We start from the raw sequence: 111,333 nt of genomic DNA on the forward strand, positions 1-111,333 counted from the left end.
CGCGCTCCAGCTCACCGCCGGAGACAATGTCGAAACCTGCGCCCAGGCGCGCCAGTACGTTCAACACGCCAAGGTTGGAGTTGGCCTTGACCGCGAAGCACACCAGGTGCTCGGTGCCTTGCAGGGCATCGGCGTAGTTACGGTACTGGGCCTCGATGTGGGCGCGCGAGTACACGTAGGTGGGGGTGCCGAAACGTTCGGCGACGGCCGACAGGGCCACCCCTTCCACGAACAGCTGGCCGTCGCGGTAGTTGAAAGCGTTCATCTGGTTTCCTTACTGCGCAGGCGACTGCTCGGGCTCGGACTGCAGCTCGGGCTGCGCTTGCGCCGGCGCCGGCTGGGCTTTTGGCTGGTGCTGGTGCGACTTGTGCGCTTTGCCGTTATCGCCGTCTTCAGGCAGGTACAGCGGGCCTTTCTGGCCGCAGGCCGAAACGAGGCAGGCAACAGCGACCAGCGCCGCGAAGGAGGAAATCAGGCGCTTCATGGGTGAAATCCTTAGAAAAATGCAGTATTGCGCCCGAGTATACCGAGCGACCGGCGGCTTGCCTATGCAAGGGCCGGTCCGCCGGGCGGGCTATTCTTACCGCCTTCAATGGCTAATCTTTGCATTCGGCGCCAAGCGCCCGTATCTTGCCCGGCTTGCCTGTAACGCAGCCAATTTCGAGGTTCCTGCAATGAGTTTGAGTGAAGCGCGTTTCCATGATCTGGTCGACGCGACCCAACAGGTGTTGGAAGACCTGTTCGACGAGAGCGGCCTGGACCTGGACATGGAGAACTCCGCCGGTGTGCTCACCGTCAAGTTCGAAGGTGGCGCCCAGCTGATTTTCAGCCGCCAGGAACCGCTGCGCCAGCTGTGGCTCGCCGACCGCTCAGGTGGCTTCCACTTCGATTACGACGAAGAAAGCGGCAAGTGGGTGTGCGAGAAGAGCGAAGAGCTGTTGGGCGAAATGCTCGAGCGCATCGTCTGGGAGCGGGCCGGCGAGAAGCTGGACTTCGACGAGATCTGACATGAGCACCGCCCCGGCCCGTCCCCCCAAGCCGCTCTACAGCAACGTCAGCCCCGCTGTGCCATCACCGTGCATCAGCGTTTGCCGGCTGGACGAACAGCGGGTGTGCACTGGCTGCCAGCGGCATGTGGAGCACATTCGCGAATGGCGCTCGGCCGATGACGAACGGCGTCGGCAGATTTGCCGCGAGGCCCAGGCCCTGCGCGACCAGGCTAAGGCACACTGATAGCAAGGGCTTGAGTATTTGCCCGGCTGTGGTAGTGTCGGGTTTCTGCGTCGGTGACGCCAAAGCCTTCACAAACCCCGCCCTTGGGCGGGGTTTTGCTTTATCTGCACGACGAAAATCGCCTGTTCAAAGGAGTCTGACTGGATCATGAGCACCAAGCCTTCCCTCATCCTCACCCGATTGGACGTACAGCGTCTGCAGCGTCTGATCGACAGTCTCGACGAAAGTACGCCGGGTGTGCTCGCCCTGCAGGACGAGCTGGACCGCGCCGAGCAGGTGGTCGGTCACGATGAAGTGCCGGCGGGCGTGGTCACCATGAACTCGCGCGTGCACTGCCGTGAGGAAGCCAGCGGCAAGGACTACCACCTGACGTTGGTCTATCCGAAGGATGCCGGGCCGGAAGGTAATGTCTCGGTCCTGGCACCGATTGGCTGCGCCTTGCTGGGGCTGTCGGTGGGCGAGCAGATCGACTGGCCGGCACCGGGGGGCAAGACCCTCAAGCTGAAGCTGCTGGAAGTGGAGTACCAGCCAGAAGCGGCGGGCGATTACGACCTGTAAGGCTCAAGGGGGCTGCAAGGCAGCCCTCGGTCATTCACCCAGCACCTGCTCCAGCCCCTCATTCAACGCCTGCTCCAGCACCCGCTTGTAGTTCAGGTACACCTGCGTCGCGCCCAGCCGGTCATCCAGCAGCTCGGACAAATCCAGATCGGTGATGTAGCACCGGTACTGTCCGGCAGCGCGCCGTTGCCCGATGATCTGCCTGGCCACCACCGCATACAGCTGCGCACCATGCTCCAGCTCGGAAAACTCTTGCTGGTCGCAGTACAGCGTCACATGCGCCGCACCCGCCACACCGGCCTGGATGATGGCTTGCACCTCATAGTAAGGCTGGTCGCTGCCCTCGACCGGGGCTTGGCGCGGCTCGAGGCTACGCGCCTTGCCAACGCCGGAAGGCAACAGTTGCGCATAGTGGATATCCAGTGAGGCAGCGCGCTGGGTATCCAGCGGCAGCCGGGCATCACGGCGCATCACCACCGAACGCAGGAACCGCTGCAGCGGCAGCAGCAGGTGGGCTTCGTCATGCAGGGGCAGGCGTTGCTGCCACAGGGCATTGTACTCATCCAGCACATACAACTCGGCCCAGCCACCTTGCAGGCGGTAGAACACCTGGATGCAAGCCGGGCGGCCCTGTTCCAGCACCAGGCGCAGGTCGTGGTCCAGCAGGGCGTTGGTATCCAGGTACAGCGGGCTGTAGGCGCTGCGTTCTTCGCCCAGGTGGGCCAGCAGCCCCTCGTGCTCGGCCAGGGTGGCCAGGCCTACATGCCCGGCCAACAGCTCCAGCACATGGGTGTGCTGGGCTACCTCTAGCAGGTAGCGGTGGTTGGCGTCCTGGTCCAGCAGCAGCTGCACCGTGTCAAAAATTTCCTCCACGCGCTGGCTGATGGCCTGTGCGCGGCTCGGGCAAAAGCAGCGTATCCGCACCCGTGGCCGGTGGCCCCGCAGCACCGGGCTATTGAGGAAGTCGCGCAGGCAGCGCACCAGCGCATGTTCGCCTTCGTAGCGCTGGACCAGCACTTCGTTCCAGCTGTTCAGGGTGACTTGGTCCAGGGTCAGTACCAGGTTCTCGCGCACGCCTGCGTAGCTCAACGAGTCGGTACGCTCGGTGGTCATCAGGATGTTCAGATCGCGGTGATGGCGCAGCGGGTCGATGGCGACGTTGACCAGCAACAAAACCTCGTCGGCAACGCTGGGCTGCAGCAGGCGCACTTCGCTGACGATCGGCAAGGGCAGGGGAATACTTTGCTGCAGGCAACCCATCAGGTTGAACAGCTCTAATTCACTGAGGTCGCTGGCGCCGGGGTGCAGCGCCATGCGCGTGCTGCTGTCGATCACGCCGTTACGATGGGCCCAGGCCAGCAGCTCGATCAGCTCGCGGCAGCGCTTTATCGGGCTGAAGTGCTCCACCTCGTGGGTGCTCAGGTTGCCGCAGTACAGCTCCCAGTGGTGGCTGCCGGGCTCCTTGCGGTTAGGTGCCTGAACCAGGGTCAGGGTCCCTTCGGCAAGGTCCGGGGCGATGCCGGGGTTGATCACCTCGACCTTGCCGGCGCGGCGCTCGAAGGCCGCGTACAGGCGCCGGCCCAGCACATTGAGGTCGCGCTGCTCGGCACGGCTGCTGGCGCTCTGGGTGCTGGCGAACTGGCTGAGGAAGCGGTAGCTGTGGTTCAGCTCGGCCACCAGTTCGCGGCGCTCGACAGCGACTTGCTGCACTTTCCATTGGCTACGGCTATCCAGCAGGGCCAACTGACGCTGGTCCCAGCCCCACTCGTCTGCCAGGCGCTGCAACAGCCGGCGCTGCCAGCCATTGGCGCGGCCTTGGTCGCTGAGCTTCTTGTTCACCTTCAGGTACAGGCTGCGCCGCACCCGTTCCAGGCGTGCGACCGCGCCGCGCTGCAGCAGGTAGCGCTCGATACGCCGATAGACCATGACGTAGGGGTCCAGTGCGTCGAGGTCGAGCTGATTGGCGAACACTGCCTGCTTGTAGTCCAGGCTCAGACAACGCACGGCGGGGTGTTCACTGGCGTAGGCCTCGGTCAGCAGCAGCTTGAGTAGCGACTTGTAGGGCGAATCGATGCCCTTGAACAGTTGCCACAGGCCGGCACCGACGAACTCGCCGGGTGGAACGTGTGCCAGGTTGCCGAGATCGAGAGTGTCCTGGCTGCGGATGAAGCGTTTGGTCAGCAGGGTCTGGGTGTAGGCGTGATAATTGTGTTCCTGGTAGACGGGCACCAGCCACCACAGTGGTGTCCGGCCTGCCAGCCAGAGGGTGGTGCGGTAGAACTCATCCAGCAGCAGGTAGTGCTGGGTGGTGCCGCAGTCATCGGAGCCCAGCTGGCCGTCGCGCTGGCCTTGGGCAAAGCCTTGCGTGTCGATCAGGAAGAAGTGCGCCTCGGCACCCAGGCTTGCTGCCCAGTCCTCCAGCAATTGGCACTTGCGGCGCAGTTCTTCCAGCAAATGCTCGGGCAAGCCGGGCGCATGGCACACCCACAGGTCCATGTCGCTGTGCTCGGCCTGGGCCAGCGAGCCCAGGCTGCCCATCAGAAACAGGCCGTGGATAGGGCGCGGCGGGTTGCCATGGCGGGCTTTGTAGGTAAACGAGCGGGCCAGGCGCTGGGCCTCGACCACCAGCTCGGCACCTGGCTCGTAACCCGATACGCCCGCAGGCGTGCTACCCGAGACGTAGCCCGGCAATAATGGGTGGTTCACGTGAAACAGCAGCGGCAGTAGCGTCAGTACCTGTTGCTGGCGTGTCGACAGGCCTTCCATAGCCCGCTGCAGGCGCCCTTGATTCAGTTGCAGGAAACGCGCACGCAATGTTGCCAGGACCTTGCGGTCGATGCCTTCGTCCAGGTCAGGGCGGATTTCGTGAGGGTGATTCATTGCGCGCTCGGGCAGGCCAGTGAAGCTGTGGCGAGTTTAGCCTGAGTAGCGGGGCCGGATAAGCGGCAATTGGGTTTTTGGCGCCATTTTCCCAGCGCGCGCCTGCTCCAGCTTTCGCTGCGCTTCAGGCATGATGGACGCATTGAGATCATGTAGAGAGTTTCCGATGCGTGTATGGATCGATGCCGACGCCTGCCCCAAGGCGGCCAAGGATCTGATCGTCAAGTTCGCCCTCAAGCGCAAGTTCGAGGTGGTGATGGTGGCGGGCCAGGCCGTGGCCAAGCCGGCGTTTGCGATCGTGCGCCTGATCGTGGTGCCCAGCGGCATGGACGCAGCCGACGACTACCTGGTCGAACACGCCGTGCCCGGCGAGCTGGTGATCTGCAGTGATGTGCCCCTGGCTGACCGCCTGGTGAAAAAGGGCGTGGCGGTGCTGGACCCGCGCGGTCGCGAATTCGACGAGCGCAACATGGGCGACCGCCTGGCGGCGCGCAACCTGTTCACCGAGCTGCGCGAGCAGGGCCAGGCGGGAGGAGGGCAGGGGACTTATGGCGAGCGTGAAAAGCAGGCGTTTGCCAATGCGTTGGACCGGATCATTGCCCGGCTGAGTAAAGCCTGATGCGGGGCTGCTTTGCAGCCCCAAGGACTTACTGGTCACCCTCGTGCGTCAGCTCCAGCACCCGGTCCACCAACTTGTAGATCCCGCCAGCTGCCTCGCTGATCGACTTGGCCTCCATGTAAGCCGGAGTCGTCACCAGCTTGCGCTGGGTGTCTTCGACAATGTCGTGTACATCGCACGCCTCATGGGTGCCGCCCATCTTCTCGACAGCCGCCGCAGTGTCTGCGTCGCTGCCGATGGTGCAGACCACGCCCGGCCCGTAGATCTTCGCCGCAAGTGCTGGCGAAATGCAGATCAGGCCAACTGGCTTGCAGGCGTCGGCAAAGGCTTCGGCCAGGGCCAGCACGTCCGGGTTGACGCTGCAGTTGGCGCCTTCCACTGCGAAGTTGGACAGGTTTTTTGCCGCCCCGAAACCGCCCGGCACGATCAGCGCATCGAAGTCTTCGGCCTTGGCTTCGCGGATGTCCTTGACCTCACCCCGGGCAATGCGCGCCGACTCCACCAGCACATTGCGCGACTCGGGCATTTCCTCGCCGGTCAGGTGGTTGATGACATGCATCTGCGCGATGTTCGGCGCGAAGCACTGCACCTGCGCACCGCGCTGGTCGAGGCGCAGCAGGGTGATCACGCTTTCGTGGATTTCGGCGCCGTCATACACGCCACAGCCGGAAAGAATCACCGCTACTTTTTTTGTCATGTTCATTACTCCAGTGTCGAGGCGCTAAATGTCCTCTAATTTGGCAGATGTCGCCATAGGGGTTGCCGCAGGCGCGGCCTAATCTTGATGGATACCGCCTGAGGCCGTACCCATGGACCTGATACTGCTGGCCGTGCCGTTCTTCTTCGTGCTGATCGCCGTGGAGCTGGTGGCCGACCGCGTGCGTGGACAACGCAACTTTACCCTGGCCGACTCGATCAACAGCCTGAGCACCGGCGCGCTGTCGACCAGCACCGGGTTGCTGACCAAAGGCGCAGGGCTGGTGACCTATGCCCTGGCGTTCGAGCATTTGGCGCTGTTGCGCCTGCCGGCCGAAGCCTGGTGGGTATGGCTGCTGGCCTTCGTCCTGTACGACTTCTGCTACTACTGGTTGCACCGTCTGGGCCATGAACGCAACGTGCTGTGGGCTGCGCATTCGGTCCATCACCAGAGCGAGGAATACAACCTCACCACCGCGCTGCGCCAGACCAGTAGCGGGTTCATCTTCTCGTGGGTCTTCTACCTGCCGATGGCGCTGCTGGGCGTACCGCCACTGGTGTTCATTACCGTGGCATCGCTCAACCTGCTGTACCAGTTCTGGGTGCATACCCGGCACATTCCCAAGCTTGGCTGGCTTGAGTGGGTGTTGATCACGCCATCCAACCATCGCGTCCACCATGCGCAAAATCCTGTTTACTTGGATCGCAATTATGGCGGCGTGTTCATTCTCTGGGACCGTCTGTTTGGCACCTTCAAAGAGGAAGACCCGGCCGAGCCGGTGGTGTTCGGGGTAACCACGCCACTGGCCAGCTGGAACCCGCTGTGGGCTAATCTGCAGTTCTATGCCCAGCTCTGGCATGACGCCCGGCACACCGCCAGCCTGTGGGACAAGCTGCGCATCTGGTTCATGCCCACTGGCTGGCGCCCGGCCGATGTGGCCGCACGCTTCCCGCAGGCCAAACAGGACCTGACGGTGTTTCGTAAGTTTGAGATTACCTTGGCTCGACCGCAACAAGCCTACGTGGCCATGCAGTTCGCGGTTTATGTGGCCTTGGGCAGCTACCTGATGGATGTGGCCGAGCGCGTGCCGGTCGCGGCGCTGGTGCTTGGCTGGTCGCTGATGGCATTTGGTCTGTTCGTGCTGGGCGCGTTGCTGGAGAACCGGCCCTGGGCTGCGCGCCTGGAGCTGGCGCGGCTGGTGGCGAATGCGCCGGCGCTGTACCTGGCCGGCGCACTGGGGCTAGCGGTGGTCGCGCCGCTGCTCTGGTGGTTGCTCGTGGTCTACAGCCTGTTCAGCCTCTGGGGCCTGGGCCTGGTCTGCCGCCTTGCGCTCCGCGCGCAAAGCGCGGAAGCGCCGGCGCAACCACAACAAGGCACCCAGACCCAGCAGGCCACCGAGCACCCATAGCTCGTAACGCTTCACGTTGCCCAGCAGGCCTTCGAGGATGGCACCGAAGTGGTACGCGGCCGCGCCCAAGGCAATTGCCCAGACGGCCGCGCCAATACCATTGAGCAGCAGGTAGCGGCGCGGCGGGTAGCCCGACAGGCCAATGGCCACCGGCATGACCGTGCGCAGGCCATAAACGAAGCGGAAGCTCAGCACCCAGATGTCGGGGTGACGGCGGATGTGGTCCAGCGCCCGGGCACCCATGGCTTCCCAGCGCGGTTTGCGTGCCAGGATCCTGCGCCCATGGCGACGGCCCATGAAGTACCACAGCTGATCGCCGGCATAGCTGCCCAGGAACGCCACCAGGCACACCAGCTTGATGTCCATGTACCCACGGAATGCAAGGAAACCCGCAAGCACCAAGATGGTCTCGCCTTCGAAGAAGGTGCCTAGAAAAAGGGCAAAATAGCCGAAATCCTGCAGGAATTGTTGAAGCATTTTCTGAGGTGCTGGCGAAATGAACGCGCAGCCTACCCCTTCGCGCGCATTCGTGAAAGTGTCCAAATGTGTCTCGACGTGAACAATTCCTACACAGACAATGCCAGAGCCCACGCGCCATGGCTTGCCCTGGTGTGTCACACAGGCGTCATAATGGGCGCTTATCTTGCCGCTCAATTGATGATAGGGCGTTAACGTCCTCAGGAACGCCAGATGAATAATGAAGTGCTCACCCCTGTCGCGATGAAGGATGCCCAGGAGCTCCCAGAAGAGATGGTGCAGACCCCGCCAGACCTGCCGCCGGCGGCCGAGCCCGAGCCCGAGCCCGTAGAGGAGCAGGTGGCCGAGCCTGTGGCTGCGGTAGCCGCGCCCGTGCCGGCCCCGGCGATTGCCGTCCCTGGTCTGGACGACAGCAGCCTGTACATTCATCGTGAACTCTCGCAGCTGCAGTTCAACATCCGGGTGCTGGAACAAGCCCTGGACGAGAGCTACCCACTGCTCGAACGCCTCAAGTTCCTGTTGATTTTCTCCAGCAACCTCGACGAGTTCTTCGAGATCCGCGTCGCCGGCCTGAAGAAGCAGATCAATTTCGCCCGTGAACAGGCCGGTGCCGACGGCCTGCAGCCGCACCAGGCGTTGGCGCGCATCAGCGAGCTGGTGCACTTCGAGGTAGAGCGCCAGTACGCGATCCTCAACGACGTGCTGCTGCCGGAGCTGGAAAAGCACCACATCCGCTTTATTCGCCGCCGTTACTGGACGCCCAAACTCAAGACCTGGGTGCGCCGCTATTTCCGCGACGAAATCGCCCCGATCATCACCCCGATCGGCCTGGATCCGACCCACCCGTTCCCGCTGCTGGTGAACAAGAGCCTCAACTTCATCGTCGAGCTGGAGGGGGTCGATGCCTTCGGCCGCGACTCGGGCTTGGCGATCATCCCGGCTCCACGCCTGCTGCCGCGGGTCATTCGGGTGCCTGAAGAAGTGGGCGGCCCGGGTGCCAACTACGTGTTCCTGTCGTCAATGATTCACGCGCACGCCGACGACCTGTTCCAGGGCATGAAGGTCAAGGGCTGCTACCAGTTCCGCCTGACCCGTAACGCTGACCTGGCGCTGGACTCCGAAGAAGTCGACGACCTGGCCCGCGCCCTGCGCGGCGAGCTGTTCTCGCGCCGTTACGGCGATGCCGTACGCCTGGAGGTAGCCGACACCTGCCCGAAACACCTGTCGGACTACCTGCTCAAACAGTTCAGCCTCAGCGAAAGCGAGCTGTACCAGGTCAATGGCCCGGTCAACCTTACCCGCCTGTTCAGCATTACCGGCCTGGACAGCCACCCGGAGCTTCAGTACACGCCGTTCACCCCGGCGATCCCCAAGCTGCTGGTGAACGCCGACAACATTTTCAGCGTGATCAGCAAGCAGGACATCCTGCTGATGCACCCGTTCGAGTCCTTCACCCCGGTGGTCGACCTGCTGCGCCAGGCCGCCAAGGACCCGCATGTGCTTGCCGTGCGCCAGACGTTGTACCGTTCCGGGGCCAACTCGGAAATTGTCGATGCCCTGGTGGACGCGGCGCGTAACGGCAAGGAGGTCACTGCGGTGATCGAATTGCGCGCGCGCTTCGACGAAGAGTCCAACCTGCAGATGGCCAGCCGCCTGCAAGCGGCCGGTGCGGTGGTGATCTACGGCGTGGTCGGCTTCAAGACCCACGCCAAGATGATGTTGATCCTGCGCCGCGAGCAGGGCGAAATCGTGCGTTATGCCCACCTGGGCACTGGCAACTACCACGCCGGCAACGCCCGCCTGTACACCGACTACAGCCTGCTGACCTCTGACGACGCTCTTACCGAGGACGTGGGCAAGCTGTTCAGCCAGCTGATCGGGATGGGCAAGACGCTGCGCATGAAAAAGCTGCTGCACGCGCCGTTCACCCTGAAGAAGGGCATGCTCGACATGATCGCGCGGGAAACCCAGTTCGCCCTCGAAGGCAAGCCGGCGCACATCATTGCCAAGTTCAACTCGCTGACCGACGCCAAGGTCATCAAGGCGCTGTACAAGGCCAGCCAATCGGGTGTGAAAATCGACCTGGTGGTGCGTGGCATGTGCTGCCTGCGCCCAGGTATTCCCGGGGTTTCACACAATATCCAGGTGCGCTCGATCATTGGCCGCTTCCTTGAGCACACGCGGGTGTTCTACTTCCTCAACGGCGGCGAGGAGCAGATTTATCTGTCCAGTGCCGACTGGATGGAGCGCAACCTCGACAAGCGCGTCGAGACCTGCTTCCCGGTGGAAGGCAAGAAGTTGTTGCTGCGGGTGAAGAAGGAGCTGGAAAGCTACCTGACCGACAACACCCATGCCTGGACCTTGCAGCCAGACGGGCGCTACGTGCGCAGCACCCCGACCGGCAACCAGAACCCGCGCAGTGCCCAGGCGACCCTGCTGGAGCGCCTGAGCAACCCGGTCCTCAACGTACGCTGAGGACGAAGCCGACCCGGGCCAGCCACTCCGCCTCGTTGGCGAAGTCGGCCTGGGTCAGCTGGTTCTGCTCCAGCCAGCCCTCAGGGAAGGCGACATCCAGGCTGTTGTCCCCACCGTTCAGTACCACCTTCGGCATCTGCTGGTTGCCCCGGATATGGTGGAACAGAATGGCGAAGCGCAGCAGCACGCACAGGCGCAGCAGCTTGATACCCTCTTCACCCAGCTCGGCGAACTTGTCCTTGGGGATGTTGCGGCGATGGCCGCGCACCAGCAGGGCCATCATCTGCTGGTCTTCGCGAGAGAAACCCGACAGGTCGGAGTGCTCGATCAGGTAGGCGCCGTGCTTGTGGTAGTGGTAATGGGCGATATCGAGGCCGACTTCGTGCACTTTCGCCGCCCAACCCAGCAGATCGCGCCAGTTTCCATCTTTCAGCTCCCAGGCGTCGGCCACTTGGTCGAAGGCATGCAGTGCCTTGCGTTCAACGCGTGCAGCCTGGCCCTGGTCCACGTGGTACCGCTCCATCAGCGAATTGAGGGTGCGCTCACGCACGTCTTCGTGGTGGTGGCGGCCAAGCAGGTCGAACAGCACGCCTTCCCGCAGGGCGCCGTCACAGTGGTCCATGCGCTGCAGTTCCAGCGCGTCGAAGATCGCTTCGAGAATGGCCATGCCCGCCGGGAAGATGGTGCGCCGGTCCGGCTTGATGCCGTCGAAGTCGATCTTGTCGACTTCGCCCAGCTTGAACAGCTTGCGCTTGACCCAGGCCAGGCCCTCGGCGTTGACCTCGCCATTGCCCAAGCCGCCGGCCTTGATGGCGGCGCCGATGGCGCGGATGGTGCCGGACGAGCCAATGGCCTCGTCCCAGGTCAGGCGATGCAGGGCATGCTCGATGCTCATCAGTTCCAGGCGCGCGGCGGTGTAGGCCTGGGCGTAGCGGGCCGGGGTGATCTTGCCGTCACGGAAGTAGCGCTGGGTGAAGCTGACGCAGCCCATTTGCAGGCTTTCGCGCAGCAGCGGCTCGAAGCGCTGGCCGATGATGAACTCGGTACTGCCGCCGCCGATGTCCGCCACCAGGCGCTTGCCGGGTGTGTCGGCCAGGGTGTGCGACACGCCCAGGTAAATGAGGCGCGCCTCTTCACGGCCGGAGATGACCTCCACCGGGTGGCCGAGGATGGCTTCGGCGCGCTGGATGAACTCGTTACGGTTGCGCGCTTCGCGCAAGGCGTTGGTACCGACGATACGCACGGAGCCTGCCGGCATGCCGTTGATCAGCTGGGAAAAGCGCTTGAGGCAATCCAGGCCTCGTTCCATTGCCTCTTCACTGAGCTTGCGCTCTTCGTCGATGCCGGCGGCAAGCTGAACCTTCTCGCCGAGCCGCTCGAGAATGCGGATTTCTGTATGGTGGGCCTTGGCCACGACCATGTGAAAACTGTTGGAGCCAAGGTCGATGGCGGCGATCAGGGACAGGTTCTTCGCGATGGTATGCGGCATGATCTGGTTGTTCTCGGTCGTTAACCCGGCAATCGTGCCACGATAGCAGGCTGTCGCCAACGCGTGACACGCAGCCGATGTGCTGGCCTTGATGCAAGGCAATGTGCCATTCGATTCTATGACGGCTGTATGACAGTTTCGATTCGCGGCGTCTTGCACAACTATAGTTACACTCAATCGTCCGCGGCTTCCTGTAGGCGGCGGGTGCGGCTATGATGGGCAACGTTTTTTTGCTTACGACCCTGGAGATATCCATGAGCAGCGATCTGATCAAACATGTCACCGACGCCACCTTCGAGGCCGAAGTCCTGAAAGCCCAAGGCCCGGTGCTGGTCGACTACTGGGCTGAATGGTGCGGCCCATGCAAGATGATCGCGCCAGTCCTGGACGACATCGCTACCACCTACGATGGCAAGCTGACCGTCGCCAAGCTGAACATCGACGAAAACCAGGAAACCCCGGCCAAGCACGGCGTGCGTGGTATCCCGACGCTGATGCTGTTCAAGAACGGCAACGTCGAAGCCACCAAGGTGGGCGCTCTGTCCAAGTCGCAGCTGGCCGCGTTCCTCGACGCCCACCTGTGATGTGAAAAAGCCCCGCAATTGCGGGGTTTTTCTTTTTCAGAGCACTAGACGCAGAAAAAAGCAAGTGTTACATTCGGCCTCGCACTGCTTTTTCAGTGCCCTCTACATGCCGTCGCCGAAGCATCCCTAATTCGAATCAGTACGCGATCCTGTCGCCATCTAGCGGCGCGGCCTCATTAAGCCAGAAGCTTAATTCTCCCTTCTTACATGATTACGTCACTCCCCTTATGAACCTGACTGAACTCAAGCAAAAGCCGATTACCGATCTTTTGGAAATGGCCGAACAGATGGGCATCGAGAACATGGCCCGTTCGCGCAAACAGGACGTGATTTTCGCCCTGCTGAAGAAGCATGCGAAGAGCGGCGAAGAGATTTCGGGTGACGGCGTGCTGGAGATTCTCCAGGATGGTTTCGGTTTCCTGCGCTCGGCTGATGCGTCCTACCTGGCCGGCCCGGACGATATCTACGTCTCGCCCAGCCAGATCCGCCGTTTCAACCTGCGTACCGGCGACACCATCGTCGGCAAGATCCGCCCGCCAAAGGAAGGGGAGCGTTACTTCGCTCTGCTGAAGGTTGATACCATCAACTTCGACCGTCCGGAAAACGCGAAGAACAAGATCCTGTTCGAAAACCTGACGCCGCTGTTCCCGAACAAGCGCCTGAAGATGGAAGCTGGTAACGGCTCCACCGAGGACTTGACCGGTCGCGTCATCGACCTGTGCGCCCCGATCGGCAAAGGCCAGCGTGGCCTGATCGTCGCCCCGCCAAAAGCGGGCAAGACCATCATGCTGCAGAACATCGCGGCCAACATCACCCGTAACAACCCCGAGTGCCACCTGATCGTCCTGCTGATCGACGAGCGCCCGGAAGAAGTAACCGAAATGCAGCGCACCGTGCGCGGCGAAGTGGTTGCCTCCACCTTCGACGAGCCGCCAACCCGCCACGTGCAGGTTGCCGAAATGGTGATCGAGAAGGCCAAGCGCCTGGTCGAGCACAAGAAGGACGTGGTCATCCTGCTGGACTCCATCACCCGCCTGGCGCGTGCCTACAACACCGTGATCCCGAGCTCCGGCAAGGTGCTGACCGGTGGTGTTGACGCCCATGCCCTGGAGAAGCCAAAGCGCTTCTTCGGCGCCGCGCGTAACATCGAAGAGGGCGGTTCGCTGACCATCATCGCCACCGCGCTGGTCGAAACCGGCTCGAAGATGGACGAAGTGATCTACGAAGAGTTCAAGGGCACCGGCAACATGGAGCTGCCACTGGACCGCCGCATCGCTGAGAAGCGCGTGTTCCCGGCCATCAACATCAACCGTTCCGGTACCCGCCGCGAAGAGCTGCTGACCGCCGACGACGAACTGCAGCGCATGTGGATCTTGCGCAAGCTGCTGCACCCGATGGACGAAATCGCCGCCATCGAGTTCCTGGTCGACAAGCTCAAGCAGACCAAGACCAACGACGAGTTCTTCTTGTCGATGAAGCGCAAGTAAGCTTCGCAGGCATCACGCAAAAGCCGGGGAAACCCGGCTTTTTGCTGTTTGTCACAAAAGACCGTTCGCCAGCACGCCGAACGAAGGCCAGCATGCTGCTTGTGGCGTGGGGACCTGCCTGATCCAGGCATTTGCCTCCTGCCTCCCGAAGACCAGCGAAGCCGGGCGGGTTGATGAATCGTCACATGGATGTCTCTTATAAGGTACACTTGGATGTACGCAGTTCATCACGTTATATCCGCTAATGATGTGGATGTTTACCAGGCATGGCTGAACACCATTCGTGACACAAGGGTGAAGGCGCGAATCACTACAAGGGTCGACCGGGCGGCGCAGGGCCATTTTGGCGTGACCGAGCCAGTGGGTGATGGCGTGTTCGAGATGAAACTGGACTTCGGGCCAGGCTATCGCGTCTATTACGCCATCTCCGGCGGAAGATCATTTTCCTGCTCGGAGGTGGCACGAAAGACCGGCAGCAGGCGGATATTGATCAAGCCAGATCTCTGTGGCAGAGGCACAAGGTAGCGCTATGACCGGCACACGCTCGCATGAAGAAAGTGTTCTCGAAATGCTCCGCAAGGATGAGTCTTTCGCCATCGATTATCTTGCCGTTGCGCTTGAAGAAATAGATGAGCCTGGTGGCGCCGCAGGTTTTCTGACGGCGGTTCGACGCGTAGCGGAAGCGCGTGGTGGGATGGGTAATCTGTCCCAGGCCACGGGGCTTGCGCGTCCAAACCTCTATCGAGCCTTGGCTGCTGATGGGGACCCAAGATTATCGACTGTATTGAAGGTGCTGCAGGCCCTTGGAATCGGGTTGTCAAAGGTTGTATCGCATAATCGGTGAGGCGCAAGGTAAGCGTCCCGACCAAGGCGTGAAGCGGCCACCAATGCATTTTTGCCCCCAAACAATGCCCGAACGGCGCTACACTCTGCACCCCGACCGATACGGCCAACACGAGGCTTTTGCATGCAGTATCGCGACTTGCGCGACTTCATCCGTGGCCTGGAACAGCGCGGCGAGCTCAAGCGCATCCAGGTTCCGATCTCCCCCGTCCTGGAAATGACCGAGGTCTGCGACCGCACCCTGCGTGCGAAGGGCCCGGCATTGCTGTTCGAAAAGCCCACCGGCTTCGACATCCCGGTGCTGGGCAACCTGTTCGGCACCCCTGAGCGCGTGGCCATGGGCATGGGCGCCGAGTCGGTCGATGAACTGCGCGAAATCGGCAAGCTGCTGGCCTTCCTCAAGGAGCCCGAGCCCCCCAAGGGCCTGAAGGACGCCTGGTCGAAGCTGCCGATCTTCAAGAAAGTCGTGTCGATGGCGCCGAAAGTGGTCAAGGACGCGGTGTGCCAGGAGGTGGTGGTCGAGGGTGACGATGTCGACCTCGGCGCACTGCCGATCCAGCACTGCTGGCCAGGCGACGTGGCGCCGCTGATCACCTGGGGCCTTACCGTTACCCGTGGCCCGAACAAGGACCGCCAGAACCTGGGCATCTACCGCCAGCAGGTCATCGGCCGCAACAAGGTCATCATGCGCTGGCTCAGCCACCGTGGTGGTGCCCTCGATTACCGTGAGTGGTGCGAGAAAAACCCCGGCCAGCCGTTCCCGGTTGCCGTGGCCCTGGGTGCTGACCCGGCGACCATCCTGGGTGCCGTGACCCCGGTGCCGGACACCCTCTCCGAGTATGCCTTCGCCGGCCTGCTGCGCGGCAACCGCACCGAGCTGGTCAAGTGCCGTGGCAGCAACCTGCAAGTACCGGCCACCGCCGAGATCATCCTGGAAGGGGTGATCCACCCGGGCGAAATGGCACCGGAAGGCCCGTACGGCGACCACACGGGCTACTACAACGAGGTGGACAGCTTCCCGGTGTTCACCGTCGAGCGCATCACCCACCGGCAGAAGCCGATCTACCACAGCACCTACACCGGGCGCCCGCCTGATGAGCCTGCCATTCTCGGTGTGGCGCTGAACGAAGTGTTCGTGCCGATCTTGCAGAAGCAGTTCCCGGAAATCACCGACTTCTACCTGCCGCCTGAAGGCTGCTCGTACCGCATGGCGGTGGTGACCATGAAGAAGCAGTACCCAGGTCACGCAAAGCGCGTGATGCTGGGTGTATGGTCGTTCCTGCGACAGTTCATGTACACCAAGTTCGTTATTGTCACCGATGACGATATCAACGCCCGTGACTGGAACGATGTGATCTGGGCCATCACCACGCGCATGGACCCCAAGCGTGATACGGTGATGATCGACAACACGCCGATCGACTACCTGGACTTCGCGTCGCCGGTATCGGGGTTGGGGTCGAAGATGGGCCTGGATGCCACGCACAAGTGGCCGGGCGAGACTACACGCGAATGGGGACGGGTCATCGTCAAGGATGAAGCCGTGACCCGCCGTATCGATGAGCTGTGGGATCAGTTGGGAATAGATTGATGCAGGTAACGTTGCAGCCGTCCGGGGCGGTGCTGGCGCTGGAACCCGGGGAACGGATCCTGGATGGAGCGCGGCGGTTGGGCTATGACTGCCCGAATAGCTGCCGCAATGGCAATTGCCATGTCTGCGCCGCGTTGTTGGTCGAAGGGCGGGTACGCCAGGGCGGCGAAGTCCGTGACCATGGCGAGCTGTTTACCTGTATTGCCGAGCCGCTGGAGGACTGTGTGTTGCTCTGGGATGGTGTGCTCGCCTTGGGCGAGCTGCCGGTGCGCAAACTGGCGTGCAGCGTCACTGAATGCGTCGAGGTGGGTGGCGATGTCTGGCGGGTGCGCCTGCGTGCGCCTGCTGGCAAGCCCTTGCGTTACCACGCCGGGCAGTACCTGATGATCGAGCGCGAGGGCGGCAAGCCTGCCGCGTTCTCGCTGGCCTCAGCACCTCACGCCGGCCGTGAGCTGGAGCTGCACGTGCTGGCGCGGGAACCCAGCGCATTGCAACTGATCGAGCAGCTCAGGCGTGACGGGCTGGCGCGCATCGAACTGCCGTTTGGCGACACCCACCTGGCTGAGCTGCCCGACGGCCCGTTGGTCTTGATTGCCGCCGGCACCGGCATGGGCCAGATGCACAGCCTGCTCGAGCACTGTCGAGCCAACGGTTTCAAGCACCCGGTACACCTGTACTGGGGGGTGCGCCGGCCCGAAGACTTCTACCAGATCGAGCACTGGGACGAATGGCAGCGTTTGCCCAACCTGTTCCTGCACCAGGTCGTCAGTGACCTGTGCGGTTGGGAGGGGCGCTGCGGCATGTTGCATGAGGCGGTCTGCGAGGACATCGCCGACCTCAACACCGTGCATGTGTATGCGAGCGGCTCACCGAACATGATCTACGCCACCCTCGACGCCCTGGTCGACGCCGGCATGGATGCACACCGCATGCGTGCGGATGTGTTTGCCTACGCGCCACGCGGTTAATAACCGAAGTTTGAACAAGTGGGTATAAGGCGGTAATTGTTACCGCCTTGGCCAATAACTTTCACCGTTGCTGAAACAGTACTTACCCAGTCGTCGGAACCGCGCATTAAAGTCTTGCTCAAGGGCTTGAGTATTCCTCTATTTCTGTCCTATGGTTAGTGCAAGGCCCTTGGCACAAGGCTTGGGGCCGCACCTTGATTGCACCTCGCTACATCCGTAGTTCACAGGGATAAATGGCGGCAGCTTATGTCGGCACTTGAAAGTATGTCTTGGCAAGTTTCGTATCCTCCGGCACTCGACTTCGGTCAGCAACATACTCGCGACCAGTTGTTCAACTCCATGAAGACGACCATGTCTCGGCATCAGGGCGGGCCGGTGTGGCTGTTTGCCTATGGTTCGCTGATCTGGCGCCCGGAGTGCAATTCAGTGGAGCGCCAGCGTGCACGGGTGCATGGCTATCACCGTGGCTTGTACCTGTGGTCGCACGAACATCGCGGTACACCGGAAACCCCCGGCCTGGTGTTTGGCCTGGACCGCGGTGGTTCCTGCAGCGGTTTTGCCTACCGGCTGGATGAGAGCAACCTGGACGATTCGCTGATGGCCCTATGGCAACGCGAGATGCCGTACCCGGCCTATCGGCCGCACTGGCTCAATTGCCGGCTGGGCGACGGCAGCAAGGTGCAGGCCTTGGGCTTTGTGCTGGAACGGCATTTGCCGTGCTATGCCGGCAACCTGCCGGACACCTTGCTCAGCCAGATCCTGGCCAGTGCCAAAGGGCGTTATGGCACCACCCGCGACTATGTCGAGCAGACCTTGAACGCATTGCGCAGCCACCAGATGCCTGATCGCAACCTGGAGGCGCGGTTCAGGCGTTGCCATAACCTGCGTGAAGTTTGAATTTTTGGGGCCGCTGTGCGGCCCCAGAAAAAATCAATGCATCAGCACCACCAACTTACCCACAGCCTGCCGCTGCCCCAGTTTCTCGATGGCAGCCCCAGCCTCGGCCAGTGGATAAGTCTGCGACACCAGCGGCTTCAACTTACCTTCGGCATGCCAGGCAAACAGCTGCTTGAAATTGGCCGCATTATCCTCGGGCTGGCGCTGTGCGAACGCGCCCCAGAACACCCCCAGCACCGCCGCGCCTTTGAGCAGCACCAGGTTGGTCGCCAGTTGTGGAATGCTGCCGCTGGCAAACCCCACCACCAGCAGCCGGCCATTCCATGCCAGCCCGCGCACTGCCTGTTCGAACAGCTCGCCGCCGACCGGGTCGTAGATCACGTCCACACCCTGGCCGCCGGTCAGGCGCTTGATTTCCTCGCGCAGGCTGGCCTGGCTGTAATCGATCAGTTCATCTGCCCCGGCAGCCTTGGCCACGGCCAATTTTTCGGCACTGCTGGCCGCCGCGATCACCCGCGCACCCATGGCCTTGCCGATTTCCACCGCCGCCAGACCGACCCCGCCGGATGCGCCCAGTACCAGCAGCGTCTCGCCTGCTTGCAGTTGGCCGCGCTGGCGCAGGGCGTGCATCGAGGTGCCATAAGTCATGCCAAACGCCGCAGCGGTGGTGAAGTCCATGCTCGCCGGGATCGGCAGCACGTTGTAGAACGGCACTGCCACCTGCTCGGCGAACGAACCCCAGCCGGTGAGTGCCATGACCCGGTCGCCGACCTTGAACGCGCCGGCTTTTTCGCCCACTGCTGCCACCACGCCCGCAGCTTCGCCGCCGGGGGAAAACGGTAGCGGTGGCTGAAATTGGTATTTGCCCTCGATGATCAGGGTGTCGGGAAAGTTGACACCGGCGGCCTGCACATCCAGCAGGATCTCGGTTTTCTTCGGCAGCGGGCTGGCCACGTCTTCCAGTACCAGATCGCGCGCCGGACCCAGGGTTTTGCACAACACAGCTTTCATCGGGGCTATTCCTTTGCGGGTAGTGGCCGATAAGTGTAGGAGGGCCGCTTGCCGGGTCAACGAGCATGGCCCGCCCTGATGAGCCGGCATAAGCCCGGGCTTGGGTTTGAGCGGCGTGCTGGGTAAGCTGGCGCCAACTGTATTGAGGAGCGAATTCGTGAAAGCGTGGATCTTGATGGTGCTGGCGCTGCTGTTGCCGGCTGCGGCCATGGCCGAAGAAGCCAAGGAAGGGGCGCCCAAGGTTGCCTACATCAGCCTGAGCCCACCCTTTGTGGGCAACTATGCCCTCGACGGCGGCCCACGGCTGCGCGTGTACAAGGCCGATGTGGCCCTGCGCGTGACCGGCGACGAAGCGGCCAAGGCGGTAAAGCACCACGAACCGCTGATCCGCAACCAGCTGGTGGCACTGTTCACCCAGCAGACCGTGGACAACATGAGCAATGTCGAGGCCAAGGAACACCTTCGCCAGGAGGCGCTGAAGCAGGTGCAGCAGGTGCTGGAAGCGGAAGAAGGCAAGCCGATCGTCGAAGACCTGCTGTTCAACAACCTGATCGTGCAGTGATCAATGTGGGAGCGGGCGAGCCCGCGAAGCAGGCGGCGCGGTGAATGGCACCGGCTTCGCCGGTGTTCGCGGGCTTGCCCGCTCCCACAGTTGCCGACCATAGATCCTGAGGTGTCATGAGGCCAGGCTGCGGCGAAACCGCGCCAGGGCGACGCTGAAAAACACCAGGCCGATCAGCGCCAGCGCCAGGATATCCGGCCACACGACTGTCCACCCGGCATCCCGGAACAGGATCGCGGTACCCAGGCTGACGAAGTGCGTCGACGGCGACCCCTGCATCACCCATTGCAACCACTGCGGCATGCTGTCCAGGGGTGTGCTGCCGCCAGACAACAACAGCATCGGGATGATCACCGGGATCGCCAGCAGGCCGAACTGCGGCGTCGAGCGTGCCAGGGTGGCCAGGAAGATGCCCAGCGCGGTACTGGCAAACAGGTAAAGCGTAGTCACGGCCAGGAACAGCCCCATCGAGCCGGACAGTGGCACGCCCAGTGCGCCTTTCACCACCACCACCAGCGAAACCCACGTGCAGATCACCACCACCAGCGCGTTGCTGCCGATCTTCGCCAGCATGATTTCCAGTGCGGTGAGCGGCAGCACCAGCAGGTGGTCGAGGGTGCCATGTTCACGCTCGCGCAGCAGTGCGGTGCCAGTGAGGATGATCGCCAGGATGGTGATGTTGTTGACGATCTGGATCACCGCCAGGAACCAGCCCCCCTCAAGGTTGGGGTTGAACAGCGCCTTGGGGTTGATCAGCACCGGGCTTTGCACGTTGCCACGCTGGGTGTAGTCGAGCAGCTCACGCTCGAAGATGCGCCCGATGTAGCCGGCGCCCATGAATGCCTGGCTCATGGCCGTGGCGTCGACGTTGATCTGCAGCTCCGGCGAGCGCCCGGCCAGCAGGTCGCTCTGGAAGTTCACCGGCACATTGATCACGAAGGTGTACTCGCCGCTGTCCATGGCCTGGTCCAGGCGTTCTGCGGGCAGCGGTACGGCGGGCTGGAACTCGGGCGGTTGCAGGGCTTCGGCCAGTTTGCGCGACAGCTGGCTGTGGTCTTCGTCGACGACCGCTACGCTGGCGTTGTGTACGCCAATCACCGAGCCGGCCGCCGGCATGTAGATCGCCACGCTAAAGGCATACAGCAGGAACAGCAGCAGTACGCTGTCATGGCGCAGGCTGGTCAGTTCTTTCAGGCCCAGGCGCAGGGTGTGGTTCAGGCGCGACATGTCAGGCCTCCTGCTTCTTCAGCATGGCCAGGCTCAGGCCGGTAAACACCGCGAAGAAGCCCAGCAGGATCAGGCACTGCGGCCATAGCTCGCGCAGCCCCAGCGCCTTGGTGAAGGTGCCGACCGCGATATCGAGAAAGTAGCCCGCCGGGAACAGCTGACCCATCACCGCCGCTGCGCCGTCCAGTGACGAGCGCGGCACGATCAGCCCGGAAAACTGGATGGTCGGCAGGCTGGTGATGATCATGGTGCCCAGGATGGCTGCGATCTGGGTGCGGGTGAAGGCCGAGAACAGCAGGCCCAGGCTGGTGGTGGCCAGCAGGTAGGCCACGCCACCACAGGCCAGGGCCAGCACACTGCCTTTGAGCGGCACGGCAAACAGCCAGCGGTTCATTGCCACCAACAGCGCCAGATTGACCAGGCTCACGGCCAGGTAAGGCACCTGCTTGCCAAGCAGGAACTCCAGGCGGGTGAGGGGTGTGGCGTAGAAGTTGGTGATGGAGCCGAGTTCTTTTTCGCGGACAATGCCCAGCGCGGTGAGCATGGCCGGAATAAAGGCCAAAATCAGCGCCATCACGCCCGGGCCGATGGCATTTACGCTGACCACGTCCTGGTTGTAGCGAAAGCGCGTTTCCAGGCGCACCAGGTCCTGGCGCGGCTGCGGCTGGGGGCTGGCCTTTGCCAGTTGCTCAAGGTTGGCCTGGTGCACGGCTTCCACGTAGTTGCGGCTGGTTTCTGCACGGAACGGCATGCCGCCGTCGAGCCAGGCCGCCACCACCGGTTGGCGCCCGGCGTACAGGTCGCGGCCAAAGCCGGGCGGGATCTCCAGCGCCAGTTTGATTTCCGAACGTTGCAGGCGTTGATGCATCTCGCGGCTGTCACGAATCGGCGCCTGTTCGGCAAAATAGCGTGAGCCACGGAAGGCTTCGAGGTAGGCCCGGCTTTGTGGGCTCTGGTCCTGATCGTGCACGGCGAAGGCAAGGTTTTCCACATCCAGCGAAATGCCGTAGCCGAAGATCACCATCATGAACAGCGCGCCCAGCAGGGCGAAGGCCAGGCGCACCTTGTCACGCAGCAGCTCCTTGCCCTCACGGCTGGCCACCGCCAGCAGGCGGCGCAGGCTGAAGCCCTGACGCAGTGGCGGGGCGGCCGTGGCTGCCTGCTCCAGCACGGCGTTATCTGCGGCTTGCGGCGCGAGCTCCTGGGCCTGCTCCAGGCAGCGCACGAACGCATCCTCCAGGGTGTCGCCCTGGTACTGGCGCTGCAGGGCATCGGGCGTGTCGCAGGCCAGTACCCGGCCGGCATGCATCAACGAGATGCGGTCGCAGCGCTGGGCTTCGTTCATGAAATGGGTTGAGAGGAAAATGGTTACGCCCTGTTCGCGTGATAGTTCAACCAGCAGGCGCCAGAAGTCGTCCCGAGCGGCGGGATCGACGCCGGAGGTTGGTTCGTCGAGAATCAACACTTCCGGGCGGTGCAGCACCGCCACCGCCAACGACAGGCGCTGGCGCAGGCCAAGGGGCAGGGCGCCGGAAGGTTGATCAGCGATAGCAGCGAGGTCGAAGCGCGCGATCAGCTCATCGATGCGCGGGGTGCTCTCGGCTTTGGGCAAGTCGAACAGGCGGGCATGCAAGGCCAGGTTCTGTCGGGTGCTGAGCTCGCCATAAAGCGAGAAACTCTGCGACATGAAACCGACCCGCTTACGCGTGGCCAGGTCACTGGCGTCCACCGGGCGCCCCAGCAGGCTGGCGCTGCCCTCGCTGGCCGGCATCAAGCCGGTGAGCACCTTCATGGTGGTGGTCTTGCCGCAGCCGTTGGAACCGAGAAAGCCGAAGATCTCGCCACGGCCAATGGCGAAACTGACCTTGTCTACCGCCGTGAAATCGCCAAAGCGCAGGGTCAGGTCGTGGGCCTCGATGGCGACCGGGCTGTCTGTGGCCGGGCGGGGTGGGATGCGCAAGGGTTGATGCTGCGCCTTGCCCGCGCCCTGGTAGTGGGTGAAGGCGTCGTCCAGCTTGCCGCTTGGGGTGACGGCAGCCAGTTCGTGGCTCGGGCCTGCGGCCAGCAGGTGGCCGCCATCGAGCATCAGGCAATGCTCGAACTGTTCGGCCTCTTCCATGTAGGCGGTAGCCACCAGCAGGGTCAGCTGCGGGCGCTGTGCGCGAACCTGTTCGACCAGCTCCCAGAAGCGCCGACGCGACAGCGGGTCCACGCCGGTGGTGGGTTCGTCGAGGATCAGCAGGTCCGGCTCGTGGATCAGCGCGCAGCACAGCCCCAGCTTCTGCTTCATGCCACCCGACAGCTTGCCGGCCGGCCGCTTGGCAAAGCGTTGCAGGTCGGTGGCCTGCAGCAGGTTGGCCATGCGCTGTTCGCACTCGCGGCGGCCCAGCCCGAACAGGGTGGCGAAAAAGCGAATGTTCTCGCTGATCGACAGCTCCGGGTACAAATTGTTACCCAGCCCCTGTGGCATGAACGCCACTTTCGGGTACAGCGCCGCGCGATGACGCCGCTGGCGGATCGAGCCACCCAGCACCTGCAGTTCGCCCTGTTGCAGGCGTTTGACGCCTGCAATCAACCCCAGCAAGGTTGATTTACCGGCGCCATCAGGGCCGATAAGCGCGCAGCGGGTGCCTGCAGGCAGGCTGAAATCGAGGGTGTGCAGGGCCACCAGGTCGCCGTAGCGGTGGCTGATGCCCTCGGCCAGCAGTGCCGGGGCGTTCATTGCAGGTTGGCCGGCCAGTCCACCTCAGCCGTGCGCACATACCCAGCGCCGGGCATGCCCGGTTTGGCCTGCGGCACGGCGCCTGGGTCGGTCAGGCGAAGCTTGACCCGGAACACCAGCTTTTGCCGCTCGTCGCGGGTTTCTACCTGTTTGGGGGTGAACTGGGCCTTGGCGGCGACAAAGGCCACCTTGGCCGGCAAGGCACGTTCGGGCAGGGCGTCCAGCACGATGCGCGCCTGGTCACCTACGGTCAGCTGGCCGCTGGTGGACGCTGGGAGGTACAGGTTCATGTACTGGTCGCTGGGGTCGATCAGCATCAGCACGCGGCCGCCGGCACCCAGCACTTCACCGGGCTCGGCCAGGCGCAGCTGGATAATGCCGTTGATGGGCGCACGCAAGCTGCTGTCGTCGATTTCGCTGGTGAGCTGCGCCACCTGTGCCTCGGCGGCACCGATGGCAGCCTTGATCGCTGCCAGTTGGGCGCGGGCGGCGACCACGGCGGCGTTGGCAGTGTCAAAGCGTGCCTGTTGCTGGTCGAGTAACTGCTGGCTCGCGTATTTGCGCTGGAAAATTTCGCGCACGCGCTTGAGCTCCTGGCTGGCCAGCAACAGCTCGCTTTGACGCAGTTGCACGCTGGCCTGGGCGGCGGCGTAGTTTTCCCGGGCGCGCAGCACTTCGGCTTCGGCCTGGCTGCGCTGGGCTTGCATGGTGCGGGTGTCGATGCGCGCCAGCAACTGGCCGCGGGTAACCTTGTCACCTTCGTCGACCAGCACTTCTGCCAGGCGACCGGGGACTTTACTGGCAATCTGGACTTCGGTGGCTTCGAGGCGGCCGTTGCCCATACTCAGTCCTTCGGGCAACTGGTCGTGGAGCGACTTCCAGTACCCCAGCCCTCCGGCTGCAGCGAGCAGGGCGATCAGCGCGGTGGCGAAGATTCTGGGGGCGTATCGGTTCATCGTTCTGCATCCTTGCGCTCATGCACACCACATCATGGCGCGGGGCCACGCGTGGCGTGTTGATATCGGTCAAACCCTTGACCTTAGCCACGGATTCAACGAAGCGCGACAATGACCGCCCATTGTTCGGGGGTTACCGGCATGACCGACAGCCGGCTGCCCTTTTGTACTAGCGGCAACTCGGCCAGACCGGACTGCTGCTTCAGCCTGCCCAGTTCCAGTACCCGCGGCAGGGTTTGCACATGGGCCACATCCACTGCACTCCATGGGTTCTTGTCGGCCGTGGCCTTGGCGTCGTAGTAGTGGCTTTGTGGGTCCAGCGCGGTGGGGTCGGGATAAGCCGCGCGGATGATTCTGGCAATGCCGGCAATGCCCGGTTGCGGGCAACTGGAGTGGTAGAAGAAAAATTCGTCACCTACGTTCATGGCCCGCAGGAAATTCCGCGCTTGATAATTGCGCACGCCGTCCCAGCGCGCTTCGCCCAGGCGGCCCAAGCCTTCGATGGACAGTTCGTCGGGCTCGGATTTCATCAGCCAGTAGGCCATGGATACTGCTCCTGAAAAGGTTTGAAATAACCTGTTGCACGAAACCGACAGCCGGTTGGCGTCAAGGTTTGCTTGCGGACGCAGGTTGTCGGAAAATGCGCCCCGTTTAAAGCGCGATCCGCTGGCGATACTCAGAAAATCGCCAAGCACTGAACAGTTTGCCTGGGGGGCAATCTTCGATGAATCAACGCAAAAAGCCGGATCTGCTGTGGATTCTGGTGTTCATTTTTGGCCTGGGTGTGGTCACTACCGGTTATGCGCAGGGTTTGTGGGAGCGCAAGCTGGACAGCGCCTATCAAATGCCGGTTGACGCCAGCCAGCCACAACGTTGATGCCCTCCGCTGGCGCCGCTCAACGCGGCGCCAGGTACCAGTCACGGTCCGAGACCGTCCCTTGCAGCGGTACATCCCAACTGGCTTGCGCCAGCCGCTCGACCTTCTGGCATTCGTGCGCCAGCCCCAGCAGCAATGGTTTTTTCCAGGTTTGCCGACGTGCCTGGTAGGCCAGGCTGCGATCATAGAACCCACCCCCCATGCCCAGGCGCCCGCCCACTTCGTCAAAACCGACCAGCGGTAGCAGGATCAGGTCCAGCGCCCAGACCGGCCGCTGGCGCCTGCGGTCCGTGAGCGGCTCGGGAATGCGGAAACGATTGGGCTTGAGCTTTTCGCCCTGCTCGAACCGTTGGAACACCATGCGCGTGCGCGGCCAGGCGTGCAGCACCGGCAGGTAGGTGCGTTTGCCGCGACGCTGGGCTTCGCGCATCAACAGGCAAGGGTCGATTTCGCCGTCGTTGGGCAGATACAAGGCAATGTGCCGGGCGCGGCGGAACAACGGATGCTGTGCCAGCTGGCGATACAGGCCGAGGGTGGCCTGGCGTTGCTGGGCAGGGGTGAGGGCACGGCGGGCATTGCGAAGCAGGCGACGGAGCTGGGGGCGGGTGAGCGGCGCGGTGTCGGTCATGGCACGAGCGATCCCAGGAGGGCTGGCCGCCACTGCAAGGTCGGCCAAAGCGAATCGCCCGCCTTGAGGGGCGGGCAACAGAATTCAGGCTCCCCGGTCAGACCGCTGTCGGTGTAGCCCTTGAACCCGAAAGTTCAAGGTGGAGATTGCAGGGGGCGTTAAGGCTTTCCGTCGGGCGGACATGCACACCGGCCCCAGCGTGCAACCCCCGTGGTTGTGCGTATCGGCTCAGGGACATAACCGACTGGCGCATCCACCAGGGAGTGGCGCCAGTATACCAATCTCAACCGATTTTGGTATCCGTGTCGTCGGACAATGCCTTATCTACCCGATCCAGCAGGTCGCGCACCTGTTCGCGATTGGTGCTGCTGGCCGGAGCTTCGGTGCGGTCTTCCTGGCGGTGCAGCATTTCGTGGGTAATGTTCAATGCCGCCATGACCGCGATGCGGTCGGCGCCAATCACCTTGCCGCTGCTGCGGATCTCGCGCATCTTGCCGTCCAGGTAGCGCGCGGCGCTGACCAGGTTGTTGCGCTCTTCCGGCGGGCAGATGATCGAGTATTCTTTGTCGAGGATCTGCACGGTGACGCTATTGCTTGAACTCATGAGTCTTGCTCCAGAGCCTTGAGGCGTAAGATCATCGACTCGACCTTGCGCTTGGCGATCTCGTTCTTTTCGATGAGGTGGGCGCGCTCTTCGCGCCAGGATTTTTCCTGAGCTACTAGGAGTGCATTTTGCCGTTTTAGTTGCTCGACGCGTTCGATCAGCAACTCGAATCGGCTCATCAGTGCCTGAAGGTCGTTCTCTTGCGTGGGTTGCACTCGATTCGCTCCGTCGTTGAGTCACCTGGCGATGATGCCTCTCCCTGGGCGGCGACGGCCAGTGCCGATGGTCTTGGCGCGCCTGCCGGTGCTAGGATACAAGGCCTCCATTCTAGTCATTGCGCCGTCTGGCGCCTAGCTGCCCATGCCCAATACCCAATCGCCTTACATCGCCTTCGCCATGCTGCTCTCGAGCAATGGTCATCCTGTCACCCCGGCCGAACTGCACGGCCTGCTGATCGGCCGCAGCTGCGCCGGTGCCGGTTTCGATGCCGATGCCTGGCTGGCCGATGCCGCCCAGTTGCTGGAAACCGAGCCCGGTGACACCGTGCGCAACGCCCTGATCGGCCTGCAGGAAATGGTCAAGGGTGAGCTGACCAGCGACGATATGGCCATCGTCCTGCTGCTGCCTTCCGACGACGCCGCCCTCAGCGACCGCGCCACCGCGCTGGGCCAGTGGTGCCAAGGGTTCATTACCGGTTTCGGCCTGAATGCCGGGGGCAAGGACCTGTCCGACGAAGCCAAGGATGTGCTGCAGGACCTGGTGGCCATTTCCCAGGTACAGGAAGCCCTCGAAGAGTCTGAAGACGGCGAGAGCGACTACATGGAAGTCATGGAATACCTGCGCGTGGCGCCTCTGCTGCTGTTCTCGGAGCTGGCCAAGCCGGCCGCACCCGCGCCCAAGCCATCGCTGCACTGATCAACCGGGGGTAGTCTGCCCATGAGCCACATTCCCAAGGCCGAGTATGCCCGCCGGCGCAAGGCGCTGATGGCGCAGATGGTCCCCAACAGCATCGCCATCCTGCCTGCCGCCGCAGTTGCCATCCGCAACCGCGACGTCGAGCACGTATACCGCCAGGACAGCGACTTTCAGTACCTCAGCGGCTTTCCGGAGCCTGAGGCGGTCATTGCGCTGATCCCGGGGCGTGAGCATGGCGAGTACGTGCTGTTCTGCCGTGAGCGTAACCCGGAGCGCGAGCTGTGGGACGGGCTTCGGGCCGGTCAGGAAGGCGCAGTGCGCGATTTCGGCGCCGACGATGCCTTCCCCATCACTGACATCGACGAGATCCTGCCGGGCCTGATCGAAGGCCGCGAGCGGGTATACAGCGCCATGGGCAGCAACCCCGAGTTCGACCGGCGGCTGATGGACTGGATCAACGTGATCCGCTCCAAGGCCCGCCTGGGCGCGCAGCCGCCGAACGAGTTCGTTGCGCTGGATCATCTGCTGCACGACATGCGCCTGTATAAATCGGCTGCGGAAGTGAAGGTGATGCGGGCTGCCGCAGCCATCTCGGCGCGGGCACATGTGCGTGCCATGCAGGCCTGCCGGGCCGGGCTGCACGAATACAGCCTGGAAGCCGAACTGGATTACGAATTCCGCAAGGGCGGCGCGAAGATGCCTGCCTACGGCTCGATTGTCGCGGCCGGGCGTAATGGCTGCATCCTGCACTATCAGCAGAATGACGCCCTGCTCAAGGATGGCGACCTGGTGCTGATCGACGCCGGTTGCGAAATCGACTGCTACGCCAGCGACATCACCCGCACCTTCCCGGTCAGCGGGCGCTTTTCGCCCGAGCAGAAGGCCATTTACGAGCTGGTGCTCAAGGCACAGGCCGCGGCGTTTGCCGAAATCGCCCCGGGCAAGCACTGGAACCACGCCCACGAGGCGACCGTGAAGGTCATTACCGAAGGCCTGGTGGAGCTGGGCCTGCTCACCGGCGAGGTGCAGGCGCTGATCGACAGCGAGGCCTATCGCGCCTTCTACATGCACCGTGCCGGCCATTGGCTGGGAATGGATGTGCACGATGTGGGCGAGTACAAGGTGGGCGGCGAATGGCGTGTGCTGGAACCCGGCATGGCGCTGACCGTCGAGCCGGGCATCTACATAGGTGCCGACAATCAGGCAGTGGCCAAAAAGTGGCGCGGCATTGGTGTAAGGATCGAGGACGACGTGGTGGTGACCAGGCAAGGTTGTGAAATCCTGACTTCAGGCGTGCCGCGTACGGTTGCCGAGATTGAGGCGCTGATGCAGGCCGCCCGCAAGGACGCCGCATGAGCCGCGTGAACCTGGCAATCATTGGCGGTGGCCTGGTGGGCGCAAGCCTGGCGTTGACCCTGCAGGCCGGGGCCAAGGCGCGCGGCTGGAAGATCCTCCTGATCGAGCCGTTCGCACCCGGCGACAGCTTCCAGCCCAGCTACGATGCGCGCTCTTCGGCGTTGTCGTTCGGTACTCAGCAGATCTACCAGCAGCAGGGCCTTTGGCAGGCCATTGGCCGGCGTGCCGAGCCCATCCGGCAAATTCACGTGTCTGACCGTGGCCGCTTCGGCGCCACCCGCCTGGATGCCCAGGAAGAGGGTGTGCCGGCACTGGGCTACGTGGTGGAAAACGCCTGGCTTGGCCAATGCCTGTGGCAAGGGCTGGACAGCGACGTGGTGAGTTGGCGCTGCCCGGCAGAAGTGACCTCGATGCAGGCGATCGAAGGCGGTTACCGCCTGGGGTTGAATGACGACACCCAGCTGGAATGCGACCTGGCGGTACTGGCTGACGGCGGCCGTTCCGGGCTGCGCGAGCAGTTGGGTATTCACGTGCGTCATACGCCGTACCAGCAGAGCGCATTGATCGCCAACATCACCCCGGGTGAGGCCCACGGCGGCCAGGCGTTCGAGCGCTTCACCGAAGAAGGCCCCATGGCCCTGCTGCCGCTGCCGGAAAACCGCTGTGCACTGGTGTGGACACGCCAGGGCATGGATGCGCGGCGCCTGGCCGACATCGACGAGCGCAGCTTCCTGCGCGAGCTGCAAGGCGTGTTTGGCTATCGTCTGGGCACGCTGCGCCAGGTCGGCGCACGGCACCTTTACCCCCTGTCACTGATCGAGGCCCAGGAACAGGTGCGGCCGCACCTGGTGGTACTGGGCAATGCCGCGCACAGCCTGCACCCCATCGCTGGCCAGGGCTTCAACCTGTCGCTGCGCGATGTGCAGTCGCTGGCCGACGCGTTGCTGGCCGGCCCGCAGCAGCCTGGCGACCTGGCCACGCTGCAGGCTTATGCCCAGCGCCAGCGTCTGGACCAGGCCATGACCATTGGCTTTTCCGACCAGGTCACCCGCCTGTTTGGCAGCAATCAGCCGTTGCTGGCCGCCGGTCGTAACCTCGGCCTGCTGGGGCTCGACCTGTTGCCGCCGGCCAAAAGCTGGTTCGCCCGCCAGGCCATGGGCCTTGGCACCCGCCCCGATCCGCGAGGGCAGGCATGAGCAACCCGCGTAAACTGGCACGCCGTGCACGCATGTTGCGCTGGATGCTGAACCTCTACCCGCCGTACCTGGGTGCTGGTATCCGCGTGCAGTCCATCAGCCCGGACCTGCGCAGCGTCAAAGTGGCGATGAAGCTGACCCGCTGGAACCGCAACTATGTCGGTACCCAGTTCGGTGGCAGCCTGTATTCGATGGTCGACCCTTTCTACATGTTGCTGCTGATCGAGCAACTGGGCCGCGACTACATCGTCTGGGACAAGGCCGCCAGCATCGATTTCATCTCGCCGGGCAAAGGCCCGGTGTATGCCGAATTTCACGTTGATGACGCGCTGCTGGACGACATTCGCCAGCAGACCGCCACCGGCAAGAAGTGCCTGCCGCGATTGCAGGTCGATATCCGCGATGGTGCCGGCGAACTGGTGGCGCGGGTCGATAAAACCCTATACGTGCGGCTCAAGCCGCAAGCGAGGCTGGCGTAAGGCATGGAAACGCGCGCAGATCTGTTGATTGTCGGTGCCGGTATGGTCGGCAGCGCACTGGCCCTGGCGTTGCGCCACAGTGGCTTGCAAATCCTCTTGCTCGATGGCGGCCCGCTGACGGTCAAGCCCTTCGACGCCCAGGCACCCTTCGAGCCACGTGTCAGCGCGCTGTCGGCGGCCAGCCAGCGCATCCTCGAGCGCCTTGGCGCGTGGGACGGCATTGCCCAGCGGCGTGCCACGCCGTATTCCGACATGCATGTGTGGGACGGCAGCGGCACTGGGCAGATTCATTTCTCGGCCGCCAGCGTGCACGCCCACGTGCTTGGCCATATCGTCGAGAACCGGGTGGTGCAGGATGGCCTGCTGGAGCGCCTGCACCACAGCGACATCGGCCTGCTGCCCAACGCGCGGATGGAGCAGTTGCGTCGCTCGGGAGACGAGTGGTTGCTGACCCTGGCCGATGGCCGGCAGCTGCGTGCACCGCTGGTGGTTGCCGCCGACGGTGCCCAATCAGCGGTGCGGCGCCTGGCGGGCTGCGAAACCCGCGAATGGGATTACCTTCACCATGCCATCGTCACCAGTGTGCGTTGCAGTGCCGGGCACCAGGGCACGGCCTGGCAGCGTTTCACCGATGAGGGGCCGTTGGCTTTCCTGCCGTTGACCCGTGATGGCCAGCAGGACTGGTGCTCGATTGTATGGTCGACCACCCCGGAGCATGCCGAGCAGCTGATGGCACTGGATGAAGCTGCCTTCCTGCAGGCCCTGGAGCGGGCCTTCGAGGGGCGCCTGGGGGAGGTGCTGCAGGCCGACCCGCGGGTATGCGTGCCGCTGCGCCAGCGCCACGCCAAGCGCTATGTGGATGAAGGCCTGGCCTTGATCGGCGATGCTGCGCACACCATCCACCCGCTGGCGGGGCAGGGTGTAAACCTGGGCTTCCTCGATGCCGCAGTACTGGCCGAAGTGCTGGTCAACGCTTGCGAGCGCGGTGAGCGGCTGGCGGATGTGAAGGTATTGAGCCGTTACGAGCGGCGGCGCATGCCGCACAACCTGGCGCTGATGGCAGCAATGGAGGGCTTCGAGCGCTTGTTCCAGGCCAACCCGCTGCCGTTGCGCTGGTTGCGTAACAGCGGGTTGAAACTGGTGGAGCAGATGCCGGAGGCCAAGGCGCTGTTTGTACGCCAGGCGCTGGGTTTGAGTGGTGATCTGCCGGATCTGGCCAAAGCCTGAGGGTTGCTCCTGCAATGGGCGGTGCAAGCTCTGCAACATCCGGTAACTGCTAGGTAGATGAGCCAGAAAATGGGATTCACTACCATTCGCACCTCTCAAACGATCCGAGGAGTGCTTCACATGTTGCCACGCAAGCCCCTACTGGCCGCCCTGGCCCTGACCCTGTTCGGCGGCACAGCCCAAGCGGCGGATGAAGTGGTGGTGTACTCCTCGCGCATCGACGAGCTGATCAAGCCGGTGTTCGATGCCTACACCGCCAAGACCGGGGTCAAGATCAAGTTCATCACCGACAAGGAAGCCCCGCTGATGCAGCGCATCAAGGCCGAGGGCGACAACGGCGTGGCCGACCTGCTGTTGACCGTCGATGCCGGCAACCTGTGGCAAGCCGAGCAGATGGGCATCCTGCAGCCGATCAAGTCCGACATCATCGACCAGAACATTCCGCCGCAGTACCGCGCCTCGTCCCATGACTGGACGGGCCTGAGCCTGCGCGCCCGCACCATCATCTACTCCACCGAGCGGGTCAAGCCCGAGGAGTTGAGCACCTACGAAGCCTTGGCCGACAAACAGTGGGAAGGCCGCCTGTGCCTGCGCACGGCAAAGAAGGTGTACAACCAGTCGCTCACCGCCACCCTGATCGAGACACATGGCGAGGCGAAAACGGAGCAAATCGTCAAAGGCTGGGTCAACAACCTGTCCACCGACGTGTTCTCCGACGACAACGCGGTAATCCAGGCCATCGAGGCCGGCCAGTGTGACGTGGGCGTGGTCAACACCTACTACTACGGCCGCCTGCACAAGCAAAACCCGAACCTGCCGGTGAAGATCTTCTGGCCCAACCAGGGTGACCGTGGCGTGCACGTCAACCTGTCGGGTATTGGCCTGACCAAGCATGCGCCACACCCGGAAGCGGCGAAAAAGCTGGTGGAGTGGATGACAGGTGAAGACGCGCAAAAGCTGTTCGCCGACATCAACCAGGAGTTCCCGGCCAACCCGAAGGTCAAGCCTTCCGAGGAAGTGGCGGCATGGGGCAGCTTCAAGGCTGACAGCATTCCGGTGGAAATTGCCGGCAAGCGTCAGGCCGAAGCCATTCGTTTGATGGATCGCGCTGGCTACAACTAAGCGCCAGGCCGTATCCTTCCGGGGCCTTCAGAGGCCCCTTCGCGGGACAAGCCCGCTCCCACAGTACCTTCACAGGACCGATGCCTTGTGCAGTCCCTGTGGGAGCGGGCTTGTCCCGCGAACGACCGCGCAGCGGTCGCCATCGCAACCGAGAATCAAGCCTTGCCCCACACCCCCCAACGCCGCTGGTACCTCCCGGTCTCCCTGATCGCCGCCCTCGTGCTGCTGCCCTTGAGCGTCCTGCTGTTGTCCTGGCAGTCGATCGATATGCAGATCTGGTCGCACCTGCTCGACACCCAGATGAACCGCCTGTTGGGCAATACCCTGACGCTGGTGGTGGGCGTGGGTATCGGCGTCACTGTACTGGGCGTCAGCCTCGCCTGGCTCACCAGCCTCTGCGAGTTCCCCGGCCGGCGCTGGCTGGACTGGGCGCTGATGCTGCCGTTCGCCATCCCGGCCTATGTGCTGGCGTTCGTCTTCGTCGGCCTGCTGGACTTCGCCGGCCCGGTGCAAAGCGCCCTGCGTGAGGTGTTCGGGCCGATGCGCCTGCCGCGGGTGCGCTCCACCGGCGGGGTGATCATCGTGCTGGTGCTGGTGTTCTACCCCTATGTCTATCTGCTGGCGCGCACGGCCTTCCTGGCCCAGGGCAAAGGCCTGATGGAAGCGGCGCGCGTACTCGGGCTATCGCCCCTGCAGGCTTTCTGGCGTGTGGCCTTGCCGATGGCACGGCCGGCCATCGGTGCCGGCATTGCCCTGGCCTTGATGGAAACCCTGGCCGACTTCGGCGCGGTGGCCGTGTTCAATTTCGACACCTTCACTACCGCCATCTACAAGACCTGGTACGGCTTCTTCAGCCTGTCCAGCGCCGCCCAGCTGGCCAGCCTGTTGTTGCTGGCAGTGATGCTGGTGCTGTACGGCGAGCGCCGTGCCCGTGGGGCCAGCCGCAGCGGCAACGAGCGGCCGCGGGCGCAGGCGCTGTACCACCTGCGCGGGGTCAAGGCGCTGCTGGCCAGTGGCTGGTGCCTGCTGGTGTTTGCCTGCGCCTTCGTCATCCCGCTGCTGCAGCTGCTGGCGTGGTTCTGGCAACGCGGCCGGCATGACCTGGACGAGCGCTATGTCGGCCTGGTGTTGCACACCCTGTACCTGGGCAGCATGGCGGCACTGGTCACGGTGAGCGTGGCGCTGGTGCTGGCCTTTGCCCGGCGGCAGGCGCCGACGGGGGCTATCCGCGCCGGGGTCGGCCTGGCCAATCTGGGCTATGCCTTGCCCGGCTCGGTGCTGGCAGTGTCGATCATGCTGGCGTTCAGTTACCTCGACAACCACTTGGTGATTCCGCTGTCCAGCTGGCTGGGCGGGGCAGGCAAGCCGCTGTTGCTGGGCAGCCTGGCCGCCCTGCTGCTGGCCTACCTGGTGCGTTTCATCGCCGTGGCCTACGGGCCGCTGGAAAGCAGCCTGGAGCGTATCCGCCCGTCACTGCCCGAGGCCTCCCGTAGCCTGGGCGTGGGTGGGCCCAGATTGTTTTTCAAGGTGTATCTGCCGCTGCTGGTGCCCGGTGCCCTCAGCGCCGCCCTGCTGGTGTTCGTCGATGTGCTCAAGGAGATGCCGGCCACCTTGCTGATGCGACCGTTCGGCTGGGACACCTTGGCGGTACGGGTGTTCGAGATGACCAGCGAGGGCGAATGGGCGCGTGCCTCGCTGCCCGCATTGACGCTGGTACTGGTGGGCCTGCTGCCGGTCATCGGCCTGATCCGCCGTTCGGCACATCGGCCCGGTCACAGTCACTGAGGGTGTCAGCCTGCGTCCTTGCGGCTACAATGCGCGGCATTCGCGCGGTGGGTCCTACAAGAAGAGCTGACGATCAAACGTCATCGACCGCCGCCGCTTCGCCACGCCCGGAAGGAGAAACCCATGGGACAGCGCACGCTTTTGTATGACCTGCACCTGGCGCTTGGCGCCAAAACGGTCGATTTCGGTGGCTGGGACATGCCCCTGCACTATGGCTCGCAGGTCGAGGAGCACCACCAGGTGCGCAGCGATTGCGGGGTTTTCGATGTTTCCCACATGACCGTGATCGATGTCGATGGCAGCGACGCAACTGCCTGGCTGCAACGTTTGCTCGCCAACGACGTGGCCCGCCTCAAGGCTACCGGCAAGGCGCTGTACAGCCCGCTGCTCCAGGAGCAGGGCGGGGTGATTGACGACTTGATCGTCTACCGCACGGAAACCGGCTACCGCCTGGTCACCAATGCCGCTACCCGGGCGAGAGTGCTCGATTGGCTAGAACGCCAGCAGGCCGGTTTTACCGTGAAATTCCAGGTCCGCCCCGACCTGGCCATTCTCGCCATCCAGGGCCCACGTGCCCGCGAAAAGGTCGCAGCACTGCTCAGCCAGGCGCGTGCGGCGCTGATTCGCGATCTGCGACCGTTCGAAGGTGTCGCCGACGGTGACTGGTTCATTGCCCGCACCGGGTATACCGGTGAGGACGGCCTGGAGATCATCTTCCCGGGCGATCAGGCGGTGGCATTCTTCAATGATTTAGTCGGCGCCGGCATCGCCCCCAGTGGCCTGGGTGCCCGCGATACTCTGCGCCTGGAAGCCGGCATGAACCTGTACGGCCAGGACATCGACGAAGCCCATACCCCGCTGACCTCCAACCTGGGCTGGAGCATCGCCTGGGAGCCAGCCGAGCGTGACTTCATCGGCCGCGCCGGCCTGCTGACGGAAATCGAACAGGGTGTGCAGGAAAAGCTGGTCGGCCTGGTGCTGGAAGAGCGCGGCGTGCTGCGTGCCCACCAGGTGGTGCGTGTGGCCGGGATTGGCGAAGGGGAGATCACCAGTGGTAGTTTCTCTCCTACGCTGAGCAAGTCCATTGCCCTTGCGCGCGTACCCATGGCCACCGGTGACCGCGCCGAGGTGGAAATCCGCGGCAAATGGTACCCGGTGCGAGTGGTCAAACCGACCTTCGTGCGCCACGGCAAGATCCTGATCTGAACATTTATCAACCGGCGGGCGTACCGCTGAGCCAATCGAGGAATTCAAGACATGAGCAATATCCCCGCCGACCTGCGTTTTGCCGAAAGCCACGAGTGGGCGCGCCTGGAAGCCGACGGCAGCGTGACCGTGGGTATCAGTGACCACGCCCAGCAAGCCCTGGGTGACGTGGTATTCGTCGAGCTGGCCGAAGTCGGCAAGGTATTCGCCGCTGGCGACGCTGCCGGTGTGGTCGAGTCGGTCAAGGCCGCTTCGGACATTTACGCCCCGATCGGCGGCGAAGTGATCGCAGTCAACGAAGAACTGGCCGATAGCCCGGAGCAGCTCAACGAAGAACCCTACACAGCGTGGATCTTCAAACTGAAGCCAAGCAACCCGGCCGAGCTGGAAAAGCTGCTGGATGCTGCCGGCTATGCAGCTGCCATCGGCGAGTAACTGATAGATCTCGGGGCGCAACGCGCCCCCGGCTTTCGCCAGGCCAAAGCAAGTTTCCCCGCAGAATCGGCAATCCCTTCCTAGACTTGTAAGTCTCCATGAGACCTGGTCTAGGAAGAGAGCGTCGTCATGTCCCAGTCGCCATCCCTGCATCAACTGCAAGAGCTCAACCCTTTCCTGCATCGCCACCTGGGCCCCGATGGCGCAGAACAGCAGGCCATGCTCAACGTGCTGGGTGTCGCCAGCCGCAGCGAGCTGATCGAGCAGACCGTACCGCCAGGCATCCGCCTCAATCGCCCACTTGACCTGCCAGCGGCGCTGGATGAGCAGGCCGCGCTGGCCAAACTCGCCGGCTACGCCGCACAGAACCAGGTCTGGACCAGCCTGATCGGCATGGGCTACCACGGCACCATCACCCCCACGGTCATCCTGCGCAATGTGCTGGAAAACCCCGGCTGGTACACCGCCTATACGCCGTATCAACCCGAAATCGCCCAAGGCCGCCTGGAGGCGCTGCTGAACTTCCAGCAAATGGTCATCGACCTCACCGGGCTGGCGCTGGCCAATGCCTCGCTGCTCGATGAAGCCACCGCCGCCGCCGAGGCCATGGCCCTGGCCAAGCGGATGGCGCGCAACAAGAGCAATGCCTTCTTTGCTGACGAGCACTGCCACCCGCAAACGCTGTCGGTACTCAAGACCCGCGCCGAGGGCTTTGGCTTCGAATTGATCGTCGACGCTGTGGATAACCTTGGCAATCACGCGGTATTTGGCGCTTTGCTGCAGTATCCCGACACCCACGGCGAGGTGCGTGACCTGCGCCCGCTGATCGACCAGTTGCACAGCCAGCAGGCACTGGCCTGCGTGGCTGCCGACCTGCTCAGCCTGGTGGTGCTGACGCCCCCCGGCGAGCTGGGGGCCGATGTGGTACTGGGTTCGACCCAGCGCTTTGGTGTGCCGATGGGCTACGGCGGCCCCCACGCGGCCTATTTCGCCTGCCGCGACGACTACAAGCGTGCCATGCCGGGGCGCATCATTGGCGTGTCGCGCGATGGCCGTGGCAACACTGCGCTGCGCATGGCCCTGCAAACCCGCGAGCAGCATATCCGCCGCGAGAAGGCCAACTCCAACATCTGCACGGCCCAGGTGCTATTGGTCAACATTGCCGGCTTCTACGCGGTGTATCACGGCCCTGAAGGCCTGCAGCGCATCGCCCAGCGTGTGCACCGGCTGACCGTCATCCTGGCTGCTGGCCTTGAAGCCAAAGGCATCCAGCGGCTCAACCGGCATTTCTTCGACACCCTTACCCTGGATGTCGGCGGCACCCAGGCGGCCATCATCGAAAGCGCCGAAGCCGCGCACATCAACGTGCGCATTCTTGGGCGCGGGCACCTGGGCGTGAGCCTGGACGAAACCTGTGACGAGCACACGGTGCTGCGCCTGTTCGATATCTTCCTGGGTGTGGACCACGGCCTGGAGATCGCTGCCCTCGATCAGCTGGCCCTGCCCCAAGGCATCCCGGCCGGGCTGGTGCGGCGCACGCCGTTTCTCGCTCACCCGGTGTTCAACCTGCACCACAGCGAAACCGAGATGCTGCGCTACCTCAAGCAGCTGGAGAACAAGGACCTGGCCCTGAACCAGTCGATGATCCCGCTGGGCTCGTGCACCATGAAACTCAACGCCACCAGTGAAATGATCCCCATCACCTGGCCCGGCTTTGCCCACATGCACCCCTTTGCGCCGGCGGCCCAGGCCACGGGTTACAAGGCGATGATCGACGAACTGGAAAGCTGGCTGTGCGCAATCACCGGCTTCGACGCCATCTGCATGCAGCCCAACTCCGGTGCCCAGGGCGAGTACGCAGGCCTGATGGCCATCACCCGCTACCATCGCAGCCGCCACCAGCCCCAGCGTACGCTGTGCCTGATTCCCTCGTCAGCCCACGGCACCAACCCGGCGTCGGCGCAAATGGCGGGCATGGAGGTGGTGATCGTGGATTGCGACGACCACGGCAACGTCGACTTGAACGATCTCAAGGCCAAAGCCCACGCGGCCGGGGAGCGCTTGTCGTGCCTGATGGTCACCTATCCGTCCACCCACGGTGTGTACGAAGAGGGCATCCGCGAAATCTGCGAAGTGGTCCATCAGCACGGCGGCCAGGTGTACATGGATGGCGCCAACCTCAATGCCCAGGTGGGCCTGGCGCGGCCGGCCGACATGGGGGCCGATGTTTCGCACATGAACCTGCACAAGACTTTCTGCATCCCTCACGGCGGTGGTGGCCCGGGCATGGGGCCGATTGGCATCCGCGCGCACCTCACGCCGTTCGTTGCCAGCCACCCGGTGGTACCTGTGCCCGGCCTGGACCCGAACAACAGCGCGGTCAGCGCCGCACCCTGGGGCAGCGCGAGCATCCTGCCGATCAGCTGGATGTACATTGCCATGATGGGGCCGCAGCTGGCCGATGCCAGCGAGGTGGCAATCCTGTCGGCCAACTACCTGGCCAGCCAGTTGGGCGGCGCCTTCCCGGTGCTCTACCGCGGGCGCAACCAGCGGGTGGCGCATGAGTGCATCTTCGACTTGCGGCCGTTGAAAGCACAGACGGGCATCAGCGAGGAGGACGTGGCCAAGCGTTTGATGGACTATGGTTTCCACGCCCCGACCATGTCATTCCCGGTGCCGGGCACGCTGATGGTGGAGCCGACCGAAAGTGAGTCCAAAGCCGAGCTGGACCGGTTTGTCGAGGCGATGCTGGCGATTCGTGCAGAGATTGGCGAGGTGCAGGACGGCAACTGGCCGGCGGAGAACAACCCCCTCAAGCATGCGCCGCATACCCTGGCTGATGTACTGGGGGTGTGGGACAGGCCGTATAGCCTGGAGCAGGCGGTGGCACCCAGTGCGCACGTGCGCCAGCACAAGTACTGGCCGGCGGTGAACCGGGTGGACAACGTGTATGGGGACAGAAACCTGTTCTGCGCGTGTGTGCCGGTGGAGGCTTACCGCTGAGATTAGTGCTGGGTTTTTCGCGGGCTTGCCCGCTCCCACAGGAATTGCACCAGATTCAGCCTTGTGCGGTCCCTGTGGGAGCGGGCAGGCCCGCGAAGCAGGCGACGCGGTTACTCGGCTACTGCATTCTTGGCCAGGATGGCATTGGCCAGCTCCATGTCGGAAGCTTGCATCCCTGGGTGCTCTGCCCGTGCCTGGCGCATGGCCGCTTCCAGGAACGGCCCGCGGATTGCGCCTTCGCTGGCGACGAAGCTGCTGGCGTCATCCTGCGCGGCTACTACCAGTTTGTGATCCCGCGAGGTCAGGTAGCTCGATCCAGTGGTTGCACCGGAAGTCATCACGTTACGCCAGAAGGTATCGGCCATGGCCGAGCCAATGGGCAGCGAAAGCAAGGCAGCGGCAGCGATGGCGGTTTTGAGACGCATGTTGAAACACCTCGAAGGGTGAGGGTTAAAGATGCGCGGTTGGATCTTTTCTGCCAGGGCAAGTTCCTTGAATACGAAGGACTTTTCGTCAGTTGCAGACACGCAGTACTTCCTCGGTACGGGTCTGCCCGCTAGCCACTTTGGCCTCGCCGCAACGGCGCAGGTCAACCAGGCCATCGGCCAGCGCCTGACGCCGTAAATGGGTCAGATCGGTGTTCGGGCCAATCAAAGCACGCAGGCTCTCACTGGGCTGCAGCAGTTCGAACAACCCCGTGCGCCCATGAAAACCGGTGCCTCGGCAGGTCCGGCAGGTGTCTGAAGGATTCGCTCCACAGTCCGGGCACAACGTACGCACCAGGCGCTGGGCCATGACCCCGACCAGTGTGGCCTTGATCAGGTAGTCGGCCACACCCAGCTCTTGCAGGCGCGTGATTGCCGCGCAGGCGTCGTTGGTATGCAGGGTCGACAGGACCAGGTGCCCGGTCAGGGCCGCCTGTACCGCCACCAGGGCCGTTTCGCGGTCGCGGATTTCGCCGATCATGATGATGTCCGGGTCTTGGCGCAGCATGGCCCGCACGGCGCTGGCAAAACCCAGGTCCAGCGCGGGCTGCACCTGTAGCTGGTTGAAGGCCGGTTCCAGGCGTTCGATCGGGTCTTCGATGGTGCACACGTTTACCTGCGGCGTGGCCAGCAGTGTGAGGCTGGTGTACAGCGTGCTGGTCTTGCCGGAACCGGTGGGGCCGGTGACCAGGATGATGCCCTGGCGCTGGCGCAGCAGGCTTTGCCACTGAGCCAGCTGCGGCCCCTCCAGACCGAGGTGGTCGAAGCCCTCGTGCAGTTGGTGTGGGTCGAACACGCGCAGTACCAGCTTTTCGCCGAACGGGGTCGGCAGCGTCGACAGCCGTAGTTCCACTTCACCACCACCCGGTAGCCGGCTTTGCAGGCGGCCGTCCTGGGGCCGACGCTTTTCTGCAACGTCCATGCGGCCAAGGTGTTTCAGGCGGCTGACCAGCGCCAGGGTGACCCCGGCGGGGAAGGCATACACGGTGTGCAGCAGGCCATCGATGCGGTAGCGCAACTGGCCCTGGTCGCGTCGTGGCTCCAGGTGGATATCGCTGGCGCGCTGCTCAATGGCGTATTGCAGCAGCCAGTCGACGATATGCACGATGTGCGCGTCGTCTGCGCTGGCTTCGGTCTGGCGCATGCCCAGTTCCAGCCACTGTTCGAGGTCGCCCAGGCTGGACGATTGCTGGTGCTGCGCGCCCTTTACCGACTGGGCCAAGTGGTGAAACGACTGCCCTGACTGGCGGATTTGTGTGGGGCTGGCCAGCACGCGGCGGATCGGCCGACCCAGGCTGCGGGCCAGGTCTGCCTGCCAGTCGTTCTGGTAGGGCTGGGCGCTGGCGACGGTGATGCCGGAGGGGTCGTCGGCGACGATGAGGATGCCGTGGCGCTGGGCGAAAGCAGGGGATACCAGGCCGGCGACTTGCGGCAGGTCGAGTTGCAGGGGGTCGATACGCAGGTAGGGCTGACCGACCTTGCCGGCCAGCCATTGGCAGAGGTAGTCCACGTCCAGCAGCCGGCCTGGTTGCCGGCGGTCTTCCAGGCAGCAGGCGGCGATGTGTTCCAGCGGGTGGCCGGCGGGCTGTGCGGCGGCGTGTTCGAGTACTTGCAGGGTGTCGTTGGCGTGTAGGTACTGATCGGTGAGCAGGGCCTGAAGCACGCGCTTCAGATCGAGTTCCAGGTTGTCGGGGGTGTGCATGGTTGGCGTCCGTGCCTGATGGGGAAGTGCTGATCAAGGCTAGCCGGGCGGCGGAAGAGCATCGGAGGTGAAGGGTTTCAGGAATTTGCTATTTCTGTGCCGGCGATAGCGCCGCAAATATTCATACAACCGCCAGCTCCACCCGGTGCATGTTGGTCAGGCTCACTTCACCCACACACACCAGGTTACGCAGTTTCTGCGCAATCACCTCGGCCCGGTGCCAGCTCAGGCCGCCAATGCCGACTTCGATGTCCAGCCAGTCATCCTGCTGGCTGACGTGCACGCTGTGCGGGGTCAGGAACTGCAGGGCAAACAGGTTGAGCACGCGGCACAGGCTGTCGGGCTCGGCATCTGCTTGCAGGCGGTAGTGCACGGTGCTGTGGGCGTTGCTGGCGGCCCAGGCGTCGGTACGGGGCTGTGCGTTCATGCTGGTCTCCGCGAATGTGGGAGAAATTCTTGCACGTCAGGCGCGGCATTTTTTCGCTATCATTTGATCATTTTGCCTAGTTGATGAATTGATCAATTCAGATAATGCCAATCAGGAGATTGAACAATGCATAGTGAGCTGGACGCCTACGACCGCCGCATTCTCGAACTGCTGCAAGAGGACGCTTCGCTGTCCAGCGCGCAGATCGCCGAGCGCGTGGGGCTGTCGCAATCGCCGTGCTGGCGGCGCATACAGCGCTTGAAGGAAGAGGGGGTGATTCGCGGGCAGGTGACCTTGCTGGACCGCAAGAAAGTCGGCCTGAACACGCAAATTTTCGCCGAGGTGAAGCTCAATGCTCACGGGCGCTCCAACTTCACCGAGTTTACCGAGGCGATCCGCGGGTTTCCGGAGGTGCTGGAGTGTTATGTGCTGATGGGGGCAGTGGACTTTCTACTGCGCATCGTCACGTCGGATATCGAGGCCTACGAACGGTTCTTCTTCGAAAAACTGTCGAACGTGCCGGGTATCCAGGAAGTGAACTCTATTGTGGCGCTGTCCGAGATCAAGTCCACCACCAGCCTGCCGCTGTCGCGGTGAGGCCATTCGCGGCGCCGAACCGCCGCGAAATGGCGACGCGGTATCAAGCCTTGATCAGGTGCTTCCAGCCGCGACTCTGATCCACTGCCCGAGCCTGTTCGATACGTGCGTCCAGCACTTCATCACTGATTGGCAGTTCGGCCAGCTCGTGCAGCTTCTTCAGGTCGCCATACAGGCGGTCCATCTGCGGCGCTTCCAGCACCTGGCGAGCATGGTGTAGCCAGGCCAGCAGTTGCTCGATACGTGGCAGCTGCTCGGCCAGGTCTTCTGGGCGCTGGGTGTACAGCGGCAGCTTCAACGCACGGCCTTCTTCGCCCAGCAGGTGTGCCAGCCAGCTGGCCAGCTGCGCCTTGCCCTGGCGTTCGCCACGGCCTTTGCGCTCCACGGTCCAGGAACGGGCCAGCAGCCAGCGCGAGGTTTCCAGCGAGAACTGGCCCCAGCGCACGTCTTCCAGTTCTTCGGCGAACTGCTCGGGGGCAGCGCGGCGGATGTCTTCGTCATCGTTGCCGGCCTGCACCAGCGGGCGCCAGTCTTCCAGCAGGGCGTCGAGGCTGCTGCGCAGGTCACGGGTGCTCGCGCGTGGCGCGGCCTGGCCAAGGCTGGCGGTGAGGGCGCGCAGCTCGCTCAGGCACTCGACCCAGTCCTGCAGCAGGCGCCAGTGGCCGTTGTGGCGGTACTGCTCGGCCAGGCGCTGGCTGCTGCCCAGCAGTTGCCAGGCCAATGCGGCGTAAGCGTCGTCCAGGGCCATCTCGGCGTCCAGCTCGCTGTGCGGCAGGCCCAACTCGTAGCTGTCCGGCTCCAGCAGGCGGTAGCCACGCTCGGCCTTGCTGATGTCGCAGGGCATCAGCGGCAGGCTGGCGGCCAGCTCGGCGGCAAGCTCCAGCAGTGCTTGCGGGTCACCTTCGCGCAGTTCCAGCTCCAGCTCGCAGATCTCTTCCTTGCGCTTGCCGGCGATCACGAAGCCCTGGTCCAGCGCGGCTTCGATCACCACTTTGCTCTTGCCACGGCCCCAGGCGATTTCGGCGTATTCACGGCTGAAGTCGGTGGTGAACAGCGGCTTGATGGTTTTCTTGTCCAGGTCTGCCAGTTGCTCGGGCCAGCAGGTGGCGTCCAGCTTCTTCAGGTCGAGCTTGACCTTGTCCAGGTTCCATTCGTACTCGTTGCGCTCGGACAGGCCGGCCACGCTGGTGCCGCGGCATTTGAGGGTCTGGATGACGGCATCGCCATCGCGGCGCAGGCGCAGGGCGACACGGGCGGCGGACAGCTCACGCTCGGGGGTGTCGAAGTACTGGTTGAGCAGTTCACGGGTCTGCCAGCCGGACTTGTTGCGCTTTTTCAGCAGAGGGTGCTCGCGCAGGGCGGCAAGGGTCTCGCGGCTGGCGCGGAGCTTCAGTTCGGTTTCTTTGTGCATCACAGACTCGAAAGAGGGGCGTGGTTGGCGGAGAGTCTACAGCAGTCAGCCACCAACGGTTTATTCCAGACAGCGGATAGTCCTATGATGGGCAACGCTTCCGAGGAGTATGTGCATGCCGTTGCCGACGCTGAAAGACCAGTTTGCCGCCTTGATCGCCGCGCCTTCGGTCAGTTGCACCCAACCTGCGCTGGACCAGTCCAACCGCCACGTGATCGACCTGCTGGCGGGGTGGCTGGGCGACCTGGGGTTCAAATGCGACATCCAGCAGGTCACTGCGGGCAAGTTCAACCTGCTGGCCAGCCGCGGCAGCGGCCCGGGTGGCCTGGTGCTGGCCGGGCACAGCGATACCGTCCCCTATGACGAACAACTGTGGGCCAGCGACCCGCTGAAGCTCACCGAGGTCGATGGCCGCTGGGTCGGCCTGGGCAGCTGTGACATGAAGGGCTTTTTCGCCTTGGTCATCGAAGCCGTCATCCCGCTGTTGGAGCACGACTTCAAGCAGCCACTGCTGATCCTCGCCACCTGCGACGAAGAAAGCTCCATGTCCGGTGCCCGCGCCCTGGCTGAGGCCGGCCAGCCCCTGGGCCGTGTTGCGGTCATCGGCGAGCCTACCGGGCTGCGGCCGATCCGCATGCACAAGGGCATTCTCATGGACCGCATCGACATCCTCGGGCGCAGCGGCCATTCGTCGGACCCAAGCCTGGGCCGCAGCGCCCTGGAGGCCATGCACGCGGTGATGGCCGAGCTGATGGGCTTGCGCCAGCAATGGCAGCAAACCTACCGCAACCCGCAGTTCACCGTGCCGACCCCGACCCTGAACTTCGGCTGCATCCACGGCGGCGACAACCCCAACCGCATCTGCGGCCAGTGTGCGCTCGAATTCGACCTGCGGCCGCTGCCGGGCATGGATGTGGAGCAACTGCGCGCAGCCATACGCGAAAAGCTGGTGCCCGTGGCCGAGCGCCATGATGTGCGCATCGACTATGCACCGCTGTTCCCGGAGGTGCCGCCGTTCGAGCAGGCTGCCGATGCCGAGCTGGTGCAAGTGGCGGAACGCCTGACGGGCCATCGCGCCGAAGCGGTGGCGTTTGGCACCGAAGCGCCTTATCTTCAGCAGCTGGGCTGCCAGACCATCGTGCTGGGCCCTGGCGACATCGCCTGTGCCCACCAGCCCGGCGAATACCTTGAAATGTCACGAATCGAGCCTACCGTGCGTCTATTGCGTGACCTGATCCGGCACTATTGCCTGCACTAAACGTCAATCGAGTTGATTCGTTCCTGCCTAGAGGAGACCGCGCGTGACCGCAAGCCTGTTCCGACGATGATCTTGAACGCCCCTTGTATCGCCGTTCTCCGTCCACTTATCCACAGGCCCTGTCATGCCCGACTACGTCAACTGGCTGCGTCATGCCTCCCCGTACATCAATGCCCATCGCGACTGCACCTTCGTGGTCATGCTCCCCGGCGATGGGGTGGAACACCCTAATTTCGGCAACATCGTCCACGACCTGGTGTTGCTGCACAGCCTGGGCGTGCGCCTCGTGCTGGTGCATGGCTCGCGCCCGCAGATCGAAAGCCGATTGGCCGAGCGCGGGCTGACCCCGCACTACCACCATGGCCTGCGTATCACCGATGCCGCCACCCTGGACTGCGTGATCGATGCCGTTGGCGCCCTGCGCCTGGCCATCGAGGCACGCCTGTCGATGGACATCGCCGCGTCGCCGATGCAAGGCTCGCGCCTGCGGGTGGCGTCTGGCAACCTGGTTACCGCACGGCCGATCGGCGTGCTCGAAGGGGTGGACTACCACCACACCGGTGAAGTGCGCCGGGTCGACCGCAAGGGCATCAGCCGCCTGCTCGACGAGCGCTCCATCGTGCTGTTGTCGCCGCTGGGCTACTCGCCCACCGGCGAAATCTTCAACCTGGCCTGTGAAGATGTGGCCACCCGTGCCGCCATCGAACTGGGGGCCGACAAGTTGCTGCTGTTCGGCGCCGAGCCGGGCCTGCTGGACGCCGACGGCAAGCTGGTGCGGGAACTGCGCCCGCAGCAGGTTGCCCCGCACCTGCAGCGTCTGGGCAGCGACTACCAGGGCGAACTGCTGGACGCCGCCGCCGAGGCCTGCAAGGGCGGCGTGGCGCGCAGCCACATTGTCAGTTATGCCGAGGACGGCGCACTGCTGACCGAACTGTTCACCCGGGGTGGTGGCGGTACGCTCGTGTCGCAGGAGCAGTTCGAAGTGGTGCGCGAGGCAACCATCGAGGATGTGGGCGGCTTGCTGGAACTGATCAGCCCGCTGGAAGAGCAGGGCATTCTGGTGCGCCGCTCGCGTGAAGTGCTGGAGCGGGAGATCGAGCAGTTCAGCGTGGTCGAGCGCGAGGGCATGATCATCGCCTGTGCGGCGTTGTACCCGATTGCCGAATCCGAAGCAGGAGAGCTGGCATGCCTGGCGGTGAACCCGGAATACCGCCACGGCGGGCGCGGAGATGAATTGCTGGAGCGCATCGAGAGCCGGGCGCGGCAGATGGGGTTGAATACCCTGTTCGTGCTGACGACGCGTACGGCGCACTGGTTCCGTGAGCGCGGTTTTGCACCCAGCGGTGTGGAGCGGCTGCCATCGGCGCGGGCTTCGCTGTACAACTACCAGCGCAATTCGAAGATTTTCGAGAAACCGCTTTAAGCCTGTACCGGCCTCTTCGCGGGACAAGCCCGCTCCCACAGGGTAATCTCCAGTGCTGAAGCTTGTGGCTTACCTGCGGAAGCGGGCGACACCGGTCTCAAACAAGAACGCCGCCCTTGAGGGGCGGCGTTTTTGTTTACACGGTATGCAGGTACCAGTTGTACTCGAGGTCGGAGATCGAGTGCTCGAACTCCTCCAGCTCGCTTTCCTTGCACGCGACGAAGATGTCGATGTACTTCGGATCGATGTACTTGTTGAGGATCTCGCTGTCGTCCAGCTCGCGCAAGGCATCGCGCAGGTTGTTCGGCAGGCTCTGCTCCAGCTGCTCGTACGAGTTGCCTTCGATTGGCTTGCCCGGCTCGATCTTGTTAGTCAGGCCGTGGTGCACGCCTGCCAGTACGGCCGCCATCATCAGGTACGGGTTGGCGTCGGCGCCGGCGACCCGGTGCTCGAGGCGCACGGCATCTGCCGAGCCTGTTGGCACCCGCAGCGCTACGGTGCGGTTGTCCAGGCCCCAGCTTGGCGCGTTCGGAACATAGAACTGCGCGCCAAAGCGGCGGTACGAGTTGACGTTCGGGCAAAGGAACGCCATGGACGCGGGCAGGGTCTCGAGCACACCGCCGACAGCGTGACGTAGCGCGGCGTTCTGCTCGGGATCCTCGCTGGTGAAGATGTTGTGGCCATCTTTGTCCAGCACGGAAATGTGTACATGCAGGCCGTTGCCTGCCTGGCCCGGGTAGGGCTTGGCCATGAAGGTGGTATCCATTTCATGGTCGTACGCAATGTTCTTGATCAACCGCTTGAGCAGTACTGCGTAGTCACAGGCCTTGAGCGGGTCGGGGACGTGGTGCAGGTTGACTTCGAACTGCGCCGGGGCGCTTTCCTTGACGATGGCGTCGGCCGGGATGCCTTGTTCTTTCGCGCCTTCGAGGATGTCCTGCAGGCAGTCGGCATATTCGTCGAGGTCGTCGATCAGGTACACCTGGGTCGACTGCGGGCGTTTGCCCGAAATTGGCGAGCGCGGCGGCTGCGGGCGGCCGTTCACGTTCTCCTGGTCGATCAGGTAGAACTCCAGTTCGAATGCAGCGCAAATGGTGAGGCCCATCTCGTCGAACTTGCTCACCACCTGACGCAGCACTTCACGAGGGTCGGCGAAGAACGGCTCGCCTTCGATCTCGTGCATGGTCATCAGCAGTTGGGCAGTGGGGCGCTTTTGCCACGGCTCGTTACAGAGCGTGTCGGGGATCGGGTAGCAGATGCGGTCAGCATCGCCAATGTCCAGGCCAAGCCCGGTACTTTCGACGGTGGAACCGTTGATGTCCAGGGCGAAGAGGGAGGCCGGCAGGTTGATGCCTTTCTCGTAAACCTTGTGGAGGCTGGTGCGCTCAATGCGCTTGCCGCGCACCACACCATTCATATCTGCAATCAGAAGGTCAACGTAGAGAACCTCAGGATGTTCCTTAAGGAACGCGTTCGCTTCGTTAAGCTGAACGGCACGCGGGGGTACCGACATGATGCAACACCTTTGTTGTTAAAAATATCAATCAAGGGGGGCTTGCAGGACCAGTCAATCGAAAAGCCATACTGATGTCAAGCCAACCCCATGATGCCCTGAAATGGCACATCTACGGCAGATTTGCTGCAAATCGGGGCGTGCCATTATCCGCTATTTCACCTGCAAAGGGGTATCTCAAGCGTGCCGTCTTTTATTTTTTACGCGGGTGTTGTGTAAAAAAATGAACAAGGCTAAGCTCGGTCACAACCCAGAACACAATAATACGAGGGTCACATGGTCCGCTTGCCGCGACCTGAAAGCACTGCCTGCGCAGTGCCAACGGGTACCTCTGTCGTTTTTGCAAGCTTCGTCAATGGCGTGGTCGCCCTGGCCGCAATAATTGACGTTTGGCGTCTCCGGTCCTGGCCTCGAAGCGGCTTGCCGCCTTTCACTTCGTCTTCCTGCCCTTCCAACTCATTATGGACACACTTGTTTTCAGTGTATCCACTGCGGCGCTGCGCGGGGGTTTTTGCTTTAGCAATCTACTCCATCCAGAATCAACGTGCGGCCCACCTTACCTCCTGAGGTATTTATGAGTAACAACCTCGACCAGCTCACCGATTGGTTGAAAGAGCACAAGATCACCGAAGTCGAATGCATGATCAGTGACCTGACCGGCATCACGCGCGGCAAGATTTCGCCCACCAACAAATTCATCGCTGAAAAAGGCATGCGCCTGCCCGAGAGCGTGCTGCTGCAGACCGTGACTGGCGACTACGTCGACGACGACATCTATTACGAACTGCTCGACCCGGCCGACATCGACATGATCTGCCGCCCCGACGAGAACGCCGTGTTCCTGGTGCCGTGGGCCATCGAGCCGACAGCGCAGGTGATCCACGACACCTACGACAAGAAGGGCAACCCGGTCGAACTGTCGCCGCGCAACGTGTTGAAGAAAGTCCTCAAGCTCTACGCCGACAAGGGCTGGCAGCCGATTGTCGCGCCCGAGATGGAGTTCTACCTGACCAAGCGCAGCGAAGACCCGGACTTCCCGTTGCAGCCCCCGGTAGGCCGTTCGGGCCGCCCGGAAACCGGCCGCCAGTCGTTCTCGATCGAAGCCGCCAACGAATTCGACCCGCTGTTCGAAGACGTGTACGACTGGTGCGAACTGCAGCAGCTGGACCTGGACACGCTGATTCACGAAGACGGCACGGCGCAGATGGAAATCAACTTCCGTCACGGCAACGCCCTGCACCTGGCCGACCAGATCCTGGTGTTCAAGCGCACCATGCGCGAGGCTGCACTCAAGCACAACGTGGCCGCCACCTTCATGGCCAAGCCCATGACCGGCGAGCCGGGCAGTGCCATGCACCTGCACCAGAGCGTGGTCGACCTGGCCACTGGCAAGAACATCTTCAGCAATGAAGACGGCAGCATGAGCGAGCTGTTCCTCAACCACATCGGTGGCTTGCAGAAGTTCATCCCCGAGGCGCTGCCGCTGTTCGCCCCCAACGTCAACTCGTTCCGCCGCTTCCTGCCCGACACGTCGGCGCCGGTGAACGTGGAGTGGGGCGAAGAAAACCGCACCGTCGGCCTGCGCGTACCGGATGCCGGCCCGCAAAGCCGCCGGGTCGAGAACCGCCTGCCGGGCGCTGACGCCAACCCTTACCTGGCCATTGCCGCCAGCCTGCTGTGTGGCTACATCGGCATGGTCGAAGGCATCGAGGCCAGCGCGCCGGTGCAGGGCCGTGGCTACGAACGCCGCAACCTGCGCCTGCCGCTGACCATCGAAGATGCCCTGGAGCGCATGGAAAACAGCCGTGCGTTGGTGCAGTACCTGGGCAAGAAATTCATTACCGGCTACGTCGCCACCAAGCGCGCCGAGCACGAGAACTTCAAACGCGTCATCAGTTCCTGGGAGCGTGAGTTCCTGCTGTTCGCTGTCTGATAAACCCTGGGGCCGCTGGAGCGCGGCTGTCGAACAACGGAGAAGCACATGAGCGTCAACAACCCGCAAACCCGTGAATGGCAAACCCTGAGCGGGGAGCACCATCTCGCACCTTTCAGTGACTACAAGCAGCTGAAGGAGAAGGGGCCGCGCATTATCACCAAGGCCCAGGGCGTGCATTTGTGGGACAGCGAGGGGCACAAGATCCTCGACGGCATGGCGGGCCTGTGGTGCGTGGCGGTCGGTTACGGCCGTGAAGAGCTGGTGCAGGCGGCAGAAAAGCAGATGCGCGAGCTGCCGTACTACAACCTGTTCTTCCAGACTGCTCACCCGCCTGCGCTGGAACTGGCCAAGGCGATCACCGATGTGGCGCCCGAAGGCATGACCCATGTGTTCTTCACCGGCTCCGGCTCAGAAGGCAACGACACCGTGCTGCGCATGGTGCGTCACTACTGGGCGCTGAAGGGCAAACCGCACAAGCAGACCATCATCGGCCGTATCAACGGCTATCACGGCTCCACCTTCGCCGGTGCTTGCCTGGGCGGCATGAGCGGCATGCACGAGCAGGGCGGCCTGCCGATCCCGGGCATCGTGCACATCCCGCAGCCGTACTGGTTCGGCGAAGGCGGTGACATGACCCCGGATGCGTTCGGTGTCTGGGCGGCCGAGCAGCTCGAGAAGAAAATCCTCGAAGTGGGCGAAGACAACGTCGCCGCCTTCATCGCCGAGCCTATCCAGGGCGCAGGCGGCGTGATCATCCCGCCAGAAACCTATTGGCCGAAGGTGAAGGAGATTCTTGCCAAGTACGACATCCTGTTCGTTGCCGACGAAGTCATCTGCGGTTTCGGCCGTACCGGCGAATGGTTCGGCTCTGACTATTACGACCTCAAGCCCGACCTTATGACCATCGCCAAGGGCCTGACCTCCGGTTACATCCCCATGGGCGGTGTGATCGTGCGTGACAAAGTGGCCAAGGTCATCAGCGAAGGCGGTGACTTCAACCACGGTTTCACCTATTCGGGTCACCCGGTCGCGGCCGCGGTGGGCCTGGAAAACCTGCGCATCCTGCGCGACGAGAAAATTGTCGAGAAGGCGCGCACTGAAGCGGCACCGTATTTGCAAAAGCGTTTGCGTGAGCTGCAGGACCACCCGCTGGTGGGTGAAGTCCGTGGCCTTGGCATGCTCGGCGCGATCGAGCTGGTCAAGGACAAGGCCACCCGCAGCCGTTACGAGGGCAAGGGTGTGGGCATGATCTGCCGTAACTTCTGCTTCGAAAATGGCCTGATCATGCGCGCGGTGGGTGACACCATGATCATCGCGCCGCCGCTGGTGATCAGCCATGCGGAGATCGACGAGCTGGTGGAAAAGGCGCGCAAATGCCTGGACCTGACGCTCCAGGCGATCAACTGAGCACCTGCTAGGCTAGCGATGTGACATTAAGTCGTTACAACGCCCTGCTTTCCTTGATACAGGGCCTTGTAACTTGCCAGACTAGCGACTGTTTCAGTCGCCGCGCGCTCTGCACCGTGGGTCCTGGCTGCTGAACGGAAGGCTAAACAAAAATTCTGGAGCATTACGCATGAAGAAAATGGGCAAGACGTTGCTGGCCGCCGCCCTTATGGGTGCCATGGCCTCCGCTGTTCAGGCTGAAGACAAGGTGTTGAACGTCTACAACTGGTCGGACTACATCGCGCCGGACACCATCGCCAAGTTCGAGAAGCAGACCGGTATCAAGGTCAAGTACGACGTCTTCGACAGCAACGAAACCCTCGAAGCCAAGCTGCTGGCAGGCAAGTCGGGCTACGACATCGTGGTGCCGTCCAACAACTTCCTGGCCAAGCAGATCAAGGCGGGTGTTTACGAGGAGCTGGACCGTTCCAAGCTGCCGAACTGGAAGAACCTCGACCCCGACCTGCTCAAAGCCGTTGGCGATGCCAGCGACAAGGACAACAAGCACGCCTTCCCGTACATGTGGGGCTCGATCGGCATCGGCTACAACCCGGAGAAGGTCAAGGCCGCGCTGGGCGTGGACAAGATCGACTCGTGGGACGTGGTGTTCAAGCCTGAGAACATCGCCAAGCTCAAAAGCTGCGGTGTGAGCTTCCTCGATGCACCGACCGAAATGATCCCGGCCGCGCTGCACTACCTGGGCCTGCCGAGCAACAGCACCAAAAAAGAAGACCTGAAGGCCGCCGAGGACCTGTTCCTCAAGATTCGTCCTTCGATCACCTACTTCCACTCGTCCAAGTACATCGGCGACATGGCCAACGGCAACATCTGCGTGGCGGTCGGTTACTCGGGTGACCTGGAGCAGTCCAAGGCCCGCGCCCACGAAGCTGGCGACAAGGTGAAAGTGGACTACGTCATTCCGAAAGAAGGCGCCGGTACCTTCTATGACATGGTCGCCATCCCCAAAGATGCCGAGCATAAAGACGCCGCCTATCAGTTCATGGACTTCCTGATGCAGCCGGAAATCATGGCCGAGATCACCAACGCCGTGCGCTTCCCGAACGGCAACCAGGCTGCCACTGCGCTCGTGAACAAAGACATCAGCGGTGACCCGAGCATCTACCCGCCTGCCGAAGTGAAGAAGCAGCTGTACGCGATCGCTGCGCCTGACGCTTCTGTGCAGCGTGTAATCACCCGCAGCTGGACCAAGATCAAATCGGGCAAATAAGCCCTATGCGACACCTCTGGGCCGGGCTTTACCGGCCCAGAGCCAGTGAAAGGCAATTGTTGATTGCGGCATCGAAGCTGCGAAGGTAAGTTGCGCGCCGGTTTTGCGTGTGCGGCAGCATTGTCGCGACCCAGGCACTGATTGTGAGGAGCACCCACTTGTCTATTTCTGTATACCGCAAGGCCTTGATGGCTGGTGCGGGCCTGACGCTGGCATGCAGCGTCCAAGCGGCGCCTACGGTGCACTTCTACAACTGGTCCGACTATATCGGCCCGACCACACTCGCGGACTTCGAGAAAGCAACGGGCATCAAGCCCGTGCAGGACGTGTTCGATTCCAACGAAACTCTGGAAGGCAAGCTGCTGGCCGGTAATACCGGCTATGACGTGGTGGTGCCGTCCAACCATTTCCTCGGCAAGCAGATCAAGGCGGGCGCGTTCCAGAAGCTCGACAAGAACCTGCTGCCCAATTATTCCAACCTGGACCCTGGGTTGATGAAGCGCCTGGAAAAGAACGACCCGGGCAACCAGTACGCCGTGCCTTACCTGTGGGGCACCAACGGCATCGGTTACAACGTCGACAAGGTGAAGGCCGCGCTGGGCGTGGACACCATCGACTCCTGGGCCGTGCTGTTCGAACCCGAGAACATGAAGAAGCTCTCCAAGTGCGGCGTGGCCTTCCTCGACTCGGCGGACGAAATGCTGCCGGCGGTACTCAACTACATGGGGCTCAACCCCAACAGCACCGACCCCAAGGATTATGCAAAAGCGGAGCAGAAGCTGCTGGCCGTGCGCCCGTACGTGACCTACTTCCACTCGTCCAAGTACATCACCGACCTGGCCAACGGCGACATCTGCGTCGCGGCAGGCTTCTCCGGAGATGTGTTCCAGGCCAAGGCCCGCGCTGAAGAAGCGAAGAAGGGTGTGAACCTGGCCTATGCCATTCCCAAGGAAGGCGGCAACCTCTGGTTCGACGTGCTGGCGATCCCCAAGGATGCCAAGAACGTCAAAGAGGCCCACGCCTTCATCAACTATTTGCTGAAACCTGAGGTTATCGCCCAGGTCAGTGATTACGTCGGTTACGCCAACCCGAACCCCAAGGCTGGCGACCTGATGGACCAGGCCGTGAGGACTGACGCCGCGGTATACCCACCGCAGGAAGTGCTGGACAAGATGTTCGTCAACAGTGAGTTGCCACCCAAGGTGCAACGTTTGATGACCCGCAGCTGGACCAAGGTCAAGTCGGGCAAGTAACAATCCAGGCCCGCCGCAAAGCAGGGGCGGGCACACAAATCTTGTTGGGAGTTTCACTCATGGCAGTTGCCTCCGGTGCCTATAAGAAAGCCCTCGAGGGTGGCCAGCAACCCAAGCAGGTGCTGGTCAAGATCGACCGGGTCACGAAAAAATTCGACGAAACCATCGCCGTAGACGATGTGTCGCTGGAAATCCGCAAAGGCGAGATCTTTGCCCTGCTGGGTGGCTCCGGTTCTGGCAAATCGACTTTGCTGCGCATGCTGGCCGGCTTCGAGCGCCCGACCGAAGGGCGAATCTTCCTCGATGGCGTCGACATCACCGACATGCCGCCCTACGAGCGGCCGATCAACATGATGTTCCAGTCTTATGCGCTGTTCCCGCACATGACCGTGGCGCAGAACATCGCCTTTGGCCTGCAGCAGGACAAGATGCCCAAGGCCGAGATCGATGCCCGCGTGGAGGAGATGCTCAAGCTGGTGCACATGACTCAGTACGCCAAGCGCAAGCCGCACCAGTTATCCGGTGGCCAGCGTCAGCGTGTGGCCCTGGCCCGCTCGCTGGCCAAGCGCCCCAAGCTGCTGCTGCTCGACGAGCCGATGGGGGCGCTGGACAAGAAACTGCGTTCGCAGATGCAGCTGGAACTGGTGGAGATCATCGAGCGGGTGGGCGTGACCTGCGTGATGGTGACCCACGACCAGGAAGAGGCCATGACCATGGCCCAGCGCATTGCCATCATGCACCTGGGCTGGATTGCCCAGATCGGCTCGCCCGTGGACATTTACGAAACGCCGACCAGCCGCCTGGTGTGCGAGTTCATCGGTAACGTCAACCTCTTCGAAGGTGATGTGGTCGATGATGCCGAAGGCTACGCGATCATTGCCAGCCCGGAGCTTGAGCGCAAGATCTACGTGGGCCATGGCATCACCACCTCGGTGGAAGACAAGCACATCACCTACGCCCTGCGCCCGGAAAAGCTGCTGGTAACCACCAAGCAGCCGGATTTCGAGCACAACTGGTCGCGCGGCAAGGTGCATGACATCGCCTACCTGGGTGGCCACTCGGTGTTCTACGTGGAGTTGCCGAGCGGCAAGGTTGTGCAGTCGTTCGTCGCCAACGCCGAGCGCCAGGGTACCCGCCCGACCTGGGGCGATGAAGTGTACGTGTGGTGGGAAGACGACAGCGGCGTGGTACTGCGGTCATGAAACTGCGCAAGCTCAAGCGAGCCTTCCAGCGCCTCACCCCGCGGGGGCGGCACGTGGTGATCGGCGTGCCGTTCATCTGGCTGTTCCTGTTCTTCATGCTGCCGTTCTTCATCGTGCTGAAGATCAGCTTCGCCGAAGCCGACGTGGCGATCCCGCCGTATACCGAGATCTACAGCTACGTCGAAGACAAGATCCAGTTGGTGCTCAACCTGGCCAACTATGGCTTGTTGACCGAGGATGAGCTGTACCTCTCGGCTTACCTGGGCTCGTTGAAGATGGCTTTCTTCAGCACCCTGCTGTGCCTGCTGATCGGCTTCCCGATGGCCTACGCCATTGCCAACGCCAAGAAGGAAACCCAGACCGTCCTGCTGCTGTTGATCATGATGCCGACATGGACCGCGATCCTGATCCGCGTCTATGCCTGGATGGGTATCCTGAGCAACAACGGCCTGCTCAACGGCTTCCTGATGTGGACCGGGTTGATCGACCAGCCGCTGCAGATCCTCAACACCAACCTGGCGGTGTACATCGGCGTGGTCTATTCGTACCTGCCGTTCATGATCCTGCCGCTGTTCGCCAACCTGGTGAAGCATGACCCGAGCCTGCTCGAGGCTGCATCCGACCTGGGCTCGAGCACTTTCAACAGCTTCTGGAAGATTACCGTTCCGCTGTCGAAGAACGGCATCATCGCCGGCTGCATGCTGGTGTTCATCCCGGTGGTGGGCGAGTTCGTGATCCCAGAACTGCTCGGCGGCCCGGAAACCCTGATGATCGGCAAGGTGCTGTGGCAAGAGTTCTTCAACAACCGTGACTGGCCGGTAGCTTCTGCGCTGGCGGTAGTGATGCTGGCGATCCTGATCGTGCCGATCCTGCTGTTCAACCGCAGCCAGGCCAAAGAAATGGAGGGCCGCGCATGAAACGCTTCAGTTTCTCCAAGCTGATGCTGGTGCTTGGCTTGCTGTTCATCTACCTGCCGATGCTGATCCTGGTGATCTACTCGTTCAACGCCTCCAAGCTGGTGACGGTGTGGGGGGGCTGGTCGATCAAGTGGTACGTCGGCCTGCTCGACAACACCCAGCTGATGGGTTCGGTGATGCGCTCGCTGGAAATCGCCTGCTACACGGCGGTGGCAGCGGTGGCGCTGGGTACCCTGGCGGCCTTTGTGCTGACCCGGGTCACCCGCTTCAAGGGCCGCACGCTGTTCGGTGGCCTGGTCACTGCGCCGCTGGTAATGCCTGAAGTGATCACCGGTCTGTCGCTGTTGCTGCTGTTTGTGGCCATGGCGCAGATGATCGGCTGGCCCCAGGAGCGCGGCATCGTCACCATCTGGATTGCCCACACCACGTTCTGTGCAGCGTATGTGGCGGTAGTGGTGTCGGCACGCCTGCGTGAGCTGGACCTGTCGATCGAAGAAGCGGCGATGGACCTGGGTGCCAAGCCGTGGAAGGTGTTCTTCCTGATCACCATCCCGATGATCGCGCCATCGCTGGCAGCAGGCGGCATGATGTCGTTCGCGCTGTCGCTGGACGACCTGGTGCTGGCCAGCTTCGTGTCCGGCCCGGGCTCGACCACCTTGCCGATGGAGGTGTTCTCGGCAGTGCGCCTGGGCGTGAAGCCGGAGATCAACGCCGTGGCCAGCCTGATCCTGCTGTCGGTGTCGCTGGTGACCTTCTTTGTCTGGTACTTCAGCCGCCGCAGCGAAGAGCGTCGTCGCAAGGCGATTCAGCAGGCGATCGAGGAAGGCGCTGCGGCCAACGCTTCGCAGCCGCAGGTCAAGCGCCCGACACAGGTGGCTGCGTCGGCCTGACCCGGCCCTTTCGCGGCGGTTCGGCCCTTTCGCGCCGAACCGCCGCGAAGGCTCCAGCATCGAATCAAAGCCATACTGCATCCCAGTGTGGATATTCCCGGACACTTCTGACCAATCCAGCCCTCAATGGATTGGCAACAATGTACCGGGCTACATGCACCATGCTTTCCTCCCTTCTCAATGACCGGTCCTGATACCCAGGCTGCCATACCGGGTCATGCTTAACCCCTGCCTGATGTAATGCGAGACTGGAGCGGGACTTGAACCTGCGCATCAGGGTAGCCAGTGTTGTTCCTTTCAGCTCGATCAGCCAATGCAGATGGTCTGGCATCAGCACCCACGCCAGTGAGCGGCAGGCGTGCTCTTGATCGGCTTGCCGCAATTGGTGAATGACTAACCGGGCATGGTGGAAGTCATCGAATAGCGGCTTGCGCTGATGGGTAACAGTGGTCAGCAGATACAGCCTGCCAAGTTCTGAATAGCGACCACGACGAAGCAGATGGGATTGGGCCCTGGGCATCAGGTTCTTCCTTGAATAGAGATCAACATCCCAAGGTAGTGGCTGTGTTGCACCCCCAGGGAAGCAGATGATTTCTGGATATGGCAGGACCGGCCCTTTCGCGGGTGAACCCGCTCCCACAGGTACTGCACAGGATTCAGCCTATGCACGATCTCTGTGGGAGCGGGTTCACCCGCGAAGAGGCCGGCACAGGCTGTGAAAATGCCGGAGTGATGCGCGTCAGTGATGTTTATCGAACCCTGAACTACGCTCACAGTCGCATTCCACAAATCATTTGTGCACAAGCAAGGAGCCAGCATGGCGTTGATACGTCCGTTGTCGGTCGTCTGCCTGGGGCTGCTTTACATGCTCACTGGCTGTAGCAAGGAAGAGGTCCCCGAGACGCTGCCTCGGGTTGGTGTGCAGCAGGTCCAGCCCACCGACTTCGCTGCCCGGGTTACCCTGACCGGCGACGTACAGGCGCGGGTGCAGACCGACCTGTCATTCCGGGTTGGCGGCAAGATCATTTCGCGCAGCGTGGACGTGGGCGATCACGTGAAGGCCAACCAGGTGCTGGCCCGGCTGGACCCGAAAGACCTGCAGAACAACGTCAACTCGGCCAAGGCCGAGGTGTTTGCCGCGCAGGCGCGGGTTACCCAGACCAGCGCGGCCTTTGTGCGCCAGCAAAAACTGTTGCCCAAGGGCTACACCAGCCAGAGCGAGTACGATTCCGCCGAAGCCGCGCTGCGCAGTAACCAGAGCGCGCTCAAGGCCGCCCAGGCGCAACTGGCTAACGCCAACGAACAACTCAGCTATACCGCACTGGTCTCCGAGGCCGCCGGGGTCATCACCGAGCGCCAGGCCGAGGTTGGCCAGGTGGTGCAGGCGACCATGCCAATCTTCAGCCTGGCCACTGACGGCGACCGCGATGCAGTGTTCAACGTCTACGAATCACTGCTGGTAGCGCCGCCCAGCGATGCGGGGGTGATCGTCAGCCTGCTGGACGACCCCAAGGTCCAGGCGCATGGCTTCGTGCGCGAGATCACGCCCACGGTGTCTGCGCAAAGCGGCACGGTGCAGGTCAAGGTAGGCCTGAAGGACGTACCAGCAGGTATGCAACTGGGCGCACCCGTGACCGCCACCACCAATGCTCAGGGCCGGCCCAGCATCGAGCTGCCGTGGTCGGCACTGACCAAGGCCCTGCATGACCCCGCCGTGTGGGTGGTGGGCGAGGGCGACAAGGTGGAATTGCGCAAAGTCGAAGTCAGCCGTTACCTCACCGGCAAGATTGTGGTCGCCAGTGGCCTGAAGGGCGGTGAAACCGTGGTGGTCACGGGTGGGCAGCTGCTGCACCCCGGCATGCAGGTGCAAAAGGTCGACGCCAAGGCCCAAGGGGGTGAGCTATGAAGCGCCTGCTGCTGATGCTGTCGGCCGGCGTATTGCTGGCTGGCTGCAGTAGCGAGGAAGAGGCCCCCGAGCCGGTTCGGCCGGTGCTGTCGGTCAAGGTCGAACCCCAGGTACAGGCGCAACTGGGCCGCTTCGCCGGCAGTATCCAGGCGCGTTTCGAAAGCACCCTGGGCTTCCGGGTTTCCGGGCGCATTGCCCGGCGCTGGCTGGATGTGGGCGCCCAGGTGAAGCCCGGCGACACCTTGGCCACCCTCGACCCCACCGACCAGCAGAACCAGCTGCGCGCCGCCGAAGGCGACCTGGCCAAGGTGCAGGCGCAGTGGATCAACGCCCAGGCCGATGCCCGTCGCCAGCAACAGCTGTATGACCGTGGCGTTGGTGCCCAGGCCCAGCTGGATATCGCCCAGACCAACCTGAAAACCACCAGTGCGGCGCTGGAGCAGGCGCGCTCTGCGCTCAGCCAGGCTCGCGACCAGCTCGACTACAGCACCTTGCGCACCGACCACGCCGCCGTGATCACCGCATGGCAGGCCGAAGCCGGGCAAACCGTTACGGCCGGCCAAGCGGTGGTGACCTTGGCCCGACCGGATGTGAAAGAAGCGGTAATCGACCTGCCGATCGGGCTGGCTGAGCAGTTGAGCAAAGGCCTGACCTTCACCGTTGCCTCGCAACTCGACCCGACCATCAGCACCACGGCCAGCCTGCGCGAACTGGAACCCCAGGCCGACGCCACCACCCGTACCCGCCGCGCCCGCCTGACGCTGGCCAGCACGCCAGCGGCGTTCCACCTGGGCACTGCCATCAGCGTGACCCTGAGTTCTGAAGTGACGCCTCGTAGCGAGCTGCCCTTGAGCGCGTTGCTGGAGCGTGACGGCAAGACTCAGGTGTGGGTGATCGATACGCAGCAGAAGACCGTGGCAACCCGTGACGTGGAGCTGATCGAGCGTACCGCCGACAGCATCGTGCTGACGTCAGGCGTGCAGCCCGGCGAGCGCGTGGTTACCGCGGGTGTGAACAGCCTCAAGCCTGGCCAGAAGGTCACCTTCGACGAGGATGCGCAATGAAAGGAAGCTTCAACCTCTCCGAATGGGCGCTCAAGCACCAGTCATTCGTGTGGTATCTGATGTTCGTTGGCCTGCTGATGGGGATTTTTTCGTACTTCAACCTCGGGCGCGAGGAAGACCCGTCATTCACCATCAAGACCATGGTCATCCAGACCCGCTGGCCCGGCGCGACCCAGGACGAAACCCTGTACCAGGTCACCGACCGCATCGAGAAAAAGCTCGAAGAACTCGACTCGCTCGACTACACCAAGAGCTACACCCGCCCCGGTGAATCCACGGTCTACGTCTACCTGCGCGACACCACCAAGGCCAAGGACATTCCGGATATCTGGTACCAGGTGCGCAAGAAGATCCAGGACATTCGTGGCGAATTCCCGGCGGGCATCCAGGGCCCGGGTTTCAACGACGAATTCGGTGATGTATTCGGCTCGATCTATGCCTTTACCGCCGACGGCCTGACCTTGCGCCAACTGCGTGACTACGTGGAACAGGCCCGGGCCGAGGTGCGCGATGTGCCCAACATCGGCAAGATCGAGCTGGTCGGCACTCAGGACGAAGTGCTGTACCTGAACTTCTCCACCCGCAAGCTGGCCGCCCTGGGCATTGACCAGCGCCAGGTGATGCAGGCCCTGCAATCGCAGAACGCGGTGACCCCGGCTGGCGTCATCGAGGCCGGCCCGGAACGTATTTCGGTGCGTACCTCCGGCCAGTTTGCCTCGGAAAAGGACCTGCAAACCGTCAACCTGAGGATCAACGACCGCTTCTTCCGCCTGGCCGACATCGCCGACATCGAGCGCGGATACGTCGACCCGCCTTCACCGATGTTCCGCTACAACGGCCAGACGGCGTTGGGCCTGGCCATCGGCATGAAGGCCGGTGGCAATATCCAGGTGTTCGGTGAGGCGCTGAAAAAGCGCATGGACAAAGTGGTCCAGGATTTGCCGATAGGTGTCGGCGTACACACCGTGTCGGACCAGTCCGTGGTGGTCAAGCAAGCGGTCGGCGGCTTTACCAGTGCGCTGTTCGAGGCAGTGGTGATTGTGCTGGCCGTCAGTTTTGTCAGCCTCGGCGTGCGTGCGGGCCTGGTGGTGGCCTGTTCGATCCCGCTGGTGCTGGCCATGGTGTTCGTGTTCATGGAGTACAGCGGCATCACCATGCAGCGGATTTCGCTGGGGGCGTTGATCATTGCGCTTGGCCTGCTGGTGGACGATGCGATGATTACCGTGGAGGTGATGGTCACGCGGCTGGAAATGGGCGAAAGCAAGGAGCAGGCGGCGACATTCGCCTACACCTCCACAGCCTTTCCCATGCTGACCGGCACCTTGGTGACCGTGGCGGGTTTTGTGCCTATCGGCCTGAACGCCAGCTCCGCGGGTGAATACACCTTCACCCTGTTCGCGGTGATCGCCGTGGCCCTGATCGTGTCTTGGGTGGTGGCAGTGTTCTTTGCGCCGGTGCTAGGGGTGCATATTCTCAAGAGCGACAAGGTCAAGGCCCATGAGGCCGAGCCTGGCCGTGTCGGGCGGGCATTTGAAGGCGGGTTGCTGTGGTGCATGCGCAACCGCTGGTTGACCATCATCGGTACCGTGGTGCTGTTCGCGCTGGCGCTCTTTTGCATGCGCTTCGTGCAGAACCAGTTCTTCCCGTCCTCGGACCGCCCGGAAATTCTCGTCGACCTCAACCTGCCACAGAACGCCTCGATCGAGGAAACGCGCAAGGTGGTCGACCGCTTCGAGGCGCGGATCAAGGACGACCCGGACCTGGTGCACTGGAGCACTTACATTGGTCAGGGTGCGGTCCGCTTCTACCTGCCCCTCGACCAGCAGTTGCAGAACCCTTACTACGCACAGCTGGTGATTGTCAGCAAAGGCTTCGAAGAGCGCCAGGGCATGATGGAGCGTTTGCAGAAGATCCTGCATGAAGAGTTCGTCGGCATTGGCTCCAATGTGCAGTCGCTGGAAATGGGCCCGCCTGTAGGGCGGCCGATCCAGTACCGGGTCAGTGGTCCTGATATCGATCAGGTGCGCAAGCACGCGATCGAACTGGCCACCTTGCTTGACCAGAACAAGCACATCGGCGAGATGATCTACGACTGGAACGAGCCGGGTAAGGTGCTGCGGGTGGAAATCGCCCAGGACAAGGCACGCCAGCTGGGGCTGTCGTCGGAAGACGTGGCCAATGTGATGAACAGCATCGTCAGTGGCGTGCAGATCACCCAGGTCAACGACAACATCTACCTGGTGGACGTGGTCGCGCGGGCCGAAGACAGTGAGCGCGGCTCGCCCGATACCCTGCAGAACCTGCAGATTCTCACCCCCAATGGTACTTCGATCCCGCTGCTGTCATTCGCTACCGTGCGCTACGAGCTGGAGCAGCCGCTGGTGTGGCGCCGGGATCGCAAGCCGACCATCACCCTCAAGGCTTCGGTCACTGGCGAGATCCAGCCCACCGACCTGGTGGCGCAGCTCAAGCCGAAGATCGATGAGTTCGCCAGCCAGCTGCCGGTCGGTTACGAAGTGGCCACAGGCGGTACGGTGGAGGAGAGCAGCAAGGCCCAGGGCCCGATCGCCAAGGTCATTCCGCTGATGCTGTTCCTGATGGCGACCTTCCTGATGATCCAGCTGCACAGCGTGCAGAAGCTGTTCCTGGTGGTCAGCGTGGCGCCGCTGGGGTTGATCGGTGTAGTGCTGGCGCTGGTGCCCACCGGTACCCCGATGGGCTTCGTGGCGATCCTCGGCATCCTGGCGCTGGCGGGCATCATCATTCGTAACTCGGTGATTCTGGTGACCCAGATCGACGAGTTCGAAGCCCAGGGCTTCTCGCCTTGGGATGCGGTAGTGGAAGCCACCAACCATCGTCGGCGGCCGATCCTGCTGACTGCGGCGGCGGCGAGCCTGGGCATGATCCCGATCGCCCGCGAGGTGTTCTGGGGGCCGATGGCCTACGCCATGATTGGCGGGATCATCGTGGCAACGCTGCTGACGCTGCTGTTCCTGCCGGCGCTGTATGTGGCCTGGTACAAGATTCGTGAGCCGCAGAAACAAAACTGAAGCCTTGTACGGACCCTGTGGGAGCGGGTTCACCCGCGAATGCGACGGTAGCTCCACCCTCGCATTCGCGGGTGAACCCGCTCCCACAGGGCTTTGCGTCGGCTGCTGAATCGCGATTTTTATTTGGTTATATAAACATTCTTAAACAGTATTTTTAAGAATAACTCCGCCTCACTACTATTGCCCTCAAGCCAGGCGCAAATCCCCTTCAAACCTCTGCCCGGCACCCTCACTCCAAGGAGAACGAGCATGAGTGCATCTCTGCGTAGCATCGACGGTCAGGACGAAGCCACCATTCTGCGTGAAATCCAGAGCGCTTTGCGCGACCTGCGGTTTGGTGCGGTGGAGATCACTGTGCACAACGCTCAGGTCGTACAGATCGAGCGCAAGGAGAAGTTCCGCCTGCAACAGCCCGGCAACAAGTCCGGCTGAGCACGCCTTACATCCAAAATTAGAAAAATGCCAATCGGGAGCTTCACCATGTCCATCCGCCGTTATGCGCTCGCCGCCCTGGCCAGTGCTGTTTTTGCCGGTTCCGCCATCGCCAAGGACTACGAACTGCTGAACGTGTCCTACGACCCGACCCGCGAGCTGTATCAGCAGTACAACGCCGAGTTCATCAAGCACTGGGAGCAGGCCCACCCGGGCGACAAGGTGAAGATCCAGCAATCCCATGGCGGCTCGGGCAAGCAGGCCCGTGCGGTGATCGACGGCTTGCGCGCCGACGTGGTGACCCTGGCCCTGGCCGGCGACATCGACGAAGTTGCCAAGCTTGGCAAGACCCTGCCGGACAACTGGCAGACCCGTCTGCCGGACGCCAGCACCCCGTACACCTCGACCATCGTGTTCCTGGTGCGCAAGGGCAACCCGAAAGGCATCAAGGACTGGGGCGACCTGATCAAGAAGGACGTTTCGGTCATCACCCCCAACCCGAAGACTTCCGGCGGTGCGCGCTGGAACTTCCTGGCCGCCTGGGCCTATGGCCTGAAGACCGGTGGTAGCGAAGACAAGGCCAAGGCCTACGTGCAGGAGCTGTTCAAGCACGTACCGGTGCTGGATACCGGCGCCCGTGGCTCGACCATCACCTTCGTCAACAACGGCCAGGGCGACGTGTTGCTGGCCTGGGAAAACGAAGCGTTCCTGGCGCTGAAGGAAGACGGTGGCGCCGACAAGTTCGACATCGTCGTACCTTCGCTGTCGATCCTGGCCGAGCCGCCAGTGGCGGTGGTGGACAAGAACGCCGAGAAGAAGGGCAATACCGAAATTGCCACCGAATACCTCAAGCACCTGTACAGCCCGGCCGGCCAGAAGATTGCCGCCGAAAACTTCTATCGCCCGCGTGACGAGAAGGTCGCTGCCGAGTTCGGCAAGCAATTCCCGAAACTGGACCTGGTAACCATCGACAAGGACTTCGGTGGCTGGAAAACTGCACAACCCAAATTCTTCAATGATGGCGGTGTGTTCGACCAGATCTATCAGGCACAGTAAACGCCAAGGAAAAGCGGGGGCCGCCTTGCGGCCCATTCGCGGCACAAGGCCGCTCCCACAAAGAGCCGCGATCCCCTGTGGAACCGCGATCCCTGTGGAAGCGGCCTTGTGCCGCGAATGGGCTGCAACGCATCCCCAGGATTCAAAAGCTTGCACCGGCCCGGGATTGATTCCGGGCTTAGTGCGTTCAACCAGGGATACTTATGTCACGTCGTATTTCCCCCGTCATACCCGGCTTCGGGCTGACGCTGGGCTACACCTTGGTGTACCTCAGCCTGATCGTGCTGATACCGCTGGCCGCCATGTTCATTCATGCCTCGCAGCTGACCTGGGAGCAGTTCTGGAACATCATCAGTGCGCCGCGGGTGATCGCTGCACTCAAGCTGAGTTTCGGCACCGCCCTGTTCGCCGCCATCATCAACGGGGTGATCGGCACCCTGCTGGCCTGGGTGCTGGTGCGCTACACCTTCCCGGGGCGCAAGATCATCGACGCGATGATCGACCTGCCGTTCGCCCTGCCCACCGCCGTTGCCGGTATCGCCCTGACCGCCCTGTACGCGCCTGCGGGCTGGGTTGGCCAGTTTGCGACCGACCTTGGCTTCAAGATTGCCTACACCCCGTTGGGCATCACCCTGGCGCTGACCTTCGTCACCTTGCCGTTCGTGGTGCGCACGGTGCAGCCGGTGCTGGCCGACATCCCGCGTGAAGTGGAAGAGGCCGCTGCCTGCCTGGGGGCCAAACCGCTGCAGGTGTTCCGCCATATACTGGCGCCAGCGCTGCTGCCGGCCTGGCTCACCGGCTTTGCCCTGGCCTTCGCCCGCGGTGTGGGCGAGTATGGTTCGGTGATCTTCATTGCCGGCAACATGCCGATGAAGACCGAGATCCTGCCGCTGCTGATCATGGTCAAGCTCGACCAGTACGACTACACCGGCGCGACCGCCATCGGCGTGCTGATGCTGGTGGTTTCCTTCATCCTGCTGCTGCTGATCAACCTGCTGCAGCGCCGCATCGAAACCCCTTGAAGGAGGCCGGCATGTCCAGTTCATCCCTGAGTGCAAGCGCCGCCGCCAACGCCGCCCGCCGTGGCAGTGCTACGTCGCGGCGCATTCTTATCGGCCTTGGCTGGCTGGTGTTCGCCCTGTTCCTGCTGCTGCCGCTGGTGATCGTGGTGTCGCAGGCGCTGAAGAACGGTTTTGGCACCTTCTTCGAGGCGATCTTCGAGCCTGACGCCTTGTCGGCGCTGAGGCTGACCCTGCTCGCCGTAGCCATTTCGGTACCGTTGAACCTGGTGTTCGGTGTCAGCGCCGCCTGGTGCGTCAGCAAGTACACGTTCCGTGGCAAAAGTATCCTGGTCACCCTGATCGACCTGCCGTTCTCGGTATCGCCGGTAATCGCCGGCCTGGTCTACGTGCTGATGTTCGGCGCGCAGGGCCTGTTCGGGCCTTGGCTGCAGGACCATGACATCCAGATTGTCTTCGCCCTGCCGGGCATTGTCCTGGCGACCATCTTCGTCACCGTGCCGTTTGTGGCCCGTGAGCTGATCCCGCTGATGCAGGAGCAGGGCACGCAAGAAGAGGAGGCTGCGCGCCTGCTGGGCGCCAATGGCTGGCAGATGTTCTGGCACGTGACCTTGCCCAACATCAAATGGGGCCTGATCTATGGCGTGGTGCTGTGTACTGCACGGGCCATGGGCGAGTTTGGCGCGGTGTCGGTGGTGTCGGGCCACATTCGTGGCGTGACCAATACCTTGCCGCTGCATGTGGAGATCCTCTACAACGAGTACAACCACGTCGCGGCCTTCAGCGTGGCCAGCCTGTTGCTGATCCTGGCGCTCTTCATCCTGCTGCTCAAGCAGTGGAGCGAGAACCGTATTAACCGCCTGCGCCACAGCGCCGCGGAGGAATGATTCATGTCGATCGAAGTTCGTAATGTCAGCAAGCGCTTCAACAGCTTCCAGGCCCTGAACAACATCAACCTGGACATCAACAGCGGCGAGCTGGTGGCGCTGCTTGGCCCGTCCGGCTGTGGCAAGACCACCCTGCTGCGCATCATTGCCGGCCTGGAAACCCCGGACCAGGGCAACATCGTATTCCATGGCGAGGATGTGTCCGGCCACGACGTGCGTGACCGCAACGTCGGTTTCGTGTTCCAGCACTACGCGCTGTTCCGCCACATGAGCGTGTTCGACAACGTCGCCTTCGGCCTGCGCATGAAGCCCAAGGGCGAGCGCCCGAGCGAGAGCAAGATCGCCGAGAAAGTGCACGAGTTGCTGAACATGGTGCAGCTGGACTGGTTGTCCGACCGCTACCCGGAGCAGTTGTCTGGCGGCCAGCGTCAGCGTATTGCCCTGGCCCGCGCCTTGGCAGTGGAGCCCAAGGTGCTGCTGCTGGACGAGCCGTTCGGTGCGCTGGACGCCAAGGTGCGCAAGGAGCTGCGGCGTTGGCTGGCGCGGCTGCACGAGGACATCAACCTGACGTCGGTATTCGTCACCCACGACCAGGAAGAGGCCATGGAAGTGGCTGACCGCATCGTGGTCATGAACAAGGGCGTGATCGAGCAGATCGGCTCGCCGGGCGAGGTGTACGAGCAGCCGGCCAACGATTTTGTCTACCACTTCCTGGGCGACTCCAACCGCCTGGCGCTGAGCGAAGGGCACCATGTGCTGTTCCGCCCGCATGAGGTGTCGTTGTCACGGCATGAGACCGAAGGGCACCATGCTGCCGAGGTGCGGGATATCCGGCCGTTGGGCGCTACCACGCGGGTAACGTTGAAGGTGGAAGGGCAGAGCGAGCTGATCGAGGCCGAGGTGGTCAAGGACCATGACAGCCTGACCGGGTTGGCGCGGGGAGAGACGTTGTTCTTCCGGCCGAAGGTTTGGCAGAAGGTGGCGGATATCTGATCTGCCCTTGATGATGAGAAGCCCGGGCTTGGTCTCGGGCTTTTTTATGCCTGTCGGATTGCCGGGGCTGCTCCGCAGCCCATCGCGACACAAGGCCGCTCCCACAGGGAACTGCAATTTCCTGTGGGAGCGGCCTTGCGTCGCGATCGAGGGCGCAGCCCTCGCGGCAATCTCATGCCTTACGCGAATATTTTGCATGCCCCCAATGCATAGCCTTTAGCCATGAAAGCCGCAGCCCACGCAATCCGTGGCTTTCACGGCCCCCCTCAAAAACAATATTCAATTAAGTTCTAACCATAATTTTAAACATTACTTTAAGAGATAAGCCTCTGGCCCCGATGATTCAGCCACACACCTGAATCGAGACCCCAGGAGTTTGATCAATGGGTAATGTCCAGTCGGCCGTCAGGGCCTACGACCAGCCATGGCGCCCGGCCCCGGGTGACCTGGTCGAGCTTGGACGCACGCTTCGCCTCCCGCTTGGCCAGCTGCGCCTGCAACGCACGCCCGTCAGCGGTCTCAAGCGCCGCGACAAGCTGGTGTTGGGCCTGCTGGTGCTGGCCCTGCATGGCGCCGCAGCGTACTGGGTCAGCCAGGCGCCAACGCCCGAACTGCCGGTGGTGCCGCCACAGGTGCCGCCCATGACTATCGAATTTGCTGCGCCTGCACCGCCTGTGGTCGAGCCTCCGCCGCCAGCGCCCGCGCCGCCCGTGGTCGAGCCACCACCGCCACCACCGGTAGTAGACGAACTGGCCGCCAAGCCCAAACCCAAGCCAAAGCCCGTGCCTAAGCCTGTGGTCAAGCAAGCGCCCAAGCCACAGCCCAAGCCGGTCGAAGCACCACCGCCAGCGCCGGTGGCCGCCCCCGCACCGCCTGCGCCTGCGCCACCCGCGCCGGCCCCGATAACCCCGGCATCGGCCAACGCCGCGTACTTGAAGAACCCGGCACCGGAATACCCGCAAATGGCCCAGCGCCGTGGTTGGGAAGGCACCGTGCTGTTGCGCGTAGAGGTGCTGCCCAGCGGCAAGCCCGGGCAGATCCAGGTACAGAAAAGCAGTGGCCGTGACGCCCTCGACGCTGCCGCGCTGGCCGCGGTCAAGCGCTGGAGCTTCGTACCCGCCAAGCAGGGCGATGTGGCCCAGACCGGCTGGGTCAGCGTGCCGATCGATTTCAAGCTTCGCTAACTATTTCGCAGAACACAGGAAGACATCATCATGAGCCTGCTGGCATCCCCTCTCGAATCCGTTGAAAGCGCAGTCATCTGGCTGCTGGTCGGTTTTTCTGTCGTCACTTGGGGCCTGGCCCTGGTCAAGGTTGCGCAGTTCGTGCGGCTTAAAAACCAGGACAAGCGCTTTCATAAGCAGTTCTGGGCTGCCTCCAGCCTGGACTCGGCCGCTGAACTCAGCCATGAGCTGCCCGGGCCGGCTGCTCGCGTTGCCCAGTCCGGCTACGCCGCGATTGCCGTTGGCGATACCCAGGCCAACGACCTGAGCCACGCCATCAACCACCAGGACCGCCTGGAGCGCGCCTTGCGCCAGCAGATCGTGCGTGAGCGCCGCTCGCTGGAAACCGGCCTGGCGGTGGTCGCCAGTATCGGCAGCACCTCGCCCTTCATCGGCCTGTTCGGCACCGTGTGGGGCATCATGGAAGCGCTCAAGGGCATCAGTGCGGCCGGCTCCGCCAGCCTGGAAACCGTCGCCGGGCCCATCGGTGCGGCACTGGTGGCTACCGGGGTGGGCATCGCCGTCGCGGTGCCTGCGGTGCTGGTGTACAACTACTTCCTGCGTCGCCTCAAGCTGACCGCCGCCGACCTGGATGACTTCGCCCACGACTTCTACAGCCTGGCGCAGAAGAGTGCCTTCCGCGTGCTGGTGCACCCCGCTGTGCAAAAAACCCAGGCTGGTTTCACCCAGCCGGTAAAGGAGGCGTCCTGATATGGCCTTTTCGACCCAGGACAGCGACGAAGTCCTCAGTGAAATCAACGTCACGCCCTTGGTAGACGTCATGCTGGTGTTGCTGGTGGTGTTCATCGTCACCGCGCCGCTGCTGACCAATGCCATCCCCATCAACTTGCCCAAGACCGAGGCCGTTGCCCCGGTGGAGCAGAAGGACCCACTGGTGGTCAGCATCGACGGCGAGGGCAAGCTGTTCATCAACAAGGACCAGATCCAGCCTGACCTGCTGGAGACCAACCTCAAGGCCGCCAAGGACAAGGACGCGAACGTTCGCGTGCAACTGCAGGCCGATGACGGCGTGAACTACGGCGAAGTGGCGCGGGCCATGGCAGCCATCGAACGTGCGGGGATCAGCAAACTGGCGGTGATCACCGCGCGCTGATGGCTGCAAAACTTCTTCAGGCAAGTGACTCACGCAAGTGCGTTGGGGCCATATCTCTTGGCAGGGGTAGGCCCTTTTTTTTGCCTGTGAGGGCCCTGTCGCCGGCAAGCCAGCGCCCCCAGGTATTGTGCTGCCCTCAGGCTTTGTGCAGTCCCTGTGAGAGCTGGCTTGCCGGCGATAGGGCTATCGGCATAAATTACATATAGTTATTAATAAATAGCTTCTTATTCCTTTACGAATATAACTCCCTCCCTATACTTGTCTCCAAGCACGCAAACTACTGGAGGCGTCCCCATGCGCAATGAGTCTATTCGTTACCTGATTGTGCCGGGCTGGCAAGGATCGCCAGACAACCATTGGCAGAGTCACTGGCAGCGTACCCTGCCCAACAGTGCGCGGGTCGAGCAGCACGACTGGCTCACCCCGCAACGTCAGGTCTGGGTGCGGGCGCTGGAGCAGGCGGTTGCCGCCGAGCGTGCGCCGGTGATCCTGATTGCCCACAGCCTTGGCTGCATCACTGTCGCCCATTGGGCCGCGCAGGCCAGCCCGGCCTTGCTGCGCAGGGTGCGTGGTGCACTGCTGGTGGCGCCGGCAGACGTCGAGCGCCCCACCTGCGCGCCAGCCCTGCGTAACTTTGCGCCGATCCCTGGCGAAGCGCTGCCGTTTCCCAGCCAGGTAGTCAGCTCGGACAACGACCCGGCCGTGAGCGTGCCGCGGGCGCTGTACCTGGCCCAGGCATGGGGCGCCGAAGCGGGGTTGCTGAGCAATGCCGGGCACATCAACGTCAAGTCCGGGCATGAGCGCTGGGAACAAGGCTTCGCCTACTTGTATCGCTTGCAGAGCCGGGTTGAGCAGCGCGCACTGCGTCGCGCCTGACACCCCTTGCTGTTTACCGTTTACCTGACGCCCGGCCATTGCAGGCCTGGGGCGGGAGTTCGTCATGACGCTTCAACACCCGTTTGGCCAGCCACTGCTGACCTTCCCTGAGCTGGACAAAAGCCCGCTGAGCATCCGTGCCAAGGCCTTGGTGTTCATCGACCCGCGTTCGCAGCAGTTGCGTGAAGACCTTGAGCGTCTGGCACCGCAACCCTTGCCCGTGCTGATCCGGGGCGAAACCGGCACCGGCAAGGAACTGTTGGCCCGGCAGATCCATCGTGCCAGCGACCGTGGAGGGCTATTCGTGTCGGTCAACTGTGCGGCCATCAGCCCCACTTACGCCGATGCCGAGCTGTTCGGCTATAGCGCCGGCAGCCATGGCGGTACGGCCAGCAGCCGCGCCGGCTGGTTCGGTTCGGCCAACGGCGGCACGCTGTACCTGGATGAGATTGCCGACTTGCCGCTGGCCATCCAGGGCAAGCTGCTGGCGGCCCTGGAAAACCGCGAGGTCACCCGGGTTGGCGCACAGCAGCCACAGCCGGTGGATGTGCGCCTGGTCGCCGCCACCAGCATCGACCTGGCGCGCGTGGTACGTGCCGGGCGTTTCAACGAGCGCCTGTACCAGTACTTGCGCGAGGGTGCGCTGGAACTGCCGCCACTGCGCGAGCGGCCGGGCGATATCCTGCCGCTGGCCGAGTATTTTGTGGGCATCTACAGCGCGCGTCTGCAGCGGCCTGTGCCATTGGTAAGCGAGGCTGCGCAGCAGGTGCTGGAAGCGCATTTCTGGCCTGGCAATACCCGCGAACTGGAGAACGTCATTCACTTTGCCTTGCTGGTGAATGACGGCGCAGAGATCCAGCCTGAGGACCTCGACTTGCCCAACACCGCGGGCTAGACATCGCTCATAAGCAAAGTGGCTGGTGGCATTTTGTTTTTGGAATAAGCAGCTAAATAAAAGATATTGTTACGGAATAAAAAATCTAGGTATTGTCCGCCTCACGCCCGCTGGTGAACCGGTTGGGCACCCGATTCGCCATCGCCGATGGCCCAGATTCAGAACAAGGACCACCATGAAGAAGACCCTGCTGACCACCGCCCTGGCCGCTGCCCTGTCGTTCTCAGGCCTGGCCGCCGCCGCCGAGAAACTGGTGGTTGCCGCTACCCCGGTACCCCACGCCGAGATTCTTGAGCTGATCAAGCCTGCTCTGGCCAAGGAAGGCGTGGACCTGGAAATCAAGGTCTTCACCGACTACGTGCAGCCGAACGTGCAGGTGGACCAGAAGCGCCTTGACGCCAACTACTTCCAGACCCTGCCTTACCTGAAGAGCTTCAACGAAGGTAAGGGCACGCACCTGGAAACGGTGATCGGCGTACACGTCGAACCCTTCGGTGGCTACTCGAAGAAGATCAAGAACCTGTCTGAGCTGAAGGAAGGCGCTACTGTGGCCATCCCTAACGAAGGCAGCAACAGCGGCCGCGCCCTGATCCTGCTGCAGAAGGCTGGCCTGATCACCCTGAAAGACCCGAAGAATGCCCTGGCCACCCCCAAGGACATTGCCGAAAACCCGAAAAAGCTGAAGTTCCGCGAGCTTGAGTCGGCCATGCTGCCGCGTGTGCTGGACCAGGTTGACCTGGACATGATCAACACCAACTACGCGCTGGAAGCCGGCCTGAACCCGGCCAAGGATGCGCTGGTGATCGAAGGCGCTGACTCGCCATACGTGAACTTCCTGGTTGCCCGCCCGGACAACAAGGACAGCGAAGCCATCCAGAAACTGGCCAAGGCCCTGACCAGCCCGGAAGTGAAGGAATTCATTGCCAAGAAGTATCAGGGGGCTGTGCTGCCGGCGTTCTGATTCGCTTGCGATACCCTGCATAACCCAACGCCGACACCCCTGTGTCGGCGTTTTTGTTTCTGTATCTTGGGCCGCTTTGCGGCCCAATCGCGACGCAAGGCCGCTCCCACATGGGTTCGGCGTACGCGGGCCATTGTGGGAGCGGCCTTGCGTCGCGATTGGGCTGCAAAGCAGCCCCAGGATGTATGCCCGGTGAAAAATGCTTGGTGATATGCATATGCAATAAAGGTATTTATTAAAAATTTTTTAGATCATTAGAGTCTAGCAATCGTGCCCCGCGCACCCTGCAGACTTGCTCTACCCATGACCCTCGACACCGCATTCATCCTCAGCACGTTACCCGCCTTCCTCAAGGCCGTGGGCGTGACCTTGCAGGTAGGCCTGATCGCCATTGCCACCTCGCTACTGGTCGCCCTGGTCAATGCCACGCTGCTGGTACTACGCACCCCCTACCTGTGGCGACTGGTCAAAGCCTACGTGGAGCTGGCGCGCAACACGCCGCTGCTGATCCAGCTGTTCTTCGTCTATTTCGCCTTGCCGAGCCTGGGGCTGAAAATTTCCGGTTTCAGCGCAGCGATCATCACCATGACCTTCATGGGCGGTGCCTATCTCACCGAGGTGTTGCGGGCCGGCATCGAGGCCGTGCCGCGCGCCCAGCTCGAATCCGGGCGCTCCATCGGCCTGTCCGAGGGCCAGCTACTGCGCCATGTGGTGCTGCCCCAGGCCACTATCCTCAGCTTGCCGGCACTGTTTGCCAATTTCATCTTCCTGCTCAAGGAAACCACCGTGGTGTCGGCGGTGGCCGTGCCGGAAATCCTCTATACCACCAAGAACTACATCGCGCTGTACTACAAGACCTACGAAATGCTCACCGTGCTGACCTTGCTCTGCGTGCTGCTGTTCCTGCCGCTGTCGTTGCTGCTGCGCTACGTGGAAAGGAGGCTGCAACATGGCCAGTTCGGCATCTGAACTGTTGCTGCAGGCGTTGCCGCAGCTGGCTGGCGGCGCCGCGCAGACCTTGGCCATCTCGGCGCTGGGCATCCTGTTCGCAACGCTGGGTGGCGTGCTGTACGGCGTGCTGGCAACCGTGGGCAACCGTGCCCTGAACATCGTCTTGCAGGTGTACCTGGAGCTGTTCCGCGCCATCCCGGTGCTGGTCTGGCTGTACCTGGTGTTCTTTGGCCTGCCGATCTTCTTTGCCCTGAGCATCCCCAGCTTCTGGTGCGCCGTGCTGGTTTTGGCCCTGTGGGGCGCCAGCGAGGTGGGCGAGGTAGTGCGCGGTGCATTGGCATCGCTGCCACGTGGCCAGCGCGAGGCCGGGCTGTCGATCGGCCTGGCCGGCTGGCAGCTGTATGGCTACGTGTTGCTGCCCCAGGCACTCAAGCGCATGACCCCGCCGACCATCAACATCTACACGCGGATCATCAAGACCAGCTCGCTGGCGGTGCTGATCGGCGTGGTCGAGGTGATCAAGGCCGGCCAGCAGATCATCGAACGCACCTACGAATCGGTGCTGATCTACGGCGCCTTGTTCCTGTTCTTCTTCATCATCTGTTATCCGCTGTCCGCCGCTTCGCGCGTGCTGGAACGCCGCTGGGCACACTCATGAGCGCATTGATCGAATTCCAGGGTTTCAACAAGTTTTTTGCCGAGCACCAGGTGCTCAAGGACGTCGACCTCAAGGTGGCGGCCGGCGAAGTGGTGGTCATCCTCGGCCCCAGCGGTTGCGGCAAGAGCACGCTGCTGCGCTGCCTGAACGGCCTGGAGCAGGCCCACAGTGGCCACCTGCGGCTGGGCGGGCTAGAGCTGCTTGACCCGCGCACCGACTGGCGCCACGTCCGCCAGCGGGTGGGCATGGTGTTCCAGAGCTATCACCTGTTCGGCCACATGAGCGTGATCGACAACCTGCTGCTTGGCCCGCTCAAGGTACAAAAACGCGAACGCGCCGAGGCCCAGGCCCAGGCCGAGGCGCTGCTGGCGCGGGTCGGCCTGCTGGACAAACGCGACGCCTTCCCCCGGCAATTGTCCGGCGGCCAGCAACAGCGCATCGCCATCGTGCGCGCACTGTGCATGAACCCCGAGGTGATGCTGTTCGACGAGGTTACCGCCGCCCTCGACCCGGAAATGGTCAAGGAGGTGCTGCAAGTGATCCAGGGCCTGGCCCGCGACGGCATGACCTTGCTCATCGTTACCCACGAAATGGCCTTCGCTCGCGCGGTGGCCGACCGCATCGTGTTCATGGAGGCCGGCAGGATCCTTGAACAAGGCGACCCCGAGAGCTTCTTCACCAAACCGCAGACCGCACGCGCGCAGCAGTTCCTGGAGAAATTCTCCTTCGTAGAAAGCCTGCCAAAGACACTGCACAAGGAACTGTCATGAAAACTGCCAACCTCACCAAACTGCTGGCGCCGTTGTTCGGCCTGGCCCTGCTCGCCGGTTGCAACAAGGCCGAAGAACCGCCCAAGCCGGCAGCGGCGTCGCCAGCCACCAGCTACCTGGAAACCATCAAGGCCCGCGACAAGCTGATTGTCGGGGTGTTCACCGACAAACCGCCGTTTGGCTTCGTCGATGAAAAAGGCCGCTATGTGGGCTTTGACACTGACATCGGCCGGCGCCTGGCCAAGGACCTGCTGGGTGATGAAAACAAGGTCGAGTTCGTTGCCGTGGAACCGGCCAGCCGTATTCCGTTCCTGCAGAGCGACAAGGTCGATCTGATCCTCGCCAACATGACCGTCACCCCGGAGCGCAAGGAAGCGGTGGACTTCACCAACCCCAACCTGCGCGTTGCCGTGCAGGCCATCGTTGCAGATGGCAGCCCGGTGCAGAAGCTTGACGACCTGGCCGACAAAACCATCATCGTCACCACCGGCACCACGGCCGACATCTGGCTGACCAAGCACCACCCTGAGTGGAAACTGCTCAAGTTCGAGAAGAACAGCGAGTCGCTGCAAGCCCTGGCCACTGGCCGTGGCGATGCCTATGCCCAGGACAACCTGATCCTGTTCAGCTGGGCCAAGCAGAACCCGGGCTACCGCGTGCTGCCGCAGCTGCTGGGTGACGAAGCGCCGATTGCGCCAGCGGTCAAGAAGGGCAACACCGAGCTGCGTGACTGGGTGAATGCCGAGCTGGCCAAGCTGGGGGAAGAGAAGTTTCTGCTGAAACTGTATGACCAGTATGTGCGCAAGGAACTGAGCGATGACACCAAGCCGGAAAGCGTGATTGTCGAAGGGGGCAAGTGGCAGGGCTGACCGTGTAATTGGGGCCGCTTTGCGGCCCCATCGATCACCCACCCGGTACCAGCCTCAGGGTACTCTGCGCCGGAATCACCCCCATCTGCGCCCGCTCATACTGCCCCTGCACATACCCCTTGGCCTGGTCTGCATAATGCCTGTCGAACGGCACGCCACTCTGCCCGACCGGGTTGATGGTCAGTGCCTGCCCGGCATCGGCAAAGTCGATCAGCCGCCGCGTCGACGGCCCATAGGTCACCGGCCATGGCGCCGGGCCGATCTTCGCCGAGAGGTTGTTGGGCACTTCATGGGTACCGGGGGCGGCGAACGGCCCGACGTTGAACAGCAGGTTCAGCGGCTTTTTTACCCCCAGCGGGTGGTTGTGGGTCAGGGTATGCGCCTTGCCCCATTGCCAGCGGGCCGGGTCGCTGCCCAGGGCGTCACGCAAGTGCTTCAAGCTGCTCTGCCAAGCCGTGCGCACGACTGCGGTACGGTCGGTACGCTGGTTGCCACCGCGGGTGTTCCACCAGGGTGAGTCGGCATCCGCGGCCAGGCGTGGCAAGGCGGCGTCGATGGCGCGGGTGCTGATCAGTACCGGGAACCACGTGTCGCCCAGTTCGTCATGCAGGGCCGCGAATGCCAGTTCGTAGAGGAACTGGTTGAACAACGTGGCGCTGGTCGAGTCCAGCGGGTAGTCGCCGCGCCAGGCAGCCAGCTGCTCGACCAGCTCCTTTTCTTCGTCACCTTCGGCCACCGCGCGCAGCGTTGCCAGCAGCGGTGCAAGTGTGCGTGGACCGTGATCGCTGGCCGTGTCCAGCTGCAGTGCCTGGCTGTTCTGCGTATCCCATTTCACATCAGGGTTGGCCAGCTGTCGGTCGAGTTGGCGGCCACGGTCGGGCAGGTTGTAGTAACCCGGTATCGGCACCGCTGCCGGCGGCTGGTAGTTGGCCGAGACGATATAGCCGCGGGCCGGGTTTTCCTGCTGCGGGTTAACGTTGAAAGGGTAGAAACCGAGCTTGTCGGCCTGCGCGCTGGCACCGTCGAGGATGAATGCCGGGTCGACGCCGTCGGGGCGGATTGGCAGCTTTGCCGCCGCCCACCAACCGATATCGCCACCCGCATTGGCCCAGACAAAGTTAAGCCCCGGCGCGTGAACCTTGGCAGCGGCATCGCGCATCTTGCCCAGGGTATCGGCACGGTTGAGCTGGTAGAAACCTTCGAGGATCGGGTTTTCGGTTTCCAGAAACGCCCACCACATGGCGATTGGCGTTGACCCGGCCGTGGCGCCCAGCACGTCGTTGACGATCGGGCCATGGGGCGAGCGGCGCAGGCTGAGGGTCACCGGCGCTTCGCCTTTCACCGCGATCTGCTGTTCGGTCTTTTGCAACGCCTGCCATTTGCCGTCGACCATGACCTGGTTGGGGTCGGCAGGGTTGGTGCGCTCGGCGATCAGATCGAGGTCGTCGTTCTGGAACATGGTCAGGCTCCAGCCGAAGTCGCGGTTATGGCCCAGCAAGGCGAACGGGTTGAGCGCCTGGAAGTAGCCATACAGGTTGAAGCCGGGTGCTGACAGTTCGGCCTCGTACCACACCGCGGGCACCGCGAAGCCGATATGCGGGTCGCCGGCCAGCAGCGGCTTGCCACTGCGGGTATGGCTGCCGGCCACTGCCCAGGCGTTGCTGCCTTCGAACTGCGGGATACCGGCCTCGCCCAGTGCGTCATGGCTGAGCCGGGCGAGGGCCTCCAGGCTTTGCCAATCGGCAGCGGCCAGTGGTGTGCCGAGGGCGCCTTCGGGCTGCCAACCGAGGTCGAAGATGTTCAGGTATTCAGGCCCCAGCTGGTCGCGGATGTAGGTCAGTGCGGGCTCGGTGCGAAACGCGGCCGCGAAGCTGTAGGCCAGGTAACCGGCGATGCTCAGAGTGTCTTCGGCGGTGAACGGACGCGGCGTGATGCCGAGCAGGTCGAACTCCATGGGCTTGGGATGGCTGGCCTGCCAGCTGTTGACCCCGTCGAGGTAGGCTTGCAGGGCCTGCCAGGCAGGTGACTGCGGGTCCTGACGGCTGGCCATCAGGGCGGCCTGCTCGCGAATGCGCAGGCTGCGGAACAGGGTGTCGGTGGGTAGCAGCTTGTCGCCAAGCACCTCGGCCAGTTCGCCACGGGCCAGGCGCCGCATTATCTCCATCTGGAACAGCCGGTCCTGGGCATGCACATAGCCCAGGGCGCGATACAGGTCTGGCTCGCTCTGCGCTTGCAGGTGCGGCACGCCGCGGGCGTCGTAGCGCACGCTGACCGGCGCTTGCAGGCCGGCCATAGCCACCTCGCCCTCGCGCTGTGGCAGTTTGCCCTGCACGTACCAGTAACCGACGCCAGCGGCTACGGCCACAACCACGGCCAACAGGGTCAGGCTGCGCTTCATGCAGACTCCTTGTGCGTTCAAGCAGAAAATGTGGTCCGATCATCGGTGGATTCGCGAACAGAGCATAGCCCCCAGGAAGGAGTTTCCATGTCCCTCAGCGAAAAACAGAAAATGCTCACAGGCCAGCTCTACCACGCTGGCTGCCCTGAGCTGCAAGCCGAGCAGATCGCCAACAAGCACTGGATGCACCGTTACAACAGCAGTGTCGAATTGCTCAACGATGCACGTCATGGGTTGCTGGTGGAGCACTTTGCCCACGTTGGCGAAGGCACGGTGATCCGCCCGCCGTTCTATTGCGACTACGGCTACAACATCAGTATTGGCCGCAATACCTTCATGAACTTCAACTGCGTGATCCTCGATGTGGTGCCGGTGCGTATCGGCGATGACTGCCAGATCGGCCCCAACGTGCAGATCTACGCCGCCGACCATCCGCTCGACCCCGAAGTGCGGCGCAGCGGGCTGGAGAGCGGGCGGCCGGTGACCATTGGCAACAACGTGTGGATCGGCGGCGCGGCGATCATCCTGCCGGGGGTGACCATTGGCGACAATGCCGTGGTGGGTGCCGGCAGTGTGGTGACCCGGGATGTGCCGGCGGGTGCGACGGTGGTGGGTAACCCGGCGCGGGTGCGTCAGCCCGCCCAGGGGCAGTAGCAGCCCACTGCCAGTGTATTGGAGGCGCTGACCTGGCGGCCGTCGAGCAGGGCCTTGAGCATTGGCTCGACGAAACTGTTGCTGGCATTGCACACCGCACCCTCGCTGTAGGGGCCGAAGTAGGCCAGGCGGCCTTGCCGGTCCCAGATGGCCACGGCCGGGGAGGCGGGCAGGTGCTCGCTGCCGGGCAGGTTGGCGATGGGCTTCAGGGCGGTGAGGTTGGCGGGCAGTTGGCCGTGGCTGCCGGGCTTTTGCAGCACGTGGAAGGTAACGCCGCGGCCTGCGAACTGGCTGACCAGGTCGCCCAGGTGCTGCTGGTTGCCGACATTGCACGGGCACGCGGGGTCCCAGAAATGCACCACACGAACCGGGCCGGGGCCGGCCAGCTCGGCCGGTAGTTGCAGCTGGCTGCCGTCGAACAGCGTGGCCTGGTTGTCGAACGGGCGCAGGTAGCGGGCCTGGAAGGTGGTGTAGGCCTGCCAGAGTATGACGGCGCTGACCAATAAGGCGATTACCGTGCACAGCGGTTTGATGATTCGGCTGTTCATGACGACTCGGTGACCCTTTGTGGGGGCGGGCTTGTCCCGCGAAGCAGGCGACGCGGTGGATGGCACCGGCGTTGCCGGTGTTCGCGGGACAAGCCCGCTCCCACAGTGATCGCGCCAGCTTTCAGGCTTTGTGCAAGACAGTGGTTGTTCAAAGGTGAGCAAGCTTGCCATGACGCCGGCCAGAGCTGAAGATTCCAGATCAATACTTGCATCAATGTGGATGTGCTCGATGCCCGCTGCTTTTCACCCCGACCTCCTGCGCACCCACCTGGCGCCGTTGGCCGCTCGCCAGCCGTTAACGACCGAGGCGCAGGGCTACCAGCGCTTCTACGGCCTGAACCTGCCGGTACACAGCTGGCTGGGCGGTTTCCAGGCGGCGGGCTTCGACCTGGTCGGGCAGGCCTGGTTGCCCGACCAGCCCACCGCGACGCTGTTCTTGCTGCACGGCTACTACGACCACATGGGCCTCTACCGGCATGTGATCGAGTGGGCACTCAAGCAGGGTTTCGCCGTGATCAGCTGCGACCTGCCCGGCCACGGCCTGTCCAGTGGTGAGCGGGCCAGCATCAGTGATTTCGCAGTGTACCAGCAGGTGCTGGACGCCCTGTTCGAACAGGCGCGCCTGCTGCAACTGCCGCGCCTTTGGCACCTGTGCGGGCAGAGCACGGGCGGCGCCATTGCCGTGGACCACCTGCTGCACCAGGGCGCACGCAGCCCGATCAATGGCCAGGTCATCCTGTTGGCACCGCTGGTGCGGCCGTGCTCCTGGCGTTGGTCGAAGTTCAGCTATCGGGTGCTGCGGCATTTCGTCAACGGCATCGAACGACGCTTCAGCGAGAACACCAACGACCCGGCCTTCCTGCCGTTCCTGGAAGCCGACCCGCTGCAACCGCGCCGCTTGCCAACCGCCTGGGTGGGTGCACTGATCGCCTGGGTCAAACGCATCGAGGCCGCGCCACGCAGCACGCGGCAGCCGTTGATCGTGCAGGGGGAGGCCGATGGTACGGTGGACTGGCCTTACAACCTCGCGGTGCTCAAGGCCAAGTTTGCCGAGCCGCAGATCCTGATGTTGCCCGAAGCCCGTCACCACTTGGCCAACGAGCTACCGGGCATCCGCCAGCGCTACTTCGACTTCATCGACCAGCGTCTGGGCTGATCATTGCAGGTCGTTGGCGCTCTGGCCAACCGCCAGGCCAGCGCGGACAGCGGCCAACGCCGCCTGGTAGTAGGCCTTGCCGTCCGGCGACTCGGCAAAGGTGGCGAACGCTTCCAGCTCGGCATCGGACAAGTCGCGGTAGACGTACAGCAGCGTGTTGTTGAGGTCTTCGCCAATCTGCCCCATCAGCCGTTGGCGCTGGCCGTCTAGCAGGCCCTGGGCCTGGCCGCCGCCGAACAGGCCGGGGATCATCGAACTGAGGCTATCGGCCGCCACACCGGCGATGGCCAGGCTCACTTCGGCGCCGGCTTCACGCGCTGGCAGGGCCTGGGCCAGGTGGCCGATGACCAGCAGGCGGTCGTCGCTGGCCTGGATCTTCGGCAGGCCCTTGGCGTTCTTGGCCAGCTCGTCCTTGCGGGTGGCCTTGAGTTCGGCTGCTACCACCTTGCGCCCTAGCGGTGACTGGAAGAACGCCAGGGCCGGAGCCGGGTTGGCCAAGGTGGCGCGCAGCTTTGCCTGGGCGCGGCGGTCCACCGCCTGGGCCTGGAAGCGCTGGTTGCTGTTGTTGACCAGCGCCTGGTAAACGGCGGGTGGCAAACTGTTGCGGTAGCGTTCCTGGGCGGCGCTCAGGGCATCGTTGAAGTGGGCGCGCTGGTCGGGCCAGCCGGCGGCCTTGTACAGTTGATCCAGGTTGTCTGCCCAGACAGGCACGGTGCAGATCATCAGCAGAATCAGGGAAAACAGACGGCGCATTCAGGACTCCTGTCGGCAGGTGGCTATTGTCCTTGGCCCGGCGCCGGTTTGTCGAGATATCAGCGTGTTTCTCGGCCAAGTGGCGCTGTGCGCCGACAGGGCGAATGGATATGATGCGCGCCATGCACATATCCCCTGAACACCCGATGCTTGCGGCCGTCGTCGACGATCTGGCCACCCATGGCTGGTCCCAGCAGGCACTCTTTCTGCCTGCCGAACTGGTGCGCGCGCTGGCAGCCGAGTGCCGTCGCCGTGATGCCGAGGGCGAGCTCAACCCGGCGGGGGTGGGGCGCGGTGCTACCCAGGAGGTGCGCGAAGCCATTCGCGGTGACCAGATCCAGTGGATCGACCCCGGGCAGGCAGAATCGTGCGACCAGTACCTGACGGCCATGGACCAGTTGCGTCTGGCAATCAATCAGGGCCTGTTCCTGGGCCTGGAAGACTTTGAGTGCCATTTTGCCCTGTACCCTCCGGGCGCCTTCTATCGCCGGCACCTGGACCGCTTTCGCGACGATGACCGGCGCATGGTGTCGGCTGTGTTGTACCTGAATGAAGGCTGGCAGCCGCAGGACGGTGGCCAGTTGCGCATGTTCCTGGCCGGCGACGTAGAGCATGACGTGGAGCCTGTGGCGGGCTGCCTGGTGGTGTTCCTGTCGGGTGAAGTGCCTCACGAAGTGCTGCCGGCCGGGCGTGAGCGGTTGTCGTTGACCGGTTGGTTCAGGCGCCGTGGCAATGACCTGTTCTGACCTGCCCAAAGTGCTGGTCAGCGCCTGTCTGCTCGGCCAGCCGGTACGCTATGACGGCCGGGCCAGCGGGCATCCGGACCTGTTGCAGCAGTGGCAGGCCGAAGGGCGCGTTGTACCGTTGTGCCCGGAGGTAGCCGGTGGCTTGCCCACCCCGCGCCCGCCAGCGGAGATCCCGGGCGGACAGGGCGGTGCAGTACTCGACGGCAGCACGCAGGTGCTGACGGTGACGGGCGAAGATGTAACTGCCGAGTTTGTGGCCGGGGCGCAACTGGCGCTGGCACTGGTGCGCCGGCATGGCATTGGCGTGGCGGTGCTGAAGGCGGGTAGCCCTTCGTGTGGTAACCGGTTGACCTATGACGGCACGTTCAGTGGTGTGAAAGTGGCGGGGGAAGGGGTGACCACGGCGCTGTTGCGGCGGGCTGGGGTGCAGGTGTTCAGCGAGCTGGAGCTGGAACAGGCGCAGCGGGCTTTGGGGTAAACCTGTACCGACCTCTTCGCAGCACAAAGCCGGTACAGGCAATACAAATCTTATTGCCCGGCTGCAGTCTCCTGCACACCCTTGAACCACTTCTGCTCAAGCTCGGCCGTGCGGCCACTGTCTTTCAAGCGCTGCAGCGCATTGTTCACGGCACTTTCGAACGCCGGGTTGTCCTTCTGAAACGGGATCACCAGTTTCTTGTCGCCAAATGGCAGGCTCACATCCAGCGGGCCGTCGCCTTTGGGCGCATTACTCGATGGGGTAAGTGCGATGTCATATTTGCCACTCTCGACACCGCTCATTACTTCTTCGGCCGGGGCTTCGACAAACTCGGCGCGCAAGTCCAGTTCCCTGGCCAGGTCCTGGCCAAATTCGATGTCGAAACCGGTCAGGTGGTCATCTTGTTTGAAGGCGTACGGCGAGTTGTCGGCCTGTACGGCAATACGCAGTTCGCCCCGGTCGGCGATTTCGTCGATCAGCTCCGCCTGGGCCAATGGACTGATCAGTACTGCCAGCAGTACCCCTATGGTCGAACGCATGATTGCCCCTTTTCTTTTAACTGATGAAAAACCTTCGCCACGGCTTTCTTCCTCGCCGTGATCGAGCGCAGCCTATGACCTTGAAGCCTCGGCATTGTTTAACCCTGACTGAAATATTTCTGTCAGGCAATGTGAACACCTTGCCGATTATTTCAACTAAGGTGAACTACCGTCGTCGGCAGATGAATGGCGGCGGTCAATAAGTGAATCACAGGAGAAGTGAATGAACAGCCTATTTTCGCGCGCTGCCGTTGCCGGTCTGCTGATGGGAGTGTCGGTTTTCGCCGGTGCTGCGGACGCCCTGAAGAGCCAGGAGCCGCCCAAGGATGCCAAGGTCTTCATCGTTTCCCCCGCCGATGGTGCCACGGTCGACAAGACCTTCACCGTCAAGTTCGGCATCGAGGGTATGGCGCTCAAGCCAGCGGGTGACCAGACCCCTCACAGCGGCCACCACCACCTGCTGGTGGACGTGGATAAAGAACCCGTCGCCGATATGCCGCTGCCGACCAGCCTGATGCCAGAGGCCGGCACCGCACTGCCGGCGGGCCCGCAGGTGCTGCACTTCGGCAAGGCGCAGACCGAAACCAGCATCACCCTGACGCCGGGTAAGCACACCCTGCAACTGATCCTGGGTGACCAGTACCACGTGCCGTTCAAGCCAAGCGTCGAATCGAAGAAGATCACTGTTGAAGTGAAATAAAAAAAGGGAGGCCACAATGGCCTCCCTTTTTTTCATGCTGCAAGCAAACTTAGAACAGGACGCGGGAACGGATGGTGCCCTTGACCTGTTGCAGTTTCTCTTGCGCCAGGTCCGAGTACTCGGCGTCGACGTCGATCACCACGTAACCGACTTTCTCGTTGGTCTGCAGGAACTGACCGGAGATGTTGATGCCGTTCTCGGCGAAGACCTTGTTGATCTCGCTGAGCACGCCCGGGATGTTTTCGTGGATGTGCAGCAGGCGGTGCTTGCCAGGGTGGGCAGGCAGGGCCACTTCCGGGAAGTTGACCGAGGACACCGAGGTACCGTTGTCGCTGTACTTGACCAGCTTCTCGGCCACTTCGAGGCCGATGTTGGCCTGGGCTTCGGCAGTGGAGCCGCCGATGTGCGGGGTCAGGATCACGTTGTCCAGGCCGCGCAGCGGGCTTTCGAACTCTTCGTCGTTGGAGCGTGGCTCGACCGGGAACACGTCGATGGCGGCGCCGATCAGGTGCTTGTCCTTGATGGCGGCGGCCAGGTGGTCCAGCTCGACCACGGTGCCACGGGCGGCGTTGATCAGGATCGCGCCCTTCTTCATCGCGCGGATTTCCTTCTCGCCGATCATCCACTGGGTGGATGGCAGCTCAGGCACGTGCAGCGAGACGATGTCGGCCAGGCCCAGCAGCTCGTTCAGGCTGGTGACCTGCACGGCGTTGCCCAGTGGCAGCTTGGTCAGTGGGTCGTAGAAGTACACCTGCATGCCCAGGTTCTCGGCCAGTACCGACAGCTGGGTCCCGATCGAGCCGTAGCCGACGATGCCCAGTTTTTTGCCGCGGATTTCGAACGAGTTGGCCGCGCTCTTGATCCAGCCGCCACGGTGGCAGGAAGCGTTCTTCTCAGGGATGCCGCGCAGCAGCAGGATGGCCTCGGCCAGTACCAGCTCGGCCACCGAACGGGTGTTGGAGTACGGTGCGTTGAACACGGCGATACCGCGCTCGCGGGCAGCTTCCAGGTCGACCTGGTTGGTGCCGATGCAGAAGCAGCCAACAGCGACCAGTTTCTTGGCGCAGTCGAAGATCTCTTCGGTGAGCTGGGTGCGCGAACGGATGCCGATAAAGTGGGCATCGGCGATCTTTTCCTTCAGCTCGGCTTCCGGCAACGAACCAGTGAGGTATTCGATGTTGGTGTAGCCGGCGGCCTTGAGGGTATCGACCGCGTTCTGGTGCACACCTTCAAGAAGAAGGAACCGGATCTTGCTCTTGTCGAGAGAAGTCTTGCTCATCTGCGTAAACCTGTATCCCGGAGAAAAAATGGCGAGGGGTGATGCCAGGCGCGAGGGCAGCCTTAGCATGAACAGCGGGAGGGCTATGCTAGCATACGCGACACAATCTGAGCTTATCCCGACAGGTGAAGAGTGCTCAGGGTGACTATGAATAAGTCGAGAGTTCCAGCGATGACCCACCCCGCTGTAATTGATGAACTGATGACCCTTGTCGACCCTGGCAAGGTCCTGACCGACGCGGCTTCCCTCGAAGCGTATGGCAAGGATTGGACCAAGCATTACCCCCCGGCGCCCAGCGCCATCGTCTTCCCCAAGACAGTAGAACAGGTGCAGGCCATTGTGCGCTGGGCCAATGCGCGCAAGGTGGCCCTGGTGCCATCGGGCGGGCGCACCGGGCTTTCTGCCGGGGCCGTGGCGGCCAATGGCGAGGTTGTCGTTTCCTTCGACTACATGAACCAGATTCTCGGCTTCAATGCCTTCGACCGCACCGTGGTCTGCCAGCCGGGGGTAATCACCCGGCAGCTGCAAACCTACGCCGAAGAGCAGGGCCTGTATTACCCGGTGGACTTCGCTTCCAGCGGCTCCAGCCAGATTGGCGGCAACATCGGCACCAACGCTGGCGGCATCAAGGTGATTCGCTACGGCATGACCCGCAACTGGGTGGCCGGGCTGAAAGTGGTTACCGGCAAGGGCGAGTTGCTGGAGCTGAACAAAGACCTGATCAAGAACGCCACCGGCTATGACCTGCGCCAGCTGTTCATTGGCGCCGAAGGCACGCTGGGCTTCGTGGTCGAGGCCACCCTGCGCCTGGACCGTACCCCGCGCAACCTCACTGCCATGGTGCTTGGCACACCGGACTTCGACTCGATCATGCCGGTGCTGCACGCCTTCCAGGGGAAGCTGGACCTCACAGCCTTCGAGTTCTTCTCCGACAAGGGCCTGGCCAAGATCCTCGCGCGCGGCGATGTACCCGCCCCGTTCGCGACCGACTGCCCGTTCTATGCACTTCTGGAGTTCGAAGCCAGCACTGAAGAAGTCGCCAACGAAGCGTTGGCCACCTTCGAGCATTGCGTCGAGCAGGGCTGGGTGCTGGACGGGGTGATGAGCCAGAGCGACACCCAGCTTAAAAACTTGTGGAAGCTGCGCGAGTACCTGTCGGAAACCATCTCGCACTGGACACCCTACAAGAACGACATTTCCGTCACCGTGTCGAAAGTGCCCGCGTTCCTGCGTGATATCGACGCCATCGTCGCGGAGCACTACCCGGATTACGAAGTCGTGTGGTACGGCCACATCGGCGATGGCAACCTGCACCTGAACATCCTCAAGCCCGAACACATGAGCAAGGACGACTTCTTTGCCTCATGCACCAAGGTCAACAAATGGGTGTTCGATATCGTCAAGCGCTACAACGGCTCGATCTCCGCCGAGCACGGCGTGGGCATGACCAAGCGCGACTACCTGGGCTACAGCCGCTCGCCGGAAGAAATCGCCTGCATGAAGGCAATAAAGGCCGTCTTCGACCCTAACGGCATCATGAATCCGGGTAAGATCTTCGCACCTGAATAAAAAGCAGTACCCAGAGGAGTCGGCCATGAGTTACCAGCACCAGTACGTAGACGGCACGCGCATTCACTTCCCGCTGGGCAAGGTGGTGTGCATCGGCCGTAACTATGCCGAGCATGCCAAGGAACTGGACAACCCGATCCCCACCGAGCCGCTGCTGTTCATCAAGCCGGGCAGTTGCGTGGTGCCGACCGAGGGCGGCTTCAAGATCCCGGCCGACCGGGGTTCGGTGCACTATGAGGCCGAAATTGCCGTGTTGCTGGGCAAGCCGCTGTCGACCCACCCGAGCGAGGAAGAGGTGCTGGACGCCATTTCCGGTTATGCCCCGGCGCTGGACCTGACGCTGCGCGACGTGCAGGCCAAGCTGAAAGAGAAGGGCCTGCCGTGGGAGCTGGCCAAGTGTTTTGACGGCGCCTGCGTACTGCCGCCGTTCGTCTCTGCTGCCAGCTTCGAAGACGTCACCGACATCCCGGTGCGCCTGACCGTCAACGGCGAAGTGCGACAGGATGGCAACAGCGCGATGATGCTGAACCCGATCGTGCCGATGATCCAGTACATGGCGGCGCATTTCTCGCTGCAGGCCGGGGATGTGATCCTCACCGGTACACCGGCGGGTGTGGGACCGTTCAATGTTGGTGACGAGCTGGTGCTGGAGCTGCCGGGCGTGAGCCGCTTCGAAAGCCGGGTGCTTTAACTCGAAGCCGCGTCGCCCTCTTCGCGGGTAAACCGCCCCCACAGGTATTGCACAGGCCTTGAATACTGTGCTGAACCTGTGGGAGCGGGTTTACCCGCGAAGAGGCCGGCCCTGTTTACCCTTTTTTCACACCCTATCCGGATAATGCGCTGACCTACGCCCATTCCCCAGGAAGCCCGCATGCCATCACCCTCCAGCGCCCCGGTAACTCCCAAGCGTCGCTTCTACCGGCGCTGGCCTTTCGGCCTTGCCGTGGCGGCGGTGATCGGCTATGGCGTCGCAGTGGCGATGCACTGGGATGACCGCGGCGCGCTGTGGGTGAAAGAGCGCTTCGAAAGCACCGGCGAGCGCAGCGAAAGCGTGTGGTTGCCAGACTATCAGGTCGACATCGATGCCAAACCGTTACCAGGCATGGACGATGACGAAGCCTCGGACGTGGCCTTCAACCCGCATACCCGCACCCTGTTCGCGGTCATGGGCAAGAACCCGATCCTGGTCGAGCTGAGCCTGGAGGGCGATGTACTGCGCAAGATCCCCCTCAACGGCTGGAACAACCCGGAAGGCGTTGCGGTGCTGGAAGACGGCAATCTGGCCATCACCGACGAGCGCCTGCATGACCTGACCGTGGTCAAGGTGGACGCGCAGACCACCGCGCTGAACCACGACGACTTTCAGAGCCACGACCTGGGACCGTCGGTGAAGAGCAACAAGGGCTTCGAGGCGGTCGCCTGGGACCCGCTGCGTCAGCGCCTGATCATCGGCGAGGAGCGCCCGCCCAAGCTGTACACCTGGAACACCGATGGCCGCAGCCCGCTCAAGGGCGAGAAGCAGCCGTTACCCAGCGAGGAACTCGACCTGCGTAACCTGTCTGCACTGGCGGTCGACCCGCGCACTGGTCACCTGCTGGTGCTCTCGGCCGATTCCAACATGCTGTTGGAGCTGGACGAGCAGGGCCAGCAGGTCAGCTTCATGACCTTGCTGGGAGGCTTCAACGGCCTTGAAGACACCATTCCAAGGGCTGAAGGGGTGGCCATGGATGACAAGGGAAACCTGTATATGGTCAGCGAGCCGGCTTTGTTCTATCGCTTCAGAAAGAACTGACCCCAACATCCGATGTTTCTGATGCTGGCATTAAGCTTTGTTTCAGTTGTACATGGTTAGATTCGCCACCCCCATGTCGAGTCTGCCCCATGCGTCATCTTGTTCGCCTGTTTCTTGTCCTGGTCGTTATCGGTCTGCTCCTGCTCGGCTGGGCCGGGCAGGAATTTCGCCTGTTCGAGCGGGGCTGGTTCAACCTCAAGACGTGGTGGCAGCCCGCCGAGCAGAGCATCGGCCTTGACCGCTACCGTGTGGTGGTGGAGGCGCAGCCGGTCGAGGGGCTGGATGATGATATTTCGGCGCTGACCTACGACCCGGACCGAAAAACCCTGTTCACCGTCACCAACGCCCGCTCGGAGCTGATCGAGCTGTCGCTGGACGGCCGTATCCTGCGTCGCATACCGCTGACGGGGTTCGGCGACCCAGAGGCGGTGGAGTATGTCGGGCCCAACAGCTATGTCATCACCGACGAGCGTCAACAACGGTTGATTCGTGTACGGCTGGAAGACGACACGATGTTCCTCGACGCCGGTGATGCCGAACAGCTCAGCCTGGGCATCGGCCTGAATGGCAACAAAGGGTTTGAGGGGCTGGCTTACGATTCGGCGGGCAAGCGGCTGTTCGTGGCAAAGGAACGCGACCCGATGCTGATCTATGAGGTTCATGGCTTTCCCCATGACAACCCGGAAAAGCCTTACGCCGTGCATGTGGTGCAAGACCGCAAGCGTGATTCACGGCTGTTTGTGCGGGACTTGTCGAGCTTGCAGTTCGATGAGCGCAGTGGGCATTTGCTGGCGCTTTCGGATGAGTCACGGCTGGTGCTGGAGCTGGATCTGGAAGGCGTGCCCTTGAGTACCTTGTCGTTGCGCAAGGGCTTTCAGGGGTTGCAGGCGACGGTGCCGCAGGCGGAGGGGATTGCAATGGACGAGGCGGGGACCATCTATCTGGTCAGTGAGCCTAACCTGTTCTATGTGTTCAAGCAGCCGGCGGAGTGAGCAGGTGGGGCTGCTTTGCAGCCCATTCGCAGCACAAGGCTGCTCCTACAGGAAATCGTGTACCCCTGTAGGTGCAGCCTTGGCTGCGAATCGAGGGCAGAGCCCTCGCCGAAGATTACTCGGCCTTCAGGCTCTTGACGCCTTCAGAGGTACCCAGCAGCAGCAAGTCTGCCGGCCGCGCCGCGAACAGGCCATTGGTCACCACGCCAACGATGGCGTTGATTTGCGCTTCCAGCTCCACCGGGTTGGTGATCTGCAGGTTGTGCACATCGAGGATCACGTTGCCGTTGTCGGTGACCACGCCTTCGCGGTACACCGGGTCGCCGCCCAGCTTGACCAATTGACGGGCCACATGGCTACGCGCCATCGGGATCACTTCGACCGGCAGCGGGAATGCGCCCAGTACCGGCACCAGCTTGCTGCCATCGGCGATGCAGATGAAGGTCTTGGCCACAGCGGCGACGATCTTCTCGCGGGTCAGGGCCGCGCCGCCACCCTTGATCAGGTTCAGGTGCGCGTCGCTCTCGTCGGCGCCGTCCACGTAGAATTCCAGCTCGCTGACACTGTTCAGCTCGTAGACCGGGATGCCATGGCCCTTCAGACGCTGGGCAGTGGCTTCGGAGCTGGCGACTGCGCCGTCGAAGGCGGTCTTGTGCTGAGCCAGGGCGTCGATGAAGAAGTTGGCAGTCGAACCGGTACCGACGCCGACGACGCTCTTTTCATCCAGCTTGGGCAGAATGAAGTCGACAGCGGCCTGGGCGACGGCCTGTTTGAGTTGGTCCTGGGTCATGCGGGCTCCGAAAGGGGCAGGGCGGTTTTCAAAGTTGCCTAGTATAACGGCTTGGGCGGCTTTGCTGTGGTCGCCCGACGTAGCGCTGGGGTAGACTCGCAGCCCTTGTCCCGCGGCCCAGTGATGCTTTCCCGATGCTCGAACAGTACGTCAAGAAGATCCTCACCTCGCGCGTCTATGACGTTGCCGTCGAAACCCCGTTGCAGAGCGCCGGGCAGCTGAGCAAGCGCCTGGGCAACCAGATCTTGCTCAAGCGTGAAGACCTGCAGCCGGTGTTCTCGTTCAAGATCCGCGGGGCCTATAACAAGCTGGCGCAGCTGACGGCCGAAGAGCTGGCCCGTGGCGTGGTCACTGCCTCGGCCGGCAATCATGCCCAGGGCCTGGCCCTGGCTGCGCGCGAGATGGGCATCAAGGCCACTATCGTAATGCCTAAAACCACCCCGGAGATCAAGATCGAAGGTGTGCGCTCGCGCGGTGGCAAGGTCGTGCTGCATGGCGACTCGTTCCCCGAGGCGCTGGCCTATTCGCTGAAACTGGTCGAGGAGAAGGGCTTTGTCTATGTTCACCCTTACGACGACCCGCACACCATCGCCGGGCAAGGCACTGTGGCCATGGAAATCCTGCGCCAGCACCCTGGGCAGCTGGACGCCATCTTTGTACCCGTGGGCGGTGGCGGCCTCATTGCTGGCATTGCTGCCTATGTGAAGTACCTGCGCCCGGAAATCAAGGTGATCGGTGTCGAGCCGGACGATTCCAATTGCCTCCAGGCGGCGATGGCTGCCGGTGAGCGTGTGGTGCTGCCACAGGTTGGGTTATTTGCCGACGGCGTGGCGGTGGCGCAGATCGGCCAGCATACCTTCGATATCTGCCGCCACCATGTGGATGAAGTGGTGACGGTCAGCACCGACGAGATCTGTGCGGCTATCAAGGATATCTACGACGATACCCGCTCGATCACCGAGCCTGCTGGCGCTTTGGGCGTGGCGGGTATCAAGAAGTATGTCGAGCTTTATGGCGTGACCGGGCAGACGCTGGTGGCTATCGACTCCGGCGCCAACGTCAACTTCGACCGCCTGCGCCATGTGGCCGAGCGTGCCGAGCTGGGTGAAAAGCGCGAAGCGATCATCGCCGTGACCATCCCGGAACGCCCGGGCAGCTTCAAGGCCTTCTGCGAGGCGATCGGCAAGCGCCAGATCACCGAATTCAACTACCGCAAGCACACCTCCGACGAAGCGCACATCTTCGTTGGCGTGCAGACCCACCCGGAAAACGACCCACGGGCGGCGCTGGTGCAGCATCTGACCGATCAGGGCTTCCCGGTTACCGACCTGACCGACAACGAACTGGCCAAGCTGCACATTCGCCACATGGTTGGCGGCCATTCGGCCGGTGCCAGCGATGAAATGGTGTTGCGCTTCGAATTCCCCGAGCGGCCGGGGGCGTTGTTCAACTTCCTCAACAAGCTGGGCGGGCGCTGGAATATCTCGATGTTCCATTACCGCAACCATGGCGCGGCTGACGGGCGCGTGGTGGCGGGGCTGCAGGTGCCGGAGGACGAGCGCCACCTGGTGCCGGCAGCGCTGGCCAAGATTGGTTACCCATACTGGGACGAGACCGAGAACCCGGCTTACAAGCTGTTCCTGGGTTGAGCGGCTAAGCTTGGCTTATCGCTCAAGGATGTGAAGACATGGAACACCTGACCACCCTCAAGACCTTGCACATCATCGCCACCGCACTGCTGTTTCTGGGCGCCCTGGGCCTTGCGGTGTGGACGGTGCGCGCCCGTCGACAGGGCGATGCCGAGGCCTATGCCAAACTGCTGCGCCGGCCGCTGGTATTTGTGTGGCTGGTGATGGGCCTGTGCCTGGTGAGCATGCCGTTTACCGGCTGGTGGCTGGTGCACCTGGTGGGTTGGCCGCTGGGGCAGGCCTGGGTGCTGGCGTCCAGCGTCATCTATACCTTCGGCGCGCTGGCCGTGTGGTGGCTGCTGGTGCGGCTGAACCGGCTACGCAAGGCTGAAGTGGTGGGGTTGCGGTTTACCCTGGCGCTGGCGGTGTTCAGCGGGGTCTGCTTCCTGTCCATTGCCGGGCTGATGGGCGCCAAGCCAGTCTGACAGCCTTGGGTTGCCTGTGCCGGCCTCTTCGCGGGTGAACCCGCTCCCACAGGTACGGCGCAGCCCTCAGGCCTGATACGGTCCCTGTGGGAGCGGCTTTAGCCGCGAAGAGGCCAGCACAGGAAAACCTCAATCGCGCAACGAAACCACCGGCCACCCGCGCTTCTCGGCCTCGGCCCGCAGGTTCGGGTCGGGGTCCACCGCCACCGCATGCGTCACCCGCTGCAACAACGGCAAATCGTTCATCGAGTCGCTATAGAAGTAGCTGTCCTCAAGGTCAAAGCCGTTCTCCAGCATCCAGCGCTCCAGCCGCGTCACTTTGCCTTCACGGAAACACGGTATATCGGTACTGCGCCCGGTATAGCGGCCGTCGCGCATCTCGCATTCGGTCGCCAGCAATACTCGCACCCCAAGGCGCCGGGCAATCGGTGCGGTTACAAAACGGTTGGTAGCGGTGATGATCACCAGCTGGTCGCCCGCCTCGCGGTGCTGCTGCAGCAAGGCCAGGGCTTTGGGCAGGATGATCGGCTCGATGCAGTCGCGCATGAAGTCGCGGTGCCATTCGTCGAGCTGGGCCACAGGCGTTGCCGCCAGAATCTCCATGGAAAAGGCCAGGTAGGCCTGCAGGTCCAGGGTGCCGTTGAGGTAGTCCTGGTAGAAGCCATCGTTGCGTTGCTTGTAGGCGACCGGGTCGAGAATGCCGCGCTCGCAAAGGTAATCACCCCAGGCATGGTCGCTGTCGCCACCGAGGAGGGTATTGTCCAGGTCGAATAAAGCCAGGCGCATCGCGGTCACTCGCATCAGCCACAGGGGAGGCCCGCAGAATACGGAGTTTTCACGCTGCTGCACATAAGCTTGGCAGGCGCGTTGCTGCGCTCGCAAGCTTTGTGGAACAATGCGGTGACATGCGTTTGCGAGGTTGCTGCCGTGATCGACCCGGATGGTTTTCGCCCCAATGTCGGGATCATTCTCACGAATGATGCCGGGCAGGTGCTATGGGCTCGACGGATCAACCAGGATGCCTGGCAATTTCCCCAGGGTGGTATCAACCCTGACGAGACGCCGGAAGATGCCCTGTACCGCGAGCTGAACGAAGAAGTTGGCCTTGAACGCGACGATGTGGAAATTCTTGCCTGCACCCGTGGCTGGTTGCGTTATCGTTTACCCCAGCGACTGGTACGTACCCACAGCCAGCCGCTGTGCATCGGCCAGAAGCAGAAGTGGTTCCTGCTAAGGCTGGTCAGCAATGAACAGCGGGTGCGGATGGACCTGACCGGCAAGCCGGAGTTCGACGGCTGGCGCTGGGTGAGCTATTGGTATCCGCTGGGCCAGGTTGTGACATTCAAGCGCGAGGTGTACCGACGCGCCCTGAAAGAGCTAGCACCGCGTCTGCTGACGCGCGACTGACGACGGAGTTCGACCCCGAGCCATGCTCAATACGCTGCGCAAGATCGTCCAGGAAGTAAACTCCGCCAAAGATCTCAAGTCGGCGTTGGGGATCATCGTCTTGCGCGTCAAGGAGGCCATGGGCAGCCAGGTCTGCTCAGTCTACCTGCTTGACCCGGAAACCAACCGCTTCGTGCTGATGGCCAGCGAAGGCCTGAACAAGCGCTCCATCGGCAAGGTCAGCATGGCCCCCAACGAGGGCCTTGTTGGCCTGGTGGGTACCCGAGAAGAGCCGCTGAACCTGGAAAACGCCGCCGACCACCCGCGTTACCGCTACTTTGCCGAAACCGGTGAAGAAAAATTCGCCTCCTTCCTGGGTGCGCCGATCATTCACCACCGCCGCGTGGTCGGGGTGCTGGTCATCCAGCAAAAGGAGCGCCGCCAGTTCGACGAGGGCGAAGAAGCCTTCCTGGTCACCATGAGCGCCCAGCTCGCCGGGGTAATCGCCCACGCTGAAGCCACTGGGTCGATCCGTGGCCTTGGCCGCCAAGGCAAGGGTATCCAGGAGGCGCGCTTCGTCGGCGTGCCTGGCTCGCCTGGCGCTGCCGTGGGGCGCGCGGTGGTGATGCTGCCGCCAGCCGACCTGGAAGTGGTGCCGGACAAGGCCGTCGATGACATCGACGCTGAACTCAAGCTGTTCCAGAATGCCCTTGAAGGCGTACGTGCTGACATGCGCAAGCTGTCGGCCAAGCTGGCCACCCAGCTACGGCCTGAAGAGCGCGCGTTGTTCGATGTGTACCTGATGATGCTCGAAGATGCAGCCCTGGGCGGCGAGGTGACCGAAGTCATCAAGACCGGCCAGTGGGCGCAGGGCGCCCTGCGCCAGGTGGTCGGCGAGCACGTCAGCCGCTTCGAGCTGATGGACGATGACTACCTGCGCGAGCGCGCCTCCGACGTCAAGGACCTGGGCCGGCGCCTGCTGGCCTACCTGCAGGAAGCCCGCTCGCAGTCGCTGGTGTATGCCGACAACACCATCCTGGTCAGTGAGGAGCTGACACCGGCCATGCTCGGCGAAGTGCCGGAAGGCAAGCTGGTAGGCCTGGTCTCGGTACTGGGTTCGGGCAACTCCCACGTCGCCATCCTCGCCCGCGCGATGGGCATCCCCACGGTGATGGGCCTGGTCGACCTGCCGTACTCCAAGGTCGACGGTATCGAACTGATTGTCGACGGGTACAAGGGCGAGGTGTTCACCAACCCCAGCGAAGTGCTGCGCAAGCAATACAGCGAAGTGGTTGAGGAAGAGCGCCAGCTGGCCCAGGGCCTGGATGCCCTGCGCGAACTGCCATGCGTTACCCCCGACGGCCACCGCATGCCGCTGTGGGTCAACACCGGCTTGCTGGCCGACGTGGCCCGTGCCCAGCAGCGCGGCGCCGAAGGGGTAGGCCTGTACCGCACCGAAGTGCCGTTCATGATCAACCAGCGCTTCCCCAGCGAGAAAGAACAGCTGGCCATCTACCGCGAGCAGTTGGCCGCCTTCCACCCGCTGCCGGTGACCATGCGTACCCTCGATATCGGCGGTGACAAAGCGCTGTCGTACTTCCCGATCAAGGAAGAAAACCCGTTCCTGGGTTGGCGCGGCATCCGCGTCACCCTCGACCACCCGGAAATTTTCCTGGTGCAGACCCGCGCCATGCTCAAGGCCAGCGAGGGCCTGAACAACCTGCGTATCCTGCTGCCAATGATTTCTGGCATCCACGAGCTGGAAGAAGCGCTGCACCTGATCCACCGCGCTTGGGGCGAGGTGCGTGACGAAGGCACCGACGTGCCGATGCCCCCGGTGGGCGTGATGGTAGAAATCCCCGCGGCGGTGTACCAGACCAAGGAGCTGGCACGCCAAGTCGACTTCCTGTCGGTGGGCTCCAACGACCTGACCCAGTACCTGCTGGCGGTGGACCGCAACAACCCACGGGTTGCCGACCTGTACGACTACCTGCATCCGGCGGTGCTGCAAGCGCTGAATACGGTAGTGCGCGACGCTCATGGCGAAGGCAAGCCGGTAAGCATCTGCGGTGAGATGGCGGGTGACCCGGCGGCGGCCATCCTGTTGATGGCGATGGGCTTCGACAGCCTTTCGATGAACGCCACCAACCTGCCGAAGGTGAAGTGGATGTTACGCCAGGTGAACATGAGCAAGGCCAAGGAGTTGCTGGCCGACGCCTTGAGCCATGACAACCCGCAGGTTATCCACAGCTCGCTGCAGCTGGCCCTGAAGAACCTCGGGTTGGCGCGGATGATCGGGCCAGGGGCCAACAAAACCCTCTGAGCGTTAGGTTGCCTGTTACGGCCTCTTCGCGGGACAAGCCCGCTCCCACAGGGGTTGCGCAGATCCTGAAGACCCCGCGGTAGCTGTGGGAGCGGGCTTGTCCCGCGAAGAGGCCCGCACAGGCAGCATCAAATGACCAGACCCGCACTTCAACCTCACCCAGATGAGGTGGCGCAGATCCTGAAGACCCCCGCGGTACCTGTGGGAGCGGGCTTGTCCCGCGAAGAGGCCCGCACAGGCAGCATCAAATGATCAGACCCGCACTTCAACCTCACCCAGATGAGGTTGCGCAGATCCTGAAGACCCCGCGGTACCTGTGGGAGCGGGCTTGTCCCGCGAAGAGGCCCGCACAGGCAGCATCAAATGACCAGACCCGCACTTCAACCTCACCCAGATGAGGTTGCGCAGATCCTGAAGACCCCGCGATACCTGTGGGAGCGGGCTTGTCCCGCGAAGAGGCCCGCACAGGCAGCATCAAATGATCAGACCACACTTCAACCTCACCCAGATGAGGTTGCGCAGATCCTGAAGACCCCGCAGTACCTGTGGGAGCGGGCTTGTCCCGCGAAGAGGCCCGCACAGGCAGCATCAAATGATCAGACCCGCACTTCAACCTCACCCAGATGCCCACCAAAGGGCCCGAAACTGCGCTCGATCAGCCGCCTTCGTCCCTGATCATCCACGATCAGCACGGTACTCGCCCGGGTCCCGTAGTTCTGGCTGGCGATGAACACGCTCGACAGCAATTTCTCGGTCGCCAACCCGACACCTGTCTCGGGCAGGTCGCCATCCGCCGCCGTTTCGTTATCCGCCAGCAAAGCCAGCAGCCGATCCGGCTCTGGCGTTTCCAACAGGCCCTCCAGCCCGCTACGTGCCTTCACCAGCTTTGGCCACGGCGTATCCAGCCCTGCGTTGGATAACCCGTACACCCCGGCGTCCAGCAGGCACGGCGTGGCGTCACGGGCGTGCAGGTAACCCAGCTGTCGCCCATCACCCACCAGCAGGTTGAACCCCGAATACTGCCCACTGCGGCTGGCTACCTGATCCAGGTAAGCCTCGACCCCAAGCTCCCCCTGCAGGTAGGCCGCCACCAGTTCCCCCCGCGAGCGCGGCCCCGGTGCCTGGCCCGGATCGCGGATATTGGTCAGCGCGGCAAAGCGCCCCTGCGGGCCTACGCCCAGCCAGGTACCACCGGCCTCCAGGTCACGCCCGGCGTGCACCCCAGGCGAATCCTCCCAGGCCGCCAGGGGCTGGGTAGGGCGGGCATAGAACTCGTCGCGGTTGGCTGCCACGATCAGCGGCAGGGTGTGCCCCGGCCGCCACGCAAATACGATCAGGCACATCGGTTTGGCCTCTGTGTTTTTTGTCACTGTACCCACAGCAGTCGGGCGGATCCATCCTGACACAGAGTTCACTAGAGCCTCGAGCCCGGCTTCCGTTACCATGCCGGATTGATTTTTCGGGGAAGCCGAATGGAATTCGTGCTCTATCTGCTGTTGGGCGCTTGTGCCGGAGTGCTGGCCGGGCTGTTCGGCGTGGGCGGCGGCATCATCATCGTGCCGGTGCTGGTATTCAGCTTCACCTTGCAGGGCTTCGACGCCTCGGTGCTGACCCACCTGGCAGTCGGCACATCGCTGGCAACCATAGTATTCACTTCGATCAATGCCGTGCTTGAGCACCACCGCAAGGGTGCGGTGCAATGGCCGATCTTCGCCTGGATGACGCTCGGCATCCTCCTTGGGGCAGGTGTCGGCGCCAAGACCGCTTCACTGATCCAGGGCCCGCTGCTGCAGAAGATCATCGGCGTGTTCGCCCTGGTCATCGCCGCGCAGATGGCGCTGGACCTCAGGCCCAAGGCCAGCCGCGGCATCCCCGGCAAACCCTCATTGATCGGCGCAGGCGGTGTGATCGGCTGGGCTTCGGCGATTTTTGGCATCGGCGGTGGTTCGCTGACCGTGCCGTTCCTGACCTGGCGCAGCCTGCCCATGCAGCAGGCGGTGGCCACGTCCTCGGCCTGTGGCCTGCCGATTGCGGTGGCCAGCGCCCTGAGCTTCATGCTGCTGGGCTGGCACGAGGAGCACCTGCCGGCCCACAGCCTGGGTTACGTATACCTGCCGGCGATGGTCGGCATTGCCGTGACCAGCATGTTTTTCGCCCGCTTTGGCGCGCGTCTGGCGCACAAGCTTTCGCCCCGTTTGTTGAAACGCCTGTTCGCAGCGCTGCTGTTCTGTGTCGGCCTCAGCTTTTTGATTTGAATCGAGAGGAAGTTCCATGCTGCCTTACCCGCAGATAGACCCCGTGGCCCTGGCCATCGGGCCGCTGAAAATCCATTGGTACGGGCTGATGTACCTGATCGGCATCGGCGGCGCCTGGCTGCTGGCCTCGCGCCGGCTGAACCGCTTCGACCCCACCTGGTCGCGTGAGAAGCTTTCCGACCTGGTGTTCTGGCTGTCGATGGGGGTGATCGTCGGTGGCCGCCTGGGTTACGTGCTGTTCTACGACCTGCATGCCTACCTGGCCAACCCGACGCTGATCTTCGAGGTGTGGAAGGGCGGCATGTCGTTCCACGGCGGGTTCATCGGCGTGATGCTGGCGGCCTTGTGGTTCGGCAAGCGTAACAACAAGTCGTTCTTCGAGCTGATGGACTTCGTTGCCCCGCTGGTGCCGATCGGCCTAGGTGCCGGGCGTATCGGCAACTTCATCAACGCCGAGTTGTGGGGCAAGGCGACCGACGTGCCGTGGGCGATGGTGTTCCCGCCGTTCAGCGACCCTGCCCAGTTGCCCCGTCATCCGTCGCAGCTGTACCAGTTTGCCCTGGAAGGTGTGGCATTATTCGTGATTCTCTGGTTGTACTCGCGCAAACCGCGCCCGACCATGGCCGTTTCCGGCATGTTCGCGCTGTTCTACGGCATTTTCCGCTTTATCGTGGAGTTTGTGCGGGTGCCTGATGCTCAGCTTGGCTATATCGCATTCGGCTGGTTGACCATGGGTCAGTTGCTCTGCGTGCCAATGATCGTTGGCGGCATCTTCTTGATCTGGTTGGCCTACAACCGCAAACCTACGGCAAAACCAGCCGTATGATTTTCACGGCAGGGGTGATCCTCCTGCCGTTCTTGTTACAGGAAAGTCATGAAACAGTATCTAGATCTGGTCCGTGAAGTCATCGAGAACGGTACGTTGCAAGGCAATCGCACCGGCATCCGTACCATCAGCATGCCGGGCGCCATGCTGCGCTTCGACCTGCAGAAGGGCTTCCCGGCCATCACCACGCGCAAGCTGGCGTTCAAGTCGGCGATCGGCGAAATGGTCGGTTTCCTGCGTGGCGTGAAGAACGCCGGTGAATTCCGTGAGCTGGGCTGCAAGGTCTGGGACCAGAACGCTAACGAAAACGCCCAGTGGCTGGCTAACCCGTTCCGCCAGGGCCATGACGACCTTGGCGAGATCTACGGCGTGCAATGGCGCCAGTGGCCGGGCTACAAGCGCATTGCGCTGAGCAACCCGGCCGCCATTGAAATGGCCGAGAAGGCCGGCTTCCGTCGTATCGCCCAGGACGAAGAGGACGGCGTCGCCTTCGTCATTCTGTACAAGGCCATCGACCAGGTGCGCCAGTGCCTGGACACCATCGCCAACGACCCCGGCAGCCGCCGCATCCTGTTCCACGGCTGGAACTGCGCGCAACTGGACGAGATGGCCCTGCCGCCGTGTCATCTGCTGTACCAGTTCCACCCGAATGTAGAGACCAAGGAAATTTCCCTGACCCTTTATATCCGCTCCAACGACCTGGGCCTGGGCACACCGTTCAACCTCACCGAAGGCGCGGCGCTGCTGTCGCTGTTCGGCCGCCTGACCGGTTACACCCCGCGCTGGTTCACCTACTTCATTGGCGATGCCCATGTGTATGAAAACCACCTGGACATGCTGAACGAGCAGCTCAAGCGCGAGCCGCTGGAAGCGCCGAAGCTGGTGATCAGCGACCGCGTGCCGGCGTTTGCCGAGACGGGCAAGTATGAGCCGGAGTGGCTGGAGAAGATCGAGCCGAGTGATTTCTGGCTGGAAGGCTATGAGCACCATGCGCCGATGACAGCGCCGATGGCGGTCTGATAGATCTCCATTGTTTGAACTGGCCTCTTCGCGGGTTCACCCGCGAAGCTTTTGGCTCAATGCCCGTGACTGCGTCCCACATGCGAATGCTCGGTGTCCGGCACTGATACCGCCCCGTTCGTCTCCAGTTGCTGCAAGATCGCGCATTCGCTCCCCTGCGCGTTGCAGCGCCGCCGCAGTTCCACCAGCTGCTCCTGCAAAGCCACCAAGCCATCGATCCGCGCCTGCACATGCTCGATATGTTCGTCGATCAGCGCATTGACGCTGCCGCACGAGTCGTCGGGGCTGTCGCGCAGGCGTAGCAGGCTGCGGATTTCGTCCAGGGTCATGTCCAGGGTGCGGCAGTTGCGGATGAAGGTCAGCCGTTCCACGTGGGCCTGGGTATACAGCCGGTAGTTGCCTTCTGTACGGGCAGGCTCGGGCAGCAGGTTTTCACGCTCGTAGTAGCGAATGGTTTCCACCGCGCAGTCGGTGGCTTTGGCCAGTTCTCCGATCTTCATCACGAAATCTCCAGCAAGTGGCTTGACCCTATAGTGGCTACAGGGTGTTCACTTGGCAACAGGCTCACTTTAAGGACGACCCCATGAACCAGCCTGTCAGCCACGAACACAAGCATCCGCACGATCACGCCCATGGCGATGACGACCATGGGCACGCCGCCCACGGCCACAGCTGCTGCGGGGCCAAAGCCGCGCCGGCGCTGGTGCAGCTGACTGAAACGGCCAGTGCCCAGGCACAGCTCAGCCGCTTCCGCATCGACGCCATGGACTGCCCGACCGAGCAGACCCTGATCCAGGACAAGCTGGGCAAGCTGGCCGGTATCGAGCAGCTGGAATTCAACCTGATCAACCGCGTACTGGGCGTGCGCCATACATTGGACGGCACTGGCGACATCGAGCGTGCCATCGACAGCCTGGGCATGAAGGCCGAGCCGCTTGGTGCCGAAGGCGACAGTACCGCCGCCGCGCCCCAACCGGCCAAGACCCGCTGGTGGCCGCTGGCATTGTCGGGTGTTGCCGCCATCGCCGCCGAAATCGTGCACTTTGCGTCGCTGGCGCCGGAGTGGCTGGTGGCGGCATTGGCGCTGGCAGCCATTCTTGGTTGCGGCCTGGGCACCTACAAGAAGGGCTGGATTGCCCTGAAAAACCGCAACCTCAACATCAACGCGCTGATGAGCATCGCCGTCACCGGTGCTGTGCTGATCGGCCAGTGGCCGGAAGCGGCCATGGTGATGGTGCTGTTTACCGTTGCCGAGCTGATCGAAGCACGCTCGCTGGACCGCGCACGCAATGCCATCAGCGGGCTGATGCAGCTGACCCCGGACATGGCCACGGTGCAGCAGGCAGATGGCCAATGGCGCGAAGTGGATGTGCGCGAAGTGGCCATCGGCGCGTTGGTGCGGGTACGCCCCGGCGAGCGCATCGGCCTGGATGGCGAAGTGATCAGTGGGCAATCCAGCGTCGATCAGGCGCCGATCACCGGCGAAAGCTTGCCTGTGGAGAAGGCCGTAGGCGACAAACTGTTCGCCGGCACCATCAACCAGGCGGGTGCGCTGGAGTTTCGCGTTACCGCTGGCGCGGGCCAATCGACCCTGGCGCGGATCATCAAGGCCGTGGAGGAAGCGCAAGGCGCGCGGGCGCCTACCCAGCGCTTCGTCGACCAGTTTTCGCGTATCTATACCCCGGTGGTGTTTGCCATCGCCCTGGCCGTGGCGGTGATCCCGCCGCTGTTCATGGCCGCAAGCTGGTTCGACTGGGTGTACCGCGCCCTGGTGCTGCTGGTGGTCGCGTGCCCGTGCGCCCTGGTCATCTCGACCCCGGTGACCATCGTCAGCGGGCTGGCCGCTGCTGCGCGCAAAGGCATCCTGATCAAGGGCGGTGTGTACCTGGAAGGCGGCCGCCACCTGGATTACCTGGCCCTGGACAAGACCGGCACCATCACCCACGGCAAGCCGGTACAGACCGACGCCAAAGTACTGGAGCCGGTGTTCAAAGGCCGTGCGCAAGCCCTGGCTGCCAGCTTGGGCGAACGTTCGGACCACCCGGTTTCCCGCGCCATTGCCCAGTTCGGCAAGGCGCAAGGCCTGGCCTTGAGCGAGGTCGATGACTTCGCTGCCCTGGCCGGGCGCGGCGTGCGTGGCACCATCGCTGGCGAGGTCTACCACCTGGGCAACCACCGCCTGGTGGAAGAACTGGGGCTGTGCTCACCCGAGCTTGAAGCCCAGCTGGATGCGCTGGAGCGCCAGGGCAAGACTGTGGTCCTGCTGCTTGACCGCAGTGGCCCGCTGGCCCTTTTTGCAGTGGCCGATACGGTCAAGGACAGCAGCCGCCAGGCCATTGCCGAGCTGCATGAGCTGGGCATCAAGACTGTCATGCTGACCGGTGATAATCCGCATACCGCGCAGGCCATCGCCGCCGTGGTGGGTATTGACCGCGCGGAGGGCAACCTGCTGCCTGCCGACAAACTGAAAACCATCGAAGCCTTGTACGCACAGGGCCATCGGGTGGGCATGGTCGGTGACGGCATCAACGATGCCCCGGCCCTGGCCCGTGCCGAGATCGGTTTTGCCATGGCCGCTGCCGGCACCGACACCGCCATCGAAACCGCCGATGTGGCACTGATGGACGACGACTTGCGGAAAATCCCGGCCTTCGTCAGGCTGTCGCGCCAAAGTGCGGCGATCCTCATGCAGAACATCGTTCTGGCGTTGGGCGTCAAGGCGATATTCCTGGCGATTACCTTTGCCGGCATGGCCACCCTGTGGATGGCGGTGTTCGCCGACATGGGCGTGAGCCTGCTGGTGGTGTTCAACGGCTTGCGCCTTTTGCGCAAATAGAGGACGTGCATGCTGAGTTCGGAGCTTAAAGCCTTTTACATGGTGGCCCGCCTGGGCAGCATCACCCTGGCGGCAAAGAAGCTCGGGCTCAGCCAGCCCACGGTGACCACGCAGATCCGCAACCTGGAAAGCCACTACACGGTCGAGCTGTTCTACCGTGGCGGGCGGCGCCTGGTGTTGAGCGAAGAGGGCGTGCGACTGCTGCCGATGGTCAAGGCGCTGTTGCAACAGGAGGCCGACATCGAGTTCGAGCTGCGCAACAGCGGCCAGGCCCAAGGCAGCTTGCGCATCGCCGCCACGGCGCCTTACTACATTCTCGACCTGGTGAAGATCTACCGCGAGCGCTTGCCGCAGGTGGATGTAGCGGTGGAGATCGGCAACTCGCAGCAGGTGCTGGAAATGCTCGAAGACTACCGGGTGGATATCGCCGCTTCGTCGCAGCTGGTGGAGGACGCCCGGCTGGTGCGGCGGGTGTTGGGCACCGATCCGCTGGTGGTGGCGGTGCACCGCAACCATCCGTTGGCCTATCGCCAGACAGTGTCCATCGACGTGGTGGCCGGGCATTGCCTGTTGATGCGCGAAAAGGGCTCGACCACGCGCAAGCTGACCGAGCAAATGATGCAGGAGGCCGGGGTCAAGGCTGGCGCTTTGCTGGAAATCGGCAGCCGCGAGTCGATCCGCGAAGCGGTGCTGCGCAACATCGGCATCAGCGTGATTGCCCGCCATGAGGTGCCGCACAACCCCGAACTGCGGGTGCTCGTGCTGGAGAATGCGCCGGTGATGCATGAATACCTGTATTGCCTGAAGGAACGGCGCCAGGCCAGGTTGCCGGCCGCGTTCCTGGGTGTAGCGCAAGAAGTGGCCGGTTCGCATTTCTAGACCTGTGTTGGCTTCTTCGCGGGCTTGCCCGCTCCCACAGGTACTGCGCGGGGTCTGAGTTTTGTAGATATCCTGTGGGAGCGGGCAAGCCCGCGAAGAGGTCCCCACAGGCCAATACAAAATCTGCCTATACCACTATCACCGGCTTTTGCCTCAAAGCCACAGAACCTTCGCACAGCCTTCCTAGCATGGCCCCATCTCTTCGATGAGGCCCTGCCATGAACCACACCACCCCCGGCGCACAGATGAAAGTGCGCAACATCCACAAGCGCTTCGGTGCCTTTACGGCGCTCAACGATGTCTCGCTGGACATCGCCGCCGGCGAACTGGTGTGCCTGCTCGGCCCGTCCGGCTGTGGCAAGACCACGCTGTTGCGCTGCATCGCCGGCCTGGAGCGCCAGGACCGCGGCACGCTGTATATCGGCGAGCGCGATATCTCCGAGCTGCCGCCCCAGGCCCGTGACTACGGCATCCTGTTCCAGTCCTACGCGCTGTTCCCCAACCTGACCGTCGAAGCCAACATCGCCTACGGCCTGACCGGCAGTGGCCGCGAGCAGGCCCGCCAGCGGGTGGCTGAAATGCTCGAACTGGTAGGCCTTTCTGGCAGCGAGAAGAAATACCCTGGCCAGCTCTCTGGTGGCCAGCAGCAACGTGTGGCCCTGGCCCGTGCGCTGGCGCCGTCGCCATCCCTGCTACTGCTCGATGAGCCGATGTCGGCGCTGGACGCCCGGGTGCGCGAGCACCTGTGCACCGAGCTGCGCCAGCTGCAACGCCAGCTGGGCATCACCACCTTGATGGTGACCCACAACCAGGACGAAGCCATGCTGATGGCCGACCGCATTGCGGTGATGAACAACGGCCAGGTCGAGCAGTACGCCACCCCGCAGGAAATCTACGACCAGCCGGCCACGCCGTTCGTTGCCGAGTTCGTCGGCCAGGGCAACTGGCTGCCATTCCAGCGCAGCGGCGACAGCCATGCCCAGGTTGGCGGCATGAACATGCGCCTGGCGCCGGGGTCGGCCCAGGCCAGCAGCGGCCGGCTGTTCTGTCGCCCGGAGGCGATCACGGTCAACCCGGTGGTACACGAAGAAAACCTGTTCCCGGCTATGGTCCGCGAAATCACCTTTCTCGGTAACCGCTGCCGCATGAGTTTTGAACTCAAGGCCCTGCCAGGCCATGCCCTGCTGGCCGAGCTGGCCCCCGAGGCCATGCCGCGCCTGGGTTCGCAGGACATCTGGGTGGCATTGCCACCGCAGAGCCTGCAGGTGTTTGCCTGAGATGGCCGCGCCAATGTCCTTGCCGCTGAGCCAGGCCAAAGCCGCGCCGCGTGCTGGCGTTGCCTTGGGCGACCGGTTGTTCGTCGTCGGCGGCAAGAGCCTGCTGCTGATCCTGTTGGTGCTGGCCGTGCTGATGCCATTGCTGGCGATCTTCTGGCGTGGCTTCAGCGCGGACGCGGGCCAGGGTGGCGGCTTGTTGGCAGCCCGGGAGCTGTTCGCCAGCGACAACTTCCACTGGTTGCTGGGCAACAGCCTGTCGGTGGCTTTCACCGTCGCGGCCATCGTGGTGCCCCTGGCCTACCTGTTTGCCTATGCCCTGCAACGTACGCTGATCCCGGCCAAGCGCCTGTGGCGGGGGATTTCGCTGCTGCCGCTGCTTGCCCCGTCGATGCTGCCGGCCATCGCTTTGGTCTACCTGTTCGGTAACCAAGGGCTGCTACGCGGGTTGCTTAGCGACAACATCTACGGCTTCTGGGGCATCGTGCTGGGGGAGGCCATCTACACCTTCCCGCATGCGCTGATGATTCTGCTGTCGGCGCTGTCGCTGGCCGATGCTCGGCTGTTCGATGCTGCCTCCAGCATGGGCGCCGGCCCAGGTCGGGCGTTCACCAGCATCACCTGGCCGGCCACGCGCCAGGCGGTGTTTGCGGCGTTCTGCCTGGTGTTCACCCTGACCATCACCGACTTCGGTGTGCCGGTGGTGGTCGGTGGCGACTATCAGGTGCTGGCGCTGGAGGCCTACAAGGCGGTGGTCGGCCAGCAACAGTTCGGCCGTGGTGCGCTAATCGGCATGGTGCTGCTGTTGCCGGCCCTGTTCAGCTTCAGCGTCGACGCCTGGCTGCGCCGGCGCCAGGGCGACGCCATGAGCGGCCGCGCCCAGGTGTTCGAACCCAAGCCATCGCGTGGCCGCGATGCCTGCTTCCTGGCCCTCGTGCTGCTGGTGTGTGCGGCATTGCTGCTGGTGATCGGCATGGCGGTGTATTCGTCGCTGGTCACTTTCTGGCCATATAACCTGTCGTTGTCGCTGCGTCACTACATGTTCGAAGACACCGCCGGTGGCGGCTGGCTGGCCTACCGCAACAGCGTGACCATGGCCATCGGCACCGCGCTGATCGGCAGCATCGTGATTTTCACCGGTGCCTACCTGATGGAGAAGACCCAAGGGCAGCGCCTGCTCAACCAGGTGCTGCGCCTGCTCAGCTTTATCCCCATGGCCGTGCCGGGCCTGGTGCTGGGCCTGGGCTACGTCTTCTTCTTCAACCTGAACGGCAACCCGCTGCATGTGCTGTACGGCAGCATGGGGCTGTTGGTGGTGTGCACCATCGCCCATTACCTGACCACCGCGCAGATGACCGCAACCACCGCGCTGCGCCAGCTTGATGGCGAGTTCGAGGCCGCGGCGCTCTCGTTGAAGGCGCCGCTGTACAAGCACTTCGTGCGGGTCACAGTGCCGATCTGCCTGCCAGCGCTGCTGGACATCATCCGCTACCTGTTCGTTTCGGCGATGACCACGGTGTCTGCGGCGATCTTCCTGTACAGCCCCGACACCATCCTGGCTGCCGTTGCCGTGCTGAATATGGACGATGCCGGCAACGTTGGCGGTGCTGCTGCCATGTCCACCCTGATCCTGCTGACCAGTGCCGGCGCTTCACTGCTGCTGGCCGCAGCCTCACGCGGCCTGCTGCGCCGCTCCCAAGCCTGGCGCCAACGCGCCGCGACCGTCTGACCTGTAAGGAACCTATCCATGTACAAGCACCTTGCACTTGCCGCTGCTGTTTGCACCGTGTTCAGCCTGCAGGCTTCGGCCGCCGGTACCCAGCTGACGGTCTACACCGCACTGGAAGCCGAGCAGTTGAAGAGCTACAAGCAGGCCTTCGAGAAGGCCAACCCGGACATCGAGATCAAGTGGGTACGCGATTCCACCGGCATCATCACTGCCAAGCTGCTGGCCGAGAAAGACCGCCCGCAAGCCGACGCGGTATGGGGCCTGGCAGCGTCCAGCCTGGCCATTCTCGACCAGAACGGCATGCTTGAAGCCTACGCACCCAAGGACCTGGGCAAGATCTCCGGTAACTACCGGGACGCTGCCAACCCGCCGGCGTGGGTGGGCATGGACGTGTGGGCCGCAACCATCTGCTTTAATACCATCGAGGCCGAGAAGCAGGGCCTGAGCAAGCCGGTGAGCTGGCAGGACCTGACCAAGCCGGAGTACAAGGGCAAGATCGTCATGCCGAACCCGGCCTCGTCGGGTACCGGCTTCCTTGATGTGAGTGCCTGGTTGCAGACCTTTGGTGAGCCGCAAGGCTGGGCCTATATGGACGCACTGCACCAGAATATCGGCCAGTATGTTCACTCCGGCTCCAAGCCATGCAAGCTGGCGGCTGCGGGCGAGTTCCCGATCGGTATCTCGTTCGAATACCCGGCTGTGCAACTGAAGCGCCAGGGCGCGCCGCTGGACATCGTGTTGCCGAAGGAAGGCCTGGGCTGGGAGATCGAGGCGACTGCTGTGATCAAAGGCTCGCCCAAGGCGGATGCGGCCAAGCGCCTGGCTGATTTCTCGGCCAGCCCGGCGGCGATGGAGCTGTACAAGGAAAACTTCGCCGTGCTGGCCGCGCCGGGTATTGCCAAGCCACAGACCGAGCTACCGGCGGACTATGAACAGCGCCTGATCAAGAACGACTTTGCCTGGGCATCGAAGAACCGTGACCAGATTCTGGCCGAGTGGCGCAAGCGCTACGACGGCAAGTCGGAAAAGGTGGCCCAGCAGTGATTGAGTGAGGGCTGGCAGGGGTATGGCTTGCGTGGTGTGGCGCCTGTGAGATCGAGCGCCGCCCGCGCGGCGCTTCGCGGGGCAAGCCCGCTCCCACATTTGTTGCAACGTGGCCATGCCTGTGGAAGCGGCGTTGTCAGCCTTGGTGCATGTCTTGAAACAGGGCGGGGTGGCAGCGGCGGCAGCCAAGTAATCGCGTCAAGCCAACAAGGCTTACAACTATGGCCTGACAGGTTTGGCACGTTGCAACAAATGTGGGAGCGGGCTTGCCCCGCGAAGCGCCGCGCGGGCGGCGCTCGATCTCACAGGCGATGGAAATGCATAGGCAAACGCCTGGCGGCCCTAATGCAATTTGCCAGAAACCATAGAATCTCCCACAGAGACCGCACACGCCTAAAAAACTGCGCTATCCCTGTGGAAGCGAGCTTGCCCGCGAAGAGGCCAGATCCTGCGGGCTCAGATCTGTGAAACCAACGCCTCCAACTGCTCCTGCCGCTCAGCCTGATTCAGCTTCGCCCCGGGGTTGAGGGTGGACCACTGTGGGTGCGCCCGCGCCTTCACCAGTGCTTCTGGCAACTTGCCCTCGCGCCATGCCTTCTCATCCAGCTCACCCAGCCTGATGCTGTCTTGCGCCGCATGCCCGCGGTTATCCAGCGCCACCATCAACTGCTGCTGACGCAAAGCCAGCAGGCGCAATACCGTGTCGTCCACCGTCAGCTCGCGTTTGCCCTTGAGCTTGCCCATCAACCGTGAGCCATAGTTACGCGCCGTCTGCAGCGCACCGCCGGCAATCGCCCCGGCCAGCGCTGCCGCGCCGAGGGTAAGCCCGCCGACCAGCAGATCGACCCCGGCGCCGGCTGCAGCGCCGGCCGCCACGCCGCTGCCCAGGCGCACGCCCAGCAGCTTCAGGGTTTCAGGATTGAACAGGTCATCGCCCCAGCGGCCATCGAGCAACGGCAGGTCGCTGGCATGGGCATCCTCGCGGCGGAAGGCATACAGCTTGAGCAGGGCTTCGACGCAACGCTGTTCACGTTGGCGTATGTCCTGGCGCAGCGCCTCTATGGCCTTGGCTTCGGCCGCTGGCTCGGCCTCGACGCTACGCCGGCAGGCGGCGCAGTCCAGCAGCAACTCGGCAATCAGCCGCTTGCCACTGTGCTGGCGGGCCAGGCGCTGTGCCTGCTGGTCGTCGATCAGCCGCTGCAGGGCCGGGCGAGCATCCTCCAGCAGCAGGGCCAGGCTTTCATATAAGCGGCGCTCGCCATCCTCGGGCGGGGCCACGCTGTCGAACCGCACCAACGCGTGAAGCCCAAGCCGGGCAAGGGCTTCACGCCATTGCGGCTCGCGGTGCTGATGGCTGGCGACGAAGTTGAGCACCGGCAGCAACGGCTTGCCGCAGCTGGCCAGCACTTCCAGTTCGTCGCGGTATTTGGCCAGCACCGGCTCGCGCGCGTCGATCACGTACAGGCCGGCATTGCTGGCCAGCAACTGGCGCAGCACCTTGGCCTCCTGCTCGAAGCGCTGGCGCGCCTCGCTGCCTTGCAGAAAGCGCTCCAGACGTGCCGGGCCGTCCAGGCGCTCGCCCGGGCGCTCCAGCCGCTCCAGGTAGTCGAGCAGGGCAATGGCGTCCTCCAGGCCCGGGGTGTCGTACAACTCCAGCAAGGGTTCGCCGTCCACCGACAAGCGCGCACCTTCTACATGGCGGGTGGTGCTGGGGCGGTGGGACACTTCGCCAAAGCCTACGTCGCGGGTCAGCGTGCGCAGCAGCGAGGTCTTGCCGACGTTGGTATGGCCGACCACGGCCAGTTTCAGTGGCTCAGTCATGGCCATGCTCCAGCCAGGTCAGTGGTGAGGTGTCGGCGTGCTGCAGGCCAAGGCGGTCGAGGGCTTCGTGCCAATCGCCCAGGCGCTGGGCATCAACAGCCTGGCCGGGTGCGGACTGCAGTAGCCAGATACGGGTTGCGCCGGCATTGCGCGCCAGTTCGGCGAGCAACGCCAGGCTGCCGCGGTCGGGTGAGCGCCGGGGGTCGCAGGCGATGGCCAGGCGTGCCGGGGGGAAGCGGCTGAGTTGTTCGAGCAGCCTGTTGCGCGATTCGCGGCTGTCGAGCACGCCAGCATTGATCACGCTGTTCGGCAGGGCGGGCGGCCAGGGGCGCTGGTCGTCCAGTTCCAGGCCCACCAGCAGGGCACCGCTGCTGCCGCTTTCCAGCTGGTCGGCGGCAAACTGTGGCAGGGCCTCGGGCGCGGCATCCTGCACGCCGATGCGTTCGCTGCGCGGCATCAGTGCATCACGCAGTTGCGCGTAGCCGGGCAGGCTCAAGTCCAGTGCCAGGCGCCCGCGGCCTTGGCGCCAGCGCCACAGGCACAATGCAGCCAGTACCAGGCGTGGTAACAGGCCATACACCAGCACCACCCCCAGCAACCAGCTGGCCCAGGCCTGTCGGGCTTGCTCCAGGGCCGGCAAGGTGTCGCCGCTGGCGCGGATCATGGCTTCGTCAGGCACGGCAAAGCCCAGCAGCGAAGGCAGGGCGCCCAGGGCTTGGGTCAGGTGGATGAACGGGTCGGCGGCAAGCAGCGTGGTTTCCCAGACAAAGCCATAGCGCCGGGTCGCCAGCAAGGCCAGCAGCATGCCCAGGGCGGTGAGCATGGCCAGCAGCCACAGGCCATGCACCAGCAGGCCGAGCAGCCAGCGGTTCAGGCGTTGGCGTTGCAGCAGCACAAGCAGCGCAGGTGCCAGGTGTGCGGCCTTGGCATCGCGGGCAAAGCGTTCACTCAGCCATAGCCACAAGCGGCCCAGCCCTGCGCCATGCTCGCCGCTTACGGCAAAACCGATGGCCCAGCCCAGCAGCATCAGCAGGTTCAGCCCGAGCAGGCTGCCCAGGGCCCAGAACACGTTCACCGGCCGCTGCCCGTCGCCCAGGGCGGCCAGGGCCAGGCCCGCGCCGCTGAGCACGGCCATCAGCAGCAAGGCCAGCAGCGCCAGGCGCGCGCCTTGCTTCCAGTGGCGCAGGGCGGTGCTCATGCCATCGCGTTCGGCCAGGAACAGTGCACGGGTTTCGATGCGGGCCGCCAGGTCGCCGCCCAATTGGCGGGCGCGACGGTTGGCTTCCTGGTCCTCCAGGGGGCCGGCGTGTTCCTCGCGCAGGCGTACCGCTTCGGTGAGCCAGCGCTTGTCCAGTGGAGTCGGTCCAGTCACAAGGTCTTCCATTGCACGGTTCAGGGCAGAAGCATAACCCACCGCGGGTTTGCTATCCTCGCTGCATGACGACTTCACTCCCCCTCAGCCTGATTGCGGCGCTCGCCGAGAACCGCGTGATAGGCATCGACA

General features: G+C 63.0%; 104 protein-coding genes, 1 other RNA gene and 2 pseudogenes (2 of these 107 cut by a window edge). 75 read left to right on the forward strand and 32 right to left on the reverse strand.

The features are described from left to right. Together lysA and J3A71_RS00810 are read right to left on the reverse strand one after the other, a co-directional pair. A protein-coding gene (gene lysA / locus J3A71_RS00805) for a diaminopimelate decarboxylase (RefSeq protein WP_209953616.1) crosses the window boundary here: on the reverse strand, nt 1-265 show its 5' portion. It extends 983 nt beyond the left edge of the window; the window shows 265 of its 1,248 coding nt (coding positions 1-265); it begins with the start codon at nt 263-265; its stop codon lies beyond the left edge, outside the window. Between the two features lie 9 nt (nt 266-274). Next, complete coding sequence (locus tag J3A71_RS00810) at nt 275-484, reverse strand: lipoprotein (protein WP_016489768.1); 210 nt, start codon at nt 482-484, stop codon at nt 275-277. Nucleotides 485-674: 190 nt separating this feature from the next. Here J3A71_RS00810 and cyaY point away from each other — a divergent pair, with 190 nt between their 5' ends. The 3 genes from cyaY (at nt 675) to rnk (ending at nt 1,791) form a co-directional block, all read left to right on the forward strand. Then, nucleotides 675-1,007 carry an iron donor protein CyaY gene (gene cyaY / locus J3A71_RS00815; protein WP_096426902.1) on the forward strand — a complete coding sequence of 111 codons (333 nt, stop codon included), beginning with the start codon at nt 675-677 and terminating at the stop codon, nt 1,005-1,007. A 1-nt stretch (nt 1,008) separates the two neighbouring features. Further along, nucleotides 1,009-1,233 (forward strand): DUF1289 domain-containing protein, encoded by a 225-nt coding sequence (locus tag J3A71_RS00820; RefSeq protein WP_016489766.1) that lies wholly within the window; start codon nt 1,009-1,011, stop codon nt 1,231-1,233. A 147-nt stretch (nt 1,234-1,380) separates the two neighbouring features. Continuing rightward, a complete protein-coding gene (rnk, locus tag J3A71_RS00825; RefSeq protein WP_016489765.1) occupies nt 1,381-1,791 on the forward strand; it encodes a nucleoside diphosphate kinase regulator in 411 nt (136 codons plus the stop codon). A gap of 30 nt (nt 1,792-1,821) precedes the next feature. On the opposite strand, the gene J3A71_RS00830 is transcribed toward rnk, so the two are convergent. Beyond that, nucleotides 1,822-4,671 (reverse strand): class I adenylate cyclase, encoded by a 2,850-nt coding sequence (locus J3A71_RS00830; RefSeq protein ID WP_096426901.1) that lies wholly within the window; start codon nt 4,669-4,671, stop codon nt 1,822-1,824. A gap of 166 nt (nt 4,672-4,837) precedes the next feature. Between J3A71_RS00830 and J3A71_RS00835 the strand changes: the two genes are divergently transcribed. Continuing rightward, the gene (locus J3A71_RS00835; RefSeq protein WP_096426900.1) at nt 4,838-5,290 is read left to right on the forward strand and encodes a YaiI/YqxD family protein; all 453 of its coding nucleotides are present in this window, start codon (nt 4,838-4,840) and stop codon (nt 5,288-5,290) included. Between the two features lie 28 nt (nt 5,291-5,318). Here the strand turns inward: J3A71_RS00835 and elbB are convergent, their stop codons facing one another. Then, nucleotides 5,319-5,987 carry an isoprenoid biosynthesis glyoxalase ElbB gene (gene elbB, locus J3A71_RS00840; RefSeq protein WP_016489762.1) on the reverse strand — a complete coding sequence of 223 codons (669 nt, stop codon included), beginning with the start codon at nt 5,985-5,987 and terminating at the stop codon, nt 5,319-5,321. A 112-nt stretch (nt 5,988-6,099) separates the two neighbouring features. Between elbB and J3A71_RS31250 the strand changes: the two are divergent. After that, nucleotides 6,100-6,726, forward strand: a pseudogene (locus tag J3A71_RS31250) (sterol desaturase family protein); the annotation flags it as partial. Nucleotides 6,727-7,227: 501 nt separating this feature from the next. On the opposite strand, the gene J3A71_RS00850 reads toward J3A71_RS31250, so the two are convergent. Further along, complete coding sequence (locus J3A71_RS00850; RefSeq protein WP_172455925.1) at nt 7,228-7,872, reverse strand: DedA family protein; 645 nt, start codon at nt 7,870-7,872, stop codon at nt 7,228-7,230. Nucleotides 7,873-8,085: 213 nt separating this feature from the next. Here J3A71_RS00850 and ppk1 point away from each other — a divergent pair, with 213 nt between their 5' ends. Next, on the forward strand, nt 8,086-10,347 hold the full coding sequence (ppk1, locus tag J3A71_RS00855; protein WP_016489759.1) for a polyphosphate kinase 1: 2,262 nt from the start codon (nt 8,086-8,088) through the stop codon (nt 10,345-10,347). Here the strand turns inward: ppk1 and ppx are convergent. Next, complete coding sequence (gene ppx / locus J3A71_RS00860) at nt 10,334-11,836, reverse strand: exopolyphosphatase (protein WP_016489758.1); 1,503 nt, start codon at nt 11,834-11,836, stop codon at nt 10,334-10,336. The genes ppk1 and ppx overlap by 14 nt on opposite strands. A gap of 254 nt (nt 11,837-12,090) precedes the next feature. Here ppx and trxA point away from each other — a divergent pair, with 254 nt between their 5' ends. From trxA to J3A71_RS00895, 7 genes and pseudogenes are all read left to right on the forward strand, one after another. Then, nucleotides 12,091-12,420, forward strand: a complete 330-nt coding sequence (gene trxA, locus J3A71_RS00865) for a thioredoxin TrxA (protein WP_016489757.1) — start codon at nt 12,091-12,093, stop codon at nt 12,418-12,420. Nucleotides 12,421-12,647: 227 nt separating this feature from the next. Continuing rightward, on the forward strand, nt 12,648-13,907 hold the full coding sequence (gene rho / locus J3A71_RS00870) for a transcription termination factor Rho (protein WP_003253661.1): 1,260 nt from the start codon (nt 12,648-12,650) through the stop codon (nt 13,905-13,907). Between the two features lie 213 nt (nt 13,908-14,120). Next, nucleotides 14,121-14,440: pseudogene (locus J3A71_RS00875) on the forward strand (type II toxin-antitoxin system RelE/ParE family toxin). Next, nucleotides 14,437-14,751 carry an addiction module antidote protein gene (locus J3A71_RS00880; protein ID WP_016489756.1) on the forward strand — a complete coding sequence of 105 codons (315 nt, stop codon included), beginning with the start codon at nt 14,437-14,439 and terminating at the stop codon, nt 14,749-14,751. The pseudogene J3A71_RS00875 and the gene J3A71_RS00880 overlap by 4 nt, the downstream one beginning before the upstream one ends. A 123-nt stretch (nt 14,752-14,874) precedes the next feature. Further along, nucleotides 14,875-16,341 carry a 4-hydroxy-3-polyprenylbenzoate decarboxylase gene (gene ubiD / locus J3A71_RS00885; protein ID WP_016489755.1) on the forward strand — a complete coding sequence of 489 codons (1,467 nt, stop codon included), beginning with the start codon at nt 14,875-14,877 and terminating at the stop codon, nt 16,339-16,341. Continuing rightward, nucleotides 16,341-17,309 carry a CDP-6-deoxy-delta-3,4-glucoseen reductase gene (locus tag J3A71_RS00890; RefSeq protein WP_096426899.1) on the forward strand — a complete coding sequence of 323 codons (969 nt, stop codon included), beginning with the start codon at nt 16,341-16,343 and terminating at the stop codon, nt 17,307-17,309. Before ubiD ends, J3A71_RS00890 begins: the two co-directional genes overlap by 1 nt. 246 nt (nt 17,310-17,555) lie before the next feature. After that, nucleotides 17,556-18,206 (forward strand): gamma-glutamylcyclotransferase, encoded by a 651-nt coding sequence (locus tag J3A71_RS00895; RefSeq protein WP_016489753.1) that lies wholly within the window; start codon nt 17,556-17,558, stop codon nt 18,204-18,206. Between the two features lie 33 nt (nt 18,207-18,239). Here J3A71_RS00895 and J3A71_RS00900 read toward each other — a convergent pair whose 3' ends face one another. Next, the gene (locus J3A71_RS00900) at nt 18,240-19,217 is read right to left on the reverse strand and encodes an NADPH:quinone oxidoreductase family protein (RefSeq protein ID WP_023048874.1); all 978 of its coding nucleotides are present in this window, start codon (nt 19,215-19,217) and stop codon (nt 18,240-18,242) included. Between the two features lie 157 nt (nt 19,218-19,374). Between J3A71_RS00900 and J3A71_RS00905 the strand changes: the two genes are divergently transcribed. After that, nucleotides 19,375-19,779, forward strand: a complete 405-nt coding sequence (locus tag J3A71_RS00905; RefSeq protein ID WP_016489751.1) for a flagellar basal body-associated protein FliL — start codon at nt 19,375-19,377, stop codon at nt 19,777-19,779. 114 nt (nt 19,780-19,893) lie between these two features. Here J3A71_RS00905 and J3A71_RS00910 read toward each other — a convergent pair whose 3' ends face one another. The 4 genes from J3A71_RS00910 to J3A71_RS00925 form a co-directional block, all read right to left on the reverse strand. Then, entirely contained in the window at nt 19,894-21,006 is a 1,113-nt protein-coding gene (locus tag J3A71_RS00910) for an ABC transporter permease (protein WP_023048875.1), read from the reverse strand. Between the two features lies 1 nt (nt 21,007). Beyond that, entirely contained in the window at nt 21,008-23,728 is a 2,721-nt protein-coding gene (gene rbbA, locus J3A71_RS00915; protein WP_096426898.1) for a ribosome-associated ATPase/putative transporter RbbA, read from the reverse strand. After that, entirely contained in the window at nt 23,725-24,684 is a 960-nt protein-coding gene (locus tag J3A71_RS00920; protein ID WP_016489749.1) for an HlyD family efflux transporter periplasmic adaptor subunit, read from the reverse strand. The genes rbbA and J3A71_RS00920 overlap by 4 nt, the downstream gene beginning before the upstream one ends. Before the next feature lie 95 nt (nt 24,685-24,779). Beyond that, nucleotides 24,780-25,229, reverse strand: a complete 450-nt coding sequence (locus tag J3A71_RS00925; protein ID WP_016489748.1) for an EVE domain-containing protein — start codon at nt 25,227-25,229, stop codon at nt 24,780-24,782. 179 nt (nt 25,230-25,408) lie between these two features. Between J3A71_RS00925 and J3A71_RS00930 the strand changes: the two genes are divergently transcribed. Further along, entirely contained in the window at nt 25,409-25,561 is a 153-nt protein-coding gene (locus J3A71_RS00930; RefSeq protein WP_016489747.1) for a hypothetical protein, read from the forward strand. Nucleotides 25,562-25,580: 19 nt separating this feature from the next. Here the strand turns inward: J3A71_RS00930 and J3A71_RS00935 are convergent, their stop codons facing one another. The 4 genes from J3A71_RS00935 to J3A71_RS00950 all read right to left on the reverse strand — a co-directional run bounded on the left by J3A71_RS00935 (nt 25,581) and on the right by J3A71_RS00950 (nt 26,972). Then, nucleotides 25,581-26,189, reverse strand: a complete 609-nt coding sequence (locus J3A71_RS00935) for a 5-formyltetrahydrofolate cyclo-ligase (RefSeq protein ID WP_024718086.1) — start codon at nt 26,187-26,189, stop codon at nt 25,581-25,583. An 86-nt stretch (nt 26,190-26,275) separates the two neighbouring features. Then, nucleotides 26,276-26,455: non-coding RNA, 6S RNA (gene ssrS, locus J3A71_RS00940), on the reverse strand. A gap of 17 nt (nt 26,456-26,472) precedes the next feature. After that, nucleotides 26,473-26,793, reverse strand: a complete 321-nt coding sequence (locus J3A71_RS00945; protein ID WP_016489745.1) for a cell division protein ZapA — start codon at nt 26,791-26,793, stop codon at nt 26,473-26,475. Beyond that, a complete protein-coding gene (locus J3A71_RS00950) occupies nt 26,790-26,972 on the reverse strand; it encodes a TIGR02449 family protein (protein ID WP_029886233.1) in 183 nt (60 codons plus the stop codon). Before J3A71_RS00950 ends, J3A71_RS00945 begins: the two co-directional genes overlap by 4 nt. 181 nt (nt 26,973-27,153) lie before the next feature. On the opposite strand from J3A71_RS00950, the gene J3A71_RS00955 reads away from it, so the two are divergent. The 10 genes from J3A71_RS00955 to gcvP all read left to right on the forward strand — a co-directional run bounded on the left by J3A71_RS00955 (nt 27,154) and on the right by gcvP (nt 39,517). Beyond that, the gene (locus tag J3A71_RS00955) at nt 27,154-27,708 is read left to right on the forward strand and encodes a YecA family protein (protein WP_016489744.1); all 555 of its coding nucleotides are present in this window, start codon (nt 27,154-27,156) and stop codon (nt 27,706-27,708) included. Nucleotides 27,709-27,729: 21 nt separating this feature from the next. Then, nucleotides 27,730-29,064: a Xaa-Pro aminopeptidase gene (gene pepP / locus J3A71_RS00960; RefSeq protein WP_016489743.1), complete on the forward strand. Its 1,335-nt coding sequence runs from the start codon at nt 27,730-27,732 to the stop codon at nt 29,062-29,064. Then, nucleotides 29,061-30,260 carry a 2-octaprenyl-6-methoxyphenyl hydroxylase gene (gene ubiH, locus J3A71_RS00965; protein WP_096426897.1) on the forward strand — a complete coding sequence of 400 codons (1,200 nt, stop codon included), beginning with the start codon at nt 29,061-29,063 and terminating at the stop codon, nt 30,258-30,260. Before pepP ends, ubiH begins: the two co-directional genes overlap by 4 nt. Beyond that, nucleotides 30,257-30,739: a DUF4442 domain-containing protein gene (locus tag J3A71_RS00970; protein WP_016489741.1), complete on the forward strand. Its 483-nt coding sequence runs from the start codon at nt 30,257-30,259 to the stop codon at nt 30,737-30,739. The genes ubiH and J3A71_RS00970 overlap by 4 nt, the downstream gene beginning before the upstream one ends. Nucleotides 30,740-30,742: 3 nt before the next feature. Then, entirely contained in the window at nt 30,743-31,966 is a 1,224-nt protein-coding gene (locus J3A71_RS00975) for a 2-octaprenyl-3-methyl-6-methoxy-1,4-benzoquinol hydroxylase (RefSeq protein ID WP_096426896.1), read from the forward strand. Nucleotides 31,967-32,086: 120 nt separating this feature from the next. Next, nucleotides 32,087-33,088 (forward strand): extracellular solute-binding protein, encoded by a 1,002-nt coding sequence (locus tag J3A71_RS00980; protein WP_016489739.1) that lies wholly within the window; start codon nt 32,087-32,089, stop codon nt 33,086-33,088. A 267-nt stretch (nt 33,089-33,355) separates the two neighbouring features. After that, the gene (locus J3A71_RS00985; protein ID WP_231995349.1) at nt 33,356-34,873 is read left to right on the forward strand and encodes an iron ABC transporter permease; all 1,518 of its coding nucleotides are present in this window, start codon (nt 33,356-33,358) and stop codon (nt 34,871-34,873) included. Nucleotides 34,874-34,996: 123 nt separating this feature from the next. Beyond that, entirely contained in the window at nt 34,997-36,079 is a 1,083-nt protein-coding gene (gene gcvT, locus J3A71_RS00990; RefSeq protein ID WP_096426895.1) for a glycine cleavage system aminomethyltransferase GcvT, read from the forward strand. Nucleotides 36,080-36,130: 51 nt separating this feature from the next. Beyond that, on the forward strand, nt 36,131-36,514 hold the full coding sequence (gene gcvH, locus J3A71_RS00995) for a glycine cleavage system protein GcvH (protein ID WP_016489736.1): 384 nt from the start codon (nt 36,131-36,133) through the stop codon (nt 36,512-36,514). Nucleotides 36,515-36,643: 129 nt separating this feature from the next. After that, on the forward strand, nt 36,644-39,517 hold the full coding sequence (gene gcvP, locus J3A71_RS01000; RefSeq protein WP_102667611.1) for an aminomethyl-transferring glycine dehydrogenase: 2,874 nt from the start codon (nt 36,644-36,646) through the stop codon (nt 39,515-39,517). A 110-nt stretch (nt 39,518-39,627) separates the two neighbouring features. On the opposite strand, the gene J3A71_RS01005 is transcribed toward gcvP, so the two are convergent. From J3A71_RS01005 to J3A71_RS01015, 3 genes are all read right to left on the reverse strand, one after another. Then, complete coding sequence (locus J3A71_RS01005) at nt 39,628-39,942, reverse strand: DUF2388 domain-containing protein (RefSeq protein ID WP_024718088.1); 315 nt, start codon at nt 39,940-39,942, stop codon at nt 39,628-39,630. Nucleotides 39,943-40,030: 88 nt separating this feature from the next. Next, nucleotides 40,031-41,704, reverse strand: coding sequence for a GspE/PulE family protein (locus tag J3A71_RS01010; protein ID WP_096426893.1), 1,674 nt, complete (start codon nt 41,702-41,704; stop codon nt 40,031-40,033). A gap of 121 nt (nt 41,705-41,825) precedes the next feature. After that, the gene (locus J3A71_RS01015; RefSeq protein WP_016489732.1) at nt 41,826-42,131 is read right to left on the reverse strand and encodes a hypothetical protein; all 306 of its coding nucleotides are present in this window, start codon (nt 42,129-42,131) and stop codon (nt 41,826-41,828) included. Nucleotides 42,132-42,257: 126 nt separating this feature from the next. Between J3A71_RS01015 and J3A71_RS01020 the strand changes: the two genes are divergently transcribed. Then, the gene (locus tag J3A71_RS01020) at nt 42,258-42,728 is read left to right on the forward strand and encodes an Lrp/AsnC family transcriptional regulator (RefSeq protein WP_003253717.1); all 471 of its coding nucleotides are present in this window, start codon (nt 42,258-42,260) and stop codon (nt 42,726-42,728) included. Between the two features lie 43 nt (nt 42,729-42,771). On the opposite strand, the gene J3A71_RS01025 is transcribed toward J3A71_RS01020, so the two are convergent. Next, complete coding sequence (locus J3A71_RS01025; RefSeq protein ID WP_024718089.1) at nt 42,772-44,139, reverse strand: CYTH domain-containing protein; 1,368 nt, start codon at nt 44,137-44,139, stop codon at nt 42,772-42,774. A 115-nt stretch (nt 44,140-44,254) separates the two neighbouring features. Between J3A71_RS01025 and argE the strand changes: the two genes are divergently transcribed. Beyond that, nucleotides 44,255-45,397 (forward strand): acetylornithine deacetylase, encoded by a 1,143-nt coding sequence (gene argE, locus J3A71_RS01030; protein WP_096426892.1) that lies wholly within the window; start codon nt 44,255-44,257, stop codon nt 45,395-45,397. A 124-nt stretch (nt 45,398-45,521) separates the two neighbouring features. Then, nucleotides 45,522-46,820 (forward strand): amino-acid N-acetyltransferase, encoded by a 1,299-nt coding sequence (gene argA / locus J3A71_RS01035; protein WP_016489729.1) that lies wholly within the window; start codon nt 45,522-45,524, stop codon nt 46,818-46,820. Between the two features lie 136 nt (nt 46,821-46,956). Here argA and J3A71_RS01040 read toward each other — a convergent pair whose 3' ends face one another. Continuing rightward, entirely contained in the window at nt 46,957-48,333 is a 1,377-nt protein-coding gene (locus J3A71_RS01040; protein WP_016489728.1) for a glutamine synthetase family protein, read from the reverse strand. 574 nt (nt 48,334-48,907) lie between these two features. Here J3A71_RS01040 and J3A71_RS01045 point away from each other — a divergent pair. From J3A71_RS01045 to J3A71_RS01075, 7 genes are all read left to right on the forward strand, one after another. Further along, complete coding sequence (locus tag J3A71_RS01045; protein ID WP_016489727.1) at nt 48,908-50,266, forward strand: glutamine synthetase family protein; 1,359 nt, start codon at nt 48,908-48,910, stop codon at nt 50,264-50,266. A gap of 48 nt (nt 50,267-50,314) precedes the next feature. Further along, nucleotides 50,315-51,676, forward strand: coding sequence for an aminotransferase (locus tag J3A71_RS01050; protein WP_016489726.1), 1,362 nt, complete (start codon nt 50,315-50,317; stop codon nt 51,674-51,676). Nucleotides 51,677-51,845: 169 nt separating this feature from the next. Then, the gene (locus tag J3A71_RS01055; protein WP_016489725.1) at nt 51,846-52,943 is read left to right on the forward strand and encodes a polyamine ABC transporter substrate-binding protein; all 1,098 of its coding nucleotides are present in this window, start codon (nt 51,846-51,848) and stop codon (nt 52,941-52,943) included. A 158-nt stretch (nt 52,944-53,101) separates the two neighbouring features. Then, complete coding sequence (locus J3A71_RS01060) at nt 53,102-54,196, forward strand: polyamine ABC transporter substrate-binding protein (protein WP_016489724.1); 1,095 nt, start codon at nt 53,102-53,104, stop codon at nt 54,194-54,196. Between the two features lie 59 nt (nt 54,197-54,255). Beyond that, complete coding sequence (gene potA, locus J3A71_RS01065; RefSeq protein ID WP_016489723.1) at nt 54,256-55,398, forward strand: polyamine ABC transporter ATP-binding protein; 1,143 nt, start codon at nt 54,256-54,258, stop codon at nt 55,396-55,398. Beyond that, a complete protein-coding gene (locus tag J3A71_RS01070) occupies nt 55,395-56,315 on the forward strand; it encodes an ABC transporter permease subunit (protein ID WP_016489722.1) in 921 nt (306 codons plus the stop codon). The genes potA and J3A71_RS01070 overlap by 4 nt, the downstream gene beginning before the upstream one ends. Beyond that, nucleotides 56,312-57,205, forward strand: coding sequence for an ABC transporter permease subunit (locus J3A71_RS01075; RefSeq protein ID WP_016489721.1), 894 nt, complete (start codon nt 56,312-56,314; stop codon nt 57,203-57,205). The genes J3A71_RS01070 and J3A71_RS01075 overlap by 4 nt, the downstream gene beginning before the upstream one ends. Before the next feature lie 64 nt (nt 57,206-57,269). Here the strand turns inward: J3A71_RS01075 and J3A71_RS01080 are convergent, their stop codons facing one another. Next, the gene (locus tag J3A71_RS01080) at nt 57,270-57,725 is read right to left on the reverse strand and encodes a transposase (protein WP_023047984.1); all 456 of its coding nucleotides are present in this window, start codon (nt 57,723-57,725) and stop codon (nt 57,270-57,272) included. A 297-nt stretch (nt 57,726-58,022) separates the two neighbouring features. On the opposite strand from J3A71_RS01080, the gene J3A71_RS01085 reads away from it, so the two are divergent. The 18 genes from J3A71_RS01085 (at nt 58,023) to J3A71_RS01170 (ending at nt 75,929) form a co-directional block, all read left to right on the forward strand. Beyond that, nucleotides 58,023-59,111 (forward strand): efflux RND transporter periplasmic adaptor subunit, encoded by a 1,089-nt coding sequence (locus J3A71_RS01085; RefSeq protein WP_016489719.1) that lies wholly within the window; start codon nt 58,023-58,025, stop codon nt 59,109-59,111. Further along, entirely contained in the window at nt 59,108-60,175 is a 1,068-nt protein-coding gene (locus tag J3A71_RS01090; protein WP_016489718.1) for an efflux RND transporter periplasmic adaptor subunit, read from the forward strand. Before J3A71_RS01085 ends, J3A71_RS01090 begins: the two co-directional genes overlap by 4 nt. After that, nucleotides 60,172-63,225 (forward strand): efflux RND transporter permease subunit, encoded by a 3,054-nt coding sequence (locus J3A71_RS01095; protein WP_016489717.1) that lies wholly within the window; start codon nt 60,172-60,174, stop codon nt 63,223-63,225. The genes J3A71_RS01090 and J3A71_RS01095 overlap by 4 nt, the downstream gene beginning before the upstream one ends. Nucleotides 63,226-63,474: 249 nt before the next feature. Then, the gene (oscA, locus tag J3A71_RS01100; RefSeq protein ID WP_016489716.1) at nt 63,475-63,657 is read left to right on the forward strand and encodes a sulfur starvation response protein OscA; all 183 of its coding nucleotides are present in this window, start codon (nt 63,475-63,477) and stop codon (nt 63,655-63,657) included. 48 nt (nt 63,658-63,705) lie between these two features. Further along, complete coding sequence (locus tag J3A71_RS01105; protein WP_096426891.1) at nt 63,706-64,713, forward strand: sulfate ABC transporter substrate-binding protein; 1,008 nt, start codon at nt 63,706-63,708, stop codon at nt 64,711-64,713. Nucleotides 64,714-64,916: 203 nt separating this feature from the next. Further along, the gene (cysT, locus tag J3A71_RS01110; RefSeq protein ID WP_012274724.1) at nt 64,917-65,735 is read left to right on the forward strand and encodes a sulfate ABC transporter permease subunit CysT; all 819 of its coding nucleotides are present in this window, start codon (nt 64,917-64,919) and stop codon (nt 65,733-65,735) included. An 11-nt stretch (nt 65,736-65,746) separates the two neighbouring features. Beyond that, the gene (gene cysW / locus J3A71_RS01115; protein ID WP_016489714.1) at nt 65,747-66,619 is read left to right on the forward strand and encodes a sulfate ABC transporter permease subunit CysW; all 873 of its coding nucleotides are present in this window, start codon (nt 65,747-65,749) and stop codon (nt 66,617-66,619) included. Between the two features lie 3 nt (nt 66,620-66,622). After that, on the forward strand, nt 66,623-67,612 hold the full coding sequence (locus J3A71_RS01120) for a sulfate ABC transporter ATP-binding protein (protein ID WP_016489713.1): 990 nt from the start codon (nt 66,623-66,625) through the stop codon (nt 67,610-67,612). A 383-nt stretch (nt 67,613-67,995) separates the two neighbouring features. Continuing rightward, nucleotides 67,996-68,796 carry an energy transducer TonB gene (locus J3A71_RS01125; protein ID WP_012274721.1) on the forward strand — a complete coding sequence of 267 codons (801 nt, stop codon included), beginning with the start codon at nt 67,996-67,998 and terminating at the stop codon, nt 68,794-68,796. Nucleotides 68,797-68,826: 30 nt separating this feature from the next. Then, nucleotides 68,827-69,546 (forward strand): MotA/TolQ/ExbB proton channel family protein, encoded by a 720-nt coding sequence (locus J3A71_RS01130; RefSeq protein WP_060516819.1) that lies wholly within the window; start codon nt 68,827-68,829, stop codon nt 69,544-69,546. A 1-nt stretch (nt 69,547) separates the two neighbouring features. Further along, nucleotides 69,548-69,949, forward strand: a complete 402-nt coding sequence (locus J3A71_RS01135; protein WP_016489711.1) for a biopolymer transporter ExbD — start codon at nt 69,548-69,550, stop codon at nt 69,947-69,949. 294 nt (nt 69,950-70,243) lie between these two features. Further along, nucleotides 70,244-70,825 (forward strand): alpha/beta hydrolase, encoded by a 582-nt coding sequence (locus tag J3A71_RS01140; protein WP_096426890.1) that lies wholly within the window; start codon nt 70,244-70,246, stop codon nt 70,823-70,825. Between the two features lie 64 nt (nt 70,826-70,889). Next, nucleotides 70,890-71,720 (forward strand): sigma 54-interacting transcriptional regulator, encoded by an 831-nt coding sequence (locus tag J3A71_RS01145; RefSeq protein ID WP_016489709.1) that lies wholly within the window; start codon nt 70,890-70,892, stop codon nt 71,718-71,720. 175 nt (nt 71,721-71,895) lie between these two features. Beyond that, nucleotides 71,896-72,681 (forward strand): MetQ/NlpA family ABC transporter substrate-binding protein, encoded by a 786-nt coding sequence (locus tag J3A71_RS01150; protein WP_016489708.1) that lies wholly within the window; start codon nt 71,896-71,898, stop codon nt 72,679-72,681. 303 nt (nt 72,682-72,984) lie between these two features. Continuing rightward, nucleotides 72,985-73,650: an amino acid ABC transporter permease gene (locus J3A71_RS01155; RefSeq protein ID WP_016489707.1), complete on the forward strand. Its 666-nt coding sequence runs from the start codon at nt 72,985-72,987 to the stop codon at nt 73,648-73,650. Continuing rightward, the gene (locus J3A71_RS01160) at nt 73,631-74,290 is read left to right on the forward strand and encodes an amino acid ABC transporter permease (RefSeq protein ID WP_016489706.1); all 660 of its coding nucleotides are present in this window, start codon (nt 73,631-73,633) and stop codon (nt 74,288-74,290) included. Before J3A71_RS01155 ends, J3A71_RS01160 begins: the two co-directional genes overlap by 20 nt. Further along, nucleotides 74,287-75,060 (forward strand): amino acid ABC transporter ATP-binding protein, encoded by a 774-nt coding sequence (locus tag J3A71_RS01165; RefSeq protein WP_096426889.1) that lies wholly within the window; start codon nt 74,287-74,289, stop codon nt 75,058-75,060. The genes J3A71_RS01160 and J3A71_RS01165 overlap by 4 nt, the downstream gene beginning before the upstream one ends. Beyond that, entirely contained in the window at nt 75,057-75,929 is an 873-nt protein-coding gene (locus J3A71_RS01170; RefSeq protein ID WP_016489704.1) for a transporter substrate-binding domain-containing protein, read from the forward strand. Before J3A71_RS01165 ends, J3A71_RS01170 begins: the two co-directional genes overlap by 4 nt. A 34-nt stretch (nt 75,930-75,963) precedes the next feature. Here J3A71_RS01170 and J3A71_RS01175 read toward each other — a convergent pair whose 3' ends face one another. Beyond that, complete coding sequence (locus tag J3A71_RS01175; RefSeq protein ID WP_096426888.1) at nt 75,964-78,327, reverse strand: penicillin acylase family protein; 2,364 nt, start codon at nt 78,325-78,327, stop codon at nt 75,964-75,966. 87 nt (nt 78,328-78,414) lie between these two features. Here J3A71_RS01175 and J3A71_RS01180 point away from each other — a divergent pair, with 87 nt between their 5' ends. Next, complete coding sequence (locus tag J3A71_RS01180) at nt 78,415-78,981, forward strand: sugar O-acetyltransferase (protein ID WP_023049185.1); 567 nt, start codon at nt 78,415-78,417, stop codon at nt 78,979-78,981. On the opposite strand, the gene J3A71_RS01185 is transcribed toward J3A71_RS01180, so the two are convergent. Then, nucleotides 78,960-79,529, reverse strand: a complete 570-nt coding sequence (locus tag J3A71_RS01185; protein ID WP_016489701.1) for a DUF6436 domain-containing protein — start codon at nt 79,527-79,529, stop codon at nt 78,960-78,962. The genes J3A71_RS01180 and J3A71_RS01185 overlap by 22 nt on opposite strands. A gap of 229 nt (nt 79,530-79,758) precedes the next feature. On the opposite strand from J3A71_RS01185, the gene J3A71_RS01190 reads away from it, so the two are divergent. After that, nucleotides 79,759-80,685 carry an alpha/beta hydrolase gene (locus J3A71_RS01190; RefSeq protein WP_096426887.1) on the forward strand — a complete coding sequence of 309 codons (927 nt, stop codon included), beginning with the start codon at nt 79,759-79,761 and terminating at the stop codon, nt 80,683-80,685. On the opposite strand, the gene J3A71_RS01195 is transcribed toward J3A71_RS01190, so the two are convergent. Then, nucleotides 80,686-81,438, reverse strand: a complete 753-nt coding sequence (locus tag J3A71_RS01195; protein ID WP_016489699.1) for a DUF2059 domain-containing protein — start codon at nt 81,436-81,438, stop codon at nt 80,686-80,688. A gap of 113 nt (nt 81,439-81,551) precedes the next feature. Here J3A71_RS01195 and J3A71_RS01200 point away from each other — a divergent pair, with 113 nt between their 5' ends. Next, nucleotides 81,552-82,184, forward strand: a complete 633-nt coding sequence (locus tag J3A71_RS01200; RefSeq protein WP_024718090.1) for a 2OG-Fe(II) oxygenase — start codon at nt 81,552-81,554, stop codon at nt 82,182-82,184. After that, nucleotides 82,171-82,662, forward strand: coding sequence for a DUF523 domain-containing protein (locus J3A71_RS01205; protein WP_023047250.1), 492 nt, complete (start codon nt 82,171-82,173; stop codon nt 82,660-82,662). Before J3A71_RS01200 ends, J3A71_RS01205 begins: the two co-directional genes overlap by 14 nt. Nucleotides 82,663-82,712: 50 nt before the next feature. Here J3A71_RS01205 and J3A71_RS01210 read toward each other — a convergent pair whose 3' ends face one another. Beyond that, entirely contained in the window at nt 82,713-83,201 is a 489-nt protein-coding gene (locus J3A71_RS01210; protein ID WP_016489696.1) for a transporter substrate-binding domain-containing protein, read from the reverse strand. A gap of 223 nt (nt 83,202-83,424) precedes the next feature. Between J3A71_RS01210 and J3A71_RS01215 the strand changes: the two genes are divergently transcribed. Next, nucleotides 83,425-83,901 carry a DUF4399 domain-containing protein gene (locus J3A71_RS01215; protein WP_016489695.1) on the forward strand — a complete coding sequence of 159 codons (477 nt, stop codon included), beginning with the start codon at nt 83,425-83,427 and terminating at the stop codon, nt 83,899-83,901. A gap of 49 nt (nt 83,902-83,950) precedes the next feature. Here the strand turns inward: J3A71_RS01215 and serA are convergent, their stop codons facing one another. Next, nucleotides 83,951-85,180, reverse strand: coding sequence for a phosphoglycerate dehydrogenase (serA, locus tag J3A71_RS01220; RefSeq protein WP_016489694.1), 1,230 nt, complete (start codon nt 85,178-85,180; stop codon nt 83,951-83,953). Between the two features lie 171 nt (nt 85,181-85,351). Between serA and J3A71_RS01225 the strand changes: the two genes are divergently transcribed. From J3A71_RS01225 to J3A71_RS01240, 4 genes are all read left to right on the forward strand, one after another. After that, nucleotides 85,352-86,749 (forward strand): FAD-binding oxidoreductase, encoded by a 1,398-nt coding sequence (locus J3A71_RS01225; protein WP_060516811.1) that lies wholly within the window; start codon nt 85,352-85,354, stop codon nt 86,747-86,749. A 25-nt stretch (nt 86,750-86,774) separates the two neighbouring features. Further along, nucleotides 86,775-87,440 (forward strand): fumarylacetoacetate hydrolase family protein, encoded by a 666-nt coding sequence (locus J3A71_RS01230; RefSeq protein ID WP_023047248.1) that lies wholly within the window; start codon nt 86,775-86,777, stop codon nt 87,438-87,440. 180 nt (nt 87,441-87,620) lie between these two features. Next, complete coding sequence (locus tag J3A71_RS01235; protein WP_016489691.1) at nt 87,621-88,541, forward strand: SdiA-regulated domain-containing protein; 921 nt, start codon at nt 87,621-87,623, stop codon at nt 88,539-88,541. An 89-nt stretch (nt 88,542-88,630) separates the two neighbouring features. Then, nucleotides 88,631-89,533, forward strand: a complete 903-nt coding sequence (locus J3A71_RS01240) for an SdiA-regulated domain-containing protein (protein WP_060516809.1) — start codon at nt 88,631-88,633, stop codon at nt 89,531-89,533. Between the two features lie 115 nt (nt 89,534-89,648). Here J3A71_RS01240 and rpiA read toward each other — a convergent pair whose 3' ends face one another. After that, on the reverse strand, nt 89,649-90,323 hold the full coding sequence (gene rpiA, locus J3A71_RS01245; RefSeq protein ID WP_012274697.1) for a ribose-5-phosphate isomerase RpiA: 675 nt from the start codon (nt 90,321-90,323) through the stop codon (nt 89,649-89,651). 134 nt (nt 90,324-90,457) lie between these two features. On the opposite strand from rpiA, the gene ilvA reads away from it, so the two are divergent. Together ilvA and J3A71_RS01255 are read left to right on the forward strand one after the other, a co-directional pair. Beyond that, nucleotides 90,458-91,972, forward strand: a complete 1,515-nt coding sequence (ilvA, locus tag J3A71_RS01250; protein ID WP_023047246.1) for a threonine ammonia-lyase, biosynthetic — start codon at nt 90,458-90,460, stop codon at nt 91,970-91,972. 38 nt (nt 91,973-92,010) lie between these two features. Next, the gene (locus tag J3A71_RS01255) at nt 92,011-92,436 is read left to right on the forward strand and encodes a DUF2269 domain-containing protein (RefSeq protein WP_016489687.1); all 426 of its coding nucleotides are present in this window, start codon (nt 92,011-92,013) and stop codon (nt 92,434-92,436) included. A gap of 129 nt (nt 92,437-92,565) precedes the next feature. Here J3A71_RS01255 and J3A71_RS01260 read toward each other — a convergent pair whose 3' ends face one another. Then, nucleotides 92,566-93,222 (reverse strand): HAD family hydrolase, encoded by a 657-nt coding sequence (locus tag J3A71_RS01260; RefSeq protein ID WP_016489686.1) that lies wholly within the window; start codon nt 93,220-93,222, stop codon nt 92,566-92,568. Nucleotides 93,223-93,363: 141 nt separating this feature from the next. On the opposite strand from J3A71_RS01260, the gene J3A71_RS01265 reads away from it, so the two are divergent. Further along, nucleotides 93,364-93,843, forward strand: coding sequence for an RNA pyrophosphohydrolase (locus tag J3A71_RS01265; RefSeq protein WP_003249017.1), 480 nt, complete (start codon nt 93,364-93,366; stop codon nt 93,841-93,843). Nucleotides 93,844-93,865: 22 nt separating this feature from the next. Beyond that, the gene (gene ptsP, locus J3A71_RS01270; RefSeq protein WP_016489684.1) at nt 93,866-96,145 is read left to right on the forward strand and encodes a phosphoenolpyruvate--protein phosphotransferase; all 2,280 of its coding nucleotides are present in this window, start codon (nt 93,866-93,868) and stop codon (nt 96,143-96,145) included. Nucleotides 96,146-96,741: 596 nt separating this feature from the next. On the opposite strand, the gene J3A71_RS01275 is transcribed toward ptsP, so the two are convergent. Further along, a complete protein-coding gene (locus tag J3A71_RS01275; RefSeq protein WP_024717934.1) occupies nt 96,742-97,488 on the reverse strand; it encodes an NRDE family protein in 747 nt (248 codons plus the stop codon). 129 nt (nt 97,489-97,617) lie between these two features. On the opposite strand from J3A71_RS01275, the gene J3A71_RS01280 reads away from it, so the two are divergent. Genes J3A71_RS01280 through J3A71_RS01290 form a run of 3 tightly spaced genes read left to right on the forward strand, consistent with a single transcriptional unit; the run spans nt 97,618 to nt 100,246 of the window. Then, nucleotides 97,618-98,400, forward strand: a complete 783-nt coding sequence (locus tag J3A71_RS01280) for a sulfite exporter TauE/SafE family protein (RefSeq protein WP_016489682.1) — start codon at nt 97,618-97,620, stop codon at nt 98,398-98,400. A 16-nt stretch (nt 98,401-98,416) separates the two neighbouring features. Beyond that, nucleotides 98,417-99,226, forward strand: a complete 810-nt coding sequence (gene lgt / locus J3A71_RS01285; protein WP_016489681.1) for a prolipoprotein diacylglyceryl transferase — start codon at nt 98,417-98,419, stop codon at nt 99,224-99,226. Between the two features lie 48 nt (nt 99,227-99,274). Continuing rightward, on the forward strand, nt 99,275-100,246 hold the full coding sequence (locus J3A71_RS01290; protein ID WP_016489680.1) for a thymidylate synthase: 972 nt from the start codon (nt 99,275-99,277) through the stop codon (nt 100,244-100,246). A 56-nt stretch (nt 100,247-100,302) separates the two neighbouring features. Here the strand turns inward: J3A71_RS01290 and cadR are convergent, their stop codons facing one another. Further along, nucleotides 100,303-100,746 (reverse strand): cadmium resistance transcriptional regulator CadR, encoded by a 444-nt coding sequence (gene cadR, locus J3A71_RS01295; RefSeq protein ID WP_016489679.1) that lies wholly within the window; start codon nt 100,744-100,746, stop codon nt 100,303-100,305. A gap of 83 nt (nt 100,747-100,829) precedes the next feature. Between cadR and J3A71_RS01300 the strand changes: the two genes are divergently transcribed. The 5 genes from J3A71_RS01300 (at nt 100,830) to J3A71_RS01320 (ending at nt 108,008) form a co-directional block, all read left to right on the forward strand. Then, nucleotides 100,830-103,082, forward strand: a complete 2,253-nt coding sequence (locus J3A71_RS01300; RefSeq protein ID WP_096426885.1) for a heavy metal translocating P-type ATPase — start codon at nt 100,830-100,832, stop codon at nt 103,080-103,082. A gap of 9 nt (nt 103,083-103,091) precedes the next feature. After that, on the forward strand, nt 103,092-103,961 hold the full coding sequence (locus tag J3A71_RS01305; protein ID WP_096426884.1) for a LysR family transcriptional regulator: 870 nt from the start codon (nt 103,092-103,094) through the stop codon (nt 103,959-103,961). Between the two features lie 218 nt (nt 103,962-104,179). Then, entirely contained in the window at nt 104,180-105,238 is a 1,059-nt protein-coding gene (locus J3A71_RS01310; protein ID WP_023047214.1) for a putative 2-aminoethylphosphonate ABC transporter ATP-binding protein, read from the forward strand. A gap of 1 nt (nt 105,239) precedes the next feature. Further along, the gene (locus J3A71_RS01315) at nt 105,240-106,964 is read left to right on the forward strand and encodes a putative 2-aminoethylphosphonate ABC transporter permease subunit (RefSeq protein ID WP_016489675.1); all 1,725 of its coding nucleotides are present in this window, start codon (nt 105,240-105,242) and stop codon (nt 106,962-106,964) included. A gap of 18 nt (nt 106,965-106,982) precedes the next feature. Beyond that, a complete protein-coding gene (locus J3A71_RS01320; protein ID WP_016489674.1) occupies nt 106,983-108,008 on the forward strand; it encodes a putative 2-aminoethylphosphonate ABC transporter substrate-binding protein in 1,026 nt (341 codons plus the stop codon). A 456-nt stretch (nt 108,009-108,464) separates the two neighbouring features. Here J3A71_RS01320 and J3A71_RS01325 read toward each other — a convergent pair whose 3' ends face one another. Both J3A71_RS01325 and J3A71_RS01330 read right to left on the reverse strand, forming a co-directional pair. Then, nucleotides 108,465-109,829, reverse strand: a complete 1,365-nt coding sequence (locus J3A71_RS01325) for a GTPase/DUF3482 domain-containing protein (RefSeq protein WP_060516944.1) — start codon at nt 109,827-109,829, stop codon at nt 108,465-108,467. Then, entirely contained in the window at nt 109,822-111,213 is a 1,392-nt protein-coding gene (locus tag J3A71_RS01330) for a DUF2868 domain-containing protein (RefSeq protein ID WP_096426883.1), read from the reverse strand. Before J3A71_RS01330 ends, J3A71_RS01325 begins: the two co-directional genes overlap by 8 nt. A 53-nt stretch (nt 111,214-111,266) precedes the next feature. Here J3A71_RS01330 and J3A71_RS01335 point away from each other — a divergent pair, with 53 nt between their 5' ends. Further along, nucleotides 111,267-111,333, forward strand: partial view of a dihydrofolate reductase gene (locus J3A71_RS01335; protein ID WP_016489671.1) — the 5' end (the start) only. Its footprint extends 449 nt past the window's final position; only the first 67 of its 516 coding nucleotides appear in the window; the start codon lies at nt 111,267-111,269; the stop codon falls past the right edge of the window.

The sequence above is a fragment of the Pseudomonas sp. PvP089 genome (assembly GCF_017875165.1).
Classification (GTDB): domain Bacteria; phylum Pseudomonadota; class Gammaproteobacteria; order Pseudomonadales; family Pseudomonadaceae; genus Aquipseudomonas; species Aquipseudomonas fortuita.

Excerpts from the sequence above, each read along its gene's own strand:
- J3A71_RS00810 (WP_016489768.1), bottom strand. The coding sequence starts at position 484 with ATGAAGCGCCTGATTTCCTCCTTCGCGGCGCTGGTCGCTGTTGCCTGC.
- cyaY (WP_096426902.1), top strand. The coding sequence starts at position 675 with ATGAGTTTGAGTGAAGCGCGTTTCCATGATCTGGTCGACGCGACCCAA.
- J3A71_RS00820 (WP_016489766.1), top strand. The coding sequence starts at position 1,009 with ATGAGCACCGCCCCGGCCCGTCCCCCCAAGCCGCTCTACAGCAACGTC.
- rnk (WP_016489765.1), top strand. The coding sequence starts at position 1,381 with ATGAGCACCAAGCCTTCCCTCATCCTCACCCGATTGGACGTACAGCGT.
- J3A71_RS00830 (WP_096426901.1), bottom strand. The coding sequence starts at position 4,671 with ATGAATCACCCTCACGAAATCCGCCCTGACCTGGACGAAGGCATCGAC.
- J3A71_RS00835 (WP_096426900.1), top strand. The coding sequence starts at position 4,838 with ATGCGTGTATGGATCGATGCCGACGCCTGCCCCAAGGCGGCCAAGGAT.
- elbB (WP_016489762.1), bottom strand. The coding sequence starts at position 5,987 with ATGACAAAAAAAGTAGCGGTGATTCTTTCCGGCTGTGGCGTGTATGAC.
- J3A71_RS00850 (WP_172455925.1), bottom strand. The coding sequence starts at position 7,872 with ATGCTTCAACAATTCCTGCAGGATTTCGGCTATTTTGCCCTTTTTCTA.
- ppk1 (WP_016489759.1), top strand. The coding sequence starts at position 8,086 with ATGAATAATGAAGTGCTCACCCCTGTCGCGATGAAGGATGCCCAGGAG.
- ppx (WP_016489758.1), bottom strand. The coding sequence starts at position 11,836 with ATGCCGCATACCATCGCGAAGAACCTGTCCCTGATCGCCGCCATCGAC.
- trxA (WP_016489757.1), top strand. The coding sequence starts at position 12,091 with ATGAGCAGCGATCTGATCAAACATGTCACCGACGCCACCTTCGAGGCC.
- rho (WP_003253661.1), top strand. The coding sequence starts at position 12,648 with ATGAACCTGACTGAACTCAAGCAAAAGCCGATTACCGATCTTTTGGAA.
- J3A71_RS00880 (WP_016489756.1), top strand. The coding sequence starts at position 14,437 with ATGACCGGCACACGCTCGCATGAAGAAAGTGTTCTCGAAATGCTCCGC.
- ubiD (WP_016489755.1), top strand. The coding sequence starts at position 14,875 with ATGCAGTATCGCGACTTGCGCGACTTCATCCGTGGCCTGGAACAGCGC.
- J3A71_RS00890 (WP_096426899.1), top strand. The coding sequence starts at position 16,341 with ATGCAGGTAACGTTGCAGCCGTCCGGGGCGGTGCTGGCGCTGGAACCC.
- J3A71_RS00895 (WP_016489753.1), top strand. The coding sequence starts at position 17,556 with ATGTCGGCACTTGAAAGTATGTCTTGGCAAGTTTCGTATCCTCCGGCA.
- J3A71_RS00900 (WP_023048874.1), bottom strand. The coding sequence starts at position 19,217 with ATGAAAGCTGTGTTGTGCAAAACCCTGGGTCCGGCGCGCGATCTGGTA.
- J3A71_RS00910 (WP_023048875.1), bottom strand. The coding sequence starts at position 21,006 with ATGTCGCGCCTGAACCACACCCTGCGCCTGGGCCTGAAAGAACTGACC.
- rbbA (WP_096426898.1), bottom strand. The coding sequence starts at position 23,728 with ATGAACGCCCCGGCACTGCTGGCCGAGGGCATCAGCCACCGCTACGGC.
- J3A71_RS00920 (WP_016489749.1), bottom strand. The coding sequence starts at position 24,684 with ATGAACCGATACGCCCCCAGAATCTTCGCCACCGCGCTGATCGCCCTG.
- J3A71_RS00925 (WP_016489748.1), bottom strand. The coding sequence starts at position 25,229 with ATGGCCTACTGGCTGATGAAATCCGAGCCCGACGAACTGTCCATCGAA.
- J3A71_RS00930 (WP_016489747.1), top strand. The coding sequence starts at position 25,409 with ATGAATCAACGCAAAAAGCCGGATCTGCTGTGGATTCTGGTGTTCATT.
- J3A71_RS00935 (WP_024718086.1), bottom strand. The coding sequence starts at position 26,189 with ATGACCGACACCGCGCCGCTCACCCGCCCCCAGCTCCGTCGCCTGCTT.
- J3A71_RS00945 (WP_016489745.1), bottom strand. The coding sequence starts at position 26,793 with ATGAGTTCAAGCAATAGCGTCACCGTGCAGATCCTCGACAAAGAATAC.
- J3A71_RS00950 (WP_029886233.1), bottom strand. The coding sequence starts at position 26,972 with ATGAGCCGATTCGAGTTGCTGATCGAACGCGTCGAGCAACTAAAACGG.
- J3A71_RS00955 (WP_016489744.1), top strand. The coding sequence starts at position 27,154 with ATGCCCAATACCCAATCGCCTTACATCGCCTTCGCCATGCTGCTCTCG.
- pepP (WP_016489743.1), top strand. The coding sequence starts at position 27,730 with ATGAGCCACATTCCCAAGGCCGAGTATGCCCGCCGGCGCAAGGCGCTG.
- ubiH (WP_096426897.1), top strand. The coding sequence starts at position 29,061 with ATGAGCCGCGTGAACCTGGCAATCATTGGCGGTGGCCTGGTGGGCGCA.
- J3A71_RS00970 (WP_016489741.1), top strand. The coding sequence starts at position 30,257 with ATGAGCAACCCGCGTAAACTGGCACGCCGTGCACGCATGTTGCGCTGG.
- J3A71_RS00975 (WP_096426896.1), top strand. The coding sequence starts at position 30,743 with ATGGAAACGCGCGCAGATCTGTTGATTGTCGGTGCCGGTATGGTCGGC.
- J3A71_RS00980 (WP_016489739.1), top strand. The coding sequence starts at position 32,087 with ATGTTGCCACGCAAGCCCCTACTGGCCGCCCTGGCCCTGACCCTGTTC.
- J3A71_RS00985 (WP_231995349.1), top strand. The coding sequence starts at position 33,356 with ATGCAGATCTGGTCGCACCTGCTCGACACCCAGATGAACCGCCTGTTG.
- gcvT (WP_096426895.1), top strand. The coding sequence starts at position 34,997 with ATGGGACAGCGCACGCTTTTGTATGACCTGCACCTGGCGCTTGGCGCC.
- gcvH (WP_016489736.1), top strand. The coding sequence starts at position 36,131 with ATGAGCAATATCCCCGCCGACCTGCGTTTTGCCGAAAGCCACGAGTGG.
- gcvP (WP_102667611.1), top strand. The coding sequence starts at position 36,644 with ATGTCCCAGTCGCCATCCCTGCATCAACTGCAAGAGCTCAACCCTTTC.
- J3A71_RS01005 (WP_024718088.1), bottom strand. The coding sequence starts at position 39,942 with ATGCGTCTCAAAACCGCCATCGCTGCCGCTGCCTTGCTTTCGCTGCCC.
- J3A71_RS01010 (WP_096426893.1), bottom strand. The coding sequence starts at position 41,704 with ATGCACACCCCCGACAACCTGGAACTCGATCTGAAGCGCGTGCTTCAG.
- J3A71_RS01015 (WP_016489732.1), bottom strand. The coding sequence starts at position 42,131 with ATGAACGCACAGCCCCGTACCGACGCCTGGGCCGCCAGCAACGCCCAC.
- J3A71_RS01020 (WP_003253717.1), top strand. The coding sequence starts at position 42,258 with ATGCATAGTGAGCTGGACGCCTACGACCGCCGCATTCTCGAACTGCTG.
- J3A71_RS01025 (WP_024718089.1), bottom strand. The coding sequence starts at position 44,139 with ATGCACAAAGAAACCGAACTGAAGCTCCGCGCCAGCCGCGAGACCCTT.
- argE (WP_096426892.1), top strand. The coding sequence starts at position 44,255 with ATGCCGTTGCCGACGCTGAAAGACCAGTTTGCCGCCTTGATCGCCGCG.
- argA (WP_016489729.1), top strand. The coding sequence starts at position 45,522 with ATGCCCGACTACGTCAACTGGCTGCGTCATGCCTCCCCGTACATCAAT.
- J3A71_RS01040 (WP_016489728.1), bottom strand. The coding sequence starts at position 48,333 with ATGTCGGTACCCCCGCGTGCCGTTCAGCTTAACGAAGCGAACGCGTTC.
- J3A71_RS01045 (WP_016489727.1), top strand. The coding sequence starts at position 48,908 with ATGAGTAACAACCTCGACCAGCTCACCGATTGGTTGAAAGAGCACAAG.
- J3A71_RS01050 (WP_016489726.1), top strand. The coding sequence starts at position 50,315 with ATGAGCGTCAACAACCCGCAAACCCGTGAATGGCAAACCCTGAGCGGG.
- J3A71_RS01055 (WP_016489725.1), top strand. The coding sequence starts at position 51,846 with ATGAAGAAAATGGGCAAGACGTTGCTGGCCGCCGCCCTTATGGGTGCC.
- potA (WP_016489723.1), top strand. The coding sequence starts at position 54,256 with ATGGCAGTTGCCTCCGGTGCCTATAAGAAAGCCCTCGAGGGTGGCCAG.
- J3A71_RS01070 (WP_016489722.1), top strand. The coding sequence starts at position 55,395 with ATGAAACTGCGCAAGCTCAAGCGAGCCTTCCAGCGCCTCACCCCGCGG.
- J3A71_RS01075 (WP_016489721.1), top strand. The coding sequence starts at position 56,312 with ATGAAACGCTTCAGTTTCTCCAAGCTGATGCTGGTGCTTGGCTTGCTG.
- J3A71_RS01080 (WP_023047984.1), bottom strand. The coding sequence starts at position 57,725 with ATGCCCAGGGCCCAATCCCATCTGCTTCGTCGTGGTCGCTATTCAGAA.
- J3A71_RS01085 (WP_016489719.1), top strand. The coding sequence starts at position 58,023 with ATGGCGTTGATACGTCCGTTGTCGGTCGTCTGCCTGGGGCTGCTTTAC.
- J3A71_RS01090 (WP_016489718.1), top strand. The coding sequence starts at position 59,108 with ATGAAGCGCCTGCTGCTGATGCTGTCGGCCGGCGTATTGCTGGCTGGC.
- J3A71_RS01095 (WP_016489717.1), top strand. The coding sequence starts at position 60,172 with ATGAAAGGAAGCTTCAACCTCTCCGAATGGGCGCTCAAGCACCAGTCA.
- oscA (WP_016489716.1), top strand. The coding sequence starts at position 63,475 with ATGAGTGCATCTCTGCGTAGCATCGACGGTCAGGACGAAGCCACCATT.
- J3A71_RS01105 (WP_096426891.1), top strand. The coding sequence starts at position 63,706 with ATGTCCATCCGCCGTTATGCGCTCGCCGCCCTGGCCAGTGCTGTTTTT.
- cysT (WP_012274724.1), top strand. The coding sequence starts at position 64,917 with ATGTCACGTCGTATTTCCCCCGTCATACCCGGCTTCGGGCTGACGCTG.
- cysW (WP_016489714.1), top strand. The coding sequence starts at position 65,747 with ATGTCCAGTTCATCCCTGAGTGCAAGCGCCGCCGCCAACGCCGCCCGC.
- J3A71_RS01120 (WP_016489713.1), top strand. The coding sequence starts at position 66,623 with ATGTCGATCGAAGTTCGTAATGTCAGCAAGCGCTTCAACAGCTTCCAG.
- J3A71_RS01125 (WP_012274721.1), top strand. The coding sequence starts at position 67,996 with ATGGGTAATGTCCAGTCGGCCGTCAGGGCCTACGACCAGCCATGGCGC.
- J3A71_RS01130 (WP_060516819.1), top strand. The coding sequence starts at position 68,827 with ATGAGCCTGCTGGCATCCCCTCTCGAATCCGTTGAAAGCGCAGTCATC.
- J3A71_RS01135 (WP_016489711.1), top strand. The coding sequence starts at position 69,548 with ATGGCCTTTTCGACCCAGGACAGCGACGAAGTCCTCAGTGAAATCAAC.
- J3A71_RS01140 (WP_096426890.1), top strand. The coding sequence starts at position 70,244 with ATGCGCAATGAGTCTATTCGTTACCTGATTGTGCCGGGCTGGCAAGGA.
- J3A71_RS01145 (WP_016489709.1), top strand. The coding sequence starts at position 70,890 with ATGACGCTTCAACACCCGTTTGGCCAGCCACTGCTGACCTTCCCTGAG.
- J3A71_RS01150 (WP_016489708.1), top strand. The coding sequence starts at position 71,896 with ATGAAGAAGACCCTGCTGACCACCGCCCTGGCCGCTGCCCTGTCGTTC.
- J3A71_RS01155 (WP_016489707.1), top strand. The coding sequence starts at position 72,985 with ATGACCCTCGACACCGCATTCATCCTCAGCACGTTACCCGCCTTCCTC.
- J3A71_RS01160 (WP_016489706.1), top strand. The coding sequence starts at position 73,631 with ATGGCCAGTTCGGCATCTGAACTGTTGCTGCAGGCGTTGCCGCAGCTG.
- J3A71_RS01165 (WP_096426889.1), top strand. The coding sequence starts at position 74,287 with ATGAGCGCATTGATCGAATTCCAGGGTTTCAACAAGTTTTTTGCCGAG.
- J3A71_RS01170 (WP_016489704.1), top strand. The coding sequence starts at position 75,057 with ATGAAAACTGCCAACCTCACCAAACTGCTGGCGCCGTTGTTCGGCCTG.
- J3A71_RS01175 (WP_096426888.1), bottom strand. The coding sequence starts at position 78,327 with ATGAAGCGCAGCCTGACCCTGTTGGCCGTGGTTGTGGCCGTAGCCGCT.
- J3A71_RS01180 (WP_023049185.1), top strand. The coding sequence starts at position 78,415 with ATGTCCCTCAGCGAAAAACAGAAAATGCTCACAGGCCAGCTCTACCAC.
- J3A71_RS01185 (WP_016489701.1), bottom strand. The coding sequence starts at position 79,529 with ATGAACAGCCGAATCATCAAACCGCTGTGCACGGTAATCGCCTTATTG.
- J3A71_RS01190 (WP_096426887.1), top strand. The coding sequence starts at position 79,759 with ATGCCCGCTGCTTTTCACCCCGACCTCCTGCGCACCCACCTGGCGCCG.
- J3A71_RS01195 (WP_016489699.1), bottom strand. The coding sequence starts at position 81,438 with ATGCGCCGTCTGTTTTCCCTGATTCTGCTGATGATCTGCACCGTGCCT.
- J3A71_RS01200 (WP_024718090.1), top strand. The coding sequence starts at position 81,552 with ATGCGCGCCATGCACATATCCCCTGAACACCCGATGCTTGCGGCCGTC.
- J3A71_RS01205 (WP_023047250.1), top strand. The coding sequence starts at position 82,171 with ATGACCTGTTCTGACCTGCCCAAAGTGCTGGTCAGCGCCTGTCTGCTC.
- J3A71_RS01210 (WP_016489696.1), bottom strand. The coding sequence starts at position 83,201 with ATGCGTTCGACCATAGGGGTACTGCTGGCAGTACTGATCAGTCCATTG.
- J3A71_RS01215 (WP_016489695.1), top strand. The coding sequence starts at position 83,425 with ATGAACAGCCTATTTTCGCGCGCTGCCGTTGCCGGTCTGCTGATGGGA.
- serA (WP_016489694.1), bottom strand. The coding sequence starts at position 85,180 with ATGAGCAAGACTTCTCTCGACAAGAGCAAGATCCGGTTCCTTCTTCTT.
- J3A71_RS01225 (WP_060516811.1), top strand. The coding sequence starts at position 85,352 with ATGACCCACCCCGCTGTAATTGATGAACTGATGACCCTTGTCGACCCT.
- J3A71_RS01230 (WP_023047248.1), top strand. The coding sequence starts at position 86,775 with ATGAGTTACCAGCACCAGTACGTAGACGGCACGCGCATTCACTTCCCG.
- J3A71_RS01235 (WP_016489691.1), top strand. The coding sequence starts at position 87,621 with ATGCCATCACCCTCCAGCGCCCCGGTAACTCCCAAGCGTCGCTTCTAC.
- J3A71_RS01240 (WP_060516809.1), top strand. The coding sequence starts at position 88,631 with ATGCGTCATCTTGTTCGCCTGTTTCTTGTCCTGGTCGTTATCGGTCTG.
- rpiA (WP_012274697.1), bottom strand. The coding sequence starts at position 90,323 with ATGACCCAGGACCAACTCAAACAGGCCGTCGCCCAGGCCGCTGTCGAC.
- ilvA (WP_023047246.1), top strand. The coding sequence starts at position 90,458 with ATGCTCGAACAGTACGTCAAGAAGATCCTCACCTCGCGCGTCTATGAC.
- J3A71_RS01255 (WP_016489687.1), top strand. The coding sequence starts at position 92,011 with ATGGAACACCTGACCACCCTCAAGACCTTGCACATCATCGCCACCGCA.
- J3A71_RS01260 (WP_016489686.1), bottom strand. The coding sequence starts at position 93,222 with ATGCGCCTGGCTTTATTCGACCTGGACAATACCCTCCTCGGTGGCGAC.
- ptsP (WP_016489684.1), top strand. The coding sequence starts at position 93,866 with ATGCTCAATACGCTGCGCAAGATCGTCCAGGAAGTAAACTCCGCCAAA.
- J3A71_RS01275 (WP_024717934.1), bottom strand. The coding sequence starts at position 97,488 with ATGTGCCTGATCGTATTTGCGTGGCGGCCGGGGCACACCCTGCCGCTG.
- J3A71_RS01280 (WP_016489682.1), top strand. The coding sequence starts at position 97,618 with ATGGAATTCGTGCTCTATCTGCTGTTGGGCGCTTGTGCCGGAGTGCTG.
- lgt (WP_016489681.1), top strand. The coding sequence starts at position 98,417 with ATGCTGCCTTACCCGCAGATAGACCCCGTGGCCCTGGCCATCGGGCCG.
- J3A71_RS01290 (WP_016489680.1), top strand. The coding sequence starts at position 99,275 with ATGAAACAGTATCTAGATCTGGTCCGTGAAGTCATCGAGAACGGTACG.
- cadR (WP_016489679.1), bottom strand. The coding sequence starts at position 100,746 with ATGAAGATCGGAGAACTGGCCAAAGCCACCGACTGCGCGGTGGAAACC.
- J3A71_RS01300 (WP_096426885.1), top strand. The coding sequence starts at position 100,830 with ATGAACCAGCCTGTCAGCCACGAACACAAGCATCCGCACGATCACGCC.
- J3A71_RS01305 (WP_096426884.1), top strand. The coding sequence starts at position 103,092 with ATGCTGAGTTCGGAGCTTAAAGCCTTTTACATGGTGGCCCGCCTGGGC.
- J3A71_RS01310 (WP_023047214.1), top strand. The coding sequence starts at position 104,180 with ATGAACCACACCACCCCCGGCGCACAGATGAAAGTGCGCAACATCCAC.
- J3A71_RS01315 (WP_016489675.1), top strand. The coding sequence starts at position 105,240 with ATGGCCGCGCCAATGTCCTTGCCGCTGAGCCAGGCCAAAGCCGCGCCG.
- J3A71_RS01320 (WP_016489674.1), top strand. The coding sequence starts at position 106,983 with ATGTACAAGCACCTTGCACTTGCCGCTGCTGTTTGCACCGTGTTCAGC.
- J3A71_RS01325 (WP_060516944.1), bottom strand. The coding sequence starts at position 109,829 with ATGACTGAGCCACTGAAACTGGCCGTGGTCGGCCATACCAACGTCGGC.
- J3A71_RS01330 (WP_096426883.1), bottom strand. The coding sequence starts at position 111,213 with ATGGAAGACCTTGTGACTGGACCGACTCCACTGGACAAGCGCTGGCTC.